The following is a 115343-nucleotide window of genomic DNA, read 5'->3' as shown; positions in this document are numbered from 1 at the left end:
AAATCAAGGAAAAAGCTCCGGAATCGGCATGGTGGCTTAAATATTCATATAGGTTATCAAACACAGAAATGCGCATCTGGTTACGAGATAGAGATGACTTACCAAATTTAAAAAAATTGATCGAATTAAAAGATGACAATAATGAAGAGTGGCTCGTGCTTGAGTCCCAGAATACTTGGCGTGAAGGCGACCGTGATCTTTGGTGTCAAGTGCGGAGCTACATTACGCCTAGAAAGCAGAAAACGTTAATCACGGATTGGTTATTAAAGCAGAATCTTATGGGGAGATGGATGCCAGAGTCTCAATCCCGAACAGAGTTATACTTACGTGAGTTTTTTTGGTCGCCAGCAGTAGCTGATTTCTCAAAACCTTATTATGGTGGAGAAGATTGGCAGGAATTACGAGGACCAAATGGAGGAGAGAAGATCGGTGATATTGCAGTTACAGCTTTGGAATACTTATGGGAAAGGGATCTCACCCGTCAGGATGACGGAGGTTCAAGTTTGCTTTTACCCAACAAGTATTTATTTGGATTGCTAAAACTTAAGCATGGAGATATTGATGGTCAGTTTGTCAATGAATTCGGAACTGTGATTGCCTTCGATCCATCTTCTTCTTTTAGTAACACTACTTCAAGCCTAATTATTCGCAAGAAGGAATTACTTGAAGCTCTTGAAAATGCAGGCCTTGATATTTTCTGGACAGGATTGGGAGAAAAAATGAATATTGGCAGGAATGATAGTAGTGATAAAGAGTTGCTTAAACGTTTGGAAATATCCAGCGTAGCTCTTTTTAAAAAAAATAAGATTTCTGTTTCTACGCTTATAGTTGAGACTTAAAAATAAACTCTGTTAAATATAATAATTGAACATATTATATTTAACAGAGTTTATTTTACAGTCCCAGCAAAGGTGTTTTGTACAATGTTTATTTGTTTTTGAGGTATCTCATTTCAGAAGAATCATTGTGAATGTACCGCACTAGGCTTAAGTATCAGAATTACATAGACATGAGCTTGAAGCTCGCGCTATTATAGGGACAAAAAGATGTTCTAGGATCAAGCTCCTCTAAGAGACTGTAACGTGAACTGTGTCAACGGGATATTTTAATAATATTTTTTATATTTAATTATTCAAACGATATGGTCATGAATGAAAAGACCCGATTTGATTTTTCATTAGAGTTTATTTTCAAAGGCATTCAAGAGAGCTCCGCCGTTTTGAACGTTTCAAAGAGGAGGCTGAGCAAGGTCTCTACAACGGCAAGAGTTTATCTCCCAACAATGGTGTTTTAGCGCCTTTAATGAAGCATTTACTGGAGTCTATGATGGATGGAGAGCTCGCAAATCACCTTCAAGAGGATAAGGCTTCAGGGAACAGCAATCGTCGCAATGGTAAAACTAAAAAGACCGCTCGCGGTCTGAATACAGGCACTTTTGAACTTGAATCTGGGCGAGATAGATCTGGCACATTCGAGCCCAAAGTAGTTCCTAAACGTCAACTTATTATTACAGAGCAGTTAGAAGGTCATGCTCTGAGTATGTATGCCAAAGGCATGAGTGCTATAAGCGATTTCATCCGTGAGATGTATGCTATGGAGATTTCTGCAACTGAAATATCCCGTATCACAGAAAGCGTCATGCCTGCTATAAATGAGTGGCGAAGTCGTCCGCTAGAGGCCGTCTATCCCTTTGTTTTCCTGGACTGCATGCATTATAAAGTTCGTCAGAACGGCACTGTTGAGTCCAGGGCCATTTATAATATCTTGGGTATTGGAATGGACGGACGTAAAGACCTGATAGGACTTTATAGCTCAGAAAATGAAGGTGCAAAGTTCTGGTTATCGGTTCTTACAGACTTGAAGCAGCGCGGTGTCGAGGATATCCTGATTGCTTGTATCGATGGGCTTAAGGGCTTTCCTGAAGCTATAGAGGCTATTTTCCCAAAAACGAAAGTTCAGTTATGCATTGTCCACCAGATCAGATCAAGTATGCGCTATGTTACAGAAAAGGATAAAAAGGCAGTTATTGAAGACCTAAAGCCGGTTTACAAAGCTGTCAATGAAGAAATGGGGTATGAAAATTTACTGGCTTTCGAAGAGAAGTGGGGAAAGAAATACCCTATAGCGGCTAAATCATGGCTGGACAACTGGATCAATCTCTCTACTTTTTTCGAGTATGATGAACAGGTGCGTAAGACCATTTATACTACTAATCCAATTGAAGGAATGCACCGTCAGATCCGTAAAATCACGAAACCGAACGGAGTGAGCTCATGAATTCCTTAAAGATAAAACTCTAATGAATATTCCAAAGGTGCATTCAGTTCTGAGCAGGCTCTTATGAAGTTGATGTTCCTGATAATAAAGGATATCTCTAAAAAGTGGACCATGCCGGTGCACAACTGGGGCTTGACGATATCTCAACTTTATATTAAATTTGGAGATAGGCTCAAGCTGGATAGAGGCTTTTAGAATTAGGTTAATTATCCAATGACACAGTTTGAGTTAGACTCCCTTTTAGACTTTAATATTACTTTAAGAAATCAATCTGTTTAGAGCTTCATTTATATCTCTTTTATTAATATATTTGGTCGTCAGTCCTTTCCGTTTTTCTATAAGTAACTTTTCAAGTTTTTTCGCGATTAACTTGTTAGCAGTGATAGATAAGTTTTTGACAACAAAAAAGTAATCGGAAAAAACTTGATTTTCATATAACTTATCGGCTAGAAAGACTCGGCCAGAAGCCCGCCCAACTCTACAAATCAGAAGATCATTCATTGCTATTTTGTATTTACTATTGCAAACATCTTCGGGAACAAAACAATCAGAATGCATGATTCCCTCACTATTGTTAAAATGTATTATTTTTCTATATAGATTATTATTAAAATTTGAGACGCCTTTGTGAATTTTAGAATTGTCGATTCCTCTTACGATTTCAAAATCAAAACTTCCTTTATCCTTCATATTACGAATTGAGGAAATAGATACATTGTGAGATCTGTACACAGCAATAAAAATTCGTGTTATGACCTCACTTTTAGGGAAATATTTGCTAGGCTCTCCTATGAAAATTGGTTCAAAGTAAGAAAGAAAAATGTTTTTAAAGTAGTTCAATTTTTCTGATGAAAAAATATTTTCAGGTAAAATAGCCGCGAATATTTCGCCATCTTCCAATAGTGACATGTTTGAAACTATCATATTAGTTTCTATCCTCTTGGATTTAATAGCAACTTCCTGTAATTCAGTGTGTTTTCTGCATACCGAGGTTATATTTCCTTCAAATTTTCCGAAGGGAGGATTTGCGAGTATCAATTTTTTTTTGCTATGACCTACATTTTTTCGTAGGTCTATAATATCTAATGCGTCCTGGGTATAAAAAGTACACTTTTTGGTTTTTAAATGTTCTGACCGCTGAATATCTATGCCGATTGCATTAACTTCCCATTTTTCCAATGCAGCAGCTATAAAATTTCCGCTCCCTGCACATATATCAACAATTGTTTTGGGATGATACTCTTTCGGTATCATATTGATAATCATATCAGCTATATGTTTTGGGGTGTAAAAATTGCACCAATCCTTAGTCATTTTGTTAATTTAAAGAGTTGTACTCCTGCCGGTAGAGATCATAAGCTTCACGTGCGCCCGAATGCTTTGGCGTCACTTCGGTCGAAGATACAAATGTCCTATAATATTTCAAAAAAAGATTTCGATCTTGGTTATATCTCCATTTCCAGATAGTGTTAGTGTTTTTTTTTCCGTTGTCTTCAACTATTAAGCGATGTAGTAAACTGTTGAATATAAAGTTGTTTATCTCCTTAACCATCACATTACAGCTTAATTGAATGTCTTGTAAAAGAGTGTAGGTTAACGTCAAGGGCTTTTCAATGCAAGGAGAATGTTCTGCTAAACCCAGTTTGATAGCATTCTTCGTGCCGAGTTTTCCAAAGCGATGAACCAAGCAATGTCTTAATTCACAAACCTTACTAAATTCATCAAGAGCGGACACCAAGGAGTTTGGTAAATACCCCTTTATGCCTATGAAATTTTTCAAAGATTCTGTCACATTTTTTTTACCAGCAAACGAAACATCTTCCAAAATAGCTTCGGGCAATAGTGAAGAGTGGTGTGTAATTGCTGCACCATAGGATAGCGGCATAGCTTCACAATTTTTTCTTGATTTTTCGTCTATTAGTATTGTTCTTCTAATTATTTCCCGCATATAGCTTTCAAAAACGGAAATACATCCTAAAACTACTAAATTTGCATTGAGCTCATTGAATCTTGCGGGATTAATAAGTAATATAAGTGATCTAATTTTATCAAAATATGTGTCTATAGGAGCTTCATCATTTTCTGCAAAACTGATGTCAAACATCAAACTTGTTGTTAAAGGATTTGAGTGCGATGTGTTATTCGCATCGATTACTAGTGTTGGAGAAGCCATTATATTACTATGTTAAAAATTCGTCAACAATTGAAATTACTTTATCTATTATCGATTGAGACCTTTTACCTCCTATTTTATTTACCTTCGTTAATTCTGACCTAGGATTTTGTATTGAGTAAAAATCTCTAATTTTCTTAAATTTTGCCTGTTCTACTGCAGTCTTTTGCAAAGGTGTCAAAGGTATGGTGTTGATATCTAGATTCATACAGCTTTCAAAAGAAGAAGGCATTATTAATTCTGCTCCGCAATTGTGACAGAACCTCTGATTGTCTTCAAATCGTATCGTTTGACATTTTGGACATGGGGGAAGGTTCAATTTTAGTTTTTCAATTTCTTCGGCCATCAATAAAGTTTGATATTTTCTTCTAAGGGGATGCTTTTTTTCTGGAGCTAATAGCTTCTCAAGTATTTTTGTACTATCAAACCCCTTTCCATAAGAAAAGGCATTAGCTTTAATAAGGAAGATTATATGCGGATTGAACCTAATATATTCCCTATCTTGACCATGACTAACATTGCTGGAGTGTCTATATAGTAAACCTGCCTCATTTAAAAACTGAATCATTCTATCTACCATTTTGTTATCATATACTTCGATGCCAAGGACCAAATTTTTTTGATTTGAAATGCTTTTGTTGGACTCAGTAATAGCGTTAATGATATTTTCAAAAAAGACGCTTCCTACTTCGATTATATTCGAGAATTGTGGTACTTTTCTTTTTAATGATAAGTATTCTGCCTTTATTAATGTCGAATGCTGATCAATAACTTCGTTAAATTTTGCTTGTTTGGTGCTTTTATTGGATTGAATATATGATCTAATTAAAAAAATAAATGCTCTGGGAATGCCAAAGGATGCATATTTCAGTATTTCGACTATTTCTTTGTCAATTGATTGCGTTATAGAAGAGAACCTTTTCTCAATCAATGTATCCATAAAAGAGCTGTATGCATTCATGTCCTCACTAACGTTCATCCAGCACTCCACCTTTTCAGCATCTTGTCCCAAGTGGAACTTCATCCCATATTCTGTAGTCCCAGGATATACAGATGCCTTAGGGGCGATTATCATACTTTTTAGACTAACAAAAATCTCAAAAAACTCTACTAAATATTCAGGGGTTAAAGTTAATGCTGCATCATCTAAGAGGAGAATAGCTCGCTTACGCTTACAATTCATAACGCAAGACTCTATAATATTTTTTAGTGATGAAACGCTTAATTTATAAAGAACTTCCTCATCATCAAAACGAAATAGTCCTTTTTCCGCTTGACCAATAAAATTCTCTAAATAGATTTTTCCTAGAAAATCTTCTATTAAAAAATCATTTAGAACTATCCCAGCCTTTTCAAGAAATTCATGGATTGCTAAAACAATCTTAGCCAGCACCCAAGTGTGAAATATTTTCTTAGCATTTGGAGCACTGGACATCAAAGGCTCAAGATGATAGTAGCGATTAAAACTGACGTAAAGAGAAACTGGTTTAGTTTTATCCCTAATACATTCCATATGAGCTAACAACATCTGGTGGGTTTTTCCAGTTCCTCTAGGGCCAACTAATAATTTTGCCCCTGTACCTTTAAGCTTCTTTTGTATAGTTTGAAAATATGCACTATCTACATACCAGTCTTGAACTTGAGTGTACTCTAGATAGTCACTTCTTTCTTCAAGCTCTTTTGTCTCCAGATTCATGATTTCTATTTTATTTTCGAATTTATGCTGATTGCTAAAGGTAATAATTCTATTATAGCTAATGTAACAATATAATATTGGTATTAAAAATTATTCGTAGTCCAAAAAGATTTCTTTTTAATAAAAGCTACAATGTGTGTAATTATTCTTCTGCCGTTAATAATTCGCTGACTAGACACTCTACCACTTTACCAACTCCCTTTGTCTTTTTTATTTTTCTTATTGGGTTGTCATATACTAATTCTGTTTGTTCTTCAAATCTTGCGGCAAATATCATTGCTCCAATCGCATGAGGCTTAGTACCTATTGGGGCAATCTTAAAATAAGCATCAGGTTTATCTCTTAAAAGTTTCTTCAATAGAAAATATACTTCTATAGCAGAGTTAGCAGAAGCATATTTTATATTCCTCCAACTTCCAGTATCTTTAAGTGGCTTTTGATTGCCCCAGAAAGCTATTTGTGGATATTCAACTCTAAATCCAGGTAGTCCAATTACAGGTATTACATTTTTGTCTGTGCATTCAACTTCCTCGAGAAGATGTATAAATCTTCCACCTTCAAAACCTAAGAGAGGAATAAGATATACATCTTCGTTGTCACGAGGAAAAACTTTTATGAAACCAGGTAATGGATTTATTCCTTGTATTTTTTCAGACAAGTCACTAAATACACCTTCGACTTTAAATTTCTTTACATCATATTCTAAGGGTTCGCTGTAAATTACGCGAATTGACTTAATCTTTCCTTCTGTAAAAATTGATATACATTGCTTTATCAATGGTGCACAGATTCTATTATCCAGACCAGTAACATCAATGTAAATATTATCTCTTTTAAAATTTTCTATCAATGCTGAAATTCCATCTAAATTCCTTAGGTGTACTTCCTTTCTTTCATTGCCAACCTCGATCAAATCATCTCCTTCAATCTTGTTAATTTTACAAAAGAGGATTTCTCCAGTTTCTTGGAGATCGATGTAACCGTTAGAACGATCTTCTGGAGATATCCCATAAATGTATAAAGCATTATTAGGAATGCGAAGCTCTTGATATGTATCAGTGACGTTAAAATACTTGTGGTAATTATGCATTATAATAATCTGCAAATAGATTCATTTGATTAGGAATAATTTGATTAGATATATCTTGTCCGCTAAACGATTTTCCCAAAATCATTTGAATACCAGAGTTCTGGTTCTTTATTAATTCCGCTATATCTTTAGATGTTAAGTCCATTTTTCTCTTTTTTCGATAGGAAAATTGAAAATAGGGGGAGTATAAGGGATGAATCATATAGAGAACGTCTTTTGTATCTTTCATATTCAGTTTGGTTCCAGGCATCCGAATCAGTGCTAAATTCATGATTGAAGCTGAGATAATATCTTTTAACTCTTCATTTTCATTCAGATCTGATATAGAAAACTGATTTTTTTCGGGAGCAACATCAGGATTCTGAGCAAGAAGTTGAAACACACGACCAAATCCTAATAAAAGTCTAGTAATTTGAGCACCATTCTTCCAAAGTCCTTCAAACTCAGTTAGATTCTTAAGTCCACATTCTTGCGCAGCGATGGTTTGGTCTTTTGGAGATATAGGTTCATCCAAAGATTTTCCCTCAAGAAGATGTTTTTCAAAGGCTTTGTGTACTAATTCCATTAAATATCGAATATTTCCATGTGATATCTTTATGTAAGTGTCCCATCCAGCATAATATTTTTGAATGCCTGCTGAACCGCGACCTCTCTTTATCATAAAAAGTAAAGAATATTTATAATTATTATATCTTGTATTGTAACTAGCTGTATCTTTTCGATATAATGAGTACTCTTCTTTTATGGATCGTTTATTTTTATTAGCCCAGTGTCCTAAAAAATATTTATATAAAGGTGTTAAATTTTTACTCGTGGGTATCTGTTTGTTTGCTTCTAAATATAAATCGGTATTTTCTACCCCCAAAAGCAGAGCCTCTTCTTCAACTGATAGACCAGGAAGGGCATCTTCAATATTGAAATTTTCTTTTCCTATTAAGTTTGATATACGGTGTTGACAAACTTTTGTGGCAAATTGATAAAACACCTCCTCGTTTGACGTTAAGTACTTCTCAATGTTTATCAATTTATAATCAGCAGGATCATTTAATTTCTCGGACGTGTTGAGTGTATGTTTTATACGCCATCCCATTTCTCTAACACCAATTTTAAACGTATATTTTTCGCTCGAATGCTTTATCAGTGTATTAAAAACTTGTTGTTGATAATCGTCGAGATTCTCATATTCATCAATTAAAAAATAGAAAACTTTATTCTTGAAGGGGTTATAGTTTAAGATGGCATTAGTCAACACATTAAATGGTTCACCAGCTAATGAGAGAGAAAGAGGTGCATCACTAGTTAGATTATTTATTTTAGACTGAAATTCATACATCTCAGTTTTTAAACTGTTTTTTAAATCATTAAAAGTTGTAATGTCAGAGTATATGGCAAGAGATTTCGCAATGTGAATGCAATCTTCTTTCGATAACATGTCATCATTTGGATTTTGGGCTCTATGCCATTCCAAGAATTGAATTATTTCATTACAAAGAATTAGATTGATGTAGTGTGAAAAAATTTTTATCCATATATCTTCCGATATTCCACCTCCTTTAAATGCTCTAACATGGTTCGTATTTATCCTATGGTATATTCCTATAAAGTCTATTTCTTTGTCAAAAGCATTTATATCCTTATTTCTTAATTCAAATTGTCCTTCATAAGATAACCCACGTAAGAGTGTCGTCTTTCCAGTTCCCCTTCCTCCCTCAACAACATATGGTCTACTGTCCTGTAGTGTTGAGAAGTAATACGGTTCTTCGAATAATTCATAAATTTTATTCTTCAACCATTCAGCTCTAAAACTACCAAAAGATTCATTTAGAGTTTTAAGGGTTTTATCATTCTCTATCATACTAATAGATTATTAATGGTTTCCAGTTTTCGGATTTATGTGTGTAAATAGCACTTGTTGCATCTGGCGTTCCATGTTGAAACGCAATGGAAAGTCCTTGACAAGCATAACCATAAATATCAACGGTGTTCGAACAATAAGAATAAATACTTAGTTCTTTCCCCTTTGTAAATAGAAAACTTTTTGCACTATTAAACAGATTGATATCTCCTCCCCAAGAGATACAATTTTCTTTTATCAAATTATATTCATCTCCTAAAATATGGTTGCAAATTAATTTCAGCCCCACACATTCTTTAAGAATTCTATCATAACCTCTCTGGTTGCAAATCAGTGGACAATAAATCGAAATTCTATCTTGAAGTAATTTGTTTAATTTAATTCCGTTGTGACTAAAATCATTCCAAGCTTCCTTTGCTTGTGTTCCTGTACCAACGAAATCATCAACAAAGATGATAGGAGTATCTTTAGATATCCTAGCAATGCTTTCAACCAAATTTGATGGTGATAATATTCTATTTTCAGAAATATTAAACACTTTTTTCAGTATACGAGCGAAATGTAGACCACTATCGGTAATATGATGTTTTTCACCGGGCATATATGAAAAAACAGCCTTTTCATATATATCTGTAACGTCCCAATTTCTTATAATGGTTTTTATATAGCATGAAGAGAGAATTAAGCACTTTTTTAGAAGCTCATTGATCATATCGTTAGAATAATATATAAATGAATTTAATAAAGCATATCCTATTCTCTTTTCTTCGTCCGTTTTAAAGTTACTTAACCAACCCTCATAATTTAACTTATTGTTTATTGGCCAAATTTGAACATCCTGAAAAAATGTTGAACGTTTTAAAACATCCTCTTCTAGCTTAAGTAATTCCATAAGTAGATCACTTTGCTTTAAGTTTCTTTACCTCTGCTGCGAGATCAGCGACTACTTTGGTTAGGTCGATGATGGCTTGTGTTTTTACTTTATCATCTTCTATGAGTTTTTCCAATAAAGCTTCTATTTTATTATCCGCCTCATATGTTATCGTTGGAAAATGATTTAAACTATTTTGCTTTGAAGTATCTTGGTTATGTTGAATATAGTATATAGCTTTCTCTTCATTGAAAGAACGAATAAATTCAATAGTTACACCTAATGCGTCAGCTAATTCTTGCAATGTCGGTTCTGGTATAGTCCACATGTTCTCGAATTCAGATATCCGTCTTTGGTCAAATTTGCTGTCGCATCTTTGTCCAACAGCTTCCTGTTTTAGCCCCATGATTTCACGAATCCTTTTGAAGTTCTTTCCTTCGTGTATTTTTTCTTCTTGGAATGCAATACTCATATTCTGACAGATTTAAATGTGTTCGGTATTTTACCGGTTCTTTACCATTTTTTTGCAAGTAATTGGTTTTTTACCTTTGATGTAAAGATACAATTATTTGCCGATATAGTCACGATTTTCAATACATCAATTGGTGTCCTAGAATGTAAATATTTGTCTTTTTGAATTAAAATAATAGATTTGCACCATCTTATAGGTGGATGCGCTTATGAGTCTTGTCAATGAAACGTGAGAAATTTCAAATGGAACAAGGCGATAAGTGGATCAAAACGCCCGTCGGCAATGGCGTGGCGTCCGCTTACTCGTTCCAGGGCTTCTCACGGCCTCATTGACAGTAGGTTGGATGTCACGCCATTGTTGGTTTCTGTATCTACTGTAAAGACTCGTTTTATAAACTAAACGAGTTATGATAAAGAAAAAAAGCAGAAGAAAGATTATTAAACCTCCTTAATCCTAAAGGAGTAGAAGTCATTATTGATGACTTAGGTCGTTGTATTTGCCAGTTATTAAACCGACAAAACCCAATTGTAAAACGCAAAGGTATCTACTCGATTTTATTCAGTTAATTTTTTATTTGAAACAGTGTGGCCTGATCGAGGATCAGGTACGTGTAGGTTGTTTATAAAAGTAACGCTCTGACCCGCCCTCATTAGGTCACACCTAATGAATCCAAAAACCTTGCTTGCAAGCTCTTTTGGACCATTAGAAAACAATTAATTTCCAAAAAAATGAAGAATTTTAATGGGGCAGGGAAGGGTATGCTCTTTCCAGAGCGATACACTCAAGCCTTATATCCTATAATCTTCTCGCTCAAGCCGCGAGAGGCTTCTCGTTTCCTTCGGAGATTGCTCCGCAATTTTTCCTTGATGAAAAAGGAAACAAAAACCGAAACGAAGTGTAGCTCAGCGAAGCTAAATCAAGGCGTTGAATGCTCGCCTAAATTTGGATTGAGAGTCCTAAAATCAAAAAACTCTCCCGATGGATCGGAATCAAACAGTTTTGATTTTCTTACGTCCTCTCCGTCCAAATTCTTAACGGCTGTGCATCCAAAGGCCGTGTCTGTAGGGACAGGAGACATTTATAGAAGATGTACTGATGTACAAAGAATATTTAATAGTAAGAAGAATTTCATAGTTTCAACGATTTTTTGTGTGTTGTTTAGTTCGCTTACGTTTACGCAGGCGGTCGCTCAGACGCAGTCGGGGTCTGTACTTCAGGGGGAGGTACGCTCGGCTGCCGATGGGCAGGCTATCGAAGGGGTGTCTATATCGGTAGAGGGGCAGAAGGCTTCGACCAAGACCAGAGCGAGCGGGATGTTTAATCTGGTGGTCCAAAAGGAAAAGGGCTATGCGGTATTTACCGCCGTAGGTTATAAAATGGTAAGGGTAGCCTACGATGTCGATGAGTCACTGGAGATCCTATTATCTACCGATAGCCGTGATATCGAAGAAGTGAATGTCGTGTCTACAGGATATCAGGAGCTTCCTAAAGAACGCGCTACAGGCTCGTTTGAATTTATCGACTCGGCGCTGTTCAATCGTAAGGTGTCTACGGATTTTGTCAGTAGACTGGAAGATGTAGTACCGGGGATATCTTCTGTCAAATATTTCAACAATAGAGGAAGTACGCTCAATATCCATGTGCGCGGTATCAGTACACTACAGTCCGAGCGCTATCCACTGATCGTGATAGATGGTGTAGCGTACGACAATCTTCTGGCCGACTATGGCAAGGGGCTGTTTAATAATATCAATCCGAACGACATAGAGAGTATTACTGTACTGAAGGATGCGGCTGCGGCTTCAATATGGGGAGCTCAGTCTGGCAATGGGGTGATAGTGGTGACCACCAAAAAGGGGAAGTTTAATAGCCCCGTTCAACTCGCCATAAATGCTAATGTGAGCGTCAAGAACAAGCCCGATCTGTATTATGTACCTCAGATGACGACCTCGGACTATATCGATGCGCAGCGCTACCTCTTTGATAAGGAGCGCTACAAATACAGATTTACAGATCGCTTTGATAATGTACAGCCCATTCTTTGGCTGATGCACAATGAGCAAATAGGCAAGATTACCGAGGGAGAGATGAATGGGGAGCTGGACAGGCTTCGGCAGATAGACGCTAGGGATGATTTTGATCGGTACATCTATCGTAATGGGGTCAATCAGCAGTATAGCGCGCAACTCCGTGGTGGTAATGATAAGACCAATACCATCTTCTCCCTGGGGTATGACAAAAATCTGGGCAGTGTAGTGACTTCGTCAAATAACAGGCTCAATCTGCGATCGAATACGCAGGTGCGTCCAATCACCAACCTATTGCTCGACCTAGGCCTTTGGTATACAGAGACCAAAAATATTGATAGTTATCTAGCGGTCGAGTATAACCGATTGGGCAAAGGTCTGGGCAACTATCCTTATATGGACATGGCCGATAATAATGGTAACCCACTTGTTGTAGATTTAAGTAGCTACACAAATACGTATCGGACGAGTGCAGCTGGAGGAAAGCTCCTGGACTGGAACTACCGCCCATTGGCCGAATTGTATGCGAGCCGCGAGACCCAGCGGGTGAAAGAACTCAATGCTAACTTTAACGCATCGTATACCTTGGGCGCTGGCTTTAAGGTCGGACTTATGTATGCTTTCAAACGGTCGATATCCAATTTTAGGATCTGGCAAGGGATGGATTCGTATGCACAGCGGGACATCCTAAATACGCATGCAAGCTGGGATGCCGCCAATAATGTAAAATGGAATATACCACTAGGAGACCTGTTGATGATCTCCAATTGGGATAGTCAGGTACACCATGGAAGGGCTACACTGGAGTACGATAAGAAATGGAAGGAGGTGCATACACTGTCTTTATTGGCAGGCTATGAGGTGCGTGCGGTCAATAAAAGTTTGACAACATCACAATATCATGGTTTCGATCCTGCTACGGGAGTATTTAAACCTGTGCAGTATGGTGTCAGGGTACCTTATATGAATGGTGCTTTCGGCACGATCAGTATACCGGACCGGAGCAGGTATGAGGACTTGAAGCATAATTATCTGTCTTATTTTGCAAACGGTGCTTATACCTACCTTGACCGCTATATCCTAAGTTCGAGTATCCGCAAAGATGCCTCTAATCTATTTGGTGTCAAAAGCAACGACCGCGGACAGCCCTTTTGGTCATTGGGTGGAGCCTGGTTATTGTCAAGGGAGGATTTTATGGAGGCTGGCCCTTTTGAGTTGTTAAAGCTGAGAGCGACCTACGGCTATAACGGTAATGCTAACAATACAATCTCGGCGTATCCGGTGATGAATATCGAGAGTGAGGTTCATTATGTGAGCGGTCAGTCTTATGCTATGATAAATAGGCCTCCGAATCCAAGTTTGCGCTGGGAGCGTGTTGATGTCTTCAATCTAGGGCTTGACTTTGCCTTGAAAGGTGGACGCTTGTCCGGTGCGGTAGAGTATTATGAGAAGAAAGCGGCCGATCTTATTGCACCGAGCGAGATAGACCCTACTACAGGCTTTACCAATATGGTGATGAATAGTGCTATTCTGAAGACCAAAGGCTGGGACGTATCGGTGAACATTGTTCCCCTGCAGATCGGAAAATGGAAGTGGAGCAGTAACCTCGTAATGACCTATGCGCGCACCAAGGTACTCGATTCATACGTACAGTTTGATATGGCAGAGCGCTATGTCAGTCCCGATCAGGGCAGTCGGATGACTCCTATCAAGGGGATGGATATCTATAGCGTACTGGCTTATAGATGGGCCGGATTAGATCCTGCGACAGGCGAGGTGAGGGCATGGTTAAATGGAGAGGTATCCAAAGATTATATCGGTATCGTCAATCAGAAGACCGGAGACTTATTGAATGTAGGGTCGGCCATACCGCTCTATGTCGGAAGCTTTAGGAATGCGGTACAGTACAAAGGGGTAGAGCTCTCCTGGAATATCGCCTACCAGTTAGGACATAAGTTCTTAAGGCGGTCATTTTCAAATGCAGACTTTATCAATAGTGGGTTTGGACATAGAGATTATGCAGTGCGCTGGCAGAAAGCCGGCGATGAGTCGCATACCGATGTGCCTGCCTTTACCTATCCCCATAATTCGTATGCGAGTCAGGTATACCTTGCTTCTACGGCACTGGCTACAGACGGGAGTATAGTTAAGCTGAGGGACATACAGCTTACGGTCAATATGCCTTTTCTATCCAGATACGGGCTGAAAAATTGCCGCAGCTATGCGTATTTCCAAAATATAGGGACCATCTGGCGTGCTAATAAGTACGGTATAGACCCGGAGTATGGGTTTAATATCCCAGACCCGATAATGTCTTCGCTGGGCTTGAGTTTTAATCTTTAATATAATGATTTCTGTTATGAAGTACCAAATAATTCTACCGACTTATCTACTCATTGTGCTCCTATGCAGTGCCTGTTCGGGACTGCTCGACGAAAAGACCGATATAAAAATGGTCATACCCAAAAGTCTCGATGATGCCGAGCTATTATTGAATGACTACACCACCATGAATATGGGATATCCGGCTCTCGGAGAGATGGGGGCGGATCAGTATTACATCCCCGATGAAACATTTGATGGGACGTTGAACACAGATCAACAGGGGTTTTACACTTGGACAGACCAGCCTTACACCGATGTGACTGTGTGGCAGCGCCCCTACAAAGCGGTGTTCAACGCCAATCAGGTACTGGATATGCTGGCACAGCTGCCGGAAGGGGGAGATCTGGCGAAGAAGAGCAGGCTACTGGGAGCGGCCCATTTCTTTAGAGCATTTGCATTTCAGCAATTGATCGAAGTCTTTGCGCCAGCTTATCAAAAGGGTAAGGCCGCTACCGACCTAGGGATTCCCTTGCGCCTCAATCCGGGTGTGGATGAACCGTCCCGCAGAGCCAGTCTCGAAGACAGCTATCAACAGGTGTTAAAAGATTATAATATAGCGGCCCGTAATCTTCCGGATGGCGAAGCAATCATTGGTCAGCCGCTACGTGCATCGGCTTATGCAGGTCTTGCGCGCGCCTACCTGGCAATGTCTGATTTTGAGCAGGCGTATCTGTATGCCGACTCGAGCCTGATGTTGCGCGGCGATCTGTTGGATTTTAATGAACTGGATAAAGAGGAGGATCTGCCTATACCTAGATTCAACAAAGAAATCCTGTTTATAGCGATGACCGGGGGATCGGGACCGATGAACTATAACAATAATATTGTAAAAGAGGCTTTCTACAACAGTTATGAGGTGTTCGATCTGCGAAAGCGTATTTTCTTTCAGGAGCGTGATGAACCCATCGGTACACAGCGTTACCGTGGCAACTATGACCGTAACAAAGCTTTACTTTTTGTGGGGCTTACCACCAGCGAAATGTATCTCACCAAAACCGAATCTGCTGTACGTACGGATCGGGTGGATGAAGCATTATCGACACTGAATACATTACTGCTGAAAAGATTCAGGACAGGAAAGTATGTGCCTATCACAGAGCGTGATCCTGATGATCTGCTGGCATTGATATTGAAAGAACGCGAAAAGGAACTGATTTTTAGGGGAAGGGGCTGGTCCGATCTAAAGCGGCTCAATCTAGATTCCAGATTTCAGAAGACACTATCGCGCACGGTAAAGGGTCGGTCATATACATTATTACCCAATAGCCTTCAGTATGCATTCAGATTGCCAGAGGCTGTAGTCAGGGTGGGAGGTTTACCGCAAAATCCACGTTAAAAAATCAAAAAATAAGACAATATAACCATGAACATACAAAATACACGAAAAATGAAACATAACATTTTTAATAAAATAGTTATCTGCTTGATACTAATACTGAGTCTAGCTCCTGCTTTTAGCTTTGGACAGCGAGGTCCATCAAAGGACCTGAGCCGTGCATTGCAGATAGGAGATAGTTTTACACCACCGCATGGACTGACGGTAATGCGGGGAGGTATGCAGGCTGTCGATTGGAAGGCGTTGGACAATAAGGTAATTGTACTGGATTTTTTTGACACCTATTGCGGTGCTTGTGTAAAGGCGATGCCAAAATTACAGCGGCTACAGGAAAAGTTGGGGGATAAGCTACAGATATTTACTGTCACCTGGCAGGACGCTTCTACAATAGAGAAGTTCTTTGGTTCCAATGCATATATGAAAGAGCATAAGGTAAACTTGCCGATAATCTATTCAGATTCGTTGTTGAAACCCTTGTTTCCGCATGCAGGTATTCCACATATAGCGGTCATATTCAAGGGAAAAGTAAAAGCAATTACGATGTCCGAGTTCATCACTGAAGAGAATATGCTGGGGCTATACGAGACAGGTGGTCTGAAAGTGCCGCTTAAGAATGATTTTGCAGATAGAGGTAATCTAGCCGGACACTTGATAGTGGGTGTCTTGGAGATGAAGGCAGGAACATTGATCTCCGGTTATCAGGACGGCGTGCCTTCCCACACACATGGAATGAAAACGGTGTTAGACAGTATTTCTGGAAAATATAAAACCTCGTCGTATAATTTTCCGTTATTGACGGTATTACGGCAGGCTTGGTTAAAGCTGAAGACACCGACCTATATCCCAAGGCCTGAAAGATTGGTCTGGAAAGTGGCTAGTCCGCAGCAGTATGATGATATAAATGGGGAGGGGGAAGTTTGGCTAGCCCAAAATGCAATCTGTTATGAGCGCTATGATCTTGTCGCGAGGGCAGATTCGCTACAAGGGAGAGTTATACTGAACGATCTACACAATTACTTCGGCATTCGTACATATTTTGACACGAAGGAAATGGACTGTCTGGTACTTAGACCATGTCCGGTAGTGCCCTATGAGGGGCCTGCGTTTAAAGAATTCATGAGTTATGAAGATAGTGGTGTGTTGGCGACGATGATTGATGTAACCTACATGTTTCCTCCTAGTGTAGATTTGGTAAAGAGTAAAACGAAAATAAAAATCGGAACTTATGAAAATTTGGATGGTCTGAATAAACAGCTCCGTGCCTACGGTATGGAAGCAAAAATTGAAAAGGCCATAATTGAAGTTTTTGTGGTTGAAGAAGTAAATTAGAATACACAGCAAGGGTATGGCTCATCACCATACCCTTGTTATCTATTTAGCTAACGCTTCTTGAGGAGTGAGCCTAACCTTATCTTGCTTTCAGCTTTACATTAGTGCTAGGTGTTCCTGCATTCAGTGCGATGATCATTTCATTTTGCAACGCATTGGTGATGTCAGGATTTCCAGCGCCGTCATTTAATGCCTGGATTGCACATATTGATTGTGGTGTGCCAAGGCAATTTGTCGGTTCTGAAACTACTAATGTATAGTGTGATGGCAGAGTTGGGTTAGAGCCGGTAAATTCAAACCAAGCCATTTGGACCTCCGATCTTTTCACTATATTTAATTCAGTTTATATTGGCTACAAGTGCGTACATCGTTCTAGAATAGCTGTACGTCTCGGCCTGCGGTGTTCCGTCTATCTTGGCATTGCTTTCTTTACAGCGCACACAGCAGGACTTTATATTTTTTCCCCGCGCCCACGGGGGAATACCGTAAATCTACGCCGTATCCGTTTGAACAGCGGCCGGTAGCAATAGCTTCGCATCATACCTACTAAATACAGCATAGGGTAGGTCTGCCCCCATGAGGGATGGCCTATGGCTGCGGAGTCTATCCGCAAGGCTCGGTGTCTGCCTGCTTGTGCTGTACCCGATGGATGATATGGGACTAATGCTGTCATTTTGTAAAGTTATCGTGTGACCGTGTTATCGTGTTATCAAGTTATTTAGTTCCTTAATGTTGATACTAAGTTCGGGGGGATTAGACGGTTTGGAGTTGTAATTTTCCTGTTTAAAACTTGTGTTTTTTCTACTTAAAAGTTGTAAAATTTATAGTTTACTGAAGTAGCTGGGATCCATGTTAAGATAGGAAGCGATACTTTTGCTCTGTAGGCGCAGTGCGATGTGCTTGTACCGTTTGTAGAATATTTTTTTTGCCTCCCGGGCAGGCAGCAATAGGAGTTTGGCGCGTGCCAGACGCTGGTATGCCCAGTAAAGCAACAGCTTGTGGTAGGATCGGATAAGATTGAGGTTGTTGCTCTTGCTCAGGATATGTACGACATCGTCGTGCTGTATATAGTAAATTGTCGTGTTCTCCTGTGCTTGCAGGGCGTAAGGGCTATTGCGTGCCGGATAGATGGCGATGTCGCGCTCGGCTATGAAATGGTCGATGGCATCACTTTCGGTGTTTATTTTGACCAGTAGGCCTTCGCTAATATAGATCAGGTCGTCTTCATCGAGCATCAGCGTCTGGCCTTTGCGCACATGGCGGTGCTTCAGTACAGCGCATATCTGCTTACGCTGTTCGGGAGAGGTGCTGATGTGTTGGTCTAAATGCCTGAAGTCAAAATTTGTCATGATCACAAATAGTAAGGGCAGATGATGGCAGAAGATGAAGGCTCCGTCTCATCATTGTTTATAGTAGATCAGTCAGATAGCTGTACTGGTTTTCGGCTCAGCAGGGCTATCCGACTGGTCGGAGCTGTGTCTATCTATACAGGATACGGATCGATACCTGCTCGCTGCGGCTCATAGCCTGCGACAGTATATTCTGGGAGGTAGCTCCCATTTTCTCCAGTACCACATCCTTGGGCGTCTGCTCTTCGTTGCTGTTGCTTTTGTAAGGACGCTCCTGCTTGTCGAAAAGGACGAGCTGTCCGGCATCCCAGCTGTCTGCCACGGCATCCGCAATCTGCTGTTTGAATGTGGTGGATAGTGCTTCCAGCTGCAATTGCTGATCGCTGCTCATCGCGAAGGTGTCTAATAGCCATCCGTCTATATCGGTCCGGATGTGATCGGTCACTACCTGCCGCGAGGCTGGTAGTAGGTTCAGGATAGAGGCCTGCGCATTGGCAAAGCCTGCGTTGTTAAAACTCTGTTTCATAGGAATAAAATTAAATTATTAGCTCAAAATTAGGACAGGGGATTTTCATGAGCAATGGGGCCGGAGGGTCAAAAATGCCGAGGTACAGGAAAATGTACCTCATTTTTGGCTTTTTGGAGCGATGGTCTATTATTGATGCATCCTAGAAATGTTAACTACGGTATGCAACTGCGGGCTTTATTTAACGTGTATGATATCTATTCTATTTTTTTTGTATATTTAGGGTTTTGATTTATTAGCCGATATAAATTTTTTAGCGCATCATGAACTTATTTAAGCCAGATAGACTGACTTATTTTGGGGTCAGTTGGAATCGTATTATTTCTTGTTTTTTTCGCGGTGTCCTCGTCTTTATAATAGCTGCTGCCGCCGCAGCGGTCACCAATCTGGGGCAGCGGGGCATCGAAGGTGAGCTCAGGGCGGGCATAGGGATACTGCTCTTGCTCCTGGGTACTTCTGTGCTGAATATTATTTATGCCGTTTGGGTGTCTGCGGTGTACCGCTGGGTATTTGGCGGGCTGGCAGATGAATCAAAAATACTTAAAAATACGGTATACATTCTTGGAGCGATATTGCCCGCCGTCGGGCTCAATCTGATTTTGCTCCAGATACTGGTATTTTCACATCTAGGCATAATATTTAAATCGGCATACTGGGGCACGGACTTTCCGTTTTTCTTTGTCCCGCTACTGCTGTACGTACTGGCAGTACGGTATTGGCCGCGTGCACGCCTCTTGGGGGAGGAGCGTGTAGAAGATCGGAAGAAGCGGGCTGCGACGTATTTGGATTCATGGATGAAGAGCCGCAGGATGTTTTTTTTGATGAACTACCTGGATATGGTCTACGGCTCCACTGTGGTATACCTGGACAAGAAGGTCCGGATAAAGGATATCTTAGTGATCTCCTTTGAGGATGGGGTGTATTTCTTCATACTGCGCGATGGTACCAAGCTCGCCACTTCGCTCAGATCGACGCATATCGAGAAGTGGTTGCTCAGCAATTGGTTCCTCAGGACAAGCCGCTGGACCTATGTGAATATGCTGTATGTGCAGTTGCCTAAAGTCGGGGATAAAGAATTGAAACTGATCTATTCGGTGAGTGCGAAAATTAGAAAAAAGAAGAATTATGCAACGGTCAATACGGCATTGCTTGTGAACCGCAAGCTGTGGCCTAAACTGGATGCATTTGTACTCGATAGGGAATCGCTGTCGCACGAAGGCTGGGACGGGATGATCGAGCTATAAAGACACTATATGATTATTAATTATTGTTAACCGGCTGTATAGGAGGGGAGTTTAACAGGGACTTCTTTCGGGTTTTTCGGTTTATGGCCCCAATTTCACGGATTGACCATGGAACATCTTCCTAAAGAGATCGCTATACAGCTAGTCGAAATAAATAACTATGCACGCGAAGTGCGCGACTGTATGCTGGAAATACGGGATTGTGTAGTGCGGATGAGCAACGCACAACAACAGGCCGTGCTGCCACCGCTCAGCGACCGCAAATTATTGGACATCGAGCAGGTGCTCGGCATACTGCGCATAGGCCGTACCACCTACTACCGCTTGGTAAATGCAGGCAAACTGGTGCCCCGAAAGATCGGCGAGCGGCACTGCTACTACCTCGAAGACCTGGAGGATATGATCCAGGAAAGTAAACGCCGCGGTAGGATCTAAGCAAACTTTATAGACTTTTTGTTCGACAGCTGTTCGACAGCTGTTCGACAGTTGTTCGACTGTTGTTCGACAGTTGTTCGGGACAGGTTCGGGAGCGCTTCGACTGTTGTTCGACTGTTGTTCGACATGCAGTCGAAGCCCACTCGAAGCCCACTCGAAGCGTTGTCGAAGCCCACTCGAACAAGGGGATACCCAGAGTCGGCCACGTCCCGTAGCGATGTGCATGCGCAGGGCATCCCTGATCGAAGCCCGTGGCATGAATCTACTTGCTGAGCCACTTTTTTTTGTGTTTTTTGGGACAGTCTGTTCCATATCGTCCCATCCAGTCCCATGTTGTTCCATTACTTTATGTTTTAGGTGATAAGACCCTAGTTTCGCTGTTGATATCACGAAATAGTTTACATGTAGACGATGGTTTAACAGTTTTAAAAAATCAAAAAATGGCAAGATTTTTAAAAGGAATTACAGGCGCTTATTCTGGGAAAGTAGGAAGCGTAATCGGCTCCAGCTGGCGTAATGTGGATTATGTACGCTCGCTTCCTAAACGGAGCAATAAGCCGGCTACCGAAGATCAGCTGGCCCAACGGGCACGCTTCGCACTAGCGGTGAGTTTCTTATCACCGATCAAGGATCTCCTCAAGTTGGGCTACTCGGATGCGATGCAGCCTCGCGCTACAGGCTACAACAAGGCGCTGCAGCATCTATTGGCTTACGGTATTACGGGGGCTTACCCAAGTTTCGAATTGGACTATGCTTCCGTAGTGATCGCTAAGGGGGGGCTGGCCAACCTGATGGGGGTGGCATGGACGGAGTCCGCTCCGCAGGAGATCAGCGTGACCTGGACGGTCGAGGAGAACCGATTCAATGCCTTTGCCGATGACTCGGTGATCCTCCTGATGTACAACAAGGAGAAGCAGTTTTTTAGCATCCTGGAGTCGGCAGTACGCAATGACGGCACCATGAGCTTTACCTTTCCAGCTGTCTATGCCGGTGATCATGTGGTCGGCTGGGTATTCACAGGACACCGGGATGGCGTAAAGACTTCGGTTAGCTATTATCTGGGAGAGATTGAAGTGAGTTCATAGCCACAGGGCCTAGTTCTTTTCTCTTGACAGAAAAGAACCAAAAGGTCAAGGCTTGGACGATTACGCTGAAAACACTTCTTAAGTCCTAAACAGCCCGGAGTCGTTTCACTTCTTCGGGTTGTTTTATACGGACTCGTCAAACTGTTTTCTGAACGCGTAACAGTCCTAGGCCAATGGAGCTATCAAGTTAAGTAGTGAACATGTTATCTAGTGAACGAGTTATCTAGTTTTTCAAGATAACAGGTTAACATGATAACAAGATAACAGAGAAAAACATGTACAAAATTCTAAAGAAAATAAGCGCAGTGGTACAGTTGGTGCTGCTGGCTCCGGTCAAGCTGCCTGGAAAGGCGCTGGGTATTATCAAATATGTCGCGCTGGGTCTGGGGATATTGGAGACGGTAATCAGTGAGGGGGTGGATAAGGGTGATAAGGGTGATAAGGTTGATAAGGTTGAGGGGGTTGATAAGGGTGAGAAGGTTGATAAGGTTGATAAAGGTGAGGGGGGTGATGAAGTTGATAGGGATGAATTAGCTGAAGGAGAACCATGAAATTAACGGTTAAACGTATCAGGCAGGGGAAGAACAGTACCCTGTCTGAGATTTATAGGGATGGGAAGTTTTTGTGCTATGGGCTGGAGGATTTGGTGCGCGACAACAAGATCAAGGGGGCGACGGCTATTCCGGTAGGCACCTATCGGTTGCAGCTGAATACATACGGGGGGATGAATGCGCGCTACAAGCGTCGATTCCCGAAGCTACACCGGGGTATGATCGAGCTTATTGATGTGCCTAACTTCAAGTATATCTACATCCATATCGGCAACAACTTTGGCGATACCGCAGGCTGCCTCTTGGTCGGGGAGAGCTATGAGGAGGACGGTGATGGTGATTATTTGCTACTCCAATCTACCAAGGCCTATAAGCGCTTGTATGCGCTGTTGGTGGATGCTGTAGCGGAGGGAGAAGGGGAGGTCGCTATCAGATGACCAAAGGAAGCCTGGAAACTTTTCAGGCGAAAATTACCCAGGCTTCCTCTGGTCAATTGCCTTCAACGCTTCCGATTGCTCTTTGTTATTGGGATGGATTACTAATGGGCCCATAATAGCGAGTTTACGAATTATTCTATCCACATTTTATGCCTGCTCAACATTTTGCTTTGGTGTAATAAAACCCTCGACTATCCAGCTATTATGTTGTTAAATAATATATTGGTTAATATTAGATCCGTTAATGTTGTTAACATTGTCCCAATAATATCTTATTTTTGTCCTACATAGGACCTCCCTAATGAAAGATCAATTGGATATACTAAATGATGTTGCCTTACTGCAGGAAATGGCGAGAGGCAGTACAAAAGCTTATGAACAGCTGTATGAACACTATTTTGATGATATTTACCAGCATGTTTTTTCTAAAATTGGAGAGGAGGAAGCTACTAAAGATATTGTTCATGAGATTTTTCTTAAACTCTGGGAAAAAAGAAAATACCATAATAATGTAGGGAATGTTAAAGGGTATCTATTTATGATTACCAAGAATCATATCTTAGATATCATAGCGCGCCACAAAGTACTTCAAAAATATTATGATTCTTTTAGAGGTTCTATAGGACTGACCGAAGGTACGGATCATTTGATACAGGAAAAGGAAATTAATAGGTATTTGGAAGAAGCAATCGATGCCCTTCCTGCTAAAATGAGAAATATATTTGAATTGAGTCGTAAAGAATTTCTTAGTCATAAAGAAATAGCAGATAAACTTGATATATCAGAAAAGACGGTCAAGACTCAGATTAATAATGCTTTAAAGGTGCTGCGTAAAAAACTTCATCCTTTTTTTCACTTTTTTTTATTTTAATCTACACCCTTCGCACGGTTACTTCGTCTTTATTACGTAACTGACCATAATATTTTTAATGAATCTAACGAAGGACGAATTTAGGGAACTTTTGCTGCGCTATAAGGACGGACTGTGTACCCCGCAAGAACGTCAATATATAGAAACTTGGTATCATAGCTATTTAGATGATGCATTTGAAAATATTTCCTACGGTCGTATGCAGGCTCATAAGGCTGAGATATGGCATAAATTGGAAAAGCAGACCAAATCAAAATCAAGAATAATATTGTTGCATCCTTTTTGGAGGATGGCCGCTGCTAGTATCATAATTGTAGGCATCGCTTTAATAGGTTTGAGGCTTTATGAGGATGCACAATGGGTAGACTATCAGCAGGTCAATGCCATTGCGCCGGCACAGGAGGATGGGCAACTTATACTGGCTGATGGCGAGACCGTAAATCTCAATAAATTGGACAGTGGATCTATCCACACAGAAGATGGGATCATAATTGAACGTCAGGCGGATGGAGCTATATCTTATAGACATGAGGCAGGAAGTGATGTCGTTTTGGAAAATGAATCGAAGTACAACACACTGATAACGCCAAAAGGTCAAAAGTATACTTTATTGCTGACCGACGGTACTAAAGTGACCATGAATGCGGGTTCCCGTATTCGTTTCCCCAATCATTTTAATAATGACCAACGTAAGGTTTATGCACAAGGGGAGCTTTTCTTTGACGTGGCGCATAATGCTGCGCAGCCTTTTGTGGTAGAAACGGACAACCAACAGATACAGGTGCTAGGTACAAAATTTATAGTAGACGAGTTTGAAGAAGGGCAGATGATAAAAACATCATTGATTGAAGGTCGTGTGCGCTTGTCGGCATTGAATAGTAATAAGTCCCTTTTACTTGCTCCGGGCCAACAAGGGAGATTGACTACAGATGGATTGACTAAATCTAACTTTAACCTTGATCTGGAAACAGCTTGGTTAAATGACGATTTCTTATTTATCGAGGATAGCCTCTCAGAAATATTTAAGGAGTTGGAACGCTGGTATGCTATAGATACAAAATATGAGGAAGGCCTGGGCAAACTTAATTTCTCTGGAGCTATCTCACGAAAAAAATCTTTACAGGAGGTGCTTACAATAATGTCATCGACCGGAAAGATAAAATTCGAAATGCGCGGCAATACGCTATTGGCTCGTCTTGCTGATCCTGTAGATATAAAATAATAAATAAATAACTAACCTATAATATCGTAATGAAAACTAATCCAATTGACTTTAAAAAGGTCTTGGGGTCGGTGGTGCATTGTGTAATAAAACGACCACTTTTGACCCTACTGTTAGCTATATCTCTTCAGGGATTCGGCTACGCACAGATAACATTAAAAACTTCGGGCTCTCTGGAGTCGGCTCTTTTTTCAATCCGAAAGCAGTCGGGTTATGATCTATTCTATGAAGCGAAGGATCTCAAGGGGATAGGTAATATTCGTGTTGATTTACAAAATGTGTCCGTAAAAGAATCGTTGGACTATATTTTTAAAGGGCTTCCGCTACAATATCGTATTACCAATAAAAGTATCACCATACTCCGCAAACCGGTGGATAACAATGGAAAATCGGTTGTATCGACACAAAAGCACATCGAGGGAAAAGTAGTCGATGAAAATGGTAGACCGATCAAAGGTGCATCGATCCGTGAAAAATCGAATCCAAGAAATGCTGTCTTGAGTAATGAAGAAGGTAGCTTTATCCTACCCATTACCTCGCTAAACGAGCAATTGATTGTATCCTACATAGGGTTCGATTCTCAGGAAATAAAGGCTACCATGGATTTAAATAAAATGACGGTACGTTTGGTGCCCAAGTCTAATGAAGTGAGTGAGGTAATAATAACGGGTATGATGGAACGTAAAAAAGAAAGCTTCACAGGGGCTACTTCTACATTTACGGGCGAAGAGTTAAAAATGGTCGGAAACCAGAATATTATCGCCGGTTTACGCGCACTAGACCCTTCATTTATTCAAGTAGAGAACAATAGCTTAGGATCAAATCCTAATGCGTTGCCTACACTGGAACTGCGGGGGCAAACCAGTATTACTACAGAAGGTTTGCGGGATGAGTTCTCCCATGATCCCAATCAGCCCTTATTCATATTAGATGGTTTTGAGACCAGTCTACGTACTATTGTCGACCTTGATATGAATATTGTACAATCTGTTACTATTCTTAAAGATGCAGCATCGACCGCGACTTATGGATCGAGAGCATCCAATGGGGTCGTGGTAGTCGAAACCATCAAGCCTAAATCTGGCAAAATTAAATTGTCGTACACGGCTGACTTAAAATCAGAATTTCCAGATTTGAACAGCTACAATATGATGAATGCTGCTGAAAAATTGGAGTTTGAAAGACTATCAGGTAGATATTATTCTAGTAAAGCAGACGAACAGCTGAAACTGGATGCACTCTATAATTCACGCCTCGAAAATGTATTAAGAGGAGTTGATACTTATTGGTTGAACAAGCCTTTACAAACAGGCTATTCCCACCGGCATTCCATCAGCGCAAGAGGTGGTGAAGGGGCTGTAGTTTTTGATGTAGGCGTTAATTATAAAAATACGCAAGGTATAATGATAGGCTCGGGGCGACAAGATTATGGCGCTAATATGAATCTTTCGTACCGCAAAGGTAAATTTAATATCTCCAATAGAACTTTTATTGTAGGTTATTCTTCTGAGGAATCTTCTTATGGAAGCTTTGCAACTTGGGCAGAGGCAAATCCCTATCATGAATTTGCAGATCCATCGGTTCGATTTTTATCCCAAGCTGTTGGTTTTAATCAAGGAAAATCTATAAATATTTCGAACCCGATGTACAACGCAGCACTTAATAGCTTCGACGAATCTTCCAATTTTAATATTAATAATAATATTCAACTGCAATACACCATTGACAATAATTGGAAAATAACAGCTAGTGGTCAGATAAGCAAAGCAAATACGGTGGATAAGGTCTTTATATCTCCTTTAAATACTTCGTTTGAACAGATCGAGTATAATCTAAAAGGTAGTTTGGATCAAACACAAGTAAGTCTTTTTAATTATACAGCGAATGCGATGCTTACCTATGCGAAGCTATTTGGTGCCAAACATTCCGTGACGACAAACTTACGGGCAGAGGTAGCTAATAATAAGGGGGTTTTAGACGGATTTAAGGTCTTAGGGTTTCCTTCTGCTTCAAACGGTAATCCCGCATTTTCGTATGGTTACGGAAGCGGGGCTAGACCTCTTGCCTCTACCAGCTTATCTAGACGTCAATCTTTTATAGTTTCTGGAAATTATTCTTACGATCAACGCTACAATATGGATGTTAACTATAGTGTAGATGGATCAACCAATTTTGGTTCTGATAATCCCTATTCTTCTTACTACTCCTTGGGTTTGAGCTGGAATGCGCACAAAGAGTCTTTTTTACAGGATATCACTTGGCTACATAATTTAAGAGTACGTGGAAATGCTGGTTTGACCGGAAATCAGAATTTCAATAATTCGAGTGAGACGATATTTCAGTACAATAGCGGGATCAACCGCTTCGGACAAGGAATTTATTTTTCTACACTGGGCGCTCCAGATCTTAGACAGCAAAGGACCATACAGACAAGTGTAGGGCTAGACGCATCGTTGTTTAAAAATCGTTTCAATATGCAATTAAATGCCTATAATAAGAAGACAGATCCTCTTGTGGTTGCGATTACTCTACCTTCATCAACAGGTTTACGATCATATCCTTACAATGTAGGAACATCTACTATCAAAGGACTGGAGATGATTCTTAACTATTCACCTATTTTTAAACCTGCCGATCGAGCTGTATTGACTTTCGGTGTTACAGGTGCGGTTTCGGATCAAAAGTATAGTAATTTTAATAATACGCTAAGAAGTCTGAACGAGAAACTTTTGACCAGTAATTCCATGGTGCGATTCCGTGATGGGTACAGTCCGCGGGATTTATGGGCTGTGAAGTCATTGGGGATTGATCCAGGAACTGGCCAGGAGGTTTTTTTGACCCAAAATGGGGAAAAAACGTTTAACTATAGCCCGGATGATATAGTCGTGGTCGGAAATTCGCAACCACTTGCTGAAGGAGTGCTTAGAGGATCTTTGTTGTATAAAGGCTTCTCCGCAAACGTATTTGTACGGTTTATTCTTAACAGAGATTTTATGAATACAGCCTTGTACAATAAGGTAGAAAATATTTCGAATCAAGGACTAGAGTTAAACCAAGATCGTAGAGCTTTATATAGTAGATGGCAAAACCCTGGCGACCATGCACAGTTTAAGGCTATTTCAACAACTTCTACCACACCTATATCTTCTCGTTTTGTGCAGAAGGAAACGACATTCACCGGTGAGTCTATTAATCTAGGTTATGAATTTACTGATAAAAAATGGTTAGATCGGATGATGTTATCCAATGTGAGGCTGTCTGCCTATATGAATGATATATTTTATAGCTCTACTGTACGCCGCGAAAGAGGTATAGATTATCCTTTCGCTCGTTCTGTATCGATGAGTTTATTTGCAACATTTAAGTAGAATACCAATGAAAAATATTAGAATATTATTGTCTCTAGCTAGTTTGTTTTTTATACTTTCTAGTTGTTCGAAATGGCTGGATGTGAAGCCAGAGGATAAGTTTATTGAAGAGGATGTGTTTAGTACGCCGCAAGGGTTTTACGATGCATTAAATGGTATCTATATGAACTTGGGCAAATCAAGTTTATATGGTAGTACGCTTACATTAGATGTCCCAGATGTGCTTGCTCGCATGTATGCAATTAATTCATTCCGGCCAGATTTTAGAAGGCCTTTGAATGCATACAATTACGAAGAGGAAAACGTGCAAAAAACTATTGATAGAATATGGTCTGAGATGTATGCAAATATTGCTAACATTAATGTGTTTATTAGCAACCTGGAGCGTAAGGGAGCAGTATTGGATAAGCAATCTTTGGCAATTATGAAGGGGGAAGCCTTGGCAGCCAGGGCATACCTCTATTTTGACCTGCTGCGTATGTTTGCTCCGGCATATGCTGTCGATCCACTAGCCGAAAGGTTACCATATTACGATAAAGTAAGTAGTGAGATTGTTTCATATTCCACGACTAAAGATGTTCTTGAAAAGATTCTGATTGATCTCGAACTGGCTGCAGGCATATTGCAAGAATCAGATCCTGTAATGGATTTGCCGCTAGTGGATTTAACAGGAGGGAAGGTCGAGTTAGGAGAGAAGCCCTTCTTGACATTCAGAAACTATCACTTTAATTATTATGCAGTTAAAGCTTTAGAGGCGAGAATTCATTTGTATAAAGGAGACAAAGCTGATGCATTAGCAGCAGCCGAAACTGTAATAGGTGCAAAATCAAAGTTCCCATGGGTGACGGTTCAAAATTCGACTTCAAACAAAATTTTCTCTACGGAAATGTTATTTGGCTTTGAAAATACTGATTTATATAACAGATATAGGGCTTTATTTGCTCCTACGCTAGACGATAATACCATTTTAGCAGCCGGAACTAATGATAATTTTTTAAAGAATATTTTCGAAAATTGGGAAAATGATCTTCGGTTTGGTAATCATTGGGTGGAGTCAGGAGGAAAAAATTATAAAGTTTTCATTAAATATCAAGAACCATCTGGCTTTCTTTTAAATTATAAAAATACCGTACCGGGGATTGGTCTGGCAGAGGTGTTTTTAATAGCAGCTGAATGTACACCGGATTCTAATAAAGCATTGACCTATTTGAACGAACTATTGACCAATAGAAAATGTGATGTTATCGCAGATCCTAATGGGGTAAATGATCGTATTGGAAAAGAATATAGAAAGGAATTTTATGGTCAGGGACAACTTTGGTTCTACTATAAAAGAAATCAAGCCTCCTCCATATTAGATGCGACTAACAATACAAATTATTCGATCAGGGAGTCTGTATTTACATTCCCTATTCCATTATCTGAAACAGAACCAAGATAAGGCATGATGAATCTTATATTGCAATTGAAAGTAAATAAATCAGTCAACTGAATGATAACTAAATTAAGATGAAAAATATAAAATTTCTATATAGTCTATTGCTCGCTGCAGTCTGCTTGTCATCCTGTAAGGAGAAAGAGTTGGAACTTTATAATAGTTCTAGTACCATATATTTTGAAGGTAAATTCGTTGGAAAACGATACCAGCCCTTTAGCGATTACTTTTATTCTTTTGGATACACCAATACAGAAATAAAAGTAGATACTTTCAATATTCATGTTATGGCGACCGGTGAAGTGAAAAATAGGGATAGAAAGTACTTGATAGAATTTGATCCTGCGAGTACCCTTAAGGAAGGTAGGGATTACGAATTCGTGAATAAAGAGTTTGCGATAAAAGCCAACAAGGTGTCGGATACAGTACAGATTAGACTTTTGAGAAATAATGTAATGACAATGGAAGCCTTGAATTTGAAAATGCGCTTAAAGGCTAACGCTAATTTTGTTACAGATTTTCAACCGGAGGATATCGAAACCACAACTGCCTCTCAACCCACAACATTTAATGATTTTACCTTATATGTGGATGATATCGCTGGAGCACCTTTTTTCTGGGATAAAAAAATTAATCCAAGTGGCGCTCAAATAATGATCACGTATTTGGGAGAATATAGCTCTAAGAAATTTCAGCTACTGATTGATAGATATGATTTGGATATTCCAACAGTAACATCTCCTGGTTTTAGACCTAGTGTTTCTATGGTTTTTTCTTGGGCTTTTGGAACTCAGGGGTACCTTAATGAAATGAAAGCGAAGGGGACGACGGTTTACGAAGCCGATGGCGTTACAGAGATGAGGATGGGACAAGCTGTAAAATAATAAATGATACGAAGATGAAAAATAAAATATTATACCTACTGTTAACGGTTCTTTCTGTATTTACTTCTTGCAGAAAAGATTTGGGTAATTATGAATATACAGAGTTGGATAGTTTGGTGATTTCTGGTGTTGAAGAAAGTTATACCGGTTATTTAGAGATCAACTTAGAAATTAATCCTGAACTTAATTTTGCAAACGGGAGAGATTTTATAGATAAAGAGTACAGCTATGAATGGTTTACCATCGTTGGAGCGGATAAGAAAGTACTGGCCCAGACCCAAAAATTAAATAAAAAGTTGAACGAGCTGGAGCCGGGCAAACATGAGTTGTACTTTCGAGTTACAGAATTAAGTACCAAACGGTTTTGGGAGATTTCGTCCGAACTGACTATAACGACCAGAATTGCCGATGGCTGGTTGGTGCTGAATAACATCAGCGATACGGCAAGATTAGATATGCTCCATTTTAATAGTACGACCAAAAATTATGAATATAATAAGAACATACTTGCTGAATGGAGTAAAATAGCATTAAAGGGAAAACCTAAATTGGTTTATTTCGTCTATAACTACGATCCATTTACATCAAAACCTACAGCACGGATCTACGTGGGTAGTGATCAGGAGACGTATAGCATTGACAACACCAACAGGGTCTGGACTTCATACCGCAATTTAAAAGAAGAAGTATTCAGACCCACAAAGGTAGGTTATCATGCACAAGTTATTCGAGGAATGGGAAGTAGCAATAGAGTGTATATGTTGGATAGTGATGGCGTGGTTGGATATGAATACATAATAAATGGTTATACTTATGGTCCGACAATTAATCGATTGAATACGGGGGTACAGCTTAAAGTTTCAAAGTATATTGCTGAAAAATACACGAATACGAATCCGTATTTATTGATGTACGATACGGATAATAAGCGCTTTATTACCCATGAAGGAACTAATCGAGCTAGCTTGGTGCCTTCATCTTCATTGCCTGATGTTTTAAATCCAGCTAATGTCGGTGATGATCTGCTTTATATGGAATCCGTTCGTTTATCCAGTATTCAGTTTTATGCATTATTTCAAAATCCTACAACAAAAAAGTTGCGCTTGTTGCGTGCTACAAATCCAAGTAGCGGTGTTCTTAGACCATTAGCATTTGATGATGTGGAAAGTACGTTCGGTATTGAATCGGCCGACTTTTATGCGGTTGATCCAAATTATGGATATTTAATATTTGCTAAGGGGAACAAAGTCTTTCAATACGATCCTTTTAATAAGGTGTTTAAAACACTACTCGATGTAGGAAATCGCTCCATATCGCTAATTAAATTTCAACGTATATTACAGGTTTTCAATAATGTCCGTTACAATGAGTTCGGGTCTAAGTTAATGGTTTGTACTTACGATCAAGCTAATCCGAACAGCTCTGGAAAAATGGAGTTTTATAAAATTAATCTTTCGGACACTCCTGTATTGAATGAAGTATACGAAGGGTTTGGGAAGATTGTAGATGTATCTTATAGACAGTAAACAATTGAAATATCAACGAGTTATTGTACATAAAAACGAACGCATAAAGGCTAGCTATTTTATAGGAAAACTGAATCATACTATTCACAAATGAAAAAAGGTATTGAGATGTTAGAAGCAGAACTGGCCCTAATCAAGAATGATACATTAAAAGGTGATGCTTTGTTGTCGTATTTAAAGATGCAAAAAGAGTATCCCAATTATAAAATTGCACAAGATAAATATAAGCAGTACCTATTGACTGAAAGTCAGGTTAAGCAAAATAGGCATATACGAAACGAAATGGCTCAACTCCAACCAGGAGATCCAGGCTTGAATTTCAAATTTGCTGATCATAAGGGTAATGAAGTGCAATTTTCGGACTTGAAGGGGAAAGTGGTGTTGGTCGATGTATGGGCAACATACTATAAAATTACGGGGATTCCTAGATTTATGATTTTTGATAAAAAAGGCGAAATAGTGACGATCAACTCTCCACGTCCATCAAATCCTCAATTGAAGGAATTATTGGAAGAATTATTAAAAGAAGATTAGTCGTATGATGTACTCCTGTTTAGTGCGAAGCACAGGAACTCATGGGTACCACATATGACATTTAAGAACAAATAAAACTACATATGAAATATCCATGTAGCAGTAGCTGCACAAACACGAATAACCGCGGAGCAGCATGCCTACCTTTTCGATATAAAAGCGTGCATAATATACTTTGGATATTCCATATGACAGATAAAAATCAAACCGAGCTTGCGAGCTCATGAAATAAATGCGAAGCATTCATGAGTTCCATCAAGAAAACAATTAAATGCACGAATAATTATACACATATGAAAAAATGCACAGATATTATTAAAGTTGTAATTATGATAATAGTATTGCCTTTTAATTTGTTGGGACAAACTGACAGCATTCTTGTAAAAGGCATATTGAAAGCACCAAAAGATGAACCAATAGTCAATGTGGTAATTTCTTTTATCGACTATAGTGGAAAACAACATAGCTACGTAGCCAAACCAGAGGTGGATAGGTTCGAAATTAAGGTACCCAAGCAAGAATTGGTAGTCGACGCTACTGTAAGGGCTATTGGAACAGATCGGACAAAAATTATGCAACAGCGGCCCTTGAATATATTTATTCAACATAGTAACATTTTTATCAAGGGCACCAGTGATGAACTACAGCTTGCCTTCGTAAAAGGGGGAGAGGAAAACAACCTTTACAATAAGTTGCGTAAATCTTATCGTAGGTCCACTCAAGAAATGGCTTATATTTATGCGGATCTTTTAAAAAATCCGAATCAGACAGACTCTCCAGTTTGGACAGAGCGCAATAAGAGGATGGTGAAGTTGAGAGACCAGGAAAGAATAGCGCAAAAGGAATTTATAGCTAAAAACCCCAAATCCTTCGTAAGTTTATTCTTGCTTCATCGGATGAAGAATTTGTATACCTCGGATGACTATGCACAAGCATTTTCAGATTTACAACTCCCTGATTTTGAAGGTACAAAAAAGTACTTGGAAATTAAAGCTATTGTTGCGAATGACCTTGTAACCGCCAAAGGTATGCAGGCTATCAATTTTGAGCGTACGACAGCTGATGGCAAGCCATTTACATTGAATGATCTGCGTGGTCGTGTTTTTTTGCTTGATTTTTGGGGAAGCTGGTGTGCCCCATGTAAGGCCTCAATGCCTCATTTGAAAGAACTTCGAGAGAAATATAAGGAAAAGGGCTTCGAAATTGTAGGGGTAGCACAGGAGTTTGGAAAGACAGAGGTTATTTCTAAAACGACCTGGTTAAAATCTATCGATGAATTGGGGATACATTGGATCAATGTATTAAATAATGAGAACAGTGCAAAATTGGATATTGTAAAGTCTTATAACGTGACTGGTTTTCCAACAAAAATCCTAATTGATGCAGAAGGAAAAGTAATTCTCCGTGTAGTTGCTTCGGCAACTGATGATATTGATATTGCTTTAAAAAAGATTTACGGATATTAGGGAGCAAATTGAAAACTAAAAACAAAGAAAGCGCTTCTTGATTATAGAAGCGCTTTTCTATTTTCTACCTTTTTTTACCACCATATTTTGGAGAGAAAAAAATCTCCATTACTCATGTGCGCAACCGCTTCCTTGTAATTTGCTTGATTCAACTCAGCTTCTTCGCTGGAGTATATCACACGTCTAGAATTTTGTCGATTAGTGGATGATGATGTTAATATTGGATTATTTATTGAGATAAGCCATAGACATTTAAGAGAGAGAAGGATTTATCGAGTGGACAAGATAGCTGGAATTTGAATATATTTCCGCTGTAAAAGAATCTAAAGGGATGAGGAGAACTCGAAATTCCATTTTATAGTACCTCTTTATATTACGTCACAATTGTATTGCGGGTAAAGGCGAATTTATGTAGGTTTGTGTTAATCAACGCCTTAATTATATGACCTTCAATTTGTTTATTTCAGCAATATGCCTAGTGATGATGCAACAGGCTGTCCTTGCAAGACCGTTGGAACGGGGCCATTCTGTATACCCAAAAGAGACGACGCATGAATTGCCGCTCAAATGGAAGGTACAGACTAAAGGCAAGGTATTCTCCTCGCCCGTAGTGCAGGATGGCATCCTGTATGTGGGCTCTTGTGATAGCTCGCTCTATGCGATAGAGGCAGCGCAGGGAAATGTGCTGTGGCAATACAGAACGGGAGGCGAGATCCGGTCTGCAGTGGCGGTCGGTGCCGGTCTAGTCTATGTATTGGCCACGGATGGCCATCTATATGCACTGGATGCAAAATCGGGCCTGCTCCGATGGAAGTACCAGACGGAGGGCGAGCAGGTCTACGATGCCTGGGACTATTATCTTTCTGCTCCAGTGCTGGATAGGGGCTTTGTTTACTTTGGCTCGGGCGATGGCCACGTGTACGCGCTCCATGCGCATGACGGTTCGCTGCACTGGCGCTATAAGACAGGCGGCATTGTACATGCCAGCCCGGTTGTGGCGGATGGGGCTATTTTTATTGGTAGTTTTGATGGTTTTTTTTATTGCCTGGAGCGGGACGGAAGCCTGCGCTGGAAGTTTGATACCCTGGGTGAATCGTATTTTCCAAAAGGTGAAGTGCAGTTCCATGCCGTAGTATCGGAGGGGAGGGTGTATTTTGGAGCTAGGGATTTTAATCTGTATGCCCTGAATACCAAAGACGGAACGGGCCACTGGGTGTATCATCAGCAGGGGAGCTGGATAAGTGTGCCGAATGTGTATAAAGACCGATTGGTAGTGACGATGTCGGACTCGTTTTCCGCATTGGTAGTCGATAAGGCGACGGGTAAGGTGCTGGCCGAACCTGCTGTACCCCTGAATGTGTTTGCTAGTCCCTCCCTAAGCGGAGACTTCGCTTATTTTGGTGCGATAGATGGTGTACTGTACCGATTGGCTATGGAAGGGCAGCAGCTGAAGCCTGTTTTTCAGACGGAATGGAGTAAAAGACACCGGTCCGATTTTTTTGGCGCCAATGGTGCCCAGAAAGAGGGACTGCTGTCGGATTATAACGGCGATATAAACCGGCTGTTTGATGCCTACCACGAGATGGGAAGTATTTTCTCTACGGTGTGCATAGAACAAGATAGGCTATATTTTGGCGCAAGCGACGGTATCATCTACGCGTTGCAGAAACTACAATAACTTTAATCTTTTTTACTGTTCATTATTTCCTGCGTAGGCTCTTGCAGTAAGGGGTATTGTCTAAATGATTTTACTTTATTGCCGAGATTTCTGCGGTCTTTGATTGTGTAACTGCTTGTAGTACAGTTTCTTTTTTGTTATTTTTTACATTGTCCCCTTTTTGTCCCTAGTGATAATAGCAGTTTTCATAGACGAATATGTAACATTGTCTATCCAAAGACACCAAACAAAGACAAATATATGAACAAAGAATATTGTAAGACTGTGGTACAACACCGGTTGCCGCATTCGATTATGAGCTCATACATTTTTGCAAGAACAAGAACCGTAGGTGTATCTCATTCAAAATTAAAAGAGGAAAAACTTTTATCAGATACCGACTAATTATGCCTGCAACAACACACTATCGGACTACTGGATGTAAAGAAATTGTTCATTTCTTCAACAGGATAAATCCGGTATCGCCCGAAGCCGCCCTTTTCTTATTAAAAAATACAAAGTATGTATCCATCAAAAAGGGAAAGTTCATTCGAAGCCCTATAGACCAGCCCGATATGGTGCATTTTGTTGTCAAAGGACTCATCCGGAGGTTTTTCAAAGATGAAGGAGAGGAGGTTACCACCTGGATCAACGGGGAGAGCAATATTATAGGGAGTATCCGTAATCTGGATTTGGATGATGAGACCAATGAATATCTACAGACCTTAGAGGATACGCTGTTGATTGAGATTAGTCGTAAATCGCTCGAAACACTGTATGAAAAATTCTATGGAGCAAATATCATCGGTCGTATAATTCTCGAAATGTATTATAGAGATGCTGAGGAACGGGCTTTCCTATGTCGATTGCCTTCGGCAGAAAAACGCTATCGGAGATTTGAGATGACCTGTCCGGGGATGATCGGCCTGAGGAGGATAGCGCAGGCTAGGTTGATTAAGTGGTCCGAAAATGCTATATTAGGTTGTTGTTTGTTATTCAAACTGCTTGTTTTCCGTCTTTACGTCTGTCAGCCCGCGGACGTAAAGATAAAAATCAAACCGAGTGTAACGAGCTCTTTAATACAGATGAGATCAAATACGCTCAAATAATTAAATATATGAACAATTCCGATGCTCAGGACGAACGTATCGCAAAAATGGTATTCGCATCCGTTTATCCGCACTATGTAGCCAAAGTGGAGAAAAAGGGACGGACGGAGGAGGAGCTCCATCAAGTCATCACCTGGTTGACGGGGTTTGGTACCGCTGATTTGCAACGGTGCATAGCTGATCGCATTACCTTTGAAGAGTTTTTTGAGAAGGCGAGCCTCCATCCCAATGCAGGACTGATTACCGGTGTTATCTGCGGATACCGGGTAGAAAATATCGAAAACGTATTGACACAAAAGGTAAGATACCTGGACAAATTGGTGGATGAGCTGGCTAAAGGTAAGAAGATGGAGAAGATTTTGCGATGATGGTCGAAAGCCTGTCCCGGGGTAGGAACAGGCTTCTTGTAGGCTATAATGCTAGTTCCGGAATTCTGGTACTGAAAGTAACGGGGGAGGTGATGGCTGTAATCAGCTCCTTCTTAAAGTCTTCTTTTGACACGTTGACTGCCCCGAACTGTGTAAACCAACTGTCTGCTGCTCCGCTAATGTGCAGCTTAAACCCATCTTCTTTAAGTTTGGTCAATAGATAACAAAAAGCCACTTTACTCGCATTATCGATCGTTCTGAAGAGACTTAATGTCACGAAGTACCCGTTTAGAGATACCCCCAAAACACCACCGACAAGCTTGCCATTTTGGTAGGTTTCGACGCTATGGGCTATGCCCATGTCGTGAAGTTCTAACATCACCTTGATATATTCAGGCGTTATCCATGTTGTCGTTTTCTCTCCCCGGGGTTTGGCGCAGTTTCTTATGGTCTGTTCAAAATTCATGTTCAACCTGACTTCAAAGCGCTTGTCTTCGTCCTGTAGTCTGTCTTTTTTCAAACAACGTAACAGATCATTTCTTATCTTAAAATCGGCTATGGGGATAATACCCCGGGGATCGGGATCAAACCAGATAAACACCTTGTTGTTATCGACTTTAGGCATAGGAAATGTGCCTTGTAAAAAGCCCTGAACCATGGTGTATGCTGTTAGTTTGGCCTGTGCATAGGCCCAGAACAAGGCTTCTTCTTCTCCGCCAGATACCTTTACCAAACCGCCGTGAAATGCTTTTTGAAATAGCCGGAGGGTAGAATTTTTATACTTTCCCGGGATAACAGATGACACTATCTTTCGAAATACTCCCATAATCCATGTTATTAGTTAACGAATTGATTAGTTGTGTTTTACTCAAATTTAGCAGAATTTATTTAATAGAAGTGATAAAAGTTTACTACATACAGGTGATTTATCTTTCTATGGTTGTCATTATTGCATAATCAACCCGCAGAAATCAAATCGCTGCTATCGAAATAATCCATCTTAATTGTAAAATAATCCATTTTTGTAATAAGGTTCTATCTGTAGATTTATTATAACAATTATGTTGATCGATTTTTTTTGTCTTTTGGCTTGACTAGTTAGCATCGATTATTGCACACCTAAAAACTAATATATGAACTACACACAAATTATGTCAAAGAGAGAGAGAAGTTGGCTCTCGGAAAAACCAATGGGGATTGTGAAATTAACCGCTGTTATGATGTGCTTGTTCGGGCTGCATGCCAATGCAGAGGAAATGGCGCTTAAAAACGAATACCCAAAGTCAATAGAAGCATCAAATAAAATGCTTGTGGATATAAGGGGGCGAGTTGTAGACGAAGCCGGCCAACCTATATCGGGCGTTAGTGTTAAGATTAAGGGCACATCCTTAGTTACTCAAACCAATGAAAATGGAACATTTTCCATTCAAAATGCGGGTAGCGGAACTGTAGTTTTAGAGTTTGTTTTTATTGGTTACAATAGAGAGGAAGTTCGAACAGATGGTTCGGCTCCTGTCAACATTCGACTGACCCGAAGCACCTTAGAATTAACCGATGTTGTAGTAACTGCTTTAGGTATAAGCCGCCAAAAACGCTCATTAAGTTATGCTGTGAGTGATATTAAAGGCGAGGACATCGTGCATGCGGGTAGCAGTAATTTAGGTACATCCTTAATGGGAAAGCTTGCTGGGGTAGATGTTTCCAATATGTCTGGTGGACCAATGACGGGTACCCGTATCAACATAAGAGGTATCAATAGTTTGGATGGTAGCGCTCGTCCCTTAATTGTTTTAGACGGTATACCTGTAAATGATAACGATGATGGTTTTACTGGTCGTGGTGCCGGGGGGACAGCTAATGGATCTTTGTTGAATACGATAAATCCGGAGGATATCGCATCCCTAACTGTTTTACGTGGGGCCAATGCCGCAGCGCTTTATGGTTCACAAGCAATAAACGGAGCGATTGTGATTACAACTAAAAAAGGTGTTGTGAATAAAGGGATAGGAATTTCTTTTAACAGCAGCTACACTGTTGACCAGATAACAGGATTGCCAGAGTATCAGAATGAATATGGTAACGGTACTACACCTTATTTTACGACATTTGCTGCCGATGGCGTTACCCCAACTTATGTGAGTACGTCGACACAAAACTTTGGTCCCAAACTGGAAGGTCAAACGGTACAGTGGTGGGACGGTGTGGCCCGCCCGTGGGTTGCTCAGCCCAATAACTTTAGAGATATCTTTAATGAAGGGTATACAAACAGCAATACATTGGGTATTTCTGGTGCTAACGAGAAAGGTAATTTTCGTTTATCAGCCACAAACTTTAATTATGGTGGCTTTTTGCCCAACATGAAACAGAAGCGTAATTCTATAAGTTTTGCTTCGGGGTATAATTTTACGGATAAATTAACAGTGGATGCACAGATTATATACAACAGCATCAATAACCAAAATCCTGCACAAAGGATTGATAGAGCATCCAATTATCCGATTCCTAGAAATGAAATCATTAGCTTATACGAAGATAACTACAAAAACAGTTTAGGTTATTACCTTACAGATGAAATAAGTACGATCTCAGGAAATTTTAGAGACAATATTTTACGTCCTTTATTTTGGGATCAAAGAGAGAACCGCTATACAAGTGATCAACAACAGTTTTTAGCGAGTATTACTGGTACCTATAAAGTCAGTGATTTATTAAGCTTTCGTATACGGGGGGGCACCGACAGGTATTTTAATTTAAATGAAACTAAAGAACGTTGGTTAGCATTCTCTAACCCGACTGATGCTTCGAGCTTACAAGGAAATTATTCAAGAGTTATTGGTCAAAGCTTTCGTAATTACGGTGAATTTTTGGCTTTATTCACTAAAGATATTAATCCGGATTTTAAACTTGGTGTAAATCTAGGTGCTTCAATTGATGATAGCTATGGATATTCCAACAATCTAGCGACAAGAGGACTACGCTTCAATGACGTGTTTAGTTTTAACAACAGTAAATCAACTGTAGGATTACCTAAACCTTCGGGTTCATCTGGTGGTGAACGTTATGATGCATTATTTGGTTCTGCTTCGTTATCTTTTAGAGATTACCTGTATTTAGATGTTACAGCCAGAAATGACTGGTCATCAAAATTGCCAAGCTACAGTCGGAGTTACTTTTATCCATCCGTCGGTTTAAGTTTAATTTTATCCGATGTAGTTAAAATGCCTGCTTTTATAAGCTATGCTAAGTTAAGAGGTTCTTATGCACAAGTCGGGAACACAGTACCAAGTAGATACTTCGCCAATTCGTCCTATGCTATTGGTTCCTATTTGCAAGGTAACGGAACGTCGGCTGTTACAAGCAGCATTCCTGCAAGTGTGCCACCAACCTCAATCAAGGCGGAGAAAAACTATTCCAATGAATATGGTTTAGAATTATCGTTTTTGAAGAATAGGATTAATTTAGATGTAACTTATTATAACAATCGCGGGGTAGATCTAATTGCATCTACAAGTGTCGCGCCATCTAGCGGTGCTTCTAACTTAAGAATCAACTCAGGTAGTTTAGCAAACAAAGGTCTTGAAGTTTCATTAAGCGCAGATGCTGTAAGATCAGATGAATTTAGATGGCGTATAAGTGCCAATACCAGTATCGTAAAAAGAAAGGTTATCTCTTTATCAGAGGGAATTGAAGAGCGTATTCTAGGTAATCCGTTCAACACCGTATTTAAAGCTGTAGTGGGAGACTCTCCTTATGATATCTATATGTACAAATTGGCTCGTAATGAAGATGGTAAACTAATCGTTGATGCCAATGGGAATGTAACTTTCGAATCTGAATTGTCTAAAGTTGGAAATGCGTTGCCAAAGATGTATGGAGGTTTATTCAATACTTTTAGTTATAAAGGATTTGATCTTCAAGTTTCAATGAATTACCGCTTAGGGGGTAACATCGTTTCTTATACGAATCAATTCATGAAATCTTCGGGTGTTTCCAAAGAGACTTTGTTTGGCCGTGACGCAGAGCATGGGGGTATAGCATTTTATACGCAAGGAGGTAAAAATATTATTTTGAAGAATGGAGAAACGCCTCCTACAGGGGTAATTGTGAGGAATGATGGTATTTTGGTAGATGGCGTTAAAGCAGATGGCACACCAAATGAAAATGTAATTGCTGCAAACGTTTATTATGGAAATCGTTATGGTGGTTTTAGTACGGAAGATGCTGTTTATAAAAATAACTATTTATACTTAGGTGAATTATCGTTAAACTACAACGTGCCCAACAAATTTGTGGCAAATGCAGGTTTCACTGATCTTAAAATAGGACTAATAGGTCGTAATCTATTCTATATTTATAAATCATTGCCGAATGTATCTCCAAACTCAGCAATTGGTACTGGAGGTACCAATGCAGGCTATGAATATACAGCATATCCAACAGCAAGGAATATTGGTTTTTCTGTAACAGCTAAATTTTAACAGAAATTAAAGTAGCGCTTAATTAATTCACGAAAAATACTTACGACAATGAAAACAAGTAAAATATATATATCGGGTATTTGTGCGATAGCACTTTCCTTAACTTTAGCTTCTTGTGAGAAAAGGTTAGACGATTTATTTCAAAACCCAGAATCCAATACGGAGACAAAAATAGAATACCTTTTACCTACGGCAATAGATAAAACGCTACGTCAGGATTATTCGGATATTTATACTAATCACATGCCCGTTATTAGTCAGCTAGTACAGGTTTTAGGTTCGACGACTGATCACGTTACGAGTAATGTCTATACCTGGACAAATGCGGCAGATAAAGGTCGTTGGGGGGATTATTATACCGGTAAAATGGTCGACCTTAAAGGGATGGAGCAGTTATACAATTATACCTTAACTGATGCTCAAAAAGAAGAGTATAAACCTTATTATATGATGGCCAAAATCTTAATGGCTTACAATACTGCAAAGCAAACAGATCTGTTTGATGATATGCCTTATAGCGAAGCTTTCAAAGCACAAAACTCTTTATTTGGTCAGCCCGTGGTTCTGTATCCAAAGTATGATGATCAAAAGTCTATTTATTATGCTATTTTAGCAGATCTAAAAGAAGCTGCAAGTTCATTGGCCGCTACCACTTTACAACCAACATTGTACACCTCTCATGCCGCATTTCCACAACAGGATATTTTGTTTCAAGGAAATTTAAGTAAGTGGGTCAAATTTGCTAATTCACTAAGACTGCGTTATGCGATTCGTATCGCTGCTAAAGATGATGCCAAGACCAAGCTGGAGATTAATGATTTATTGAGTACAAATGCACCTATGGTAACAACCAATGCTGATAATGTCTATTTATATTTAGGCGACCAGACGGCGGTGGCTGGTGGTGGTGGTAACACACAAACGCGTGCATTTAATGAGCAATCTAATTTTAGCTTCGCACCAAAACTAATGGTCGATAAAATGGTAGCCGCTAATGACCCCCGGTTGCCGATATTTTTCAAAAAACCGGCAACAAATCCGATTTATGAAGGTATGCCAGCAGCTGAGGATGCCAAAGCTACATTAGGGTTGAATGCAACTACAATTCCTTTGCGTATTGCGCGCTTAGATTCGACAACTTTTGTAAGAAATACCAAGCTGCCGACCGGGGTAGGTATAACAGCTGCCGATGTTGATTTCTTGTTGGCCGAAGCAGCTTTGAAAGGATACATTACGGGGGGAGATTTTGCCATGGCCAAATCATATTATGATGAAGGTATTAAAAGGTCTATTGAAGCCTATTATGACATCTATATTAAAAGTGGTGCACCCACTAAAGTACCTAGCTTGGCTGTGCAACCAACGACAGCTGTAAAAGTAGCTTTGGTAAATTCGTCTACTTACACACTTAATCCAAGTACTGCATTAGAACAAATTGGTATTCAGAAATGGATGAACACTAATATATTAGAGAGTTATGAAACCTATGCTGAATATCGCAGGTTAGACTTTCCGGTATTACACCCCGATGTGCAAGATGGAATTCAGCTCAACACCGCTGATAAATTACCCGTGCGTTTACTTTATCCAGCTTCAGAAATTGCGAGTAATGGGACTAATTTTAATGCTGTTGCCCCTAAAAACAATCAAAATACAAAAGTTTGGTGGGATGTTAACTAAAAAAATATAGATCTGATGAACGATACCTCCTCGTGAATACGGGGAGGTAAGTTATTTAACAAGTACTGAAATTAGTCTGCAGTTTTCAACGGTTACATGCACGGTCAATTGAAATGAAACCAATTAATAGCAGGAAATAAAACACTACTAGTCTATTGATTCAGCTAAATAATCTATTTATTTGGCTGAATTGTTCATTGGCATAAGTTGATTTTAGGAATAGTTTCTTAAGTTAAACAAAGATTTCTTATTATAAATATCCGTTAGGAATAGGGTTGTAAACTGAAAAAGTATGAATAAGATTAAATTATGGGTTTGGTGTATCGGATTGCTGTTTGTAGGTTCCTTGCAATTGAAAGCACAGGAATCAAAAATAAATAAAATTTGGTTTAATAGCCCTGCTGATGCATTAGCCAAAGATAGGCCATATGTATGGGATAGTGATCCAGAATGGTTGAAGGCGCTTCCCATAGGCAATGGTTCATTAGGCGCTATGGTTTTCGGAGATGTTAATCAAGAGCGGATACAGCTTAATGAAATGACGCTATGGAGTGGGAGTAGGGATGATGAGGCAGATAATCCTGATGCTTCCCGTCACCTGGGAAAGATAAGAGAGCTGCTGTTTCAGGGTAAGTATAAAGAAGCTACTGAGTTGACAGTTCGTACTCAAATTACTAAAGGATTAGGTTCGGGAAGAGCCAATGGCGCCAATCTGCCTTTTGGATGTTTTCAGACCTTAGGAGACCTTCGGTTGGATTTTGGAACGAAAGCTACTTATGACGATTATTATCGAGAATTGGACTTAATGACTGGAGTTTCCTTGACTAGGTTCTCTCAAAATGGAGTTAATTTTATTAGAGAGGTGTTTGCAAGTCATCCTGACCAAGCGATTATTATTCGCCTGACTGCTGATAGGCCGGGGGCTATTAATGTGAGGCTAACGATGGATAGACCTGAGCGATTTAATACAGTTGCACTTAAAGATGAGCTCCGGATGGTTGGTCGCATGGATAATGGAAAGGGTGGGGATGGAATGCGGTATATGGCTCGGGTTATTCCTGTATTGGACGGAGGACAGATGGATAGTCAGGGAGAGTCAATTCAAATAAATGCTGCAAATGCCGTAACATTGGTTGTAGCTGCCAAAACTGATTATAAACAACAATATCCTGAATTTGTAAATCCAAACTTTGAAAAGGAGCTTGAAGCTGTTGTAAAAAAGGCTACTTCAAAAGCATATAATAAATTAAAAAGCCGACATGTGGAGGACTTTTCTTCGTTTATGAAAAGAGTGGATTTTCGCTTGGGGAATGGTTTAAATAATGTTCCTACAAATGAGCTGATGTTCAATAATCAACTATCAAGTGGTAATCAAGATTTGTACCCTTTATACTTCCAATACGGCAGGTATCTTCTTCTTTCTTCTTCCAGAGAAGGGGGATTACCAACGAATCTGCAAGGGATATGGGCGAATAAAATACAGACTCCTTGGAATGGCGATTATCATACAGATATCAATGTACAGATGAGTTATTGGCCAGCAGAAGTGACTAATTTATCAGAAACTCATAGACCACTTTTTGATCTTATTGCTTTACTGTCTATACCTGGCAAAAAGACAGCGGCGGTTCAATACCAAATGCAGGGATGGGTTTTACATCCGATTACTAACGTATGGGGCTATACGTCTCCAGGTGAAAGCGCAAGATGGGGAATGCATGTCGGGGGTGGAGGCTGGATTGCACAACATCTTTGGGAACACTATGCTTTTACTCAAAACAAGGCGCATTTGAATAGCGCATATCCTATGCTTAAGGAGGCTTGCTTATTCTATTTAGATTGGCTGGCAGAAGATCCCAAGACAGGTAAATTAGTTTCAGGTCCTTCACCTTCACCAGAAAACTCCTTTAGAACTTCAGATGGATATGTGTCTCAGATTAGTATGGGGTCTTCACATGATCAACAAGTTATTTTTAATCTTTTTGAAAATACGCTCAATACGATAGCTGTTTTAGGGATTAATGATGCTGCTTTTAGGAAGAGGTTGCAGACTGCAAAAGATAAGTTAGCTCGGCCAAAGATAGGGAGTGATGGACGACTAATGGAGTGGGCAGAAGAGTTTGAGGAGGTAGAACCCACGCATAGGCATATGTCTCATTTATTTGCCATGTATCCTGGCAATGAAATTACGCTTTATAAAACGCCTGAATTAGCCAATGCTGTTCAGAAGTCGTTGGAGGTGAGAGGCGATAGTGGAGTTGGTTGGACATTTGGATGGAAGATGGGACTCTGGGCTAGGTTGCATAATGGTGATCGTGCGCTTAAACTTTTGGATAGGCAACTAAGACCAAAGTTTGACCATAGCAGCAAAACAAGTGGCGGCGGTGGCGGCGGAACGTACTATAACTTGTTTAATGAAGGGCCTCCCTTTCAAATAGATGGAAATTTTGGAGTCGTTGCAGGTGTGGCAGAAATGTTGCTTCAAAGCCATGAAGAATTTATTGAATTGCTTCCTGCTTTACCAAAGAGCTGGAGCGATGGAGAAGTATCGGGCCTGGTAGCTCGGGGTGCAATGGAAATAGATATGAAATGGGAGGATGGAATATTGAAAGATGCATTTATTAAAGCTAAGTATAAAACACCGTGCAAAATAAAATATAATAACAAATTTATTGAACTGAAACTTTCTCCAGGAAAAAGAATTAACCTGAAAAAGGTTTTGGCTTCTTGAATCGAACCCTTGGGTTCGCCCCTAAAGGGCACAAAAAAAAGCCCAATCTTTCGATTGAGCTTTTTTTGTGATCCCGCTGGGATTCGAACCCAGGACCCATACATTAAAAGTGTATTGCTCTACCAGCTGAGCTACGGAATCCTAATTCTTTATTTGAATTATCCTTCGTTGTTTGAAGTGATGCAAAGGTAGAAAAAACCTTGATACATGCCAAATCTTTGGTAGCTTATTTTGTGTGTTTGGTTTTAACCTGTTGTTTATCAGTAAAAAAAAGTGCATTTAAAGGGCTGTATATGCATCATGAAGGGGCATTGGCTCTGATCATGCGCTTTGCGCCGTTGATATCATGGAATAATTGAACGTTTTTAAATCCTTTTTTTGAAAGTAGGTCTGCTGTCTCTTCAGCGAGGTATTGATTGATTTCAAAATAGAGGTGTCCTGTGGAGGTTAAATGTTCTTTGGCAAAATCGCCTATGTAATCGTAAAATAGCAATGGTGCGCTGTCTTCAACGAATAAAGCGCTATGGGGTTCAAAAGCGAGCACATTTTGGTGCATTTCTTCTTTTTCAATCGTAGTGATGTATGGAGGATTGCTGACTATAACGTCAAACTTAAGTTCTGCTGCGAAAACTAAATCCCATTCTAAAATATCCATTTGTATAAACTGGATGTCGACCTCATTTTTTTGGGCATTGCGCTTCGCTACTTCGAGCGCCTCTTTGGATATATCGACCGCCCAGTAATTGTGCTGTGGCATACATTTGGCCAGGGAGATCGGTATACAGCCCGTCCCGGTGCCGATATCGATGCAGGATAGGTTGTTTTTGTTTTGATAATCTTGGCGGATAAGGTGTACGAGTTCTTCGGTTTCGGGGCGCGGAATTAAGGTGTGTTCGGACACTTCGAAGATATGGCCGTAGAAATGGGCATAACCCAATATATGCTGGATGGGTCTTCCGGTCTTGAGCTGGGCTAAAATGTTTTTAATTCCGGCTGAGGCCGCAACAGTAGGCCGCTCGTTTTTATGGAAAATAAATTGATTGCTTCTAATGCCGCTGAGGTGCTCTACCGATAGGGAAAACAGCACTTTGATTTCAGCGGAAGGATACAGTTCGCTCAGCTCGTTGTGGAATATTTCGGCTATCTCTTGCCAGGTATTGTTCATCGTACAAACATACATAAATTCGCTTTTACGCGGGATATAATAGCGTTGTAATATAAAAGCGGATTATTCATCATCGTATGCTTTCAAAGGTATTCATGAGCACTCCGTGGTTTATTTCGCTCTCCTCATCCATTCAGATTCTTTTATAGAGGAAATTTAGTGATTTTTTTAAGTTTAGCTTGTCCGCTCTTTTTAGATAAAATGTTAAGTTTGTGGTATGACTGAAGATCAAAGGTTCATGAGTCGCTGTATTGCGTTGGCGCAATTGGGGGCCGGTACTACAAGTCCTAATCCCATGGTGGGGGCAGTGATTGTATATGAAGGAAAGATATTGGGTGAGGGCTATACGTCGCCTTACGGAGGGGCGCATGCGGAGGTGAATGCTGTAGAGGCGGTGAAGACTAATTATGGTGACGGGCAGGCCAACGAACTATTGAAGCAAAGTACGGTGTATGTTTCGCTGGAGCCTTGCGCGCATTATGGCAAGACGCCTCCATGTGCAGATATGCTCGTAAGACATGGTGTCCGTAGGGTTGTCGTAGGCTGTGAAGATCCTTTTGCGAAGGTCAATGGTTTAGGGATAGCCAAGTTGAGGGATGCTGGTATTGATGTGGAGGTCGGCGTGCTGGAGGAGGAATGCCGCTTTGTGAACCGTCGCTTCTTTACGCGTATAGGACAGCATCGTCCGTATGTTATCTTGAAATGGGCGGAAACAAAGGACGGGTATTTTGCGCCGATAGGAGACAGACAGGCATGGATAAGTAACCGGGCAAGCAGGCAGCTGTCGCACAAATGGCGTTCCGAAGAGGATGCTATTATGGTAGGTGCTGCTACTGCGCTGATAGATGATCCGATGCTGAATAATAGACTTTGGTCCGGTAAGTCTCCGAAGCGTGTGCTGATCGATCGAAATCTCGCTGTGCCCAAAACCGCTCGCTTGTTAATGGACGACAGCACGGATCTGATCATTTTTAATGAGGAGAAAGCTGCGTGGGATGGGCATTTGAAATATATTGCATTAGAAAATTATGACCTGTATCTGCCACATAACATTTTGTATCAACTCTATCTTATGGATGTGCAATCTCTGATTATCGAAGGGGGGGTCAAAACATTGAATCGGTTTATTGAGGCCGGTCTTTGGGATGAGGCTCGTGTTTTTGTAGGGGAAAGTGTGTGGGGAGAGGGGATTGCAGCGCCGCGTATGGAGGGTGCAGTCGGTGAAGAGATCGCTGTGGCCTCAGATCGATTGAAACTGTACTATAAAGCGTCTTCTTAGTTTTCTCGTATTTCTTCTTTTTTTTTGTAATCATTTGTTTTTCAGGATGTTGTTTTTTAATTTTAAAAATGGTTTATCCTGAAGAATTGTTGCATTTTATCTGGCGTTATAGATTATATGGACAAACAGACTTAAAGACGAGGGATGGAGAAGAGCTTAAGGTCATACATACAGGTGTTAATAATCATAACGCAGGGCCTGATTTTGAACTGGCTAAAATTCAGATCGGTAAAACTGTCTGGTCCGGTCATGTAGAAATACATTTTCGGGAAGACGATTGGTTCCAGCATAAGCATGATACCGATCCGGCGTATTGTGCTACGATATTGCATGTGGTCTGGGAAGAAGGGAGCAGGGCAGGCCAAAGACAGGACGAAACTCAAATACCCACACTTCGTTTAAAAGATTATGTCGATCCGCAAATGCTGGCTCGTTATGCTTCATTAACGAAGCAACAGAAAGGTATTGCCTGTGAAGGGCGTATGAAAAAGGCTTGGGCAGCTATGGCACCGGGATGGCTGGAGCGCCTAGCTATAGAGCGTCTGCAGGATATGTACGGTCGATGTGAGGATTGGTTGGTACGGACCAACAAGGATTGGGAAGCGGTGTTTCTAATTAATCTAGGACGGGCGTTTGGGACCAATGTGAATGCGCAGGCTTTTGAAGAGTTGATGTGGAAAGTGCCTCCTCAATTGCTTTATCGGTATTATGGGGACTCCCAAAAAATATCCGCATTATTGTTCGGTACAGCAGGATTCTTAGAGGCTGATTGTACGGATGAGTACTTTGTTCGATTGAAAGGCGTATATCAACACCTCAAGAAATTACATGGTCTGGACCGTATGTCGGCAGTGAATTGGAAGTTTATGCGTATGCGCCCTCACAACTTTCCTACCTATAGACTTGCGCAGCTGTCTGCCCTGATCTCTACAACTGTTTATTGGTTTGACATGATTTGCAATGTATCGAGCCTGGATGCGCTGTTCGCTACGGTCAAAAAGGGGAGACTTGATGCCTACTGGCAGTCGCATTTTCATTTCGCCTCGGCGACGGAGCAACACGGTACAGGCTGGACAGATGCTCATCTCTATCATTTGGCCATAAATTGTTTTATTCCAATGTTGTTTTCCTATGGACATTTTATGGGCAGGGAGGATCTTAAAGAACGTGCATTGGGGTGGTTGGCACAAATTCCGGCTGAGAATAACCATGTGGTACGGTATTATAAACAGCAGGGTGTGGTATGCTATAATGCCGGTGATTCACAGGCGCTACTGGCCTTGAGAAGGAATTACTGTGATCCAAAGAAATGCTTGGATTGTGCTGTCGGCATGGAAGTTTTGAAAAGCTAAAACTATACCCTCAAAATGGTTGCAATTTCATTAAAACCTTTGTCGGCAGCGATATCCGAAGCTGACTGTCCTGCATTCGTACGTATCGTGATATCAGCACCTTGTTCCAGTAATGCGATGATGAGGTCTATATTGCCATGTCCTGCTGCCTGGTGTATAGGCGCAATACCTCCGTATTGTAGTACATTGACCTCGGCACCGGCTTCGATAAGCATTTTTGAAATGTCGCTGTGGTTGATCGCCAGTGCTGCATGTAATGGATAGGTACTGTATCCGTTTTGTGAACTTATGTTGGGGTTGGCGTGGTGTAAAAGAAGTAGGCGTACAATCTCTTCTTTTCCAAAATGCGCAGCGATACCTAATGGTGTGAATCCATGATCAGATAACTCGTTGACGACGTCTTTTTTGTGTTCGATCATCATCTGTATGTGCGACGTCAGACCGGTGGCACATGCTTCATGTATGGTAATGGTTGAGATGAATTTTAAAATGACCTGTGTAATCTGAGGCTTCTGGTAGTAACATGATAAGAGAAGGGGAGAAATATCATGACTTGTCTTTTGATTTACTACGGAAGGGTCTTGACTTAATAATAACTCAAGATCTTGGTGGTTTCCGGTTTCGATATACTCTTCTATTATTGTCGAGTTCATATTGGGGGTAATTCGTTGTTACTGGTTTCGAAATAAATAAAAAAAAAGTGGAATCTTTCAAAATGTTAGTAATATTTCAAATGTTAATTAATTCAGATAAGGGAACTTACTCGAAAATAAAGTTGGCAAAACTCCCTAATAGGGCCGCTGAAAAAACCTTTGTAGTAGAACAACTACAAATAAATGAAAACTAGCTACAATAAGATGTACGGATCGATGCAAATCTACTTTCTCTTAGTACATTTGTAGTGCCCTCCCCAAGGGCATGTTTTTCATAGGTAGATGTAGGGTCGAATATTTCTTATTCGACCCTTTTTTATTTTTATGTCTTTTATGCTACTTTGGTGACTTTCGTTGGAAGCAGTTGCTGGAGAATTTAGTTAGATTTGTCGGATAAAATTAGGTCAGTTAAAAATAAGTTATACACATATGCAACGTAAAATAGTAGTAGCTGTAACCGGGGCTTCCGGATCATTATATGCTAAAGTATTATTGGATAAATTGAAAACCTTAGGGGATCAGGTGTCTCAGGTAGGCGTGGTGATGTCTGATAATGCAAAAGATGTATGGCGGTTTGAATTGCAGAATGAAGCTTATAATGAATACAAGGATTTTACTTTTTACTCAAAAAATGATTTTATGGCACCTTTTGCTTCCGGGTCGGCCAATTATGATACCATGATCGTATGCCCTTGTTCGATGGGGACACTGGCTCGTATAGCTAATGGTACTTCATCTGATCTGACCACGAGGGCTGCGGACGTCATTCTCAAAGAGCGAAGAAAACTTATCTTGGTGACCCGGGAAACGCCACTGAGCCTGATCCATATCAATAACATGTCCAGTGTGACACAGGCGGGGGGGATCATTTGCCCGGCCAGTCCGTCATTTTACAGCCTGCCTAAGACGATGGAGGACCTTGCGGCAACAGTGGTAGATCGGATATTATCCCTCGCAGATTTAAAAATCGACTCTTACCGATGGGGGGAGTAAATGAAATCTAAATGGATAAGGAGAGCTACAAAATTCGCTTTATGTTACCGCGCAATTATATTGCGTATAAAGGAGAATTTATGTAGGTTTGTCTTTTAATGAAGCGACTTATAGTATCATGCTACTTGATGATTTTATGTAGGGCAAGACTTATCTCCGCGCTCTTTTGCTTAGTTTTGGTCGTTTCACTCTCACTTGAATTTCTACAACAAATTAAATATTAGCAAAATATCCATGAATACAGTCTTAATTTCTTCAGCTAGGTTAATACTACCTAATCATCCACTGAACGGTCAGGAAATCGATATCTTGATCAAAGAAGGTAAAATTGCTGATCTAGGTAAGAAGCTAAAAGCTGCAGATTCCGATTTGCAAGTGATTTCGGCCAAAGGATGTATCGTAAGTCCGGGTTTTTTTGATTTGAATGCCAATATCGGAGAACCGGGCTATGAAACCAAAGAAGATATGAAGACGGGAACTGCTGCTGCTGCAGCCGGAGGCTTTACAGCGATTGCAGTTCATCCGAATACGAACCCTGCGGTACACAGTAGAGCTGAAGTGTCGCTATTGGTCAATCTTGCCAAAGGTAATCTCGTGGATGTTTATCCTGTCGGGGCGATATCTAAAAAGCGGGAGGGGCATGAAATGGCTGAGCTGTATGATATGAAATTGAATGGCGCAGTCGCTTTTTCGGATGGTAATCGCAGCGTGCAACAGGCGGGATTGATGGGAAGAGCACTATTGTATGCCAAAGGTTTTGAGGGGTTAATTATATCTTTTGCGCAGGATGAATCTATGGTTGGGGATAATCAGATGAATGAGGGGGTGATGAGCACTTATTTAGGTATGAAGGGAATCCCTAATCTGGCCGAATCATTGATGGTGTCCAGAGATCTTTTTCTCGCTGAATATAATGATGCTCCGATCCATTTTACAACGATCTCGACAGCAGAATCTGTAGATTTGATTAAAAAGGCAAAAAGCAAAGGTATTAAGGTGACTTGTGATGTGGCGGCACATCAGCTGGTATTTACCGATGAAAATATCGCAAGCTTTGATTCTAACTATAAAGTGAGTCCGCCGCTGCGTACAAATAATGATGTAAAGGCTTTACTGAAAGGGATTAAAGATGGTGTAATTGATGCGATAGTTTCGCAGCACACACCGCAGGAAATTGAGTACAAAAATGTCGAATTTCACATAGCAAAGAATGGAATAACGGGATTTCAGACGGCGCTCCCTTTGGCGATAAGGTCTGGGATCACGGCGGAGGATATTGTCGAAAAGATGGCGGTAGGACCTAGAAGGGTATTGGGATTGGATATTCCGAAGTTTGAAATAGGAGAGTTGGCAAATCTTGTTGTTTTTGACATGGAGACAACCTGGACTTTCGATGCGCAGTCTAATAGATCGAAAGGGGCCAACAATCCATTAATGGGGCAGGAATTAACAGGGAAAGTAAATCTTGTTATAAATAATAATAAATTGATTATTAATTAATAATGGTATGGATGTTAAAGTAAAAAATGCGATAACTGCTGCGGCCAATACGTATGCAGGTATAGAAAATATAGATAGTCAAGAATTTTTAGACTCGTTGTCGGGTGTTTTTGATTTGGAGTTACCTTTTATGGATAAGGTAGAGCGTATGGATGCGGTTTTTGACGATTACCAAGGCTTTGAGGAGCTGCGTGAAATCAGCTTTGACCTGCTCATGATAAACTTCTTTGCGGAAGATGTGCAGAAACTCGAAGAGGATTACTTGGACTCCGAGGAATGGGAGCGCATTGAAGAAGAAACATTAGACCGTGGTACGGAATTGCTCAATGTATTTTTGTATTTGAGAGAATGTGCTGATGATGAGATCAAACCTTCACTGGAAGATTATTTGAAGGAGTTCTTATTGGTTGAAGAGGACGAGTTTCAGGATGAGTATAGTATTTATGAAAAGGTGATAGCAAACCAGATTCTGGTAGAAAGCGATTACTCGGAAATTGCAAAAGTATCCAAAACAATGAATACCCAAGACGAGTTGTTTGAGTTGTTCTATCCGTTGGTATCTTTCTTTTTCGAGCAGAATCCATCCGAAAGCCAGTTGCGCGAATTTGAAGATCATACTTCAAACAAGGCTTATGAAACTGCTGTATATCAAGTTATTGTCTATTTTAGTAAATAGGGGCTGAGTATGACAAATGAATTGACAAAGGTAGAGAAAAAGGACGCGCTGATTTATGGTGCTATCGCGGGAGCATTGACGATCGTATTTTCTATTATCGGTATCTATCACAGCCGTACGGTAGATAGCTATAGTACGCTATATATCGTGAGTATTGCTTTGAAACTTGTTGGATCTGTGTTGATACCTGTTGTAATGGTCTACTTTTTAAAGAAGAGAAATGGAACGGACTGGACCTTCAGCAGGGCATTGAAGACTATTTATATCTTTCTGGCAGCCAGTATCGTAGTAAGTGCTATAGGGCTTACGGTCTATCAAAAAATGATAATGGATAAGACTGTTTTGGAGGAAAGTTATCAAAATCTTATGAACTTAAAGATTGTGGATATGGAGAGCCGTGGTGCTACAGAGGATGAAATCGATCAACAGATGGAGATTATCGAACAGGATCGCGCTTTTGCATTTTCCGAAATATCGTTTCGAAGCACAGTACCCCCGACCTTTATTAGTTTGTTGGTCAATTTTGTTTTCGCGATGGTATTAGCGTTCTTGTTTCGTTCAAAAATTGTCAAAAAATAATCGATAGTATAGTATATGGATATTTCAGTTGTAGTCCCATTGTACAATGAAGCCGAGTCATTGCCCGAACTAACCGAATGGATCCGTCGTGTGATGGTAGCGCATAATTTCAGTTACGAGATTATTTTGGTAGACGATGGCAGTAAAGACGCATCTTGGTCTGTCCTTTTGGATCTGAAAAAGCAACATGATCAGATTTCTGGTATTAAGTTTAGGAGGAATTATGGGAAGTCTGCTGCACTAAATGTTGGCTTTGCGGCTGCTCAAGGGGATGTGGTCATCACCATGGATGCCGACCTGCAGGATAGCCCGGACGAAATCCCAGAGCTGTACGATCGTGTCAAGAATCAAGGCGCTGACCTGGTGTCGGGATGGAAGCAAAAACGTTACGATCCGATAACAAAAACACTACCCACCAAACTGTTTAATGCGGTAACACGAGGTATGTCTGGTATCAACAACCTGCACGACTTCAATTGCGGGCTTAAGGCCTATAGGAAGGACGTGGTCAAGAGCATTGAGGTCTACGGCGAAATGCATCGATATATACCTGTCATTGCTAAATGGGCGGGATTTTCGAATATACAGGAGCAGGTCGTACAGCATTATCCGAGAAAGTATGGTACGACCAAGTTTGGCGCAGGGCGGTTTGTGAAAGGATTTTTGGATCTGATGTCTATTTTCTTTGTCGGCAAGTTTGGTAAGCGGCCGATGCATTTTTTTGGACCTATTGGCGTAATTAGTTTTTTGATAGGCTTTTTTATCACCGTGTATTTAATTGCTGATAAGTTGATGAGCATTGCAAATGGTACGGTATATCGTAATGTCACCGATCAACCCTTGTTTTACCTATCATTGTTGGCTATTATGATCGGTACACAATTGTTTCTTACAGGATTTATTGCTGAGCTTCTATCGAGAAATAGTTCGGAGCGGAATAAGTATCATATTGAACAGGTCGTATAGCTATGTTGTTTTCCATCGTTATCCCTTTGTATAATAGGCCCGAAGAAATAAAGGAGCTTTTGCAGTCGCTGCAAAAGCAGTCTTTTAAAGAGTTCGAGGTTATCATTGTCGAAGATGGATCTTCATTACCTGCAGGGGGGATCGTAGAAGGGTTTAAGGATAGTCTGAATGTTCATTATTTCTCAAAGCGTAACGAAGGACAGGGATTTGCCCGAAACTATGGCTTTGCGCGTGCTAAAGGTGAATATTTTATTGTCTTTGACTCGGACGTTTTAGTACCCGAAAATTACCTGGAAATAGTAAAGGAAGCTATCGAACGGCATGGTTGGGATGCTTTTGGGGGGCCTGATGCAGCTCATGAGTCTTTTACGCCGATACAGAAAGCTATCAGTTACTCCATGACGAGTCCCTTTACGACGGGCGGGATACGGGGTAATAAAAATCATATCGGTGAATTCCACCCCCGTAGTTTCAATATGGGGATTTCTCGGGCGGTGTGGGAACGGACCGGAGGCTATAGGCTGTCAAGGCGATCTGAAGATATTGAATTCAGTATCCGGATGATCAACGAGGGTTTTCGGGTAGGGCTAATTCCGGACGCGTTTGTATTCCACAAGAGACGCACCAGTTTAAGCCAGTTTTATAAACAGATTTATAACTTTGGAAAAGGACGGATTGATATTTCATTGCTCTACCCTGGGGAATTAAAACCGGTACATGCATTGCCTGCAATATTTACAGTGGGCGTTTTGGGCTTAGTGGTATTGAATATTATGGATCTGCTGTTATTTAGCGATGTGATGCTATTGCACTACCTCGTGTGGTGTGGAGATATGGTTTTGTTTTCCTTTGCAACATTACTTTTATTGCACGCTATCTTTACGACCAATAGCCTTCGGGTAGGAGCTCTTGCTGTGCTTACTGCTTTTACGCAGTTGTTTGCATATGGTTTTGGTTTTATGCGCAACTACATTGATCGTATGCTATTGAAGAAGGATACATCGCATTAATGGCCGATATTTGGGGTGAATTTTGTTATATTAGAAATTTAGAATTCAATAGTGGTATCGAGTACACAATATAATCTAGATAAAATAGAAAATCTATTGGCTGATATAGGCTATAAGGTAAGGTATGAAAAAGGTAACTTTAAGACTGGAGCATGTGTGATCCAGAATTCGAAAGTTATCGTGGTGAATAAGTTCTCTAATCTGGAGATCAAAATAAATTCTTTGGTACAGCTTATTAAAGAGTTTGAATTTGAGAAGGAGCAGTTGGATGAGAAGCAATGGACATTTTATAAATCATTAATAAAACCAAACGATTAGAAATTGAAAGTTCATTTTTTAGGAACAGGGACATCGCAGGGCGTACCTGTCATCGCATGTAGGTGTCCGGTCTGTCAATCGACAGATCCCCGGGATAAGCGCTTGCGTACCTCCGTTCTTATAGAGATGGACAATGGGTATAATATTGCTATTGACACCGGTCCTGATTTTAGATACCAGATGCTGCGCGAGCAGGTCGATCATCTCGATGCGATATTAATGACGCACTCCCATAAAGATCATATAGCGGGTCTGGATGATGTGCGGGCCTTCAACTATCATCAACAACAGTCTATTTCCATCTATGCTGACGCAGCTACCTTAGAGGCGTTGCAACGGGAGTTTTATTACGCCTTCTCGGCGGTAAAGTATCCGGGCGTCCCGCAGTTGGACCTAGAGGAGATCAAGCCTGAGCTGGCTTTTGATCTATTCGATCAGGAGGTAATACCTTTTGAGGTGTTGCATTACAAAATGCCAGTGATGGGGTATCGTATAGGTGATTTCGCTTATATAACCGACGCAAAGACGGTTTCGAAGGAGAGTAGAAACTTGCTGGAGGGATTGGATGTATTGGTGGTTAATGCGTTGCAAGAAGCTCCCCATGTCTCGCACTTTACCTTACAGGAGGCTTTATCCTTTATAGCAGATGTAAAGCCTAAAAGAGCCTACCTTACCCACATAAGCCATAGATTCGGTAAACACGAATATATTGAATCCCTTCTCCCCGAGGGGGTCTTTGTCGCATATGACGAACTTGCTATTGAGGTAAAATAATTTATTGTGTTACAAAACTTTTTCGGATATACACTGTTCATATCTGTGAAATATTAGTGTTACATAAATAATTAAACTTTAAAGCTATGGGAAATTTACTTTATTTGATTGCAGTGATTTTGGTTATTATCTGGGCTATTAGTTTTTTAGGTGGATTTGCTACCGGAAGTATTATCCATGTGCTGTTGGTGATAGCCATAATCGTGGTTCTACTGCGTGTTATCAGGGGAAATGCTTAGGACGTACGCTTTTCTATACGTTGCATTTTAGCGGAAAAAGAATCATGGCCTGGCTTTGAGGTGTGATAGGGCTATTTCGAAATCTTCGGCATAGGTAAGTTTGATGTTTCGAGCTGTACTTTCAAGAAGATGTATCGTATGCCCTTTCTGCTCGACCACAGAGGCATCATCTGTAAATGTAGGCAGTTCATCTTGTTCGAATGCTTCGATCAATAATGGAGCAGGAAACGATTGCGGGGTCTGTACCTGCCAGACACGGCTACGATCTACTGATGTAGAGCTGCACTTGTCTCCGATACGGATAGAGTCTGTACTCGGTACTGCAAGAACATTGCAATCGCCTGCCAGAGCCTTTTCGAACGAGTCGGATATAAGCTTTCGCTCTACCAGTGGTCGGGCCGCGTCATGTATAGCGATTGCTGTGGAGTGGTCCAAAGGATCTACCGCAGTACCGGTAATATGCCGTATGGCATTTTGGACACTTTGAAAGCGGCTGTCGCCGCCTGCTACCAACTCATGGGGGATAGCAAAATGATGTGTGGTACAGAGACTTTGCCAGGTTGGGATCATCTGAGCACTGAGGACGACAATAATACGATCCGCTATACCTACAAATGCTTGTATGGTATGCATGAGTACAGGCTTACCGTTAAGCAAAAGATATTGCTTGGGTAAGTCTGATCGAAGACGGGATCCGGAACCGCCTGCGGCTATGATAACAATCTTATTTGGCATAATGTGAAAAAAGCGTGGATTCAAGATATCCACGCTTCAAAAATATTGAAATATTATTACAATACTTAAATAATAAGCATGGCATCACCGTAGCTATAAAAACGGTATTTTTCTTTAACAGCTACTTCATACGCGTTCATTACATTTTCGTACCCTCCGAATGCTGCTATCATGACAAGTAATGTAGATTCGGGTGTGTGGAAGTTTGTAATCATTGAGTTCGCGATACTAAACTCGTATGGAGGATAGATAAACTTACTCGTCCAATCTGTACCTGCTTTTAAGTGCTTGTCTGCAGAGACAGACGATTCGATAGCACGCATCGATGTCGTACCGACTGAACATATACGGCGCTTATTATCAATGGCGCGATTGACTGTTTTTGCCGCCTCTTCTGTAATTATAAATTGTTCAGAGTCCATCTTATGTTTGGTAAGATCTTCCACTTCGACCGTACGGAATGTACCCAAACCTACGTGCAACGTGATCTCTGCGAAGTCGACACCTTTAAGCTCCAAACGCTTCATTAACTCTCTGGAGAAGTGAAGTCCCGCTGTAGGCGCAGCAACAGCACCTTCATTTTTAGCATATATTGTTTGGTAGCGGAATTTATCTTCGGGAGTCGCCTTACGCTTGATGTATTTTGGTAGAGGTGTCTCTCCTAAAATCTCGATGTTGCGACGGAATTCTTCGTCAGTACCTTCGAAAAGGAATCGGATTGTACGCCCTCTTGAAGTGGTGTTATCAACAACTTCGGCAACTAATAGATCGTCATCGCCAAAGTATAATTTATTGCCTACTCTGATTTTGCGTGCCGGGTCAACTAATACGTCCCATAATCTCAATTCTTTATTGAGTTCACGTAAAAGAAACACTTCGATAGTGGCTCCTGTTTTCTCCTTATTGCCATACATACGGGCAGGGAAAACTTTTGTATCGTTCAATATCATCACGTCTTTATCATCAAAATAATCTAAGACGTCTTTAAAGATTTTATGTTCAATCTCGCCAGTATCTTTATGTAAGACCATTAAACGTGATTCGTCACGTTGTTCAGAAGGCTCGGATGCCAAAAGAGATTCAGGTAAGTTGAATTTAAATTGTGATAATTTCATGTGCAATCAGTGTTTATGTTTTTTAACTGTCCTAAATAGGGCTAAAAAAGCACACAAAGGTATGCATTTTTATTCGAAATAGTGTTAAAATCTTTTAACAGTGCTTGATTTTGATACGGTGTCCCTTGTCTTTCTAACACTTCTTTTGGGGGTTGGATTTAATTAGAAAAGCTCCCTTTGCGGAAGGGAGCTTTTCTAAATTTTTAAACCAATTTGGCTAATGCTTCTTTAATTCTTCGAAGTGCTTCTTTTAAATTTTCGTCCGAAGCAGCATAAGACAAGCGGATGTACTTGTCATTTCCAAAGGAATTACCGTCTACAGTAGCTACATGACCTTGGTTTAGAAGGTATAGTGCTAGATCGCCGGAGTTATTAATGGTATTTCCTTCTTGATCTTTCTTGCCGAAAAACGAGCTTATCTCCGGGAAAAAGTAGAATGCACCTTCTGGAAGATTGGTTTTTACACCTGGGATATCGTTCAACAGGTCATAGACTAATTGACGACGGCGCGCAAAAGCCTCTTTCATTTTGTGGACGCTTTCTAAGCCTCCTTCATAGGCGGCAATTCCGGCACGCTGCGCAATGGAGCAGGTTCCGGATGTTGTCTGCCCTTGCATCTTATCGTTGGCAGCTGCTATTTCCTTGTTTGCGGCGATATAACCTAACCGCCAGCCCGTCATGGCAAAGGCCTTTGAGAAACCATTCACGATGATAACGCGGTCTTTTATTGCTGCAAACTGGGCAATAGATTCATGTTTGTCTACAAAATTGATGTGTTCGTAGATTTCGTCCGAAATAATGAAAATATTGGGATGTTTTTCAAATACTTTGGCCAGAGCTTCTAGTTCATCTTTGCTATACACGGATCCTGTAGGATTGCACGGAGATGAAAACATAAATACTTTTGTTTTCGGTGTTATAGCTGCTTCTAGTTGGGCTGGAGTGATTTTGAAATTGCTTTCAATATCGGTATCGATAAAAACTGATTTACCTTCTGCTAATACGACCATCTCCGAGTAGGATACCCAGTAGGGGGTAGGGATGATGACTTCATCGCCTGGATTGATCAATGTTAATATGACATTGGATAGGGACTGCTTAGCGCCTGTAGATACGACAATCTGAGAAATGTCATAGTCTAGTCCATTTTCATTTTTCAACTTCTCGACGATTGCTTTCCGCAACTCCGGATATCCGGGTACCGGGGTATAGCGTGTATAGTTTTCATCCAACGCCTTCTTGGCAGCATCCTTAACAAGATCTGGGGTGTTGAAATCCGGTTCTCCAACGCTTAAACTGATTACATTGATGCCTTTGGCTGCTAGCTCGCGACCTAGTTTGGTCATCTTTAGGGTAGCCGACTCAGAAAGGCTATTGATTCTATCTGATAAATATGATGTTGTGCTCATGGTGCTACAAATATATTATATATACTTCATTTTCAAACCTAATTTTTTGATAAATCCTGATGGAAATAGCATCAGGCTTATCAACTTGGTAATAATCTATAGTTTTTATTGGAATTGATGTTTATCAGACAGAGGCAGCCTTGTAGATGCGCTATTTTTCTTTTTCGAGTTCTCTGCGGTATAGCGCAAGATGCTTCTCGATCTCGGGAGAAAGATCAGGGTATTTTATATCCTTATATTTCTTGAGTTCTTCAAGTATAGTCTGCGCTACAAGGTATCGGGCTATGTCCTTATTGTCGGCAGGGACGACGTACCAGGGTGCATGGGGCTTGGATGTTTTTTGTATTGCTTCTTCGTAATAGGTCATATACTCGTCCCATCGTGTACGCTCTTTGAGGTCTCCTGGAGAAAATTTCCAATTATGGTCTCCTTTGTCTAGCCGCCGCAGTAATCTATTTTTTTGTTCGGACTTACTGAGGTGAAGGTAAAACTTCAAAATGATGGTGCCGTTCTCGTGGATATGGTTTTCGAAATCGATGATCTGTTGGTATCTTTTTTGCCAAAACTCGTTGGTTATATCTTTTACATCCTTTATACCAGGGATGTTTTCCTGTAATATGTATGCTGGATGTACCCGTGTGACCAATACATTTTCATAATGGGTGCGGTTAAATACGGAAAATTTACCTCTTTCAGGTAACGCTATGTAGTGACGCCATAAGTAGTCATGTTGTAGCTCTTCATAGGACGGTGTTTTGAAGCTCTCTACGACGACACCGCGCACATTAAAATCTTTAAATACTTCACGTATCAGAGAATCTTTACCTGCCGTATCCATACCTTGTAAACATATTAGTACGGAATACTTGTTGTGGGCATATAATACTTCTTGTATTTTAGCTATGTCCCGGCGTACGAGTTTCATCTCCCTTTTCGCTTCTTCTGGATTGATATTGTCCAGATATGTCGGGAAGTCGTTCAATTTGAATTTAGAATTTGCCCGGAGTTGCTTTTGAAATTTGCTCATATATCCAAAACCCGTTTATTTATAATTTTGTTTTAAAGCTATCTAATAAAAATTTAATTGGAACAAGAATGCATGATAAATTTGATTATCATCAATATTAGTGATAAATTTGATTATCACTCGATTTGATGATAAAGTAAAAAGGAAGGAATATGCAATTACATGCAATTATTACAGGTGATATCGTAGACTCGCGCTCCAAAGACGTGAAGGAATGGATGCCGATTTTGGAATCTACCCTGACTGAATGTTCCGAAAAGTTTGATATCTTTAGAGGAGATAGCTTTCAGCTTATGGTAGACCTGGAACAAGCTATACGTAGCCTGTTTTATATCAAATCCCGTATGAAGACCATTAGTCAGCTTGATGTACGTATGGGGTTGGGGATCGGTACAGTGGATTATATGGACAACCATATTAAAAACTCATGGGGACAGGCTTTTGTTCGTTCTGGGGAGGTTTTTGAAAGTCTGCACAAAGAGCTGATTGCGGTAAGCTCGCCATGGCCGGATTGGGATGAAGCGACTAATATAATATTGGGGCTTTGTGTGGAGATTGCCAATAAATGGACTGTGAATATGGCGGAAACCGTTGCCGAGTCGTTACGACAGCCTAATGCTAATCAGCAGGAATTAGCGAAGGTATTGCAGCGAAAGCATCAGAGCCAGATCAGTACCGAACTGACAAAGGCCAACTGGAACAAGATTAATAAAGCAATAATATATAGTACAGAACAATTGTTGAAAAAATGCTAACATTATTTCTAAAGCTACTTCTAGCACATCTCGTAGGAGATTTTTTACTACAGCCAAAGAGTTGGATAGTCAAACGTAAAGACAATATATTATATCTATTGCTTCATATATTGGTCCATATGTTGATTCTAGCTATTGTATTCGCTCCAAAACTGACCGATTACTGGATCATGATACTTTCGATCGGGTGTGCACATCTTGCTATAGACAGCCTTAAGATCTGGTGGGAGAAACTGTGGCCCTGTAAGCCCGTTTTCCTGTTTACATTAGACCAATTTCTACATATAGGGGTATTAACAGGGATTACATTTTATCATTTTGGTATGCCCACCGGATTTTTGGACATTCTTTGTTCGGATCGGACGCTTCTATATGTCATTGCTTTCTTGCTTGTGGCCGTCGTAAGTCCGATTTTTTTAAAGATATTCTTTAGTAGGTGGAATCAGGAGAATGAATTCAATAGTAAGAGAAATGATACATTGATGGATGCAGGGATGCTCATCGGTATTATGGAAAGACTTGTTATCGTTTTGTTTATTCAGGTGGGATTTCTCTCCGGGATAGGATTTCTATTAGCAGCCAAATCAATATTCCGTTTTGGTGATTTGAGCAATGCGAAAGACACAAAATTTACAGAGTATATCTTAGTGGGCACATTGGCAAGCTTTGTCATTGCCATTGTGATCGGTTATCTATTACGGATAGGCCTTAAGCAAGTATAATCTCATTCTTATAAGGATATCCATCTGGCAAAAACTGTACAAATACGAATGACTACCAGGTAATTAAATACATATGAAAAAAATAGTCTTGTTACTTTTTCTCGGGATCTGTACATCTGTATTCGCACAAGACCTGAAAAGGGAGATAGATGCTATTGCAAAGGCTTACAGTGCTGTAGGAGTAGCATATGCCGTTGTGAAAGAGGGAAAGATTATACACAGCGATGCTATCGGATATAAGGATTTAGCGCGGGATGTTAAACTGGATCCAGCAAATGACCTGTTTCGAATAGCCTCTATATCTAAATCATTTACTGCTACTGCACTCATGCAGCTAGTCTCTGATAAGAAGTTGTCGCTGGACACGGACTTTGGAACCTTAGTAGGATATCCTGTTCGTAATCCGAAATTTCCTGAAAAGATCATCACCTTAAGGATGGTACTCTCCCATACCTCCAGTATTAACGACCGCAATGGTTATTTCAATCTAGATGCCATCAATCCCCAGAAAAATCCTGAATGGTATAAAGGGTACAACGATTACGAACCAGGGACTAATTACGAATATTGTAACTTAAACTTTAATATGGCCGGAGCAGCTTTAGAACGTGCTGTGGGTGTGCGGTTTGATACCTATATAAAACAGCGCATTTTAGAACCCTTGGGCCTGAAAGGAGGGTACTGTGTCGATTCACTTGATCAAAAGGCATTTGCTCAGCTATATGTGTACGATAGTACAGCTGTGGGATTTGTCCCACAGCCTGCCGCATATGCGCCCCGGAGGGAGGAAATAAAGCATTATGTCATGGGGTATAGCACGCCTGTATTTTCTCCCACAGGAGGGATGAAAATTTCGGCAGAAGATCTGGCGCGTTATATGATCATGCATATGAATTACGGTCATTCGGATGGGGTGAAAATTATGGATAGAAAGGCTGCTAAAATGATGCAGACTCCGGTGAACAAAGAAGCGGGATATGGTTTGGCTCTTCGTGTAAGTAAGGACTTTGTGAACAACAGGGTGATGGTCGGTCATACCGGGTCGGCTTATGGATTGTATAGCGCTATGTTTTTTGAGCCTAAACAACGTTTTGGGATAGTGGTCATTACAAATGGATGCCGGCCTAAGTATCAAGATAATGAACCTACGATCTTAAGTGAAATAGCAAACAGCCTGTATGATCATTTGGTTAAAAAATAAATTTCCTTCTTGTACTTGGCTTGCTTTTTGTAATTTAATGACGGGTAACCATTGTAAGTATTTATTTATGAAAGGGATTTTGATTTGTATTGCCATTATTGGATTGGCCGCTGTAGCCAACGCACAGCAGCTAAATCTCCATGATGTCCGTAGAGACTTTAATAAAGGGGTAAAAGACCAGGATTTATGCGAAAAGCATTTGGAAGTGCTCGAGAAGCATGCTAAAACATCGGTAGAAAAAGGTTATGAAGCGGCTTTTCATATGTTTATGGCCAAACATACAGGGAATCCTATCAAGAAGATGAGTTATTTTAATGGAGGCAAAAAGATGCTTGAAAAGCAAATAGAGGTAGATCCCAATAATATTGAGCTTCGGTTTATCCGTTTATGTATTCAATATTATATTCCGTCCTATTTGGGGTATCGTGACGATATCGAACAGGACAAGGATTTCTTGGTCAGCAATCTTTACAAGCTTAATGATGAAAAAACCAAAGACGTCCTTTACAATTATCTGAAGGGGGCGAAGATGTATACAGAGCAGGAATTACTACAGTTAGGAAGATAGAAACATAGTTTTATGAAACAGGTATTTTTAGTGGTTTTTTTAGTGGCGGTTACTGTTTTACAAGTGCATGCCCAATTGTCCAGGACCTTGTCTCCGTTTAGAGAGCTTGATGTCACGGACAAGATACGGGTACGGCTTTTGGAAGGCAACGAAGATAAAATTGTGATCGAAGGAGAATTGGCCAATCAGATGGAATTAACACAGACCGGTGATGTATTGCGATTGAAAATGACAACTAATTATATCCTGCAGGGACATAAAGTGGATGTGAGTCTGTATACCACAAACCTGTCTAGTATCATAGCAAGAAAAGGAGCACAGGTAACTACAGATAGTTATGAAATTGATATGGATTCTATTTACGTCTCTGCCAATGAGGGCGCACGTATAGATCTACGTATACATACGGATGAGATCGAGGCCTGGACTACAGCGGGGGCAGTGATCCGTGTAGAAGGACAGGCACGAGATCAATCGGTAAATTGTACATTCGGAGGCTTTTATGAGGCCAAAGATCTGCTTTCCGATCATGCCTACATACGGACAAATGCTGGTGGTAAATGTCAGGTTAATGTAGGTAAAAGCGTTGATGCCCAGACCCGGGCAGGTGGAGTGATCGAAATCTATGGAAACCCTCCTGAAAGAAAGCAAAGACGACTGGCAGGGGGGAAGATTAATTTTATGGAATAGTTAAACTAATTTGATCTGTATTTGTTTTAGTGGCAAAAGTAGAACTTATGAAAAGAGAACAAATACAGAAGTGGATCGATGAAGGCTACCATATTTTGAAAGATGGGCGGCCACAGGGCATCGAAGGGCAGCTATGGGATAATGTAGACCACTTAAACGATGAGGAACCTCAGGTTTATTTTTTATCAGACCTTTTAAATCGATCTGATGAAGAACTGGATCAATTACAGGGATTCACTGATGATCAGATACAAGCTATGGACAGCTGATTCATAGAGCCGCACAGGTCGGATAGTGATTTATGGGAAAGTTACAGGAATTTGCGATAAAGCAAAGCTGATTTGCGCTGTTGTGAAGTGATAGTGCTAGTTCTATTTTTGTCGGATCAGAAATTATTACCCGTGGATTTAAATTAGCCTCCACAAACCGTCCACTGCCCCCGGAAGTCGTCTCCAACAGCGCCTCGGCAGTATCCCTATACGAGATGACCTCAATATTATTTTGTGAACAGACATAGAGGTATGACATCATGTGGCAGGATGTCAAGCTACTCAATAGTAAGTCTTCTGGATTGTAAAGATTGGGATCTCCCTTGAATGCCTTTGCTGCTGACACCTGTATATCAGGCTTCCCTTCTATGCAGATACGATGGCTTTTATGGTATATCTGCGACGTGGCAGGCTTTGCTTCTTCGCTATTGCCCATCCAATTTAGCGTAGCTTTAAAAAGATGTTTAAAAATCATGCCTTTTATTTCATGTTATTTTATGATTGTCCTTTACGTTAACGTTTAGGGCTGGATCGATATTATAAATGTTGTCTGCTGACAGGAATGTCATACAGACGCGAATATCTGAAAATTTGCAGGCTTTTTAATATTATTTTACCTTTTGTGTTTGCGTTTTGAATGCTGGATCAGATAATATTTGAAATCTGGACCATAGACCTCCGTTAGATATGAAATACATTTGCGGCATTATACCAAACAATCAAAATACATGAGCTATATCATCAAGAAAGCAAGTTTAGAAGATCTAAATGAGACTGCAGAGTTGTTTAACCTTTACCGTATTTTCTATCGTCAGGAATCAGATCTGGAGAGCGGAAAGACATTTTTGAAAGAACGTTTTTTAAACGGAGAGTCAGAAGTTTTTTTGGCGATAGTAAATGGTAAAGCTGTGGGATTCGTACAGTTGTATAAACTCTTTCACTATACCAGATTACAAAAGCAATGGTTATTGAGTGATCTTTTTGTACATGCAGATTATAGAGGACAGGGGCTCTCGGTGGCCTTGATCAATCGCTGTAAACAGTGGAGTAAAGAGACAGGAGCCTGTGGTCTGATGCTGGAAACGGAGAAGACAAACGATATCGGAAATAGGCTTTACCCAAGATGTGACTTTGAGTACGATGGTTTGCACAATTATTACCACTGGTGGGGGTAAATGTATTTGGAGGCTAGTCGTGATAGACAGATGGGATTGTACCACATTTTTCAAAACATCTATTTTTTGTTTCAAGGTTGATGATTTCACATGCTTATGCACAAAGTATCGACGCTGTACCCACATCCAAATCTCGGTTTGAACTTGATTCGGAAGTAATAAAGTAGGTCGAAGTATATTTTTAGGAGTCGGACTTGGCTTGGCTTTAGGAAAATAATCAATTGTTGTTACCACAAGCTGATTTATGGTCAGTATATTGACATAGCCATCAAAAATGGCTATGTCAATAAAAAAGTGCATTAGTGGTTACTGTGACAATAAGCTATTATCTTTTTTAGGGTACAATTTACTAAAGATATACACTGTAAGCACTGCCAGTGGAAATGATACTAACGCCGGGTTTTCCAGTTGATGTATCGCATTCGCAGCGCCCAACCCATATTTGTCCCACATGGTCGGCGAGGTCAGGATAATGGCAAGCGAGGCAACAATCCCAACAACTATCGAAGCAGATATTCCTGTAGCGGATGTTTTTTTCCAGAATAATAAAAATAAAATAGCCGGTAGATTTGCGGATGCGGCAATCGCAAATGCCCAACCAACTAAAAACGAAACGTTAATGCCTTGGAAAGCCATACCTAAGAGTATGGCCACAATTCCTACTATTACAGCGGCAATCTTCCCAACCTTAACTTTTTTGTCATCATCCAAGTTTTTCTTCAGGTATACATCTATAAAATCATGAGCAATCGCTCCTGACGACGCAACAATAAGTCCAGCTACAGTGCCCAACACGGTTGCAAACGCTACGGCAGATATAATAGAGAATAGTGCCGCACCGAAAGCTCTCGCTAGTAACGGCGCCGCCATATTACTGGATTCGACATCCATTACGCCATTAACACCGGCTCCAAGTCCAATAAACAAGGTTAAGATATAGAAGCCTCCGATAGCAGCAATCGCTAAAATTGTTGATTTTCTGGCATCTTTTGGTGTCTTCACCGTATAATATCGAATTAAGATATGGGGGAGTGCCGCGGTGCCCAAAAACAGAGCCAGCATAAGTGAAACAAAATCCATCTTACTCCAAAGATTTGCATCACTACCAATTTTATATTTTAGTCCGGGTAACATAAATTTAGACCCAGAGGTTACTTCCGGATAATAGATAGAAACTTGATCATTTCCATCAACCAATTTCACCTGGAGGAATCGAACTACCTCACTTTCTCGGATGGTCGATAAGAATTGAAACGGGCTGAGTGGACCAGTGCTTGAGACTTCCTTTCCATTAACTATAATTTTGCTTAGGTGACCTACCTGATAAAACTTCCTATTCTCTTTCGGTTCTCCGTTATAGAGCAACTCGCCATTGATTTTTTGGGTGATGCTTAGTGTTTCTTTCAATAAATTATTGTCACCTTCTTTTGTCCAGGCGAACCATCTTTCTATTCCGTTTTGTGCTAACTTGACAAATGTTTTATCCCCAACCTGCTGTTGCGTCACAATATTCCAGTTCTGCACAGAACTGATCTTATCCTCTTTTACCTGAGGTACTAGCGCTATAAAGGAATGGTATTTATTCCCTTCAGCATCAGGCGGACTGGATAGACCGTTTTTTAGGATATAAAAGGTGAGCGCCAAAGATAGAATGATCAGCAATCCGCCTTTAAGAAACTGCACATAGGTTGTAGAGGCCATACCGGCACTTGCGACGATAGCTATAACAATAGCACCGACCAGTATTACCCCAGCCCAATGTGGCAATCCTAATAGGGGCATGACCAAGTCGCCTGCACCGACCATCTGCGGTATAAGGTAAAAAATAGAGATGATCAACGTACTTATAGAGGCTGTTAACGTAATTGCGCGCGAGTTGAATTTTGCATTCAAGGCATCTGTAAAGGTGTATTTTCCTAGCCGTTTGAAGGGTTCGGCAATGAGAAACAATGCTACAATCCATCCGGCTAAAAAGCCAATTGCATATAAGAAACCGTCGAATCCGGCAACGGCAATCATCCCGCATATTCCGAGAAAAGAAGCTGCCGAGAGATAATCTCCAGCGAAAGCAATCCCATTGACCGCCCAGTGTATCTGTCCTCCCGCAGCGTAGTATGACGATGAAGAGCTTTTTTTTCGACCAAAGTAAAAAGAAAGCCCTAATACCAATCCGACGAAAATGAAGAAAAATGCTAAAGCAGTGAAAGAAATATCATATATCATCTGTTATCTCCCTCCTTTAGATTTTCCTGTAGTTCAGCGTCGTCTTCATATTTCGTGCAGTAGTGGTTATAAATCACACCTAAGACCACCGCAAAAACGATCAGTCCTATGCCATAGGCTACCGCTAAATTTAGTCCTGCAAATACAGTAGTCGCTAATAATTCGTACTTGAATACGCCTAAAATAACAAAGCCGGCGTAGCAGATTAAATAAACAAAAAATAGGCGTACTCCCAATTTTGACTTCTGCTGAGTTACAATTTCTTTTTCTTCAGCTGTGTTGTTGACATGCATAAGTTGAAGGTTTACAAAATGTATAATTTGGTTTAAGTTTTTTAGAAATCGAAATCGATCCCACTACAATTCTACAAAAAAAAAAGAAATTTTAACTGAATATAGCCAAAATATAAAGTCTTTAATTTCAATTGACTTACATAAGGAAGACGGAGTGACCACAGCACCTAACAAAGGTTCTCCGAAAAATATAACATTGCCCTAAAATGTTTATATTTCAGCTCTAAATTGTCGATTATGCTTTTGAAGAGATTTTTTTTATTGCTTTTTTGTTGGGTAGCTTATTCCACTGGGACATTCGGACAGGAAGTTTTTCCGCAAGAAAATTTTGATATAACTACGCTAAGGAATATTGCCCGTACGCGCAGCGATACAAAGAGCCATATGTTTCGAGCTATATCAGATGCCAATAATTACGTAAATATTGGAGTTCCCATCGGGTTGTTTGCTGTAGGGGCAATCAATGGCGACAAGACTATGCGTCAGAACGCCTTGTATATAGGTACCAGTACTGCAATTACGGCTGTGGTTAACTATGGCATAAAGCAGCTGTTTAAACGAAAAAGACCTTTTCGGAAATATAACAATTTTGTAGCGGTGACGCAGCCTAGCGGTTACGCATTCCCATCAGGACATACTTCTTCTGCGTTTTCTACTGCAGTCTCTTTATCAGGGGTATATCCAAAGTGGTATGTAATCGCCCCGGCTCTTGTGTGGTCCTCCAGCGTAGCTTATTCTAGAATGTATCTAGGGGTGCATTATCCTTCGGATATAGCCGCAGGAGCTTTGTTGGGGAGTGGCTTAGCGACTGGTGTTCATTTGATCCGTAAATAGAAAAAGGAAGGTATACTGTTGAAAATCGTCCAGCTGCGACTAAATAGATTGCTGAAAAGATATGATTTTCATAAGCACTGCACTACAATACATTCCTAGATGTTTGTGCGTTTGATCATAAAATTTTTGTATTCAGGAAGCTAATTTTGTCTCCCATGACAGGATACGGATGGACCACCACTGTAAAACAATGGGCAGGAATAGGACTTTTCAACCTGGGATTGGTTGCTTCTATGGGAATCTTGATGCGATTAAAATTCATCATCCCAATGTCCTTTATTAATTTAAAGTATATGCAACATGCGCATTCGCATTTCGCATTTGCTGGATGGGTTACTCAGACACTGATGTTATGTTTGGTGGTTGTGACCTTTCGACTTCAGAAGGCCGGCCGATTACCGCGACATTATGTGTGTATATTTTGGGCAAATCTCATCTGTTCTTTGGGTATGTTGTTTAGTTTTCTGTATCAGGGCTATGGGGGTATTTCGATTACATTTTCCAGTTTGAGTATTTTAGTGTCTTTCTGGTTTGTGGTGGCGTTATGGCGGGATATGGAAAAGCAGCAGTTGGATCAAAAGATTGCGCGCTGGTTTCGGTTGGCCATGATATTTCTGGCTCTCTCCGCTATCGGAACTTTCTACTTAGCATATATAATGTCTACGCATCAGGCCAATGTACAAAATCAATTAGCTTCAGTTTACTTCTATCTGCATTTTCAATATAATGGTTGGTTTTTCTTTGCCATATTGGGACTTGCTTGTCACGTACTGAAACAATACGGCGTTATATTGCCTTCGACGGACCTACTTTATAAAGTCCTTTCTATCGTGACGGTACCTTTATATCTGCTTTCTGTACTTTGGTGGGATATGGGGGATATAGTGTACATATTACTTGTTTTGGCAGCAATTGGGCAATGTTGTGTGTGGGGGTACTGGATGATCAGTCTCTATAAAGGAAATAGGAAATCTTCCATACCGATTCATGGCCGTATCAAAGTCATTTTGTGGTTGGTTTGTTGGGCGATATTGTTAAAAGTTCTTTTACAGAGTCTGTCTGTTATTCCTTCTTTAAGCCATTTCGTTTATGGTTTCCGTCCTGTCATCGTAGGTTACCTCCACTTAGTGCTTTTGTTGATTGTCTCCATTTTTATTTTAAGTTTTCTATATAAGGAATCTTTAATAGAGTATAATAGGTATGCGATGTTTTCTTTTAATATCTTTATTTTGGGCGCAGTGATGAATGAGATTTTTTTAGCACTACAAGCTCTCCTTGCACTTGGCGGAACTTCACTTCCGTATGCTCATTTTTTGCTATTAGCGGCATCTATAGTGATAGGTATCGGCTTAACGGGCATGATGGCTCACCGATCATAATGATGATAAATTTATGAGGGCAAAGAATTAACGAATTATGATGCGTATATCAGGAGACGTTAGCTGACTGAGGTCTAGATGTGTATTACTACGGGACAATTTGCTCAGCGTGGGTACTTCGTTGACAAATCGCTGTATATAATAATTACCTTTGTATTTTATTTTTTCAAGAAAATGTATCATTTCCTGGAGATCTTTGGTGTTAAGCAATTCACTATGCCAAGTAGTGCGTATTTCAAACTGAATTTGGGAATCTTGGATGATTTGTAGGCTTTGCGTAAAAGTAGTCCAGGTATCCGACTGGGTAATATCAGCATGCTTATATGGTGGAGCCTTAAAATCCAATGCAATGTAATCCACCAGATTCTCTTGGAGTAACTTGTCTATACGGCGGGGCTGGGTCCCGTTGGTGTCAATTTTAACAAGATAATTTCTCTTTTTTGCTTCTCGTGCAAGCGTAACTATAGAAGGATGTAATGTACATTCTCCACCGCTGAAAACCACGGCTTCTAATAGTTGCTGTCTCGAATGTAAAAAAGCCACTGCACTATCAATAGTTAGTTTTCCTTTTCCAAGCACTATATCTGGATTATAGCAGTATTGGCAGCGCATATTACAGCCTGCAAACCATATGATGCAGGCTGTATGCTCCGGATAGTCTAGTAGCGTAAATGGTGTAATGTTATATATTGACCTTCGCATCTTCGTATCGAAAGTGGGCTCGTTGTTTATGTTCCCCCTTTTTGCCGATGTTAAAACTTTCAACAGGACGGTGATAGCCCATAACACGCGTGTATACTAAACATTTGCTTCGTTCTTCTTGATATTGCTTTAATATCAAATCATGATTTGTGGAATTTGTTGTCATAATGATGAAATTTGAGTGTGTTTAACGATAAGTATGTCATCACATTGCGGACAGTATTCGTGCTCTCCGGTAAGGTAGCCATGAATAGGGCAGATACTGAAAACTGGTGTAACCGTGATGTAAGGTAGTTTGAAGTTTGATAATACCGTCTTTACGAAGGATGAGCAGGCTTCCGCTGTCCCTATCCGCTCGTTCATATAGAGATGCAAGACGGTACCTCCCGTATATTTGCACTGTAATTTGTCTTGCAGTAAGAGTGCTTCAAATGGATCTTCGCAATAATCTACCTGGAGCTGGGAGCTGTTTGTGTAATAGATGTTTTCGCCAGATCCGGCTTGGAGTATTGTTGGAAATCTCTTTTTATCTTCTTTAGCGAATCGATAAGTAGTTCCCTCGGCAGGAGTAGCTTCGAGATTATAGAGATTACCTGTCGTTTCTTGAAAATTAATGAGTTTTAACCGGATGTGTTCGAGTATCTCCATTGCAAACTTAATGCCCCAAGGTGTCGAGATGTCTTCTTTGTCGCCGGTATAGTTGCGGATCATCTCATTGATTCCATTGACACCAATAGTAGAGAAATGATTACGGAAATGTGGCAGATAACGTTTGGTGTAAGGGTATAATCCACTGTCGTATCGTTCTTGAACAAATACACGTTTCTTTTCCAGCGTAGATTTGGCAATTTCCAGCCAGTAATCTAGCCGCTGGTAGAGTGCTTTTTTTTCAGCCTGAAAGAGAAATCCGAGCCTTGCCATGTTGATGGTTACTACCCCAATACTTCCTGTCATCTCCGCACTACCGAATAGTCCATTGCCTCGTTTTAATAATTCACGTAGATCTAACTGTAGACGACAGCACATACTTCGTACTGCATTGGGCTTGTACGCTTCTGGATTTTCAATCCGCTGCCCATCCTCATCTAATATGTATTGGCTGCCGATGAAGTTTTGAAAATAGGAAGATCCGATTTTTGCCGTATTCTCAAATAGAAGACGTGCATTTTCACTATGCCAATCAAAATCTTCAGTTATATTGACCGTCGGAATTGGAAAAGTAAAAGGTTGCCCATGTGCATCACCTTCGGTCATTACGGTATAATAAGCTTTATTGATCATATCCATTTCCGGTTGAAAATGGCAGTAACACAGATCTTGTAGTGTGTCTATACCCCTTTGTTTTGCTTTTGCTAATAACAAAGGGTTTTCCAGATCTTCAAATAGATGGCGTTGGTTTCGTGTAGGTGTTTGGTTTTTGAGATCTTCAGGGACGTTCCAGTCTAGCGTGATATTGGTAAACGGCGATTGCCCCCATCGGGCAGGTACATTGAGATTATAAACAAAACTTCGGATCGCTTTGAGCACATCTGTATAATGTAACTGATCTTTAAATACGTAAGGAGCAAGATATGTATCAAACGAACTGAAGGCCTGTGCACCCGCCCACTCGCTCTGCAAGATACCGAGAAAATTAGCCATTTGACCTAATGCTTCTCTAAAATGAGACGGGGGGCGGCTTTCAATACGGCCGCGAACCCCATTGAACCCCTCGTCCAACAGTACCCGTAGACTCCATCCTGCACAGTAGCCTGTGAGACAATCGAGATCGTGGATATGGATATCGGCATTTCGGTGGGCATATCCCTCTTCTTTGGTATAGACCTTATCCAACCAGTAGTTAGCGATGATCTTTCCAGCAGTATTGTTGACCAATCCAGCATTCGAAAATGAGGTGTTGGCGTTGGCGTTTATACGCCAGTCTGTCTGACGGATGTATTCTTCTACCGTCTGCGTGCTGTCGATGTAGGTCGTGTCATCTAATAGATGATCAACGTGTTCACGCTGCATTTTACGCGTATGGCGGTACAGCATAAAGGATTTCATTGACTCGAAGTATCCCGATTCATAAAATGAATGTTCTATAATGTTTTGAATATCTTCTACCGCCCAAGTATCTTGTTTGTCGAGCTCTTTAACAACATTATCGAGCACCTGCTCATCGATAGGATGTTGGGTACTCTGAAATCCCTTTTCGATAGCATCTTTTATTTTGAAAAATTGGAACGGTTCAAACTGACCATTTCTTTTGATAACATATTTCTCCATAGCATAACTTCTTTGTGTACAGTTTTTATTGAGGGGTTACGACAAATTTAAAGGCTAGTTTCTCCTTTTTTTATGATCTTAGGCATAATAAAATAATGATTTTTTTTAGGTTATACCTAGAGCTAACTTTCCTTCTTCCGTGATCATATCGTAGTTCCATTCAGGTTCCCATACGATCTTGATATCGATAAGCCGTTCAGGGAAAGCTACAGAAAGGACATGGACGACTCCCTGTTGGATGGCATCTCCTAATGGACAGTGTGGTGTAGAGAAAGTCATCGTTACTACAATAGTCTCTACGTTTGAAAAGTCTAGTTCATATACTAAGCCCAGATCAATAATGTTGATACCTAGTTCTGGGTCAATAACCTGTAGCAATGCTGTCTGTGCTTTCATTTGCTCCTTTGCAAATGGACCATTTAAACTAATGTTCATTTCTCCAATTTTGATTGATGTAATACTACAGTGCCTACATTATAACAGTATAATAAAGCCAGTGCTATCCAGGATGCTGTTGCTACCTGCAATAGCCATTTTCGGTCGACTAACAGGGCTAAACACAGCAATAGTAGAGCAGTGATAAACAGAAATGTTTGGTACGTTACGAGCTTCTTACTATAGAGATTCTTGGGAAGAGGTATATTTGCATTACCATGGATATTTCTGTAATGATTATTCCAGATGATGAATGGAAGTGTTTTAAAAGTTTTGCTGATAATTATACCTGTTATCCAACCTAGAAAGATGAGCGTACCGTAGAGGGTGATCCATTTGCTTTCGGTACTGATAAACGTAATCCCGAGCACAATTACTGCTAGTAATTTGATGTAGAGTGAATAAATAGCTTGTTTCATCAGCAAGTCTATTTTTTTTCGAATTCTTGTCTTTACAGCCTCCCAGATGTACCAACACCACAATAGTGTGCCGATAATAATTAGTGCAATATATATGGCGGCTACTAGGTCTATTTTTTTGAAAAAGGCATGTGTAATAAATAAAACGAGTCCCGTATTTTGAAGTATTAAGGCTGCATGTAACAAATAGGTCCTTTTGGCTTTCCCTAACAGAAACATAGGAATTAGTTTAGCTCCGACTCCACAGATTAATTGTAAAAACCAACCGACAATACCTGCGTGCGCATGAAGTTTGAGGAGGTCTAGATGATCTCTTGGAATAAAGTTGTAAACGAGATTGATAGCTAAAAGTAATCCGGCTGATGTGGTGAGCACCAACCATATAGCGGAGCTGATTATGAAATATTGATAAGGACTGCTCTTGGTCGCTTTGATAATGGTCGTGCAGATATTGAGCAGAAAACATAATGCCGAAAAAACAACAATACTTCCACCGATAATCAGGAGGGTCCCAATGTGGAATCTCCAAAAACAGTAGATTAGCATAGAACTGCCCATCAATAAAGTAAGATAAGAAAGAAAGGCTAGTTTACAGCTGTAAAGCTCGTTCTCGCATAATACGGGTAGTAATTGGTACACTGCTCCAAAAATTATCATGGTGCACCAGCCCAATACTAACCCATGTACAATAGCTAAAATATGGGGATTAAAATGATGGCCGGTCAGTTCTGCAGAGGAAATAAACAAAAGTATACTGCATCCTAAAAAGAAAACAGCTGCTGTTATGTAAAATGGGATGACAGCCAGCGATTTAGGGGCTCGGTGAACGAATAGATCAGCCATGTAGGATTATTTAATGTACCTCTTGATGGATGAGAAGTCGTATATCGTCTCGTCCAAACTCACAAATTCGGATTGCAAAGTCACTGTCTTCAAGTTCTTCCATCAAATGTAAGGGTACACGTTTGTGATAAACATAAAGTAATTCATCTTCATTTAATTCTCCCAGGGCTTGAAGAATAGTCTCCATGGGTAAAGGCATGGGCAAATGCCTGACATCCAGTGTTATTATCTGCTTTTTAGTGTGTTTTGACAAGATCGCTTCAAATTCTTGGGTGTCAAGCATATTAATGCTGCTACTATTATGGTTGTCAGTTATTGATCCTTGTAACTCTTTTTTTAAAAACCAGGTGTGATGGAGATCTGGAGATAAGGTTTCGACGTGATATTGAGCTCCCTTTTTGCCTATTACCGATATTAAAGGGTAAGGGATAAAGCTGTTTACAATGCACAACGCATGTCCCTCTGGTAGCGAATGATAATGTTGAAGTATCATCTTTAAAGGATCTTCACCATTATCAATTAATTCGCGTACATCAAATAGGTTTTGGGCATGAGGGGGGAGGTTCGTCAACCAATCCGGTCTCATGGTCGCTGCTTCCGCATGTTCATGTTTTATCGGTAATGTTTCAAAAACAAATCCGAGAGGAACCAACACACGTTCAAAGTCTGCAATTTCACAGCCTCCCATAGCAGCAGCTTCCGCAATAGTAACCCGCGAAGCTAGCAAACGCCGAAGAAGTGGGTTTTTAAGCTTATGTAATGGCTTGGCTAAAGATGCTATGGCTGTAATACTTTCTGGATTTGCTTTGATGATTGCGGCGATTTTGGTATGTTGGTTTACACTAATCATGATGTTTTGTTGTTAATTCAAGGCAAGCGCTTTTGGAAATAGTATGTTGTTTTCCAGATGTATATGTTGTAAAAGATCGTTTTCAAATTCTTTAATTTTTTCGAAAAGATAAGTGTAAGAATTGCACGCATTTTCCGGTAATTTGTAGTTATCTGTCCATGTTCTAAAAAGACTCAGATTTTCACCGGCTTGTTCGTGCTCTTCTTCCAGATACTGAATAGCACTTTCTAGCTCCTTTAAATCGATATCCGTACCAGAGCTTAGTTGCTTCACCACAGTGAAAATCTTTTGGTCTTCATGTAGGATATGTTTGTAGAGATCTTCCATAAAGTCATGTATACCGGTTGCTAACTTAAAGAGTTCTTTTCTTTCTGATCCATGTCTCATAGCTACTTTATTCGCCAACTGGGTTATAATCGGCCCTTGTTCACGGATATAGTGGTGGTGTACATTGGTGATGTAGTCAGCCAAAAAGCCAGGCTCCCAAGAGTTAAAATCATGCTGAATACCCGCTGAACTGCTCGATTTAGCATTCTCCAGTTCATACTGCAACTGTTCAGGATCCATGCCAATAGATTGCGCAGCTTCTTGTATTGTTTTCTTGCCACCACAACAAAAGTCAATTCCTAGTTTTTTGAACACTTCGACTTTTTTTATATCCTGTGCCGCGATTTCTCCCACAGTAGGATGATTTTTATCCTTTTTTATTGGTTTGTAAATACGCACACGCCACCATTCTGGCCCGTGTTCAAGATATTCCCAAGTAAAGATATTTCCACGTTCACCCAATAATTGATAGTACAATGGCTTAGGATCATGGTCATTCAAAATTTCGAATCCTTCTCCTTCTACTAGACTATCAAAATGCTCGAAAATTGTAGGATGCTTAAATCTCGGTTCAATAGTAGTTACATCCAGTGTTGTAGTCTTTATCATAATAATCAACTTTATTTAAAATGTTATTTTATCATATGTCACCGATTTCCCTTATTCGGTATAGTACAAATTTACCCCACTTAGAGTCGCTATTTTATGACTTTGCTCATAGCGTCCGTTAAAATTGTTAATGGATTGTCAGTATTTGGTATTCAGTGTGTTATAAGTCTTTTTTTGTGAAGTATCTTGTTGACAAAAGGAGAGGGAGAGCTATCCACAAAAAAGAAATGATTATCGTCAAAATCATTCCTCCGCCTGTACCGAAGAATTTTTGGAAAATCGCTCCGGTATAGCCCATCATGGCGGATAGATCCACTTGCAACAATATAATAATCCGTGTGATATCAATTGGATTGAGCATTGTGAATGCGACCATTGCGTTTTCAATCGGATAATCCGAAAATTGGAACATCACAAAGAGCACTATAGCATCGAATAACAAGGCAAAATATAACCATATCAAAATGGCTAAACCTATCCCTTTTGCTTTGTCTCGGATACGTACTGAAGTCCATAAGGCTACGGAAACAAAAATCATAGAAAGTGCAGCTCCACATGCCAATAAGAGTACACCCGAAGGTATCCAAGCGAAGATAATTATCGGTATACCTACACCTAATAAAAAGGCAAATGTAGTGGCGCCAGATAGCCCTAAGAAAATACTAGTCCATATTTTTGTGCGTTTTAACGGTTGGCTGACTAATAGTTCGATAAACTCTGCGCTATTGTAAAGATAGACCGTCGAAAAGATGATACTTACTAAAGGTACGACAAACAACACAATGTTCATTAAGCTCACTATCCCTTTTTCAGCATTGTTTTCCATCCCTAGTATACTAAAAGAGAGGGCAAAAAGGATCAAAGTGTATGCGATAATCGTTTTGCTACGTAGGATATCACTGATAACATATTTAATGATTTTATGCATAATCCTTGGTATTAGAAGATAACATGATTTGGGCAATAGCTTTTCCCAATTTTTCTGTTCCCGTTTCCTGCTTCAAAGCATCAATGTTTTTATGGAATCGAAGCTGGCCATCTTCCATATAAATAATCTCGGAGACTAACTCGTCCAAATCACTAAGAATGTGGGAGGTAATTATGATCAGTTTGTTGTTGTCCTGTTCTCTTCGTATTTTATCTTTGAGGATCTCCGTAGATATCGGGTCTAATCCTGCAGTAGGTTCGTCCAATATCAAGATCTGTGGTTTGAACATAAAGGCAATACAGGCACTCACCTTTTGTCGCGTCCCCCCAGATAATGTGCTCATTCTTTTCGTTAACAATTCTTCCATTTTGAATTCGCGGTAAAGCTCTGTGTCGCAATCCTGGTGGAGATCGGCACGTATGTCTTTCATCATATCCAATACTTGTCCGATAGTCATATTGTCTGGGTATCGGCCTATTTGGGGCATGTATCCAATGTCTTTACGGTATTCCCAAGCTTGTTTAATACTTTTGTTCTGGACTAGAATGGTACCCGATGAAGGTACGACCATACCCAATATCGATTTTATCAGTGTGGTTTTACCACAGCCATTGGGGCCTATTAATGCAATGCATTGCCCGCGGTCAAAATTTAGGTTTATCTCTTTTAGTACTTTTATTTTACCAAAACTTTTACAGATATTTTCAATTTTTATCATACGGCAATAGGTTTCATATGAGGGGTGTCGTCCTTTAATTTTTCTGGGGTAAGACTAGGCATTACCCGTTCTGTACGGTCCAGTAATTTAGACATGAAGCTACGGAACAATAGCATGGCCATAGGGTATTGTTCTACGATGACAGAGAATAGACTTACTGGACGATAGGGGACATCGCCTATACCGTCCCTGTCCAGATCGTAACCTTCATATTTGTCCCAAAAATTAAGCTTGAAGGTGTTTTCCATCAACGTCATATTGTTCGTTGCTACGTCAAAAGTGTTGTTTATGAAGTTGTTGTTGATTAGCATATTATCTGTGCAGCTGGCCTGTATTTTTAAGGCCCATCCATTATGTTCGATTTGATTGTTTTCGATATGAATCCGGTTGCTGCCCTCCATGAAAATGGCAGTTGTGTTTTTACTGAATTTGTTGTGTTTGATTTCACTATCGGTGATGTCCTTTAGTAAGAGGCCATAGGCAGAATCACCCCAGTTTTCATTGAAAACATTGTATTCCATACGGACACGTTTCGTATACATCACTGCGACTCCTGCTCCGTTATGCGTAAATTCGTTTTGGATATAGGCATTATCATGTGAAAACATAAAATGTAGGCCGTATCTGATGTTATTTTTAGATAGATTTTTTTCTACATGTGTATGGGTTACAAATTCAAGGTATATGCCATCGCGATGCCCCAATATTTTATTGTGATAGATAGAGAGGCTGTCACTATTCCAGGCATGTATGCCGTTCCCGCTGAGCTGTTCTGTCGACCCATAGGCTGTGATCGAATTGTTCTCTGCTATACAGTTTTTTGAGGCTTGAAAATAAATTCCAAAATAGTTGTCTTCTAAAACATTGTTGCTTATGGTGACGCGTTCGGTATTATATACCTTGATGCCGGCAATATCCGTGAGCGAGGAGTGGCCAGAGGATTTGATCAGAAATCCTTTTACTATGACGTCAGGTGATTTTATCGAAATAGGTTCATATTTTTTTTCGCCATCAAGAGTTGGAAGATTATTCCCAATTAGAGTTAACGGCTTATCGATGGTGATATTCCCTTTGTACACACCTTTTTCGACGACGACAGTATCTCCTTGTTTAGCTATCTGGATAGCTTTCCGAATTGATTTTATAGACTCCTTGTTTCCTACCTTAATGGTGTCGGCATATAGATTGCCGCTCACCATTAGGTAGGTAAGTAAAAAAAAAAGTTGCTTAAGTAAATAGAAATTTCTCATTTCCTTATTTCCAGATTTCTTTCCAGGCCAGCTGTTTTCCTCCTAATTCTTTCTGTACGCGCTTTAAGTCAGCTTCATTTTTAAAAGCAGCAATATCTCCACGCATAGGGCTTTTCAGACTTTCACTCTTTAAGAAAAACATTTCGTTGGCTGGATATAACTTTTTGTCTTGGCTGTAATCCGGTACGTACAGGTTTTCGATATCTTGTTTTGAGACGGTACCTTCAGCAGCGAAAGCTACCATGCAAGATAAATCATCAAAATTATAGGTGCGGCCTTTTTTTGTTAGTAGCTGCGTCCCGAATCTAGCGTCAGAGATGGTCATTTTACAATACACACACTGATCTTTACCATAGTTTATGGGTTTTGGTCCGCTAGCGTTACAAGCTTGTAACCCCACGACCAACAAAACTAAAGTCCAGATCTTTGCTATATTTTTTTGTATAGGATTAGTCATTATATATTTTTTTTAGTTGATTTCCATTCTGCCCCTAAGCAATATAAAAGCACAACGCCGACCCCAACGATAATCCACCCACCAATATCCGGTATAGAGTAAGCCCCAAAATTTAACAATTGTTTAAATCCGATAAGGGGTGGTTGGTAAGCCATGCCAGGTACTTTGATAGCAGCGTTGGGATCTAGATCGTGCCCATAATTATATTCCCAGATCCAAAAATCCACCATGGCTATAATTCCAAATAGTACAAAGGCGGTGAAGAGTATTTTTAGAGCCTTCAGCTTGCCAAATATACCTACAGCGATGAAGGCCAAGGCGAACATCCCCAGTATATAAGGGAGAATGGTGAACTCAATAAAATCCGCTGCATGTAGCGTCTTCATTCCTATGTAATGGTTTAAACCATTAATTATGTCGACCTGTCCTGCCAGTTTATTACTGTAGATGAGTAGTTCTAGGCCTTCGGGATACTGAGCTGCATCCAGCTCGATTCTCCATATCGGGAAAAAAATGGTCGTAAAGAGCAGCAAACCTGATGAAACTAGGAGCACACGGTGGATTTTTTTAATTGAACCTGGATTTCTCACAATCTTGTTATTTAGTTGTCAATTTATCTCCTGTACCATATGAAATAGGAACATTACTGCCTTTAGGTGATACGCGTACATAGCCGGCCATCTCCTGGTGTAATGCACTACAAAAATCTGTACAGTAAATAGGGAATATTCCGGTGCGGTCTGGTACCCATTTTAACGTTTGAGTTTCTCCAGGCATAACCAGCAATTCACCATTACTGGCTCCTTTGATAGCAAAACCATGCGGCATATCCCAATCTTGCTCAATATTGGTAACGTGGAAAAGAACCTCATCTCCCAGTTTAACACCTTCGATTTTATCCGGTGTAAAATGAGATCGTATTGTAGTTAGATAAACATGAACTGTATTGCCTTTTCTTTCTACCCGGGCATCGGCCTCACCTTTAGCAAAGTTAGGATGCTTATTTGCCTCCAATTTGTAAATCTTGACCGATTTGTCTTTAATTTTTTCGGCTTTTATAGCTTGCGCATAGTGAGGTTCTCCGATGGTCGGAAAGTCGAGCAGCAACTGCATTTTATCTCCTGATATATCATATAACTGTGCACTGTGTGCCAGTTCAGGTCCAGTTGGTAAAAAACGATCTTTCGTAATTTTGTTATATGCCACTACATATTTTCCATCAGGCGATTTGGTGTCGCCTCCCGGAATCATCAAGTGACCTACGGAGTAAAAGGTAGGTGCCCTATCTAATATTTTAAGGTCTTTGATATTCCATTTTACTAATTCGGATGATACAAAGAACGAGGTAATTGCATTTCCTTTGCCATCAAATTCGGTATGTAATGGGCCTAAGCCGGGTTTCTCCACCTCTCCATACAAAGCCGACTCGTATTTGATAATCGGGATACCTTCAAATGTGCCTTCAAAAGATTTATCTTTAATAGCTTTCTGGATTTTAGTGAATGAAAATACAGGAATCAAGGCTGCTAATTTTCCACTTCCTACGATATACTCGCCCGTAGGATCCACGTCAACGCCGTGAGGAGATTTAGGGCATGGAATATAGTAGCACAATCCTTCTAATTCGGCAGAATTTAGTATCACTACCTCATTTTTAATCGTAGATTTTGAAGTGTGTGCGTGTTCGTCATATATATTGTGTGCATATTTTAGATTACTTACTTTTTTGCCCTTGCCGGCCTTTAAGTATTCTTCAGCTTTTTTCCAGTTTACGGCCAAAATAAAGTCTTTGTCATTTTTAGAAGCATTGACTTCCAGAAGTGTATTCGCCTGTTCGGTATTGTATGTCGAAAAGAAGAACCATCCATGTGAAGCTTCTTTTCCTGCTCTACTCAAATCGTAATTAACACCAGGTGTCTCAATTTGGAAAGCGATGTCCATATTTCCACTTTCCTTGTTCACACTTACAAAGCTCAATGTTCCTTTAAAGTTTTTCTTGTATGTATCTATAGAAACGTCGCTATTGGCACCATCCATAGGTACGCTGAACCTTGTGCCTGTTACTACATATTCTGTATTTTGTGTGATGAATGGCGAGGAGTGATTCCCTCCGCTATTGGGAAGTTCTAAAATTTCGGCCGTTCTAAAAGTAGTAAGATCCACACGGGCAATACGCGGTGTATTGTTGGCGTTGACAAACACCCACTTGCCGTCATATTCGCCATTGGTTTTTGACAACTGGACGTGGTGAAGATCGTCCCAAGGTACGCTGCCATGCGATGTTTCCAACATAGGTTTAGTTTCTTCGCTGTATCCCCATCCCTTTTCAGGATCTACAGAGAATACAGGTATGACACGAAACAATCTACCTGAAGGCAATCCATAGACAGACAATTGGCCGCTAAATCCACCTGAAGTAAACGTGTAGAATTCGTCGTATTTTCCTGGAGCTACATAAACTTTTTCTGCCGCATTTGCGCTAACAGCGTTTTCAGTACCCTTAGGCTTACAGGCCTGAAAGGATACTGTACCGGCTAAAATAGCCATGGCACATAAGAGTTGATTTTTAATCTTCATAACATATTGCTGATTAAACTTGTTAAGGTAATTTTGTTGTTGTTCTGCGTTTATTTAAGACCATCGTTTTTACGCATAAACTCCAGGATATCACGGGCATCTTTATCGGAAAGATTCTGGTTTGGCATGCGCACTAAACAAAGTTCTAGTTGAGCTTGTAGTTTTGGGTCTTTGTCGATCATAGGATCTGGGTTGGTTATAAAATTCATAATCCATTCAGGAGCATGTCTTTTAGACACTCCGGCCCAACCTGGACCTACCAATTTTTCATCAGAGTACTTATGACAACTAGCACATTTAAGATTTGCAATTGATTCTCCACTTGTTGCCATTTTCTGATCTAATTTTTCTTCTATTTCCACTTTCTCATACTTGCCCTCACCTCGTTTAGGGTCATAGCTTGATGTCGCTGCTGAAGTGTTTTCAGATTCTACTTCGTTTGAAGAGGTCTCGTTTTGGTTTTGGTTGTTGCTTTGTGAACATGCATATACAATGATGCAGATTGTAAATAGGTAAATTAGCTTTTTCATTTTCTTATGGATTAATTTTTCTACTCAATTATTTTTATCTTCTTGACAAATTTAGTGCTGTCCAGATTGGCATTTTATGCGTCAAATCATAAACATAAAATAGTTGAGCAAACATGAGATTATTTTATTTTGTAATCGCTTTTATATCAATCTGTTGGAGTGTTGTTTTGATAATTTATGATTCATATCATCTGAATTTGTGATGAATATCAATAATGGTTTGAGAATGAGGCGTTACCTTTGGATATCAAGATTCGCCGACTATAAAAACTTACAACGATGATCCCTTTAGAAATACTTTTAGAAAAAGGAGCTGTTTATAGGCAGGTATCTCCCGGCGAAGCTATTTTTCAGGTAGGAAGTCATGCTTCATTTTATTATCAATTGGTTTCAGGAAGAATTCGTTGGTGCAATGTTTTGGATGATGGAAAAGAAGTCCTTCATGAATTGGTTGAGCCTGGAGACGCATTTGGCGAACTCCCTTTGTTCGATAATCGGGTGTATGCCGCTACTGCTGTAGCAGAGACACCATCTGTAGTGCTTAGACTATGTGTATCTAGTTTCAATATTATTTTACAAGAATATAGTGATTTACATTTTGCCTTTACATCATCTATCGTGCAAAAGCTTCGATTTAAGTTTTTATTAACTGAATTACTGGCAAGTAACGATCCTGTGTATATTGTTTCGCAATTAATTACCTACTTCAATGATAATGGTAAGTTTATATGCGAGGATTGCCGACGATTGATGTTGACGCGACAACAGCTGGCAAATATGATTGGTTGTAGGGTCGAAACAGTGATCCGTGCCATACGCCAAATGCAAAAGGATGAACAATTGGATATTGTAAAAGGCAAGGTATTCATTCCTTCCGATGGTATTTTCCCACATTAAATTTAATTTATGCATCATAAATTTCACCTTCCGGTATTAGGATTAGCATTTTCAATAGATAGTCCGCTAAAAGTAGGCAAATATGGAATTTCTTCTGTCGTCTCCATTGTGGATGATGAGCTAATCGAAAATATCCGTAAGTACCATGCATTGTGTAATGGTGTAGAGTTCGAACGTATTAATAAGAGTAAAGACGATGCCAGAGCGCTGCGTATTACAGCCTATCTGAATTTGCTTAAAGATCTTTTAGATAAGCAAATATGTAGTTTGCGGGAAAGGGATCTTTATGCTGATCCTGAGGTTAAAAAATATTTTAACTTATTACCCTCTTCCGCTATAGCAAGACAGCTCTATGATCGTTTTGTCGATGAAAAAGATCCCAAAACGGCATCGGAACTGAGAGAGCTCGTCAAAAATCAGATCGTGGCGGGATCTATAGACGTGAACATTATGGCTAAGGTCGATAGAATGGTACAAGATACTAAAGGGAACGGTGCTGGCGGCTTATCTTCAGATGCCCTGTCTGCTTTGAGGGGCTTTGCTAATAGCAATTTATCTTCATCATTAGTACTTTCTGCTGGCTTAAATCCTAGACTTTATCAGTATCTAAGTGAACTTCCAGCTTTCTTTCCTGATTATAATGGTAATATCCAAAAGCAGGTAATTCTGAAAGTGAGCGACTATAGATCGGCTATGATCCAAGCAAAATACCTTGCTAAAAAGGGGGTTTGGGTGTCTGAATTTCGTGTCGAATCGGGCTTGAATTGTGGAGGTCACGCTTTTGCTACAGAAGGTTACTTATTAGGGCCTATTCTTGAAGAATTTAAAGAAAGAAGGGGCGGGCTGGAGCAAGAGTTGTTGGCCATTTATAAGCAGGCACTCGGCGAAAAAGGGATAGCCAAATACAATTTGCCTCAGCCGATTAGATTGACCGTTCAAGGTGGAATCGGGACAGCCGCCGAACAACAATTTTTAATGGAGTACTATCGAGTAGATGGTACAGGATGGGGTTCTCCATTTCTTTTAGTACCCGAAGCAACAACTGTGGATAAAGATACGTTAACCTTATTGGCGGGGGCTACAGCTTCCGATTTTTATATAAGCGATGCTTCACCTCTAGGCGTACCTTTTAACAACTTTAGGAAAAGTTCTGCTGAAAAAAATAGACTTGAGCGTATTGAAAAAGGTAGGCCAGGGGCGCCTTGTACCAAGAAATACCTCGTTTCTAATACTGAATTTACCAAAGAACCTATTTGCACAGCATCCCGTAAATATCAATCAAAAAAAATCAAAGAATTAGCCAATAGCCAATTGTCAGGGGATCAGCTTCAGAAGGCTTACGATTACGTTTTGGAAAAGACTTGTCTTTGTGAAGGTCTGGCTTCATCTGCTTATTTGAAATATGATATTGATGAATCCATTAAAGATTTATCTGTCGCCATATGTCCAGGTCCAAACCTTTCTTATTTTAACCGAATCTACAATTTAGAAGAAATGGTTTCCCATATCTATGGACGGCTTGATCTTTTGAAGGATGTGGAAAGGCCATCTATGTTTATTAATGAACTTCAACTGTATATACAATACATAGAAAAGCAGATTAAGGAAAGTGTTCAGGATATGAACATCAAGAAAAGTAAATACATTCAAAGTTTTGTTGATCAGGTTTTTACAGGTATAGAGTATTATAGTGACTTGACTAAGAGACTGGTTAGTTTTACTTTAACAAACAATGACGAATTTACGGCTAGTCTTCAGTCATTACGAGAGAAGTTACATTCTATTGCATGTAAATATAAAATAAAACCATACTATAGCTAAGGGCATTAACCTTTGGACACCATGTGCTAGCTCGCTTTTTTTATTTCTATGTTTCTGTTAATTATCGATGGACTATGGGTTCATGCTAGTTGACAGGAACATTTTTTGATTAACGTAATCTGTCCTATGTGATGTAACTGTGCTCGATGATTCCTTCAATGTTCTATAAATATGTTCCGCATTTTTCGATAAAAATGGTTCTTCAAAAATATAATTTTCCATTGGCTACACTTCCGGCAAATGTTTCATTTTTTTAACAAATTATGAGACTAGTTTTTTCCATACTGTTTCGGAGGTGATCGGAGGAGGCTCTGACCTACATTGGTCACTTATTCCAAGCCTTCCGTTTTCAATAGCTCTTAAGACCTCCTCTAGATAATAGTTAGTTTTTCGTCCAATGTTTTCACGGCCATATGTATACCGTAGTGCTGACTGGAAGCAGCAGCGCCTAGCAACGGGATTGCTTTTAGGATAGCTCGTATTTATTGTGGGACATTTTGGGTATAAAATCCTGTTTTCTGGGCGAAAAAAAATCTTGTGATGCTTTAATATAATGTAGCAAAAAATAGAAAAAACTATGATCTTTTAGTCGGTTTAGTCAGGGATGTCGCTTATCGGTTTATTTGAGACCGGGATAATTCAGCAACTGCCGGAGCTCTACCTGAAAGGTGGAATGGCTAAGTAGACTAGCGAATGTGTGCTTGTTAAAAAGTGCACAAATCTATTTGACGCTTCCGGAAGATATTATTATACACAATGGTTAGCTCTCTCAGCTTACTGTGAACCGCTGTATTGCTTGGCGTATTGTTGAAAAAAAACAGATTGTATTTTTGATTCTGCCCTTTATTTATAATCTTTGACTAAACAATACTGATCTTGAATACTACGACTAATAATGATGACAGCCAGCTTCTAGATCTGTTAAGATCGGGAGATCATCATGCATTTGAGATCCTTTATAACAAATACAGTTCTATGATATCTGGCAATATTTTCAAAATTGTAAAATCTGAAGAAATAGCCGCTGAAATTCTCCAACAGTTATTTGTGAAAATATGGGATAGTAGATCTACTATTGAATCCGATAAATCTTTTAAATCCTATTTATTTAGAGTGGCTCAAAATCTTGTTATGGATTATTTTAGAAAGGTCGCTATAGACACGAGATACAAAGAATATGCAATCAAAACATATTCTGATTTTTATGCGCATGTAGAAGAGAATATAATCGAAAAGCAATCAAAAGAAGAATTTTTACGATTATTGGAGAGGCTGCCAGAAAAGTGTAAAAATGTATATATACTTTCTAAAGTAGAGGGTTTTAGTCATAAAGAAATTAGCGAGAAGCTCGGGATTTCTCTACCTACGGTGAACAACCATCTTACTAAAGCTCATAAAATGCTCAAGGATTTAATAAAGAAGGGAGATGCTAATGGTTTGATATCGTTTGTTTTATGTCTTTCGTTAATAAATTGTTAAAAAAAAGTAAAATTAGATAGTTATTTCTTTGCCTTCAAAACGTATTAGCTCTAAACAAGAGAAATTGGTTTGAAGAATATTAATGATTTTAAAGTTTTATATAAAAAGTATCTAGCAGGGAATTGCTCGAATGCTGAGCTTCGTGTTTTACTTGAAGCATTGTCGGATAGCAAGTATATGGCTGCTTTGGAAGAACTGGTTGCGAACTCGCTGCAACAAGAAAAGCTTTCTATGGATGAATTAAATCATGGTAAGCAAATAGCTGAACAAACTGCATCCTCGATTTTTGCCATTACTCAACCTAAGCCCAAGATTCGTCTATTCAGTAGATCTTATTTAAGATATGCTGCAATATTGGTTTTATGCTTAGTTCCGTTGTTATGGTATGTCCGTCACTTCTATTTGGCTCCCGTCGATCAGGATCTGAAAACTACAATCGTGAGCCCCAATAATATGGAGAGGTCGGATGTACCTACATTAGAATTGTCGAATGGAGAAATTGTATACTTGGATAAAGAAGGCCTTCAACGAGTCGAGCAGTATGAGGTGAACGCTGATCGAGATGAAATAACTATTCTTGAGTACCTTCCCAAACAAGAACAAATTGATGAACCACAGTTTCACACCATTCGTACGCCTAAGGGGCAACGTCTTAATTTGACATTACCTGATGGGAGCAAAGTACATCTTAGTGTAGGCAGTTCATTGCGGTATCCTACACGATTTGTCGGAAATAGGAGATCGGTAGAGCTGGAAGGGGAAGCTTTATTTGAAGTTGTGAAGGATCAAGCGCATAGTTCATTTACTGTTATCAGTGATCATCAAGAGGTGACTGTTCTCGGAACAGTGTTCAATGTAAAAGCCTATGCTGGAAACAAAAATATCATGACGACCTTGTTGGAGGGAAGCGTTCGTGTTTCTACAGCTTCTATGCAAACGGTTATCAAACCAGGGGAGCAATCCGTAGTGGACATCGTGTCAGGCAGGATTAAGAAAAGCACTGTGGATACGGATCGGATAACAGCTTGGCAACGCGATTATCTAGACTTCGACGGGTTGTCTGTTGAGTCCCTGCTGGATCTGTTGCGATGTTGGTATCCTGTTGAATTCCAATTAAATGATTTAGGGAGCGCTAATATTAAGCTTCAGGGAGGGGTGAGTTATGATAAGGATATCTGGAAAGTGTTAGGGATCCTCGAGCGTACAGGGGATATTTCCTTTGTAAAGAAGAATGATCAAGTAATAAAAGTAGTAGTAAAGTAGACTGCTAATCAATTTTTTAATTTAATAAAACCTAAAGAGTACATGAAAATCAGAATTAATCTAGGGATGGCTAGGTACTTCCTGTTGTTTTTCGTAGTCTGCATTAGTCATATGGCAAGGGTCTATGCGCAGCAAGAGAATCAGAAGAATAGCGTTACATTCAAACAAGCCTGTGAGCTGATCAAAAAGGACTTTAAGTGTGAAGTTATCTATAATGAAACGCTCACTAAAGGAAGTAAACAGATAAAATATGTGAAGAGCAGCACAGTAAATGCTACTGTCCAGAATATCATCAATCAATCTGGATTGGATCTCTCTTTTACATTTAAGGACAACACTGTTGTATTTCGAAAAGAAAACAAACCCATTGTCAAGTTTTATGAGGTTAATGGGACTGTGAAGGATACCCGTGGTTATCCAATTAGTGGTGTGTCTATTCGAGTGCTGCCAATGGGACGGCAAATTAGCACAGATAAAGAAGGTCGCTATAAGCTATATGTTGAAACGCTCAATTCTACACTTCAATATTCTTACATAGGCAAAGTGAATAAGCAGGTTAAATTCTCCAACCAGTCAAATATCGATGTCGTGTTGGATGATGATATGAATAATCTGGAAGAAGTGGTACTTACGGGATACCAAAAGATCGATAAGAGGGAGTTGACAAGTTCTATAGAAACGATCAAAGGTTCTGATTTAGATCGCGTTGGAGCATTGACTTTGGATCAGATGTTAGAAGGAAAGGCGAGTGGATTGATGGTCACTACATTGAGTACCACACCAGGAGCAGCTTCAAAAGTTCGTGTGCGCTCTGGTGGTACGTTCACAGGTTCCCGGGCCCCACTTTGGGTGGTTGATGGGGTTATATACGAAGATCCTGTCCCGCTTTCGGCCGATGATATCAATAGTTTTGATAAAGTAAATTTGATAGGTAATGCACTTACAGGTATCAATCCACAAGATATAGAAACTATTAATATTCTAAAAGATGCTTCGGCTACTGCTATCTATGGTGTCCGTGCTGCCAATGGTGTTATTGTGGTAACGACAAAGCGTGGAAAAAAAGAACGCGCAAATTTGTCCTATTCAGGTAGTAGCAGTGTTGTCGATAGACCAAGATATAGCAACTTCAATCTGATGAATTCGAAAGAACGAGTAGACGTTTCTAGAGAAATTGAACAAAAGAATTTAGGTTATCCCAATAGTATTTTTACGTATTTGGGGTATGAGAAGGCATTGTATGAATTTAGGAAAGGAATGATCACTTTTGAAGAATTTCAACGTCAAGTAAGTCAGGCGGAAACGCGGAATACAGACTGGTTTGGTGAGCTTTATCGTCCTGCTGTTAATACAGCCCACAACGTTAATCTTTCAGGAGGAACGGATAGTTTACGTTATTATTTTTCAGTAGGTTACAATGATAATAAGGGAACTGAAAAAGGAGTAGACCTTAATAGGATTACAGCTCGTAGTAATATAGACCTGAATCTTCGTAAGAATTTGCTGATATCCGTCAGTATGAGTGGTTCTATCCAAGAAGGAAAGTATAACCATTCTTCTATTAATCTTTTTAATACTGCCTATTACAATTCGCGTACTACGCCTTTTCGTAATGAGGATGGATCGTTGTTTTATGTTGATACCCGTTTAATGGAGCAGTCTGGCATTATCAATAAAGGTAAATATAATGTGATGCACGAGATGAATAACTCCCAAAAATCGGTGGATAATAAAGATTTGAATATCAGCGCACAATTGAATTGGGATATTTTTCGTGGTGTCAAGTTAAGGGCTTTTGCTTCGACAAGAAATACGACGAATCTTCAAGACGAATGGATTGCTGAAAACACAAATTTCATAGCTAATCTACGTACCTACGACGGCGTGGAGGATAAAATTGATGCATGGGTAAAGCAGTATGCAACTGTTCCGTTTGGTGGCGTATATTCTGCCGCTATGACACAGCAGAGTGCGAGTAGAGGGCAGTTACAGCTGAATTATACTAAAACCATAGCGCGACATGTCTTCAATGCTAATGTTGGGTATGAGTTGAATTCTATCAAGTATAAGGGATCCAGCGGTTGGGCTTCACCGGGCTATAGCCATGAGTACGGACGTAGTTTTATTCCGCTAAAGAATATTGTATATGCAACTGGTACCAATGAGATCGTGGGGTATGAATATGCTAATGCATTAAAGTGGATGACAGGGCAGGGGGGATATAGTATTTATCCAACCATTACGGATAGACTTAGTAATTCTGTTTCAGCTTTTTTAATTTTTAATTATTCTTACGACAATCGTTACATATTTAATTTTAATATGCGTAGTGATGGATCTAATAGTTTCGGGCAGTACGAAAGATATAAGTTCAAACCTACGTGGTCAGTATCTGGACGTTGGAATATCCACCAAGAGAAATTTTTCAATCTTGGTGACGCAGCAGATGAGTTAGCTTTGCGTGTTTCCTATGGGTTTCGGGGTAATCCTCCTTCGGCAACACCTTATATGGTATTGAGAAATTATCAGTATGATGCTGATTTTGGCGAAATGAGATCCAATATGGCCTCCTTCCCGAATGCTAGTCTAACTTGGGAAAAAACATCGACACTAAATATCGGTTTAAATCATTCCTGGTTGGAAGGACGCTTGAGTGGAGCGTTTGATTTTGCATATTCACACGGTTCGGACCTATTGCTTTCGAGACCTGTTTCCTTGGTCAATGGTCGCGCGACGCAGTTGTATAATGGTGGGGAGAAAAAAGATTACAGTTACGAAGCATCTCTGCGTGGTGTTATCCTGAAGACGAAGAAATGGGGAGTTTCATTTGGTGGAAATGCAACCATGACCAGAGAAAAGGTGTTGGCTGGATATGAAGCAGAGTCGGCTGCCTTGAATGTCAATAACTATTTGGGAGGCAGCATTTATTTGACAGGCTTCCCGGTTGATGCATTTTATGCATATCAGTTTGATGGACTAGACAATAGTGGTCTGCCTAAATATAAAAACCTGGAGAAACGCTCGGAAACAATAGCCGGCTATTTTAATGAGGTTTTGAGTTATATGGGCCGCAGATCCCCACAGGTATATGGTGGCTTCAATACCGAAGTACGTTATAGTAGACTGACACTTCGTGCAGGCTTCTCTTACAAATTTGGTCATAAAGTGCGTTTGTTACCACTTTATAACGGTTCACAGAATATGCCAATGCCTGAGGAGAATATGAGTGCCGAATTTAACGATCGCTGGCGGAACCCTGGTGATGAGGCATGGGCTACGATACCTGGACTAAGTAATAATCGCCTGGTGATTAATAGTACCGGAAATAATGCACATTATACTGTTCAATATAGCAGCATTATTCCTCCGGGATCTAATGGCTACAATTTGTACGACCTAAGCGACCAACGTGTCGTAAGTGGTAATCATATACGTTGGCAGTCATTAAGTCTGAACTATAACCTTAACGATCGATTTACAAAACGTATAGGGCTGAGATCTACCAATGTAGGGTTTTCTGCTAATAGTTTGGGGGTATGGACCTTTGACCGCAGGTTAAAAGGGCAAGATCCTGAGCAGGTTACGGGCATAGGTATGCCGGCATTACCGACATATTCCTTTAGCTTAAGTTTCTCACTTTAACCTTTAGAATCATGAAAAAGATATTTATATATATATTGACTTTAAACTTATTCACAGGATGTTCCGGTTTTTTGGATGAAGTGGATAAAGATCAACTGATACCTACGAAGACGGAGCATTTTAGTTCGGTCTTGCTAAATGAGTTTAGTAAAGAGGTGGCTCGCTTTGGCGCTGTAGACTATATGGCAGACAATATAGTGGAGTACATCTATTCTTCAGAAAATACCCGAAGACCTTATAAGCCGATATATAGTTGGCAAAAGGAAATCGAATTGGATGAGAACGGCGTTCGTGCTACCAATAATAATAAAGCCTGGGAAGATATGTACAAGGATGTTGGTATTGCCAATTACGTAATAGAACTTGTGGAAGAGGCAGAAGGTGCTCAGTCTGAACGTGATTTTATAAAAGGGGAGGCTTATTTTGTACGTGCCTGGAGCTTTTTTAATTTGACCAATCTATATGCCAAGCCGTATTCTAAGGAAAATGCGAATGTCGAATTAGGTATTCCGTTGCGCATAGATAATGGCCTGGAACAGACTTATGATCGTGCAACCTTAAAGGAAAGTTACGAACAGATAATAGCCGATCTTCAAATGGCGCAGGATTTTTTGATGAAGAGTGGTATCACAAAGACTAAATATCATCCTACCGTGGATGCCTGTAATCTATTGTTTTCCAGAATATACTTGTATATGAATGATTGGGAAAATGCAGACGCCTATGCTTCAAAAGTTATCGCAAACAATCCTTTGTCAATGATGGTAGAAAGTGGCCCTTATGTTACGGAAGATCGTACAGACATATTGTATAGTTCAGGATTATTAGCACCGTCTATATCGGAGTCAGCTTTTGATGCGGGCTGGCAAGTGAATCCAGCTTTTATCAGGCTCTTCGATAAGACGAATGATTTACGTTTTAATGCTTTTTTTACCCGCATGGACAAAAAGATTGGCGAAGTTTATTACACCCAAAAGCAAGGTCTATTTACGAAATTAGGTTTTGTAAACCTGCGGGTAGCGGAAGCCTATTTGAATCGTGCTGAGGCTCGCTATCATTTAGGAGGTGATGCTATGGCTGATTTAAATGCGTTAGTTGCTAAACGATATCGCGCACCTAGCGCGGTGCAAATCCCCGCTAGCGGACCTTCTCTGTTGGATTTTATTCTATTGGAGCGCCGTAAAGAACTTTGCTTTGAGGATCACCACCGCTGGTTTGACTTACGTCGTATGAAAAATAGACCAGCTATTGAGCACCGGTATACATTGACCGACGATGCGGGTAATAAGGTAGGTACAGAAAAATATGTGCTGTTGAGTAATGATCCCAACTACACGCTTCCTATCCCATTAAAGGAAAGAGATAATAATCCTTTGATACGAAACAATGAGCGCTATGAGAAATTGCCTGAAACGACAATTGATGATAATATTTAAAGATATGATGATGAAAAATATTGGATTATTATTTCTGCTTACTTTGTTGATACTATCGTGTAGCAAAGAAGAAAAGCTCCAACCGTCTTACAGTGAATCGGATAGATTAGCCGCACAGCTTGATCTTTCTAAACCATTGGTAAAGGAATATAAGGAAAAATACGGTGTAAACATATTATTGAACTTTAGTGACACTTTAGATTTCAAGTTTGGCATGTGGAAGAGTAGTACCCGCGACTTGTGGGCTAATTTTAACATAAGTCATATTGCAGCCGATGAGGCCGATGCTAATTTAGCTTTATTCGATGAATTGGTATTACAGTCGTTTAAGGATGAAATTACTACGCCAGCAAAGTTGGGTGCGAAGACCTACACATCGACTTTCAAGCGCGACTATTTTCCACATAAACTTCTGTTGGCCGACACGGTAACAACAGACGGTAATAAAAACAGTCCTGATCTTATTCTTGCAGAAGCAGAGGTGATGGCTGTTTCCGAAGATACTTGGTATGCGCTGTATAATGGTTATGAACAGTTGTTTGCCGTTAGTAAGCCGCAATACGATAGGTTGTCCACTACGAATAAAAGTAATGTTAGAAAACGTATGCTATTCGGTTTTTTAGTGAATATGATTCATGAGAACAATCTCTATAATGCTATTCCTGGAGAATTTTATGAACCTGCGGTAAGCCTTTACAATACAGATATCAATGCTTTGGCTGTGGCTGAAAAAGCACCTACGCATCCTTCGGATACGAGTGTAATTAACGCACAATGGTATATTGATAAGGGGATGGTACTTTCAAAACGGTCTCCTAGTGTAACGAGTTCAAGTTTTGCCTATAGATTAAACAAAGGAAGTTCTTTGTACTTTCCTTCCAAAATGGTAGATGTGCGCAACTTCTTAAACGTCATTATTTGTGAGAGTGCTACTAACAGTACCGGGCCAATACGCGGGTATTACTTAAAATCCCCATTGTTCAAAAAGAGGATGAAAATTATGATCGAGACCTTATACAGTTGGGGAATTGATGTATTTCAGATTAATCCAGTTATGGAAGAATTTTATAATTAATCGTTATGAAAAAGTTAAAATATTTAAGTCTATTCTTGCTTATGGCAGTCCTAATAGGCTCCTGCCGGAAAGAACCTCAATTTCCAGATCCTGGATTAGATGCAACTAAGGATGTCCGCGATACCGTGCGCAGAGACACGATAGACACATATCCTTTGTCTATGCATATTAAGGCACCCAATGGTGTCGCTCAGATACAAGTATTGGATGGTACTAGCTATGAACCGATTGCCTCATTCGACAATGAGTACAGGGGCCAGAAGGACTTTACATTTATCTATGATGCAGATTTAAAGTCAATCAACCGGGATACCACACTACATTTCATCGTCAAAGTAATAGACCAGAATCTCCGATCGTATAATAAGGGATTCTCATTGACAGTACTGGATTTTTCTAAACCTATCATCACGGTGGGAGGTATTTCAGGTGATGGCCGTATCTCTTTGACCAATAACTATATCATGTTTAAGGCGCGATTTGCTACAGGTATGAATACGGTAAAAAGTTATACGTTGAGTCTTGATGGAGCAGTGTTTGATACACACACGTATGACCTACCTGCATCTGTCGTGGTACATAAGAAGGGGTATGTGTTGGAAGAAATGACGGTCAAAAATAAGGATTATACGCTGCGTGTAGAGCTGGAAGATAGTAAAGGCACCAAGGCTTACAAAGATATCATATTACGAATGGTAGATCTAGATAAACCTTACCGCGTGAAAATGAATTCGTATACCTCGAATTCACCTCAATTGACGCGTGAACTCAACTTTGTATATAATAGCTTAAATCCTGATCGTTTGGACGCCATAGACGGTGTGATGCATTATTACAACATCAACGGTGTATTGACTAGTAAGGAGAACTTCAGATATGATTTTAAGTATAACAATTTTGGGAAAGTATACGAGTTTAGTATGACTTGGAAAAACCCGGGTGCAGCACGAACTAATTTTAAATATGCATTGACTTATGATGCGCAGGGCAAATTATTGTCTTGGGCTGGCGGGCAGCTGAATCAAGAAAAAAGTTGGACCGTCACGGATTGGATAGATGGTGATCGCTTATTAGGTTTTCAAAGGGAGACCTCCGTTAATAAGTGGTTATGGTCTTACGAAGATGGTCTCTTTGCAGAATATGATCTTTCTGCATCCAGTGAGAGTAATCGGGTCAAAGCCGCTGGAGTTACCACTTGGGCTATTCCTACATTTTTGGAGGGTTTGCCACCGATTGAGTTTTACAATCCTGCCTTCAATTCGGATATACTTGAACTATTGATGTACAAAAATGGATTCGAACGACTTGTAAAAGGTACAACAGAAACTTCAATTTACGTATATACTTCGGATGAGAAAGGGAGACTGCAGAGTATGCGAAGAAGAACTAGCGTAACTGCTCCTGCAGGAAGAGAGTATATCTTTGAATACCGTAATTAATAACATACAAGAATCTCGTAGCTGATCAATATCGGCTACGGGATTTTTTTTCTTAATGAACCACCAAATAAAGAACTATAAATAATTATATGAAGTCAATATGTATAAGCGTTTTTTTGCTTTTATTAAATTTTGCGGCAACCTATGCCCAAGGGATTAAGTTTGACAAAATAAGTTTTGAAGAAGCAACTGAGCGCGCTAAAAAGGAAGGTAAAATAGTTTTTATAGATTTCTATACAGACTGGTGTGTACCCTGTAAGGTGTTAGATAAAGAAGTGTTCAGCCAGACTTTGGTTGGTGATTTCTTTAATGACAAATTTGTGTCCATAAAAATGGATGCAGAGAAAGAAGGAAAAGAATATGCACAAAGATTTAAAGTAGCGGCCTATCCAACAATGACTTTTACAAACGGTCAGGGGGAGTTGGTGAATAAGGTTGTAGGTTCTATCAAAGCAGAAAAATTATTGGATGAGGCACAGAAGTCTCTGGATATGCAAAATGATCCAAATAGTTATTTCAATCTGAAGAAGCAGTACGAAACAAAAAAGAACGATCCTGTCTTTCTACAAAATTATATCGCTAAAATGATCAGTTTTTCGGAGAGTCCAAGGGTTCAGATTGAGGATTTTCTTAAAAACCAACGGCATATAAAGGAAAAATCGGCCGATATGATGGAGTTTTTCTTAGCCTATTATAATCATATGACATGTGGTGGTGAAGCGGAAAGAATTTTAAATCAAAACTATGAGGAGTATATAGATATAGCTACTCGAAAAGAAGAACGTACTTTGAAATCTATGCCTGATCGCTTAATTCAGAATACCTATCGCGTGGCAGTAGCTAATCAAGATCCAAAATTGTTTGAAGTCTTTTTGGATAGATGGGTTAAAATGCCTGAGAAGCCCTACTATTCTGACTATAATGCTTATAAGTTAGAGTTAATAGCTTTAAAAAAGGAGGATGGTCTTTATAAAAAAGAAGCCGTTAAATATTTAGATAGTTTGACTACACATAAATCAATCGCTGAAATAAAGCTTAAAGATTCTATCCGATACGCTGATTATGTAAAGGCTAATCCAGTTAGTGTTGGGTTTTATGCGGAAGCAAGCCGTTTGGCGCAGAAGGATTTGGACGCAGGAATATTGGTGCGTAATATGAATAAAGCCTTGGAAAAGTATGTTACTTTAATTACTAAAAAAGGCGAATTTAAACACGTTGAGAAGTGGGCTAAATATGGTTTACAGTTGGTTCCTACAGATATTGCATTGACGAATTTTGCAGTGGAAGCATTGGTCAGACAAAATAAGAAAAAGGAGGCGATTCAGGTAAAAGAAAAACTTATAAAAGCCATGAATCCGAAGGATAAGGGGTATAATGATCAAGTGGTTGAATTAGAGAATCTTAAAAATAGTTAATGCTATGAAAAAGTTATGTATAATACTAGGGGTTCTATGCTGTTCATTGTCGGCTTTGGCTCAAGGTATAAATTTTGAGAAAGGAAATTTTGCTGAGGCTTTGGCTAAGGCATCTCGTGAAAATAAGATGTTGTTCGTCGATGCGTATGCCGTGTGGTGTGCGCCCTGTAAAAAAATGGACGCTACGGTGTTTAAAGATCCTGAAGTAGGAGCTTATTTTGATAAACATATTGTCGCCTTTAAGATGGACGTAGAACGTGGTGAAGGGATAGAACTTAAACGTAAATACGCTATTGAAGGCCTGCCGGGCTATGTTTTTTTAGATGGCGATGGAAATGTCGTATTTCGTGATCAAAGTGCCAAGCCTACAGCTGCGTTTATGGCAGTAGTAAAAAAGGCGTACCAGTCTATGTTAGATCCGAATAGTATCGGTAGATTGGCGGCTCGCTATGAAAAAGAAAAGACTAATGAGGATTTTTTAAGCTTATACCTGGATAAATTAAAGGAGAGTAAATCTAAAGGATACACGGATGTATTGGAGCAATATCTGCTTATTCAGAAAGGTGTAGCTGAGGAAAGTGCTGCAATGGCAAAATTAATTGATGACCATTGGACTGCGGTTATTTATGGCGGAAAGGCTGACGACATAATTATGAAGAATCTAAAATCAGATGCTTGGCAATCGTATGTACGTAAAGATGTGCGTGAACGATTCCAAGAGGGGAACAAGACGATGGCCGAAAATACTTCTGATTATGCTATTTTAAAACAAGATACTACTTATATCGACTTGGCTTTGCAGCGTGCAAAACAGGGGGGAATGAATGTCTCAGAGAATCAACGTAATTCCTTGTTAATGCACTATTATAAAAGTACATACATGGGGCCTTCATTTTTGAGGTTATTAGAGCCTGAGATAAACGCAATAGTAGAAAATATGGATATCGATGCGCTGTATAGATCTCACTTGTCCACCGTAAAAAAATATGAGAATGAGCCAAACACGCGTTTTCGTAGTAATGCGATGATACATTCTGATAAGTTGAAATTTATGATCAAAGATTATAGCCTGTTTGCTTCATCCGAACGTGAAGCTCAGAATGTAGTAAAATGGTCAAAGATGGTGTTTGAGCTGACGCAAGATTCTACGGATGCATTGAGTTTCTATGCAAATGCAGAATATATGTTTGGTGATCGCAATAAAGGTATCCGATTGAAGGAGGAAGTGTTAAAGAATATGAAAGGTTCTAATCCAGCTGTATCAGCTGACTTGGAATTGATGCGTAAAGGAGAGGATATTAGTTTATAATGAGAAATTTGTTGTTAGTTATTCTAGTAGCTATTTGTGGGACTTCTACTGGATATGCGCAAGGCGATTTTGCTGCCCGCAAGGATGCGACACAAGGTAAGTTAGCGAATGGAATACAATATTATACATTGTCGACTCCTTGGATAAAGGGAAAGATGGCGATTGGTATGATCGTTAAAACGGGGTCTTTATATGAGACGCAAGACGAGGTAGGTATTGCCCATTTTTTGGAACATTTGGTTTCTACTTCGGTACCCGGATTTGATCGCCGTAAGTCATTGGATTTGGTATATGACGGTGGGCTTAATCTGTTTCAAGACTGGCAGGCGTTTACATCTGAAGTGCGGACTATTTATAATTACACGTATTCAAAGGAGAATAAAGATACCGAAGATAAGTTGATCCAGTATATTCGAGGGGTTTTAGGGCATATGCAATTCACGCAGCGTGAAGTCGATATTGAAAGGCCGGCTATTTTGGCGGAGACTAAAACATCCTATTCCAGCGGGGGGCTTTCCAATTTGCGTGGTGGTTATTTCGAGAAACATACTATCTTAGGAGATTCGGCCCAGATTGCTGCAATAACACCGCAAAAGGTAGAAAATTTTTACCGTAAGTGGTATCGTCCTGAAAATATTGCATTGGTATTGATTGGTGATGCTGGTGCGATGGAGTTAGAACAAAAGCTGAAAAGTGCTTTCTCTGATGCCAAATGTGTTGTTGACTCGGCATTGCCACAAGCCTTCTTGCCGGTACACGAGGATAACGTTGCTTTGTTTAGTCCTTCGGAGGTAGAGGTCGATAAGCGTAAAGGATTTATGGGAAGATTGATTTATCGTTTTCCATTGATCGACCTGACACAACGTAAAGAGTTGCGAAAAGCAATAGCTGTGGAGTTAATTACGGATATCTTCAAAGGGATGTTGGAAGGCTATAAAACGGGTATGGAGGTCACTGCCGCTATTCCGTCAAATATGCCAACCGCTTCGGTACTCAATGTGAAATTTAATTTTCAGGACACGAGTGCGTTTCAAAATAGGTTAAAAGAAATAGGTGGTGCAATTTCGCATTTGCGGTATGGCGATGTTGATGTAGATTTTTTACAATCGCTATGGAAGTCTCGCTCTTCAGTCTATAAATATAAGGTAAAACTGTCCGACTCACACAGTCCTAGTGTAATATTGAATAGTATATATTCTAATTTTACGGCAAACCTGCCCATAGCAGATCCAACGGTTTTTGCGCAGGCATTGGACGAAGCAGCTGCGCAGCTTACTCCGGAAGATATCAGGGCTGCTGCAGAGATAGTATTCACGAATTCTAGGGCTTTTTTAGCAGGCTTGCCAGATTATGGTAAAGGATTTGAAGTACGCATGGTTAATTTGCTCGACGAATCTTCGAATCAGCCAGATGTCCGCATCGCTTATCAATTGCCAACGGCTCGTCATCGCATGGGATCTAAATCTTCGGGTGAAGTTAAAGCTTTGCTTCAAAGTGATCGTCCTCGGTACAAAAAATCTATGCTCCAACATCAAACTCTTCTTCCTAATGGGATGCAACTGTATCGTTTGAAAAATGGTATGGAAATTATCTGGAATAAGTCGGACCGACGTAATTCTATTTCTTTAGAAACAGACGCTGGTACGGTCCTATTGAAAAAGGAAGAACAACCATTTGCGAGTCAATTTAAAGAGATTCGTGATCCTGTTTTTGCCAACAAGTCTTTGTCAGAGCTTGATGCACTGAAAAGGGCTTGGGGTAGTCCTAGTTTGACACTGAAGTATCAAGGGTATAAATCAGGGGTAGAAACTACTTTTACAGCAGATAACTTTGAATTTGTGATCCAGTATCTAGCCAACTTATACAAGGGCTTTGCAATAGATGAGAAGACCTTTTCTAAGGAATTGGAAAAATTTAATAAGTCTAAAGAGGGAGCAAAAGGGGCTAATTCTGTTGTAATGGATAAAAACGAACTAGAGATTAAACTAAATAGTTTGCTTATTCCTGGCCAAACACGCCTCTTCATTCAAGGGGATATCGATATCGAACAAGTGATTGCTTATTTATCGGAGATTCCGGTAAAAGATAAATTGCGTTTTGTAGGCGTAACTGCAGATGATCAAGCAGAAGACACGATAGAACTCGCTGAAGCTCCGAAAGGACGTACTTATTTGGTTAATCGTATGACCAAAGATAATGTACAGGCCATTACGTTAAAACGCTATATCTTACAAGGTATGGTGGAAGAGTATATGAGTCGTAATATGTTACTACACCTGAGAAATGAGAAAGGGTTGATTTATGCATGGGGAACTACACCATCATTTGGTGTGCATCCTTCGCCACATGTATCGTTAAGTCTCCGCTTTCGTGTTATTCCTGAATTATTGGATACGGCATTGGTTGAATTCAATATGCTATGTGAAAAAGTGGCAAGAGAGGGGATTGATCAATCTAGTCTCAAGGGGTTGAAGCGTAGAGAATGGAACAGGTATGTCGATTATTATAATGATCCTGATCAGGTGATGTTGTTCGTATCAAATCAGCTTAAATGGACAGGTAAGGTCTGGAAGGAAAAGGAATTCAAAAATATAATTGAATCTATTACGTTAAATGAAGTAAACGCTTATATCAAGAGGTATATGGCCTTACCATCACATATTAAAACATATTAGTAATATATAATGGACTATTATTGGTTACTAAGAAAAACAAATATACAGTTATAAAACTATGAAAAATATACTATTATTAATAATGCTTCTGTTATCCTCGGTTGCTTCCAAAGCGCAAGGAATTGTCTTTAAAGATAACCAAAAATGGGATGAGGTGCTGGCTATCGCAGATAAGGAAAATAAACTGATTTTTATAGATTGCTATACAGAATGGTGTGGTCCTTGTAAAGGGTTGGAACGAAATATATTTCCACAGAAGGAAATGGGAGACTTTTATAATGAACACTTCATCAACGTGAAGTATGATATGGAAAAGGAGAATGGACTTGAATTGGACGCATTCTTCCCGGAACAAATCAAAAGGTATCCTACGTTATTGTATGTGGATCCCAAAAGTAAGCGTATCGTGCATAAGCTGATCGGTACCCGGAGTGTGGACGAGTTTGTTCAAGAAGCTAAAAAAGCTATTAAAGGGGTAGGTATAGTCACACAAAAAATAAAATATGAAGATGGAAATAGAGAGCTGCCATTTTTGACAGAATATGTTAAATCGCTTAACAATATCCTTGATAAAGAGGGGGTAGTAAAGGTAATAGATGATTACTTGACGGTAAATGGTTATGATCAGTTATTGCAAGAACCTGTTTGGGCTATGGTTGCTCCTTATATGTATGACTATGAATCCAAATATTTAAGATATGTGCTGGATAACAAGAGTAAATTTAGTCGTTTGAAATTTGTAGATCAGAATAATTTAGATGGACAATTGACGAATACTATAGGTTTGACCATTAGTAGAATGATACAGCTTCCTACGGATCTAACAACAATGGAGACAACGTTTGATGCACAAGAGGATACTTTTAATAAACTGAAAAAGGATATCAATCTGTTTTCAAGAAATCAAATTTTTCAGGAGTTCTCCTCTAAGCTCTATATTTATGAACAGTTGATGAATAGGAATTGGGAGGAGGCTTATAATGCTGTAACGTATGCGCAGAAGTTTGGTTTTAAATATACAGACAGGTTGAAGTTGGCTATGTCTAACTATATTATTCAAGAATCCAAAGATAAAAAAATGTTGGTTAGAATCTTGGGCGATTTAGAAGTTGCACAACAGAATGGGCAGAAGCAGTTTACTAGTTTCAACTATTACCCGTATATGCGCCGTGCAGCTGAAAAATTAGGGCGACATAAAGTTGCAAAAGATTTTAATAACAAAGCTAAAGAAATACAAAGCAAAAAATCTTCAGCAAAGAAATAATTAAATCTTCTTCGATTAAATATTCTTATTTAGTTAAATAATGAAATTCTATTTTACATTATTCATAGCTATGTATATAGCTATGAATAATTATGCTCTAGCGCAAAATAAACAGGCTCTTAATTGGGATAATATTTCGTCATTGGTGCACGTGCGTACTGAGAAGACTGATTTTTCTGCAGATGGGCAGTGGTTTTCTTCGGTAATGGGACCTCTTAAGGGGAATCTCAAGCTTATCCTTCAACATACTTCAGATACCACCAAATATGTATATAATCTAGGTGGATATTATTCAGATTTAAAATTTTCTCCATCATCGGACTATGTTGGCTTTTATACTTTTCCGGATTTTAAGACTATGGAAAGCAATTCTAAAGCTAAGAAACCTAGTTATCCAAGATTATGGTTAATCAACTTGAAGGATTCTGCTAAAGTGTATTATGATTTAGTGTCAAATTTTGAATTTTCGAGCAATCCCAATAATCCGTGGGTGGCGATAAAAATAGTGGATGCTAATAAAAATACGAAAGTAGCAGGTGGGGGTAAGGGTAGTGACTTAATTCTCTATAATACAAAAACTAAGAAGCAGTATGCTATTGGTAATGTATATACTTATTCATTTAGCGTTAAAGGCGATGTCATAGCTTATACAATAGATGCCAATGGTGCACAAGGTAACGGTTTGTATCTGATGCAATTGAATAATGGTGTAACTCATTCACTGGATGTAGGACGAGCGGAGTATTCTCATTTGAAATGGTCTGACGATGGGAGGGCATTGACGGGCATGAAGACGACCAAAGTCAAAAATATTGGAACTCAACATGACATTATTCTCGTACGTAATAATAAAGAATCGTTGTGGGAAGTTAGTGTATTGGTTAATATCGCTAAAGAATTAGGAAAGGGCAAGGCTATATCTCCGCATTTTATACCGTATCTTTCAAAAGATAAAAGATTTCTATTTTTTGGATGTATACCAAAAGCTTCTAGCAAGTCCACAGATAACATAGCGGCAAAGTCAACTGCTGCTGGAGCACAACCGCCAACCGCCCCTGCTGCTGCTGATGTGTCGAATGTTGTGATTTGGAATTGGCAAGATACCATTTTACAGTCACAACGTAAAGTGATGTTTGCAAAGGGGGATAAGAGATCCATATTGTATCGATATGATACCAATACCGCTAAATTGTCCGCAATAGGGGATACTACATTCAAGACTATATATTTGTCTCCCAATCAACAATTTGCTGTTGAGGTGGATAAGGGGCCGTATGATTATGAAGCTAGCATGTCTGGACAGTCTTATGCAGATATTTCTGTAATTGACTTGATAGGGGGTAAAACCCATCTTTTGAAACATAAGTATTATTTGACAGGGAGTGTTGGTATTAAGATTTCTCCTGTAGGATCTCATTTGGTTTATTATGAAAATGGTGATTATTTTTCTTATGATGTCAAAACTAAACATACGATTAATTTAACTTCAGCATTGTCTACTACTTTCGTAGATAACTCGCGTGATCATAACGTTCAGTCTCCACCTACGCCATTTATAGGTTGGTCGGCTGATGGTAGATTTGTTTTTATCAGGGATAATTATGACCTGTGGAAAGTTAATGTTAGTAATAGTAAAAGCCAAAGAATAACACCGAATTTTGAGGAAAGCAAGCTTAAAGTAGCGAGTTGGGAAAATATTTATGTAGAAGATGTGGGTATTGATTTGTCAAAAGACCAATATTTTCTAGTGCGTGATGAAAGATCTAAAAAGAGCGGTGTGGCATTGTTACCTTCTGGTAGTGAGAAGCTCGAACTACTTTTTATGGATGATGCTAAGTACGGTAGTTTGAGGAAGTCAAAATTAACCAACCGTTATTTCCTGACGCGAGAAACCTCTACTGATCCACGGGATGTATATACCAGTGCTGATAGACGGTTGTCCGGATTAAAACGACTAACGCAAAATATACCCAATAGAAATAAGTTTGCATGGTCTGCGGGTGTTCGATTGATTGACTATGTGAGTGATCACGGAGATACACTTCAAGCTGCTTTGTTTTTGCCGGCTGGGTATAAAGAAGGACAATCGTATCCTACTATTACGTATATATATGAGCGTCTTTCTGATGGTATGAATGAATTCGCATTGCCTTATTATCCGGGTGGTGGATTTAATAGTTCTGTTTATACGAGTCAGGGGTATGCGGTACTGATGCCTGATATTAAATATCGTCTTGATGATCCCGGGAATTCGGCTGTGGCTTGTGTAGTACCAGCGGTGAAATCTGCAATAGCAACTGGAATTGTAGATGCTGATAATGTTGGATTACAAGGCCACTCTTGGGGCGGGTATCAAACTGCTTTTTTGATAACGCAGAGTAACCTTTTTAAAGCGGCATCTGCGGGAGCTCCTGTTACTAACCTTATTTCTATGTATAATTTGATTTATTGGAATACGGGAGGAAGTAATCAAGCTATTTTTGAAGCTAATCAAGCTAGACTAACTAAGCCTTATTGGCAGATGATGGACCCGTATTATAATAACTCGCCTGTATTTCATCTTGAAAAGATTAATACGCCATTGTTGCTGATGCATAATGATAAAGATGGTGCTGTTGATTATACCCAGGGTATTGAGCTTTATCAGGGGTTGAGGAAATTGAAAAAACCATCTGTCTTGCTCTCTTATCCTGGAGAAAATCATAATTTGGCTAAAGAAGTAAACCGAAAAGACTATGCCGAGCGTATGTTACAGTATTTTGATTATTTTCTGAAAGGAAAGCGTGCGCCTACATGGTGGAGTAAGGGATTGGAGGATTAGAAGACCATAGGTTAGGCTCTTTAACAATCTTTTTAACCTATCAGCAATAGTTTGGGTAGATCTACTATTTCATAACAATGCAATGGTTGATTTATCCAAACTATGCAATGAGTAGATGAAGACTTATCATGCTTGGTGATTTTTTATTTTTTACCTAATATTGCACTGATATGTATTCTTTTCCTAACCAAGAGAGCGCAGATTGTCTTGATACAGAGCTAGCGCGTAGGCTTTTTAAAGCGGATCATAGTGCCTATACTGCTATATATAATAAGTATAGTAAAGGCTTATATATTTTCGCCTTACGAAGACTAGGAGACGCTGAGGAATCCCAAGACATCATCCACGACGTTTTTTTATCGCTTTGGAATCGTAAGGAACAGGTAGATCTTACCGATAATTTATCCGGATATTTATTTCGTGCCGTCCGAAACAAAATAATAACCGCAATAGCTAAGCGAAAAGTAACGGAAGATTTTGTAAGTAGTTTTAATCAGTTTGTTGAAGAAAAAGTATATGATGCGGACCACATACTCCGTTACAAAGAACTCGCAGATATTATTCAAGAGGAAATAGATAAGCTCCCCAACAAGATGCGGATGGTTTTTGAACTTAGCAGGAAAGCTGAGCTCTCCCGGAAAGAAATAGCTATTCAACTGGGGCTATCTGAACAGACTGTAAAAAGTCACTTGCATCATGCTTTATCCATATTAAAGAAAAAGCTCGGATTGACCGCCCATATTATGATAGCATTTTTCTACATTGAAAAAATTTTCAAAAACTTTTAACCCCTACACCCCCTTTTCGAGATTGTATTCATGTTAAGCAGTGTAAGCCTATACAATGATGAACCGAAAAGAATTTGAAAAGTTACTGCAGCGATACCAAGACCAGCAATGTTCTGCCGATGAACAAAAGCTTGTAGAAGATTGGTTGACCTTTGGCAGTTTTCCTGAATTAGCGCGAAGTACCGAGCAAATAGAAGCAGATTTAAAAAGCATTAGTCGACGGTTGCCTATAAAACCTAAGATTAGTTCGATTAAGCGGTGGTCACTTATTGCCGCAGTCGCAGCAGTAGCCGTTTTGATCGGTTTTGTGATGACTCCGTATTTTGTCAATGACGAATCTCTATCTATGAAAGAAGCTGAAATTGGTGCGGGCAGCAATAAAGCAACGTTAAGGCTCAGCAGTGGGGAGCGAATAACACTTCGTGATCCTCAATCTGAAATAAAATGGGACGCATTGATACCTTCGTATTCGGATGGAACGGAGGTTTTGGAAGACGAGTCTATCTTAGAAATTAATAAAACCCAAGTCTTGGAAACGCCAAGAGGGGGGCAGTATAAAATGACACTGCAAGATGGCACAGAAGTATGGCTAAATGCCGCTTCGTCCTTGTCTTTTCCTGCTAGTTTTGAAGGACTTAGTGAGCGTAGGGTGTTTCTGGATGGCGAGGCCTATTTCGAAGTCAAAAAAGATGAACATAAAAGATTTATTGTAGCCACACGGGGACAGGAGGTTGAAGTTCACGGCACTAAATTCAACATTAAAAGCTATAAATCTTCAGTAGAAGAGCGAACCACTTTACTAGAAGGAGCTGTATCTGTCAACATCCCACACTCGGATGCGACATATCGATTGAAACCTGGGCAAGAAGCAATTATTCTTCATGATGGCGTACGGGTGAAGGATGGGAATACAAAAGGTGCAGCAGCTTGGAAAGATGGTTTGATCGTATTTCAAAACGAATTGTTAGTGAATGTGTTGGAAGATATTTCCAGGTGGTACGATATTCAAATAATTTACGAAGATGATATTTCTGATATTGCTCTTTACGGTAGATTGAGTAGAAATAAACCTCTATTGTCTGCAATAAAAGCGTTGGAACTTTCGGCCAAAGTACATCTACGCTTAAAAGACAGAAATCTTTACGTATCGAGACCGAAAAACACGAAGTACTAGCAAGCTATAATAAGTAATTAATAACTAACCAATAATTTTATGAAACACTATTATGCATCTCGAAAGAGGTGGCTTTATTTTGTTTGGACATTAGCTTTGATTGTAGCCTCAAAATTAGAGCTCCAAGCGCAAAATCTATTAAATATTCAGATGCGGGAAGCCCCGGTAGAGCTTATTTTGTCAAAGATAAGCGAACAGTCAAATTACGACTTTACAATTAACACGCAGTTGCTGAAGACTCTTCCTAAAAGAAATGTCAATATCAAGAATATGACGTTAGAGCAGGCTTTGGAATACTGTTTGAAAGATCTTCCCCTTGATTATGTCATTTCGGATAAGACCGTTATCATAAAAGAAAAGATAAAACGAGATAGCCCTTCAAGTTATCGGCCCAACACGTATTCGATAACTGGAATTGTGAAAAATGAAAAAGGGAACAATTTAGCCGATGTGACAGTAAGGGTGAAAAATAATTCCTCTCGTGTGCTTACTAAAGCTAATGGATCGTTTGAAATAGTACTTCCTTCTAATGAGAAAGCCTTGATTTTTAATTGTATAGGTTATGAACCTTTAGAAGTAGAAGTAAGCAACTCCAATAAGGTATTAAGCATTACGATGAAAGAAATCCAAAATGAGATAGATGAGGTCGCGGTTACGGTTAACACGGGGTACTTTGAGAAATCTAAACAGACATTTACAGGGGCAGCTTCCTCCTTTTCAGGTGCAGAACTAAGAGCTGTTTCCAATCAGAATGTGCTAACTATGTTAAACATACTAGATCCTTCTTTTAAACTAATCGAGAATAACCAAATGGGGTCAAATCCCAATGAGATGCCTGATTTTCAAATCAGAGGATCAAGCAGTATAGCTAGCAATCTCGAAGAAAATTTTAAAGGGAAGCCTAATTTGCCCACTTTTATGTTGGATGGATTCGAAGTTAGTATCGAAAAAATATATGATCTGGATCCGCAACGTATCAGTGGAGTTACTATTCTGAAAGATGCTGCTGCTCTTGCAATATATGGCTCTCGAGGTGCCAATGGTGTGGTTGTCATTTCAACTTACCCGCCAAAAAGTGGGAAGATAAAAATAAACTACTCTGGGAGTGTGGATCTTGACTTTGCAGATTTATCGGGGTATAACCTGTTGAATGCGCGTGAGAAATTAGACTATGAGGTATTAGCCGGTATTTATAATCCCAATCCTTACATTTATATTGGCGAGCGGCATAGAGAGCTTTACAATGAACGGTTAAAAATGGTTCAGCAGGGGATAAATACAGATTGGATAAAAAAACCGGTCAAATCCCTTGGTATAAATTCGAAGCAATCCCTTACATTAGAGGGCGGAGATCAGGCTATTCGCTATGCCGTGGATTTATCTTATAACCCATCTGAGGGGGTGATGAAAGGTTCATCGCGTAACAGAAAAGGAATAGGCGTGAGACTGGCCTATAATTATAAGAATCTAAAATTTTCTAATAATCTAAGTTTTGACAATGTCACCTCCAAAAATTCTCCCTATGGGAGTTTTCAAAAATATGCATACCTGAATCCCTATTATTCCCCTTATGACGACGAGGGAAATGTCAAAAAAATATTATTTGTATTAGAATCGGTCAATTCACCTAAAGTGACTATTCCTAACCCTTTATATAATACAATATTAAATACAAGAGATGAAAGTGCTTATGATAATTTTATCAATAACTTCGGTTTGGAATGGCGCATAGGCAAAAGGATCAGGCTTTCTGGAGACTTCTCTTTAAATAAGAAAACACAGACTTCGGACGTTTTTAAGCCAGCTGATCATATAGATTTTATGAACGCTACAAAAAAGGGCAGCTATCAAAAAGTAACTTCACAAAATTTGCGTTATGAAGGACGGTTTGGCATAGCTTATACGGAATCTTTTGATAAGCATTTGATGGTTATGAATGCTAATTATAATATCCTGGAAGCTCGCTCTGATTCTTATACCATCTTAGCTTCAGGTTTTCCTAATGATCGAATGGACCATGTCGGAATGGGGTTAGAATATCTGGCCGGTTCTAAGCCAACAGGCGTTGAAGCTACGAGTAGACTTATCGGCGGATTAGCCAATATGAATTATAGCTATGACGGGAAATACCTTGCTGATTTTGCTTTTCGTCTAGATGGGTCTTCCCAATTCGGATCCAATAAGCGTTTTGGAACTTTTTGGTCATCAGGAATAGGGTGGAATCTGCATAACGAATCTTTTATAAAGAATTTTACATTTATCAATTTACTAAAGCTTAGAGGTTCGATCGGTTATACGGGCAGTCAAAACTTTTACCCGTATCAGGCACAGCTAACTTATGGGTACCTCACCGATGTAGTTTACGATGATTACATAGGTACGGTGGCCAAGTCTTATGGCAATACCGACCTACAATGGCAGAAAACTTATAAAAGAAATGTTGGGATTGACTTTGAATTGGCCAGCGGAAGAATATCCGGATATTTTAACTATTATTCAGATTATTCCAAAGATGTGTTAACCGATGTCACCATGCCGCCATCGCTAGGATTTAATACCTATAAAGCAAATTTAGGAGAGGTGCAGAACAAAGGCCTCGAGCTGTCACTACGCGGTTCAGTGTACAGAAATACGGAGAAGAAAATATTTGTTAATATCCAAGGTGTAGCTGTACGCAATGAGAATACACTAAAAAAGATTTCGAATGCTTTGCAAAGCTATAATAATACAGCCGATGCGAATGTAGGCAATAAACCAACGGTTAGATACTTTGAAGGACAATCCATGAATACACTTTGGGTCGTACGTTCTCAGGGAATCGATCCAGCCACAGGTCAGGAAGTATTTATGACCCGAGATGGTCGTTTAACTTCAATGTGGAGCGCAGCAGATTATATTCCTTTTGCAACTACCGATCCTACGCTAGAAGGAACATTTGGTTTAAATATGGGGTATAAAGGCTTGCAGGTGGGCTGTATTTTCAGGTATCAATTTGGCGGATATACGTATAACCAGACTTTGGTAGACCGTATTGAAAATGTAAATCCAAATGACAATGTGGATAGGAGAGTATTTTACGAAAGATGGAAGTATGAAGGTGATATAGCCGCTTTTAAAGCCGTGTCAAATACAACTACTACTAGACCTACTTCTAGGTTTGTTCAAAAAAATGATCTCGTAGAGTTAAAATCGCTAAATATATCTTATATCCTCAGAAGTGATAGACTCAAACAACGATATAAATTTGATAATATGAGGTTTAGTCTATTCGCAAACGATATCTTTCGTTCCTCAACGGTCAAGCTAGAGAGAGGGTTAGATTATCCATTTGCAAGGCACATTGCTTTTACTGTACAAGCCACTTTTTAGTAGGGATGTTTGATCTATCTATATAAAGTGTTTTGGAGCAAAGGCTAAAAAGTATAAATATGCCGTGAGCTATATGATCAATTAAAACTAAAATTATAAAAATGAAAATATTAAGTTCTTTACTATTAACATTACTACTGTTGATGACAGTATCTTGTGATAAGTGGCTGGATGTAACACCCAAATCGGAAATGAAAGCGGAGCAGCTTTTTTCGTCACAAGCTGGGTTCAGAGATGCGTTAATAGGTATTTATGCCCTAATGACGGATAAAAATTCCTATGGTGTCAATTTGACTTATGGTGCTGCCGATGTGTTGGCTCAGACCTACGATAATGTGCGTAGCACCTCTGGTCACAGTTATGAATTCTTTTCTAAATATGAGTATGACAATGCGAATGTGGAAAGTACATTGGCCGCAATATGGAAGCAACAGTATAGAGGTATTGTAAACGCTAATATAATACTGAGCCAGATTGATGAAAAGGAATCGGTATTTCGAGGCAACGGGTATCAAATTATAAAAGGCGAAACTTTGGCCTTACGCGCATTGTTGCATTTTGATCTATTGCGTTTGTTTAGTTTACCCCCCTCATTAGGCCTTGGAAGCCCTGGCATACCCTATGCGGATAAATATACCAATGTACCCTTCCCGCAAAGTACAGTAGAAGAAAACTTAAATCGAATTATTGCTGATCTGAAAAATGCGCAATCCTTACTTCGAGCGGTCGATCCATTTGGACCAAATGCTACAAACATTGATTTAGAAGACCAACTTTTGAAGAATCGGCATTATAGGCTTAATTACTATGCTGTCACCACTTTGTTAGCACGGGTATATTTGTACCAAGGAAATAACAATATGGCAGTAGAAGCAGCAAATGAAGTTATCAATTCGGGTTTTTTTAAGTTATTTGAAGCCACGGGAGGTATACCTAGCTCGCAATTCATATTTCCCCAAGAGCTTATGTTTTCTATACATATACCCGGTATTAAGACCAAATACTTAGATACTTATTTTCCAGAGATTACACAGACTACAAATGCACAGTCCTTTACAATAAATAACAGTACGATAGATGCTATCTATCCCGCAGGATTGAATACCGATTTTCGTAAGTATTGGTTTGATATAGCCACGACTAATAGTATGCGTATCGTGAAATTTAATTATTCAAACCTCGTTCCTATTTTAAAGTTTTCAGAATGTTATTTGATAGCAGCAGAGTGTTCCATAGATCCTAAGCAGGGGGGCGAATATCTTAACACCCTACGGGCGCATAGAGGCAACGCTCCTTTGGCTATAGAAAATATAACTGCAGAAACATTGGACGCTGAAATACAAAAAGAGTACAGAAGAGAGTTTATTGGAGAAGGCCAATTATTTTTCACGTATAAAAGATTGGCCCTTTCAAAATTGCCTAATATACTGGCATTTGATGACCTCACCAAGATTTACAGTATGCCTATTCCACAGGTTGAAATTGAGTTTGGAAATATAAAAGAATGATCATGGTAAAGAAATATTATATGTTTGTTATTGTAGCATTTATGCTGATAACAAGTTGCAAAAATGAAAATCTAGACACCTATGTCGATGCAAGTCGGGTATATTTTGCGGCCTATTCAAGCAAGGATAGTTTGGTTCATTCCCTGATCTCAGCTGCCGGCAGTACAGATACCGTTTGGATTAAAGTTAATGTTCTGGGAAGAAAGTTGAATAAAATGGGGCAATTGCGGTTAAAGGTTGACCAGGGTCAATCAACGGCAGTAGAAGGAGTGCATTTTGAGCCACTAAAAGAGTTTTACGCCATTGAGGAAGGGCGATTTAGTGCTGAGGTCCCGCTGGTTCTAATCAAGAATGGTCCTGGTCTTTCAGATGGGTATAAAAGTGTACATCTCCAACTCGAGGAGACCTCTGATTTTAAATTGGGGTATTCAGACCGACTTTCTGCACGAATCTATTTTACAGATGAATATGTAAAACCCGAATATTGGGAATCTTTTTTGAAGAATTATTATGGTGAATACTCCTTGGTAAAACACAAGCGCTGTGTCCAAATTCAAAAGTTTGATTTTCCTCCAAAACGTTCCGATATAGCTAATAATCAAATCGGACTTTTTATGAGTTATGGTAGAATAGTATGTCAATATTATATCGATAATATCGAGTATGACGAGAACGGGAATCGTATTATG

At 39.7% G+C, this 115343-nt stretch carries 96 protein-coding genes, 1 tRNA gene and 1 pseudogene (2 of these 98 running past the window's edge); 62 read left to right on the top strand and 36 right to left on the bottom strand.

Annotated elements, in window-relative coordinates; all coding sequences use genetic code 11:
- A protein-coding gene (locus G7B20_RS13760) for a hypothetical protein (protein ID WP_164111989.1) crosses the window boundary here: on the top strand, positions 1 to 839 show its 3' portion. Its footprint begins 3577 nt before the window's first position; the window shows 839 of its 4416 coding nt (coding positions 3578-4416); the start codon falls outside the window, past its left edge; its stop codon occupies positions 837 to 839.
- 337 nt (positions 840 to 1176) lie between these two features.
- Positions 1177 to 2472, top strand: a pseudogene (locus G7B20_RS13755) (IS256 family transposase).
- A 63-nt stretch (positions 2473 to 2535) separates the two neighbouring features.
- Here the strand turns inward: G7B20_RS13755 and G7B20_RS13750 are convergent.
- From G7B20_RS13750 to G7B20_RS13720, 7 genes are all read right to left on the bottom strand, one after another.
- Positions 2536 to 3591, bottom strand: coding sequence for a class I SAM-dependent methyltransferase (locus tag G7B20_RS13750; RefSeq protein WP_164111988.1), 1056 nt, complete (start codon positions 3589 to 3591; stop codon positions 2536 to 2538).
- A 4-nt stretch (positions 3592 to 3595) separates the two neighbouring features.
- A complete protein-coding gene (locus G7B20_RS13745; protein WP_164111987.1) occupies positions 3596 to 4450 on the bottom strand; it encodes a hypothetical protein in 855 nt (284 codons plus the stop codon).
- 7 nt (positions 4451 to 4457) lie between these two features.
- Positions 4458 to 6146 (bottom strand): zinc ribbon domain-containing protein, encoded by a 1689-nt coding sequence (locus tag G7B20_RS13740; RefSeq protein ID WP_164111986.1) that lies wholly within the window; start codon positions 6144 to 6146, stop codon positions 4458 to 4460.
- Positions 6147 to 6288: 142 nt separating this feature from the next.
- Positions 6289 to 7251 carry a hypothetical protein gene (locus tag G7B20_RS13735; protein ID WP_164111985.1) on the bottom strand — a complete coding sequence of 321 codons (963 nt, stop codon included), beginning with the start codon at positions 7249 to 7251 and terminating at the stop codon, positions 6289 to 6291.
- Positions 7229 to 9091: a hypothetical protein gene (locus G7B20_RS13730; protein ID WP_164111984.1), complete on the bottom strand. Its 1863-nt coding sequence runs from the start codon at positions 9089 to 9091 to the stop codon at positions 7229 to 7231. Before G7B20_RS13730 ends, G7B20_RS13735 begins: the two co-directional genes overlap by 23 nt.
- A 1-nt stretch (position 9092) precedes the next feature.
- Complete coding sequence (locus tag G7B20_RS13725) at positions 9093 to 9983, bottom strand: hypothetical protein (protein ID WP_164111983.1); 891 nt, start codon at positions 9981 to 9983, stop codon at positions 9093 to 9095.
- A 7-nt stretch (positions 9984 to 9990) separates the two neighbouring features.
- Positions 9991 to 10434: a helix-turn-helix domain-containing protein gene (locus G7B20_RS13720; RefSeq protein WP_164111982.1), complete on the bottom strand. Its 444-nt coding sequence runs from the start codon at positions 10432 to 10434 to the stop codon at positions 9991 to 9993.
- 728 nt (positions 10435 to 11162) lie between these two features.
- On the opposite strand from G7B20_RS13720, the gene G7B20_RS13715 reads away from it, so the two are divergent.
- The 3 genes from G7B20_RS13715 to G7B20_RS13705 are packed head-to-tail and all read left to right on the top strand — an operon-like array spanning position 11163 to position 17511.
- Positions 11163 to 14804: a SusC/RagA family TonB-linked outer membrane protein gene (locus tag G7B20_RS13715; RefSeq protein WP_164111981.1), complete on the top strand. Its 3642-nt coding sequence runs from the start codon at positions 11163 to 11165 to the stop codon at positions 14802 to 14804.
- A 16-nt stretch (positions 14805 to 14820) separates the two neighbouring features.
- A complete protein-coding gene (locus tag G7B20_RS13710; RefSeq protein ID WP_164111980.1) occupies positions 14821 to 16182 on the top strand; it encodes a RagB/SusD family nutrient uptake outer membrane protein in 1362 nt (453 codons plus the stop codon).
- Positions 16183 to 16233: 51 nt separating this feature from the next.
- Positions 16234 to 17511: a TlpA family protein disulfide reductase gene (locus tag G7B20_RS13705; protein ID WP_164111979.1), complete on the top strand. Its 1278-nt coding sequence runs from the start codon at positions 16234 to 16236 to the stop codon at positions 17509 to 17511.
- Between the two features lie 79 nt (positions 17512 to 17590).
- On the opposite strand, the gene G7B20_RS13700 is transcribed toward G7B20_RS13705, so the two are convergent.
- The 4 genes from G7B20_RS13700 to G7B20_RS13685 form a co-directional block, all read right to left on the bottom strand.
- On the bottom strand, positions 17591 to 17818 hold the full coding sequence (locus G7B20_RS13700; protein WP_164111978.1) for a hypothetical protein: 228 nt from the start codon (positions 17816 to 17818) through the stop codon (positions 17591 to 17593).
- Positions 17819 to 17962: 144 nt separating this feature from the next.
- Positions 17963 to 18184 carry a hypothetical protein gene (locus tag G7B20_RS13695; RefSeq protein WP_164111977.1) on the bottom strand — a complete coding sequence of 74 codons (222 nt, stop codon included), beginning with the start codon at positions 18182 to 18184 and terminating at the stop codon, positions 17963 to 17965.
- Positions 18185 to 18332: 148 nt separating this feature from the next.
- Positions 18333 to 18860 (bottom strand): hypothetical protein, encoded by a 528-nt coding sequence (locus G7B20_RS13690; protein ID WP_164111976.1) that lies wholly within the window; start codon positions 18858 to 18860, stop codon positions 18333 to 18335.
- A 130-nt stretch (positions 18861 to 18990) separates the two neighbouring features.
- Positions 18991 to 19251, bottom strand: a complete 261-nt coding sequence (locus G7B20_RS13685) for a hypothetical protein (protein WP_164111975.1) — start codon at positions 19249 to 19251, stop codon at positions 18991 to 18993.
- A 575-nt stretch (positions 19252 to 19826) separates the two neighbouring features.
- On the opposite strand from G7B20_RS13685, the gene G7B20_RS13680 reads away from it, so the two are divergent.
- The 16 genes from G7B20_RS13680 to G7B20_RS13605 all read left to right on the top strand — a co-directional run bounded on the left by G7B20_RS13680 (position 19827) and on the right by G7B20_RS13605 (position 37578).
- Positions 19827 to 20630 carry a hypothetical protein gene (locus G7B20_RS13680; RefSeq protein ID WP_164111974.1) on the top strand — a complete coding sequence of 268 codons (804 nt, stop codon included), beginning with the start codon at positions 19827 to 19829 and terminating at the stop codon, positions 20628 to 20630.
- Between the two features lie 108 nt (positions 20631 to 20738).
- Positions 20739 to 21065, top strand: a complete 327-nt coding sequence (locus G7B20_RS19350) for a helix-turn-helix transcriptional regulator (RefSeq protein ID WP_205600222.1) — start codon at positions 20739 to 20741, stop codon at positions 21063 to 21065.
- Between the two features lie 293 nt (positions 21066 to 21358).
- Positions 21359 to 22150, top strand: coding sequence for a DUF6266 family protein (locus tag G7B20_RS13670; RefSeq protein WP_164111973.1), 792 nt, complete (start codon positions 21359 to 21361; stop codon positions 22148 to 22150).
- A gap of 275 nt (positions 22151 to 22425) precedes the next feature.
- Positions 22426 to 22701: a hypothetical protein gene (locus G7B20_RS13665; RefSeq protein WP_164111808.1), complete on the top strand. Its 276-nt coding sequence runs from the start codon at positions 22426 to 22428 to the stop codon at positions 22699 to 22701.
- A complete protein-coding gene (locus G7B20_RS13660; protein ID WP_164111972.1) occupies positions 22698 to 23138 on the top strand; it encodes a DUF5675 family protein in 441 nt (146 codons plus the stop codon). Before G7B20_RS13665 ends, G7B20_RS13660 begins: the two co-directional genes overlap by 4 nt.
- Positions 23139 to 23439: 301 nt before the next feature.
- Positions 23440 to 24009 carry an RNA polymerase sigma factor gene (locus G7B20_RS13655; protein ID WP_164111971.1) on the top strand — a complete coding sequence of 190 codons (570 nt, stop codon included), beginning with the start codon at positions 23440 to 23442 and terminating at the stop codon, positions 24007 to 24009.
- A gap of 58 nt (positions 24010 to 24067) precedes the next feature.
- A complete protein-coding gene (locus tag G7B20_RS13650; RefSeq protein ID WP_164111970.1) occupies positions 24068 to 25231 on the top strand; it encodes a FecR family protein in 1164 nt (387 codons plus the stop codon).
- Positions 25232 to 25260: 29 nt separating this feature from the next.
- Positions 25261 to 28599, top strand: a complete 3339-nt coding sequence (locus G7B20_RS13645; protein WP_164111969.1) for a SusC/RagA family TonB-linked outer membrane protein — start codon at positions 25261 to 25263, stop codon at positions 28597 to 28599.
- A gap of 7 nt (positions 28600 to 28606) precedes the next feature.
- Positions 28607 to 30040, top strand: coding sequence for a RagB/SusD family nutrient uptake outer membrane protein (locus tag G7B20_RS13640; protein WP_164111968.1), 1434 nt, complete (start codon positions 28607 to 28609; stop codon positions 30038 to 30040).
- 68 nt (positions 30041 to 30108) lie between these two features.
- On the top strand, positions 30109 to 30918 hold the full coding sequence (locus tag G7B20_RS13635) for a DUF4843 domain-containing protein (protein ID WP_164111967.1): 810 nt from the start codon (positions 30109 to 30111) through the stop codon (positions 30916 to 30918).
- A 14-nt stretch (positions 30919 to 30932) separates the two neighbouring features.
- Positions 30933 to 32444 carry a PKD-like family lipoprotein gene (locus G7B20_RS13630; RefSeq protein ID WP_164111966.1) on the top strand — a complete coding sequence of 504 codons (1512 nt, stop codon included), beginning with the start codon at positions 30933 to 30935 and terminating at the stop codon, positions 32442 to 32444.
- A 90-nt stretch (positions 32445 to 32534) separates the two neighbouring features.
- Positions 32535 to 32978, top strand: coding sequence for a TlpA family protein disulfide reductase (locus G7B20_RS13625; protein WP_164111965.1), 444 nt, complete (start codon positions 32535 to 32537; stop codon positions 32976 to 32978).
- 329 nt (positions 32979 to 33307) lie between these two features.
- Complete coding sequence (locus tag G7B20_RS13620) at positions 33308 to 34444, top strand: TlpA family protein disulfide reductase (protein ID WP_164111964.1); 1137 nt, start codon at positions 33308 to 33310, stop codon at positions 34442 to 34444.
- A gap of 442 nt (positions 34445 to 34886) precedes the next feature.
- On the top strand, positions 34887 to 36122 hold the full coding sequence (locus tag G7B20_RS13615) for a PQQ-binding-like beta-propeller repeat protein (protein ID WP_317164370.1): 1236 nt from the start codon (positions 34887 to 34889) through the stop codon (positions 36120 to 36122).
- 386 nt (positions 36123 to 36508) lie between these two features.
- The gene (locus G7B20_RS13610) at positions 36509 to 37210 is read left to right on the top strand and encodes a Crp/Fnr family transcriptional regulator (RefSeq protein WP_164111962.1); all 702 of its coding nucleotides are present in this window, start codon (positions 36509 to 36511) and stop codon (positions 37208 to 37210) included.
- 8 nt (positions 37211 to 37218) lie between these two features.
- Complete coding sequence (locus G7B20_RS13605; RefSeq protein WP_164111961.1) at positions 37219 to 37578, top strand: DUF2200 domain-containing protein; 360 nt, start codon at positions 37219 to 37221, stop codon at positions 37576 to 37578.
- 43 nt (positions 37579 to 37621) lie between these two features.
- Here the strand turns inward: G7B20_RS13605 and G7B20_RS13600 are convergent, their stop codons facing one another.
- Complete coding sequence (locus G7B20_RS13600) at positions 37622 to 38404, bottom strand: leucyl/phenylalanyl-tRNA--protein transferase (RefSeq protein ID WP_164111960.1); 783 nt, start codon at positions 38402 to 38404, stop codon at positions 37622 to 37624.
- A gap of 307 nt (positions 38405 to 38711) precedes the next feature.
- On the opposite strand from G7B20_RS13600, the gene G7B20_RS13595 reads away from it, so the two are divergent.
- The 3 genes from G7B20_RS13595 (at position 38712) to G7B20_RS13585 (ending at position 46467) form a co-directional block, all read left to right on the top strand.
- Positions 38712 to 42056 (top strand): SusC/RagA family TonB-linked outer membrane protein, encoded by a 3345-nt coding sequence (locus tag G7B20_RS13595; protein ID WP_164111959.1) that lies wholly within the window; start codon positions 38712 to 38714, stop codon positions 42054 to 42056.
- Between the two features lie 48 nt (positions 42057 to 42104).
- Positions 42105 to 43736: a SusD/RagB family nutrient-binding outer membrane lipoprotein gene (locus G7B20_RS13590; protein ID WP_164111958.1), complete on the top strand. Its 1632-nt coding sequence runs from the start codon at positions 42105 to 42107 to the stop codon at positions 43734 to 43736.
- Positions 43737 to 44028: 292 nt separating this feature from the next.
- Entirely contained in the window at positions 44029 to 46467 is a 2439-nt protein-coding gene (locus G7B20_RS13585) for a glycosyl hydrolase family 95 catalytic domain-containing protein (RefSeq protein ID WP_164111957.1), read from the top strand.
- A 68-nt stretch (positions 46468 to 46535) separates the two neighbouring features.
- Here G7B20_RS13585 and G7B20_RS13580 read toward each other — a convergent pair.
- Positions 46536 to 46608 (bottom strand) — tRNA-Lys (locus G7B20_RS13580).
- A gap of 157 nt (positions 46609 to 46765) precedes the next feature.
- Positions 46766 to 47632: a peptide chain release factor N(5)-glutamine methyltransferase gene (prmC, locus tag G7B20_RS13575; protein WP_164111956.1), complete on the bottom strand. Its 867-nt coding sequence runs from the start codon at positions 47630 to 47632 to the stop codon at positions 46766 to 46768.
- Positions 47633 to 47849: 217 nt separating this feature from the next.
- Here prmC and ribD point away from each other — a divergent pair, with 217 nt between their 5' ends.
- Positions 47850 to 48911 (top strand): bifunctional diaminohydroxyphosphoribosylaminopyrimidine deaminase/5-amino-6-(5-phosphoribosylamino)uracil reductase RibD, encoded by a 1062-nt coding sequence (gene ribD / locus G7B20_RS13570; protein WP_164111955.1) that lies wholly within the window; start codon positions 47850 to 47852, stop codon positions 48909 to 48911.
- A 68-nt stretch (positions 48912 to 48979) separates the two neighbouring features.
- The gene (locus tag G7B20_RS13565) at positions 48980 to 50263 is read left to right on the top strand and encodes a DUF2851 family protein (RefSeq protein ID WP_164111954.1); all 1284 of its coding nucleotides are present in this window, start codon (positions 48980 to 48982) and stop codon (positions 50261 to 50263) included.
- A 2-nt stretch (positions 50264 to 50265) separates the two neighbouring features.
- Here the strand turns inward: G7B20_RS13565 and G7B20_RS13560 are convergent, their stop codons facing one another.
- Positions 50266 to 50916 carry an ankyrin repeat domain-containing protein gene (locus G7B20_RS13560; protein WP_164111953.1) on the bottom strand — a complete coding sequence of 217 codons (651 nt, stop codon included), beginning with the start codon at positions 50914 to 50916 and terminating at the stop codon, positions 50266 to 50268.
- 429 nt (positions 50917 to 51345) lie between these two features.
- Here G7B20_RS13560 and G7B20_RS13555 point away from each other — a divergent pair, with 429 nt between their 5' ends.
- The 9 genes from G7B20_RS13555 (at position 51346) to G7B20_RS13515 (ending at position 57971) form a co-directional block, all read left to right on the top strand.
- On the top strand, positions 51346 to 51909 hold the full coding sequence (locus G7B20_RS13555) for a UbiX family flavin prenyltransferase (RefSeq protein ID WP_164111952.1): 564 nt from the start codon (positions 51346 to 51348) through the stop codon (positions 51907 to 51909).
- 234 nt (positions 51910 to 52143) lie between these two features.
- Positions 52144 to 53409, top strand: coding sequence for a dihydroorotase (locus tag G7B20_RS13550; protein ID WP_164111951.1), 1266 nt, complete (start codon positions 52144 to 52146; stop codon positions 53407 to 53409).
- 7 nt (positions 53410 to 53416) lie between these two features.
- Entirely contained in the window at positions 53417 to 54085 is a 669-nt protein-coding gene (locus G7B20_RS13545; RefSeq protein ID WP_164111950.1) for a hypothetical protein, read from the top strand.
- Positions 54086 to 54094: 9 nt separating this feature from the next.
- Positions 54095 to 54664 carry a DUF4199 domain-containing protein gene (locus G7B20_RS13540; protein ID WP_164111949.1) on the top strand — a complete coding sequence of 190 codons (570 nt, stop codon included), beginning with the start codon at positions 54095 to 54097 and terminating at the stop codon, positions 54662 to 54664.
- Between the two features lie 15 nt (positions 54665 to 54679).
- A complete protein-coding gene (locus G7B20_RS13535; protein WP_164111948.1) occupies positions 54680 to 55630 on the top strand; it encodes a glycosyltransferase family 2 protein in 951 nt (316 codons plus the stop codon).
- 2 nt (positions 55631 to 55632) lie between these two features.
- Positions 55633 to 56640 carry a glycosyltransferase gene (locus tag G7B20_RS13530; protein WP_164111947.1) on the top strand — a complete coding sequence of 336 codons (1008 nt, stop codon included), beginning with the start codon at positions 55633 to 55635 and terminating at the stop codon, positions 56638 to 56640.
- A 51-nt stretch (positions 56641 to 56691) separates the two neighbouring features.
- Positions 56692 to 56958: a hypothetical protein gene (locus tag G7B20_RS13525; protein WP_164111946.1), complete on the top strand. Its 267-nt coding sequence runs from the start codon at positions 56692 to 56694 to the stop codon at positions 56956 to 56958.
- Between the two features lie 3 nt (positions 56959 to 56961).
- Positions 56962 to 57732 (top strand): MBL fold metallo-hydrolase, encoded by a 771-nt coding sequence (locus tag G7B20_RS13520; protein ID WP_164111945.1) that lies wholly within the window; start codon positions 56962 to 56964, stop codon positions 57730 to 57732.
- An 86-nt stretch (positions 57733 to 57818) separates the two neighbouring features.
- A complete protein-coding gene (locus tag G7B20_RS13515) occupies positions 57819 to 57971 on the top strand; it encodes a lmo0937 family membrane protein (protein ID WP_164111944.1) in 153 nt (50 codons plus the stop codon).
- Positions 57972 to 58013: 42 nt separating this feature from the next.
- Here the strand turns inward: G7B20_RS13515 and G7B20_RS13510 are convergent, their stop codons facing one another.
- The 4 genes from G7B20_RS13510 to G7B20_RS13495 all read right to left on the bottom strand — a co-directional run bounded on the left by G7B20_RS13510 (position 58014) and on the right by G7B20_RS13495 (position 62257).
- Positions 58014 to 58706, bottom strand: a complete 693-nt coding sequence (locus G7B20_RS13510) for a 2-C-methyl-D-erythritol 4-phosphate cytidylyltransferase (RefSeq protein ID WP_164111943.1) — start codon at positions 58704 to 58706, stop codon at positions 58014 to 58016.
- A 65-nt stretch (positions 58707 to 58771) separates the two neighbouring features.
- Positions 58772 to 59821, bottom strand: a complete 1050-nt coding sequence (gene queA, locus G7B20_RS13505) for a tRNA preQ1(34) S-adenosylmethionine ribosyltransferase-isomerase QueA (protein WP_164111942.1) — start codon at positions 59819 to 59821, stop codon at positions 58772 to 58774.
- A gap of 203 nt (positions 59822 to 60024) precedes the next feature.
- Positions 60025 to 61230 carry a pyridoxal phosphate-dependent aminotransferase gene (locus G7B20_RS13500; RefSeq protein WP_240452731.1) on the bottom strand — a complete coding sequence of 402 codons (1206 nt, stop codon included), beginning with the start codon at positions 61228 to 61230 and terminating at the stop codon, positions 60025 to 60027.
- 151 nt (positions 61231 to 61381) lie between these two features.
- Positions 61382 to 62257, bottom strand: a complete 876-nt coding sequence (locus G7B20_RS13495; RefSeq protein ID WP_164111941.1) for a PPK2 family polyphosphate kinase — start codon at positions 62255 to 62257, stop codon at positions 61382 to 61384.
- Between the two features lie 152 nt (positions 62258 to 62409).
- Between G7B20_RS13495 and G7B20_RS13490 the strand changes: the two genes are divergently transcribed.
- From G7B20_RS13490 to G7B20_RS13465, 6 genes are all read left to right on the top strand, one after another.
- Positions 62410 to 63012, top strand: a complete 603-nt coding sequence (locus G7B20_RS13490; protein ID WP_164111940.1) for a hypothetical protein — start codon at positions 62410 to 62412, stop codon at positions 63010 to 63012.
- The gene (locus G7B20_RS13485; RefSeq protein WP_164111939.1) at positions 63006 to 63734 is read left to right on the top strand and encodes a DUF3307 domain-containing protein; all 729 of its coding nucleotides are present in this window, start codon (positions 63006 to 63008) and stop codon (positions 63732 to 63734) included. Before G7B20_RS13490 ends, G7B20_RS13485 begins: the two co-directional genes overlap by 7 nt.
- A 73-nt stretch (positions 63735 to 63807) precedes the next feature.
- A complete protein-coding gene (locus G7B20_RS13480) occupies positions 63808 to 64935 on the top strand; it encodes a serine hydrolase domain-containing protein (protein WP_164111938.1) in 1128 nt (375 codons plus the stop codon).
- A 67-nt stretch (positions 64936 to 65002) separates the two neighbouring features.
- Positions 65003 to 65503, top strand: a complete 501-nt coding sequence (locus tag G7B20_RS13475) for a hypothetical protein (protein WP_164111937.1) — start codon at positions 65003 to 65005, stop codon at positions 65501 to 65503.
- 12 nt (positions 65504 to 65515) lie between these two features.
- Entirely contained in the window at positions 65516 to 66193 is a 678-nt protein-coding gene (locus G7B20_RS13470; protein ID WP_164111936.1) for a head GIN domain-containing protein, read from the top strand.
- A gap of 47 nt (positions 66194 to 66240) precedes the next feature.
- The gene (locus G7B20_RS13465; RefSeq protein ID WP_164111935.1) at positions 66241 to 66462 is read left to right on the top strand and encodes a hypothetical protein; all 222 of its coding nucleotides are present in this window, start codon (positions 66241 to 66243) and stop codon (positions 66460 to 66462) included.
- A gap of 1 nt (position 66463) precedes the next feature.
- Here G7B20_RS13465 and G7B20_RS13460 read toward each other — a convergent pair whose 3' ends face one another.
- Positions 66464 to 66937, bottom strand: a complete 474-nt coding sequence (locus G7B20_RS13460) for an OsmC family protein (RefSeq protein ID WP_205600221.1) — start codon at positions 66935 to 66937, stop codon at positions 66464 to 66466.
- A gap of 253 nt (positions 66938 to 67190) precedes the next feature.
- Here G7B20_RS13460 and G7B20_RS13455 point away from each other — a divergent pair, with 253 nt between their 5' ends.
- On the top strand, positions 67191 to 67637 hold the full coding sequence (locus G7B20_RS13455; RefSeq protein ID WP_164111934.1) for a GNAT family N-acetyltransferase: 447 nt from the start codon (positions 67191 to 67193) through the stop codon (positions 67635 to 67637).
- A gap of 306 nt (positions 67638 to 67943) precedes the next feature.
- Here the strand turns inward: G7B20_RS13455 and G7B20_RS13450 are convergent, their stop codons facing one another.
- Entirely contained in the window at positions 67944 to 69860 is a 1917-nt protein-coding gene (locus G7B20_RS13450; RefSeq protein WP_164111933.1) for a cation acetate symporter, read from the bottom strand.
- On the bottom strand, positions 69857 to 70153 hold the full coding sequence (locus tag G7B20_RS13445) for a DUF485 domain-containing protein (protein WP_164111932.1): 297 nt from the start codon (positions 70151 to 70153) through the stop codon (positions 69857 to 69859). Before G7B20_RS13445 ends, G7B20_RS13450 begins: the two co-directional genes overlap by 4 nt.
- A gap of 243 nt (positions 70154 to 70396) precedes the next feature.
- Between G7B20_RS13445 and G7B20_RS13440 the strand changes: the two genes are divergently transcribed.
- On the top strand, positions 70397 to 70987 hold the full coding sequence (locus tag G7B20_RS13440; RefSeq protein WP_240466013.1) for a phosphatase PAP2 family protein: 591 nt from the start codon (positions 70397 to 70399) through the stop codon (positions 70985 to 70987).
- Positions 70988 to 71142: 155 nt separating this feature from the next.
- Positions 71143 to 72366 (top strand): hypothetical protein, encoded by a 1224-nt coding sequence (locus tag G7B20_RS13435; RefSeq protein WP_164111930.1) that lies wholly within the window; start codon positions 71143 to 71145, stop codon positions 72364 to 72366.
- Between the two features lie 27 nt (positions 72367 to 72393).
- Here G7B20_RS13435 and G7B20_RS13430 read toward each other — a convergent pair whose 3' ends face one another.
- The 14 genes from G7B20_RS13430 to G7B20_RS13365 all read right to left on the bottom strand — a co-directional run bounded on the left by G7B20_RS13430 (position 72394) and on the right by G7B20_RS13365 (position 85279).
- A complete protein-coding gene (locus tag G7B20_RS13430; protein ID WP_164111929.1) occupies positions 72394 to 73068 on the bottom strand; it encodes an anaerobic ribonucleoside-triphosphate reductase activating protein in 675 nt (224 codons plus the stop codon).
- Entirely contained in the window at positions 73049 to 73234 is a 186-nt protein-coding gene (gene nrdD / locus G7B20_RS19625; RefSeq protein WP_164111928.1) for an anaerobic ribonucleoside-triphosphate reductase, read from the bottom strand. The genes G7B20_RS13430 and nrdD overlap by 20 nt, the downstream gene beginning before the upstream one ends.
- Entirely contained in the window at positions 73231 to 75336 is a 2106-nt protein-coding gene (locus G7B20_RS13420; protein WP_164111927.1) for a ribonucleoside triphosphate reductase, read from the bottom strand. Before G7B20_RS13420 ends, nrdD begins: the two co-directional genes overlap by 4 nt.
- 105 nt (positions 75337 to 75441) lie before the next feature.
- Complete coding sequence (locus G7B20_RS13415; protein WP_164111926.1) at positions 75442 to 75771, bottom strand: metal-sulfur cluster assembly factor; 330 nt, start codon at positions 75769 to 75771, stop codon at positions 75442 to 75444.
- Complete coding sequence (locus tag G7B20_RS13410; RefSeq protein WP_164111925.1) at positions 75768 to 77033, bottom strand: hypothetical protein; 1266 nt, start codon at positions 77031 to 77033, stop codon at positions 75768 to 75770. The genes G7B20_RS13415 and G7B20_RS13410 overlap by 4 nt, the downstream gene beginning before the upstream one ends.
- A 10-nt stretch (positions 77034 to 77043) precedes the next feature.
- Positions 77044 to 77883: a DUF2249 domain-containing protein gene (locus G7B20_RS13405; RefSeq protein WP_164111924.1), complete on the bottom strand. Its 840-nt coding sequence runs from the start codon at positions 77881 to 77883 to the stop codon at positions 77044 to 77046.
- Between the two features lie 12 nt (positions 77884 to 77895).
- Positions 77896 to 78819, bottom strand: coding sequence for an iron-sulfur cluster repair di-iron protein (gene ric, locus G7B20_RS13400; RefSeq protein ID WP_164111923.1), 924 nt, complete (start codon positions 78817 to 78819; stop codon positions 77896 to 77898).
- A 160-nt stretch (positions 78820 to 78979) separates the two neighbouring features.
- Entirely contained in the window at positions 78980 to 79747 is a 768-nt protein-coding gene (locus G7B20_RS13395; RefSeq protein WP_164111922.1) for an ABC transporter permease subunit, read from the bottom strand.
- On the bottom strand, positions 79740 to 80465 hold the full coding sequence (locus tag G7B20_RS13390) for an ABC transporter ATP-binding protein (protein WP_164111921.1): 726 nt from the start codon (positions 80463 to 80465) through the stop codon (positions 79740 to 79742). The genes G7B20_RS13395 and G7B20_RS13390 overlap by 8 nt, the downstream gene beginning before the upstream one ends.
- Positions 80462 to 81715, bottom strand: a complete 1254-nt coding sequence (locus tag G7B20_RS13385; RefSeq protein ID WP_164111920.1) for a nitrous oxide reductase family maturation protein NosD — start codon at positions 81713 to 81715, stop codon at positions 80462 to 80464. The genes G7B20_RS13390 and G7B20_RS13385 overlap by 4 nt, the downstream gene beginning before the upstream one ends.
- A 4-nt stretch (positions 81716 to 81719) precedes the next feature.
- Positions 81720 to 82172: a nitrous oxide reductase accessory protein NosL gene (locus G7B20_RS13380; protein WP_164111919.1), complete on the bottom strand. Its 453-nt coding sequence runs from the start codon at positions 82170 to 82172 to the stop codon at positions 81720 to 81722.
- Positions 82172 to 82762, bottom strand: a complete 591-nt coding sequence (locus tag G7B20_RS13375; protein WP_164111918.1) for a hypothetical protein — start codon at positions 82760 to 82762, stop codon at positions 82172 to 82174. Before G7B20_RS13375 ends, G7B20_RS13380 begins: the two co-directional genes overlap by 1 nt.
- Before the next feature lie 7 nt (positions 82763 to 82769).
- A complete protein-coding gene (nosZ, locus tag G7B20_RS13370) occupies positions 82770 to 84749 on the bottom strand; it encodes a Sec-dependent nitrous-oxide reductase (RefSeq protein WP_164111917.1) in 1980 nt (659 codons plus the stop codon).
- Positions 84750 to 84799: 50 nt separating this feature from the next.
- The gene (locus G7B20_RS13365) at positions 84800 to 85279 is read right to left on the bottom strand and encodes a c-type cytochrome (protein ID WP_164111916.1); all 480 of its coding nucleotides are present in this window, start codon (positions 85277 to 85279) and stop codon (positions 84800 to 84802) included.
- A gap of 279 nt (positions 85280 to 85558) precedes the next feature.
- Here G7B20_RS13365 and G7B20_RS13360 point away from each other — a divergent pair, with 279 nt between their 5' ends.
- The 18 genes from G7B20_RS13360 to G7B20_RS13275 form a co-directional block, all read left to right on the top strand.
- Positions 85559 to 86176, top strand: a complete 618-nt coding sequence (locus G7B20_RS13360) for a Crp/Fnr family transcriptional regulator (RefSeq protein WP_164111915.1) — start codon at positions 85559 to 85561, stop codon at positions 86174 to 86176.
- A 9-nt stretch (positions 86177 to 86185) separates the two neighbouring features.
- Complete coding sequence (locus G7B20_RS13355) at positions 86186 to 87997, top strand: hypothetical protein (RefSeq protein ID WP_164111914.1); 1812 nt, start codon at positions 86186 to 86188, stop codon at positions 87995 to 87997.
- Positions 87998 to 88873: 876 nt separating this feature from the next.
- Positions 88874 to 89476, top strand: a complete 603-nt coding sequence (locus G7B20_RS13350) for an RNA polymerase sigma factor (protein ID WP_164111913.1) — start codon at positions 88874 to 88876, stop codon at positions 89474 to 89476.
- A gap of 69 nt (positions 89477 to 89545) precedes the next feature.
- Positions 89546 to 90739: a FecR family protein gene (locus G7B20_RS13345; RefSeq protein ID WP_164111912.1), complete on the top strand. Its 1194-nt coding sequence runs from the start codon at positions 89546 to 89548 to the stop codon at positions 90737 to 90739.
- A 42-nt stretch (positions 90740 to 90781) separates the two neighbouring features.
- Positions 90782 to 94381 (top strand): SusC/RagA family TonB-linked outer membrane protein, encoded by a 3600-nt coding sequence (locus tag G7B20_RS13340; protein WP_164111911.1) that lies wholly within the window; start codon positions 90782 to 90784, stop codon positions 94379 to 94381.
- A gap of 11 nt (positions 94382 to 94392) precedes the next feature.
- Complete coding sequence (locus tag G7B20_RS13335; protein WP_164111910.1) at positions 94393 to 95817, top strand: RagB/SusD family nutrient uptake outer membrane protein; 1425 nt, start codon at positions 94393 to 94395, stop codon at positions 95815 to 95817.
- Positions 95804 to 96892, top strand: coding sequence for a hypothetical protein (locus G7B20_RS13330; protein WP_164111909.1), 1089 nt, complete (start codon positions 95804 to 95806; stop codon positions 96890 to 96892). The genes G7B20_RS13335 and G7B20_RS13330 overlap by 14 nt, the downstream gene beginning before the upstream one ends.
- 5 nt (positions 96893 to 96897) lie before the next feature.
- On the top strand, positions 96898 to 98331 hold the full coding sequence (locus G7B20_RS13325) for a hypothetical protein (RefSeq protein WP_164111908.1): 1434 nt from the start codon (positions 96898 to 96900) through the stop codon (positions 98329 to 98331).
- An 89-nt stretch (positions 98332 to 98420) separates the two neighbouring features.
- The gene (locus G7B20_RS13320; protein WP_164111907.1) at positions 98421 to 99746 is read left to right on the top strand and encodes a thioredoxin family protein; all 1326 of its coding nucleotides are present in this window, start codon (positions 98421 to 98423) and stop codon (positions 99744 to 99746) included.
- 4 nt (positions 99747 to 99750) lie between these two features.
- Positions 99751 to 101055 (top strand): thioredoxin family protein, encoded by a 1305-nt coding sequence (locus G7B20_RS13315; RefSeq protein WP_164111906.1) that lies wholly within the window; start codon positions 99751 to 99753, stop codon positions 101053 to 101055.
- Positions 101055 to 103730 carry a M16 family metallopeptidase gene (locus G7B20_RS13310; RefSeq protein WP_164111905.1) on the top strand — a complete coding sequence of 892 codons (2676 nt, stop codon included), beginning with the start codon at positions 101055 to 101057 and terminating at the stop codon, positions 103728 to 103730. Before G7B20_RS13315 ends, G7B20_RS13310 begins: the two co-directional genes overlap by 1 nt.
- A gap of 58 nt (positions 103731 to 103788) precedes the next feature.
- Positions 103789 to 104994, top strand: a complete 1206-nt coding sequence (locus G7B20_RS13305) for a thioredoxin family protein (RefSeq protein ID WP_164111904.1) — start codon at positions 103789 to 103791, stop codon at positions 104992 to 104994.
- A 40-nt stretch (positions 104995 to 105034) separates the two neighbouring features.
- Positions 105035 to 107815, top strand: coding sequence for a prolyl oligopeptidase family serine peptidase (locus G7B20_RS13300; RefSeq protein ID WP_164111903.1), 2781 nt, complete (start codon positions 105035 to 105037; stop codon positions 107813 to 107815).
- A gap of 170 nt (positions 107816 to 107985) precedes the next feature.
- The gene (locus G7B20_RS13295; RefSeq protein WP_164111902.1) at positions 107986 to 108603 is read left to right on the top strand and encodes an RNA polymerase sigma factor; all 618 of its coding nucleotides are present in this window, start codon (positions 107986 to 107988) and stop codon (positions 108601 to 108603) included.
- Positions 108604 to 108658: 55 nt separating this feature from the next.
- Complete coding sequence (locus G7B20_RS13290; RefSeq protein ID WP_164111901.1) at positions 108659 to 109777, top strand: FecR family protein; 1119 nt, start codon at positions 108659 to 108661, stop codon at positions 109775 to 109777.
- A 39-nt stretch (positions 109778 to 109816) separates the two neighbouring features.
- The gene (locus G7B20_RS13285) at positions 109817 to 113146 is read left to right on the top strand and encodes a SusC/RagA family TonB-linked outer membrane protein (RefSeq protein ID WP_164111900.1); all 3330 of its coding nucleotides are present in this window, start codon (positions 109817 to 109819) and stop codon (positions 113144 to 113146) included.
- Positions 113147 to 113247: 101 nt separating this feature from the next.
- The gene (locus G7B20_RS13280; protein WP_164111899.1) at positions 113248 to 114654 is read left to right on the top strand and encodes a RagB/SusD family nutrient uptake outer membrane protein; all 1407 of its coding nucleotides are present in this window, start codon (positions 113248 to 113250) and stop codon (positions 114652 to 114654) included.
- 2 nt (positions 114655 to 114656) lie between these two features.
- On the top strand, positions 114657 to 115343 hold the 5' portion of the coding sequence (locus tag G7B20_RS13275) for a DUF4843 domain-containing protein (protein WP_164111898.1). 18 nt of this gene lie beyond the right edge of the window; 687 of the gene's 705 nt are visible here — the first part of the coding sequence; it begins with the start codon at positions 114657 to 114659; its stop codon lies beyond the right edge, outside the window.

This window comes from Sphingobacterium sp. xlx-96, assembly GCF_011007365.1.
Classification (GTDB): domain Bacteria; phylum Bacteroidota; class Bacteroidia; order Sphingobacteriales; family Sphingobacteriaceae; genus Sphingobacterium; species Sphingobacterium luzhongxinii.
Note: the sequence above shows the minus strand (reverse complement) of the source record. Positions and strands in the feature narration are given on the sequence as shown.

Coding starts and splice junctions, on each gene's coding strand:
- G7B20_RS13750 (WP_164111988.1), bottom strand. CDS start 3,591: ATGACTAAGGATTGGTGCAATTTTTACACCCCAAAACATATAGCTGAT.
- G7B20_RS13745 (WP_164111987.1), bottom strand. CDS start 4,450: ATGGCTTCTCCAACACTAGTAATCGATGCGAATAACACATCGCACTCA.
- G7B20_RS13740 (WP_164111986.1), bottom strand. CDS start 6,146: ATGAATCTGGAGACAAAAGAGCTTGAAGAAAGAAGTGACTATCTAGAG.
- G7B20_RS13730 (WP_164111984.1), bottom strand. CDS start 9,091: ATGATAGAGAATGATAAAACCCTTAAAACTCTAAATGAATCTTTTGGT.
- G7B20_RS13725 (WP_164111983.1), bottom strand. CDS start 9,983: ATGGAATTACTTAAGCTAGAAGAGGATGTTTTAAAACGTTCAACATTT.
- G7B20_RS13720 (WP_164111982.1), bottom strand. CDS start 10,434: ATGAGTATTGCATTCCAAGAAGAAAAAATACACGAAGGAAAGAACTTC.
- G7B20_RS13715 (WP_164111981.1), top strand. CDS start 11,163: ATGAAGAATTTTAATGGGGCAGGGAAGGGTATGCTCTTTCCAGAGCGA.
- G7B20_RS13710 (WP_164111980.1), top strand. CDS start 14,821: ATGAAGTACCAAATAATTCTACCGACTTATCTACTCATTGTGCTCCTA.
- G7B20_RS13705 (WP_164111979.1), top strand. CDS start 16,234: ATGAAACATAACATTTTTAATAAAATAGTTATCTGCTTGATACTAATA.
- G7B20_RS13700 (WP_164111978.1), bottom strand. CDS start 17,818: ATGGCTTGGTTTGAATTTACCGGCTCTAACCCAACTCTGCCATCACAC.
- G7B20_RS13695 (WP_164111977.1), bottom strand. CDS start 18,184: ATGACAGCATTAGTCCCATATCATCCATCGGGTACAGCACAAGCAGGC.
- G7B20_RS13690 (WP_164111976.1), bottom strand. CDS start 18,860: ATGACAAATTTTGACTTCAGGCATTTAGACCAACACATCAGCACCTCT.
- G7B20_RS13685 (WP_164111975.1), bottom strand. CDS start 19,251: ATGAGCAGCGATCAGCAATTGCAGCTGGAAGCACTATCCACCACATTC.
- G7B20_RS19350 (WP_205600222.1), top strand. CDS start 20,739: ATGGAACATCTTCCTAAAGAGATCGCTATACAGCTAGTCGAAATAAAT.
- G7B20_RS13665 (WP_164111808.1), top strand. CDS start 22,426: ATGTACAAAATTCTAAAGAAAATAAGCGCAGTGGTACAGTTGGTGCTG.
- G7B20_RS13660 (WP_164111972.1), top strand. CDS start 22,698: ATGAAATTAACGGTTAAACGTATCAGGCAGGGGAAGAACAGTACCCTG.
- G7B20_RS13655 (WP_164111971.1), top strand. CDS start 23,440: ATGAAAGATCAATTGGATATACTAAATGATGTTGCCTTACTGCAGGAA.
- G7B20_RS13650 (WP_164111970.1), top strand. CDS start 24,068: ATGAATCTAACGAAGGACGAATTTAGGGAACTTTTGCTGCGCTATAAG.
- G7B20_RS13645 (WP_164111969.1), top strand. CDS start 25,261: ATGAAAACTAATCCAATTGACTTTAAAAAGGTCTTGGGGTCGGTGGTG.
- G7B20_RS13640 (WP_164111968.1), top strand. CDS start 28,607: ATGAAAAATATTAGAATATTATTGTCTCTAGCTAGTTTGTTTTTTATA.
- G7B20_RS13635 (WP_164111967.1), top strand. CDS start 30,109: ATGAAAAATATAAAATTTCTATATAGTCTATTGCTCGCTGCAGTCTGC.
- G7B20_RS13630 (WP_164111966.1), top strand. CDS start 30,933: ATGAAAAATAAAATATTATACCTACTGTTAACGGTTCTTTCTGTATTT.
- G7B20_RS13625 (WP_164111965.1), top strand. CDS start 32,535: ATGAAAAAAGGTATTGAGATGTTAGAAGCAGAACTGGCCCTAATCAAG.
- G7B20_RS13620 (WP_164111964.1), top strand. CDS start 33,308: ATGATAATAGTATTGCCTTTTAATTTGTTGGGACAAACTGACAGCATT.
- G7B20_RS13615 (WP_317164370.1), top strand. CDS start 34,887: ATGACCTTCAATTTGTTTATTTCAGCAATATGCCTAGTGATGATGCAA.
- G7B20_RS13610 (WP_164111962.1), top strand. CDS start 36,509: ATGCCTGCAACAACACACTATCGGACTACTGGATGTAAAGAAATTGTT.
- G7B20_RS13605 (WP_164111961.1), top strand. CDS start 37,219: ATGAACAATTCCGATGCTCAGGACGAACGTATCGCAAAAATGGTATTC.
- G7B20_RS13600 (WP_164111960.1), bottom strand. CDS start 38,404: ATGGGAGTATTTCGAAAGATAGTGTCATCTGTTATCCCGGGAAAGTAT.
- G7B20_RS13595 (WP_164111959.1), top strand. CDS start 38,712: ATGAACTACACACAAATTATGTCAAAGAGAGAGAGAAGTTGGCTCTCG.
- G7B20_RS13590 (WP_164111958.1), top strand. CDS start 42,105: ATGAAAACAAGTAAAATATATATATCGGGTATTTGTGCGATAGCACTT.
- G7B20_RS13585 (WP_164111957.1), top strand. CDS start 44,029: ATGAATAAGATTAAATTATGGGTTTGGTGTATCGGATTGCTGTTTGTA.
- prmC (WP_164111956.1), bottom strand. CDS start 47,632: ATGAACAATACCTGGCAAGAGATAGCCGAAATATTCCACAACGAGCTG.
- ribD (WP_164111955.1), top strand. CDS start 47,850: ATGACTGAAGATCAAAGGTTCATGAGTCGCTGTATTGCGTTGGCGCAA.
- G7B20_RS13565 (WP_164111954.1), top strand. CDS start 48,980: ATGGTTTATCCTGAAGAATTGTTGCATTTTATCTGGCGTTATAGATTA.
- G7B20_RS13560 (WP_164111953.1), bottom strand. CDS start 50,916: ATGAACTCGACAATAATAGAAGAGTATATCGAAACCGGAAACCACCAA.
- G7B20_RS13555 (WP_164111952.1), top strand. CDS start 51,346: ATGCAACGTAAAATAGTAGTAGCTGTAACCGGGGCTTCCGGATCATTA.
- G7B20_RS13550 (WP_164111951.1), top strand. CDS start 52,144: ATGAATACAGTCTTAATTTCTTCAGCTAGGTTAATACTACCTAATCAT.
- G7B20_RS13545 (WP_164111950.1), top strand. CDS start 53,417: ATGGATGTTAAAGTAAAAAATGCGATAACTGCTGCGGCCAATACGTAT.
- G7B20_RS13540 (WP_164111949.1), top strand. CDS start 54,095: ATGACAAATGAATTGACAAAGGTAGAGAAAAAGGACGCGCTGATTTAT.
- G7B20_RS13535 (WP_164111948.1), top strand. CDS start 54,680: ATGGATATTTCAGTTGTAGTCCCATTGTACAATGAAGCCGAGTCATTG.
- G7B20_RS13530 (WP_164111947.1), top strand. CDS start 55,633: ATGTTGTTTTCCATCGTTATCCCTTTGTATAATAGGCCCGAAGAAATA.
- G7B20_RS13515 (WP_164111944.1), top strand. CDS start 57,819: ATGGGAAATTTACTTTATTTGATTGCAGTGATTTTGGTTATTATCTGG.
- G7B20_RS13510 (WP_164111943.1), bottom strand. CDS start 58,706: ATGCCAAATAAGATTGTTATCATAGCCGCAGGCGGTTCCGGATCCCGT.
- queA (WP_164111942.1), bottom strand. CDS start 59,821: ATGAAATTATCACAATTTAAATTCAACTTACCTGAATCTCTTTTGGCA.
- G7B20_RS13500 (WP_240452731.1), bottom strand. CDS start 61,230: ATGAGCACAACATCATATTTATCAGATAGAATCAATAGCCTTTCTGAG.
- G7B20_RS13495 (WP_164111941.1), bottom strand. CDS start 62,257: ATGAGCAAATTTCAAAAGCAACTCCGGGCAAATTCTAAATTCAAATTG.
- G7B20_RS13490 (WP_164111940.1), top strand. CDS start 62,410: ATGCAATTACATGCAATTATTACAGGTGATATCGTAGACTCGCGCTCC.
- G7B20_RS13485 (WP_164111939.1), top strand. CDS start 63,006: ATGCTAACATTATTTCTAAAGCTACTTCTAGCACATCTCGTAGGAGAT.
- G7B20_RS13480 (WP_164111938.1), top strand. CDS start 63,808: ATGAAAAAAATAGTCTTGTTACTTTTTCTCGGGATCTGTACATCTGTA.
- G7B20_RS13475 (WP_164111937.1), top strand. CDS start 65,003: ATGAAAGGGATTTTGATTTGTATTGCCATTATTGGATTGGCCGCTGTA.
- G7B20_RS13470 (WP_164111936.1), top strand. CDS start 65,516: ATGAAACAGGTATTTTTAGTGGTTTTTTTAGTGGCGGTTACTGTTTTA.
- G7B20_RS13465 (WP_164111935.1), top strand. CDS start 66,241: ATGAAAAGAGAACAAATACAGAAGTGGATCGATGAAGGCTACCATATT.
- G7B20_RS13460 (WP_205600221.1), bottom strand. CDS start 66,937: ATGATTTTTAAACATCTTTTTAAAGCTACGCTAAATTGGATGGGCAAT.
- G7B20_RS13455 (WP_164111934.1), top strand. CDS start 67,191: ATGAGCTATATCATCAAGAAAGCAAGTTTAGAAGATCTAAATGAGACT.
- G7B20_RS13450 (WP_164111933.1), bottom strand. CDS start 69,860: ATGATATATGATATTTCTTTCACTGCTTTAGCATTTTTCTTCATTTTC.
- G7B20_RS13445 (WP_164111932.1), bottom strand. CDS start 70,153: ATGCATGTCAACAACACAGCTGAAGAAAAAGAAATTGTAACTCAGCAG.
- G7B20_RS13435 (WP_164111930.1), top strand. CDS start 71,143: ATGACAGGATACGGATGGACCACCACTGTAAAACAATGGGCAGGAATA.
- G7B20_RS13430 (WP_164111929.1), bottom strand. CDS start 73,068: ATGCGAAGGTCAATATATAACATTACACCATTTACGCTACTAGACTAT.
- nrdD (WP_164111928.1), bottom strand. CDS start 73,234: ATGACAACAAATTCCACAAATCATGATTTGATATTAAAGCAATATCAA.
- G7B20_RS13420 (WP_164111927.1), bottom strand. CDS start 75,336: ATGGAGAAATATGTTATCAAAAGAAATGGTCAGTTTGAACCGTTCCAA.
- G7B20_RS13415 (WP_164111926.1), bottom strand. CDS start 75,771: ATGAACATTAGTTTAAATGGTCCATTTGCAAAGGAGCAAATGAAAGCA.
- G7B20_RS13410 (WP_164111925.1), bottom strand. CDS start 77,033: ATGGCTGATCTATTCGTTCACCGAGCCCCTAAATCGCTGGCTGTCATC.
- G7B20_RS13405 (WP_164111924.1), bottom strand. CDS start 77,883: ATGATTAGTGTAAACCAACATACCAAAATCGCCGCAATCATCAAAGCA.
- ric (WP_164111923.1), bottom strand. CDS start 78,819: ATGATAAAGACTACAACACTGGATGTAACTACTATTGAACCGAGATTT.
- G7B20_RS13395 (WP_164111922.1), bottom strand. CDS start 79,747: ATGCATAAAATCATTAAATATGTTATCAGTGATATCCTACGTAGCAAA.
- G7B20_RS13390 (WP_164111921.1), bottom strand. CDS start 80,465: ATGATAAAAATTGAAAATATCTGTAAAAGTTTTGGTAAAATAAAAGTA.
- G7B20_RS13385 (WP_164111920.1), bottom strand. CDS start 81,715: ATGAGAAATTTCTATTTACTTAAGCAACTTTTTTTTTTACTTACCTAC.
- G7B20_RS13380 (WP_164111919.1), bottom strand. CDS start 82,172: ATGACTAATCCTATACAAAAAAATATAGCAAAGATCTGGACTTTAGTT.
- nosZ (WP_164111917.1), bottom strand. CDS start 84,749: ATGAAGATTAAAAATCAACTCTTATGTGCCATGGCTATTTTAGCCGGT.
- G7B20_RS13365 (WP_164111916.1), bottom strand. CDS start 85,279: ATGAAAAAGCTAATTTACCTATTTACAATCTGCATCATTGTATATGCA.
- G7B20_RS13360 (WP_164111915.1), top strand. CDS start 85,559: ATGATCCCTTTAGAAATACTTTTAGAAAAAGGAGCTGTTTATAGGCAG.
- G7B20_RS13355 (WP_164111914.1), top strand. CDS start 86,186: ATGCATCATAAATTTCACCTTCCGGTATTAGGATTAGCATTTTCAATA.
- G7B20_RS13340 (WP_164111911.1), top strand. CDS start 90,782: ATGAAAATCAGAATTAATCTAGGGATGGCTAGGTACTTCCTGTTGTTT.
- G7B20_RS13335 (WP_164111910.1), top strand. CDS start 94,393: ATGAAAAAGATATTTATATATATATTGACTTTAAACTTATTCACAGGA.
- G7B20_RS13330 (WP_164111909.1), top strand. CDS start 95,804: ATGATAATATTTAAAGATATGATGATGAAAAATATTGGATTATTATTT.
- G7B20_RS13325 (WP_164111908.1), top strand. CDS start 96,898: ATGAAAAAGTTAAAATATTTAAGTCTATTCTTGCTTATGGCAGTCCTA.
- G7B20_RS13320 (WP_164111907.1), top strand. CDS start 98,421: ATGAAGTCAATATGTATAAGCGTTTTTTTGCTTTTATTAAATTTTGCG.
- G7B20_RS13315 (WP_164111906.1), top strand. CDS start 99,751: ATGAAAAAGTTATGTATAATACTAGGGGTTCTATGCTGTTCATTGTCG.
- G7B20_RS13310 (WP_164111905.1), top strand. CDS start 101,055: ATGAGAAATTTGTTGTTAGTTATTCTAGTAGCTATTTGTGGGACTTCT.
- G7B20_RS13305 (WP_164111904.1), top strand. CDS start 103,789: ATGAAAAATATACTATTATTAATAATGCTTCTGTTATCCTCGGTTGCT.
- G7B20_RS13300 (WP_164111903.1), top strand. CDS start 105,035: ATGAAATTCTATTTTACATTATTCATAGCTATGTATATAGCTATGAAT.
- G7B20_RS13295 (WP_164111902.1), top strand. CDS start 107,986: ATGTATTCTTTTCCTAACCAAGAGAGCGCAGATTGTCTTGATACAGAG.
- G7B20_RS13290 (WP_164111901.1), top strand. CDS start 108,659: ATGATGAACCGAAAAGAATTTGAAAAGTTACTGCAGCGATACCAAGAC.
- G7B20_RS13285 (WP_164111900.1), top strand. CDS start 109,817: ATGAAACACTATTATGCATCTCGAAAGAGGTGGCTTTATTTTGTTTGG.
- G7B20_RS13280 (WP_164111899.1), top strand. CDS start 113,248: ATGAAAATATTAAGTTCTTTACTATTAACATTACTACTGTTGATGACA.